109 protein-coding genes (2 of these 109 only partly in view) are annotated in these 113031 nt (G+C 72.5%); 60 read left to right on the top strand and 49 right to left on the bottom strand.

Going from position 1 to position 113031, the window contains the following annotated elements:
- On the top strand, positions 1 to 814 hold the end of the coding sequence (locus UQW22_RS14000; protein ID WP_407317680.1) for a hypothetical protein. Its footprint begins 851 nt before the window's first position; the window shows 814 of its 1665 coding nt (coding positions 852–1665); the start codon falls outside the window, past its left edge; its stop codon occupies positions 812 to 814.
- A 23-nt stretch (positions 815 to 837) separates the two neighbouring features.
- Here UQW22_RS14000 and zapE read toward each other — a convergent pair whose 3' ends face one another.
- On the bottom strand, positions 838 to 1932 hold the full coding sequence (zapE, locus tag UQW22_RS13995; RefSeq protein WP_407317678.1) for a cell division protein ZapE: 1095 nt from the start codon (positions 1930 to 1932) through the stop codon (positions 838 to 840).
- A gap of 38 nt (positions 1933 to 1970) precedes the next feature.
- Between zapE and UQW22_RS13990 the strand changes: the two genes are divergently transcribed.
- Together UQW22_RS13990 and UQW22_RS13985 are read left to right on the top strand one after the other, a co-directional pair.
- Positions 1971 to 2765 carry a dihydrofolate reductase family protein gene (locus UQW22_RS13990; RefSeq protein WP_407317676.1) on the top strand — a complete coding sequence of 265 codons (795 nt, stop codon included), beginning with the start codon at positions 1971 to 1973 and terminating at the stop codon, positions 2763 to 2765.
- A 63-nt stretch (positions 2766 to 2828) separates the two neighbouring features.
- Positions 2829 to 3320 carry a hypothetical protein gene (locus UQW22_RS13985; protein ID WP_407317675.1) on the top strand — a complete coding sequence of 164 codons (492 nt, stop codon included), beginning with the start codon at positions 2829 to 2831 and terminating at the stop codon, positions 3318 to 3320.
- A gap of 25 nt (positions 3321 to 3345) precedes the next feature.
- Here UQW22_RS13985 and UQW22_RS13980 read toward each other — a convergent pair whose 3' ends face one another.
- The 4 genes from UQW22_RS13980 to gndA are packed head-to-tail and all read right to left on the bottom strand — an operon-like array spanning position 3346 to position 8177.
- Positions 3346 to 4080, bottom strand: coding sequence for an aspartate/glutamate racemase family protein (locus UQW22_RS13980; RefSeq protein ID WP_407317673.1), 735 nt, complete (start codon positions 4078 to 4080; stop codon positions 3346 to 3348).
- Positions 4077 to 5390 (bottom strand): carboxylate--amine ligase, encoded by a 1314-nt coding sequence (locus UQW22_RS13975; protein ID WP_407317672.1) that lies wholly within the window; start codon positions 5388 to 5390, stop codon positions 4077 to 4079. The genes UQW22_RS13980 and UQW22_RS13975 overlap by 4 nt, the downstream gene beginning before the upstream one ends.
- Entirely contained in the window at positions 5387 to 6721 is a 1335-nt protein-coding gene (locus UQW22_RS13970) for an ATP-grasp domain-containing protein (protein ID WP_407317671.1), read from the bottom strand. The genes UQW22_RS13975 and UQW22_RS13970 overlap by 4 nt, the downstream gene beginning before the upstream one ends.
- 7 nt (positions 6722 to 6728) lie before the next feature.
- Complete coding sequence (gndA, locus tag UQW22_RS13965; RefSeq protein WP_407317670.1) at positions 6729 to 8177, bottom strand: NADP-dependent phosphogluconate dehydrogenase; 1449 nt, start codon at positions 8175 to 8177, stop codon at positions 6729 to 6731.
- A gap of 143 nt (positions 8178 to 8320) precedes the next feature.
- Between gndA and UQW22_RS13960 the strand changes: the two genes are divergently transcribed.
- The 6 genes from UQW22_RS13960 (at position 8321) to UQW22_RS13935 (ending at position 15505) form a co-directional block, all read left to right on the top strand.
- On the top strand, positions 8321 to 8902 hold the full coding sequence (locus tag UQW22_RS13960) for a DUF3000 domain-containing protein (RefSeq protein WP_407317669.1): 582 nt from the start codon (positions 8321 to 8323) through the stop codon (positions 8900 to 8902).
- Positions 8899 to 10134, top strand: coding sequence for an HRDC domain-containing protein (locus tag UQW22_RS13955; protein WP_407317668.1), 1236 nt, complete (start codon positions 8899 to 8901; stop codon positions 10132 to 10134). The genes UQW22_RS13960 and UQW22_RS13955 overlap by 4 nt, the downstream gene beginning before the upstream one ends.
- Before the next feature lie 193 nt (positions 10135 to 10327).
- Positions 10328 to 11599: a thiolase family protein gene (locus UQW22_RS13950; RefSeq protein WP_407317667.1), complete on the top strand. Its 1272-nt coding sequence runs from the start codon at positions 10328 to 10330 to the stop codon at positions 11597 to 11599.
- Between the two features lie 5 nt (positions 11600 to 11604).
- A complete protein-coding gene (locus UQW22_RS13945) occupies positions 11605 to 13752 on the top strand; it encodes a 3-hydroxyacyl-CoA dehydrogenase NAD-binding domain-containing protein (protein ID WP_407317666.1) in 2148 nt (715 codons plus the stop codon).
- Between the two features lie 477 nt (positions 13753 to 14229).
- A complete protein-coding gene (locus tag UQW22_RS13940; RefSeq protein ID WP_407317665.1) occupies positions 14230 to 14910 on the top strand; it encodes a hypothetical protein in 681 nt (226 codons plus the stop codon).
- Positions 14911 to 14986: 76 nt separating this feature from the next.
- A complete protein-coding gene (locus UQW22_RS13935; RefSeq protein ID WP_407317664.1) occupies positions 14987 to 15505 on the top strand; it encodes an ATPase in 519 nt (172 codons plus the stop codon).
- A gap of 16 nt (positions 15506 to 15521) precedes the next feature.
- On the opposite strand, the gene UQW22_RS13930 is transcribed toward UQW22_RS13935, so the two are convergent.
- Positions 15522 to 16199 carry an HAD family hydrolase gene (locus tag UQW22_RS13930; RefSeq protein ID WP_407317663.1) on the bottom strand — a complete coding sequence of 226 codons (678 nt, stop codon included), beginning with the start codon at positions 16197 to 16199 and terminating at the stop codon, positions 15522 to 15524.
- 10 nt (positions 16200 to 16209) lie between these two features.
- Entirely contained in the window at positions 16210 to 17070 is an 861-nt protein-coding gene (locus tag UQW22_RS13925) for an SGNH/GDSL hydrolase family protein (RefSeq protein ID WP_407317661.1), read from the bottom strand.
- A 134-nt stretch (positions 17071 to 17204) separates the two neighbouring features.
- On the opposite strand from UQW22_RS13925, the gene UQW22_RS13920 reads away from it, so the two are divergent.
- Positions 17205 to 18305, top strand: a complete 1101-nt coding sequence (locus tag UQW22_RS13920; protein WP_407317659.1) for a glutamate--cysteine ligase — start codon at positions 17205 to 17207, stop codon at positions 18303 to 18305.
- Positions 18306 to 18366: 61 nt separating this feature from the next.
- Here the strand turns inward: UQW22_RS13920 and dxs are convergent, their stop codons facing one another.
- Positions 18367 to 20256 carry a 1-deoxy-D-xylulose-5-phosphate synthase gene (dxs, locus tag UQW22_RS13915; protein ID WP_407317657.1) on the bottom strand — a complete coding sequence of 630 codons (1890 nt, stop codon included), beginning with the start codon at positions 20254 to 20256 and terminating at the stop codon, positions 18367 to 18369.
- A gap of 83 nt (positions 20257 to 20339) precedes the next feature.
- On the opposite strand from dxs, the gene UQW22_RS13910 reads away from it, so the two are divergent.
- The 6 genes from UQW22_RS13910 (at position 20340) to UQW22_RS13885 (ending at position 25645) form a co-directional block, all read left to right on the top strand.
- Positions 20340 to 21797: a GuaB1 family IMP dehydrogenase-related protein gene (locus UQW22_RS13910; protein ID WP_407317656.1), complete on the top strand. Its 1458-nt coding sequence runs from the start codon at positions 20340 to 20342 to the stop codon at positions 21795 to 21797.
- Positions 21798 to 21801: 4 nt separating this feature from the next.
- Positions 21802 to 22494 carry an NUDIX hydrolase gene (locus UQW22_RS13905; protein ID WP_407317655.1) on the top strand — a complete coding sequence of 231 codons (693 nt, stop codon included), beginning with the start codon at positions 21802 to 21804 and terminating at the stop codon, positions 22492 to 22494.
- Positions 22466 to 23404, top strand: a complete 939-nt coding sequence (locus UQW22_RS13900; RefSeq protein WP_407317654.1) for an aminoglycoside phosphotransferase family protein — start codon at positions 22466 to 22468, stop codon at positions 23402 to 23404. Before UQW22_RS13905 ends, UQW22_RS13900 begins: the two co-directional genes overlap by 29 nt.
- Positions 23405 to 23421: 17 nt before the next feature.
- A complete protein-coding gene (locus tag UQW22_RS13895) occupies positions 23422 to 23853 on the top strand; it encodes a DUF1801 domain-containing protein (RefSeq protein ID WP_407317653.1) in 432 nt (143 codons plus the stop codon).
- Positions 23854 to 23921: 68 nt separating this feature from the next.
- The gene (locus tag UQW22_RS13890; RefSeq protein ID WP_407317651.1) at positions 23922 to 24296 is read left to right on the top strand and encodes a PadR family transcriptional regulator; all 375 of its coding nucleotides are present in this window, start codon (positions 23922 to 23924) and stop codon (positions 24294 to 24296) included.
- Entirely contained in the window at positions 24296 to 25645 is a 1350-nt protein-coding gene (locus UQW22_RS13885; protein WP_407317650.1) for a permease prefix domain 1-containing protein, read from the top strand. Before UQW22_RS13890 ends, UQW22_RS13885 begins: the two co-directional genes overlap by 1 nt.
- Positions 25646 to 25667: 22 nt before the next feature.
- On the opposite strand, the gene UQW22_RS13880 is transcribed toward UQW22_RS13885, so the two are convergent.
- A complete protein-coding gene (locus UQW22_RS13880) occupies positions 25668 to 26318 on the bottom strand; it encodes a TetR/AcrR family transcriptional regulator (protein ID WP_407317649.1) in 651 nt (216 codons plus the stop codon).
- Between the two features lie 77 nt (positions 26319 to 26395).
- Between UQW22_RS13880 and UQW22_RS13875 the strand changes: the two genes are divergently transcribed.
- From UQW22_RS13875 to UQW22_RS13855, 5 genes are all read left to right on the top strand, one after another.
- Complete coding sequence (locus tag UQW22_RS13875; protein WP_407317648.1) at positions 26396 to 27295, top strand: alpha/beta fold hydrolase; 900 nt, start codon at positions 26396 to 26398, stop codon at positions 27293 to 27295.
- Between the two features lie 173 nt (positions 27296 to 27468).
- Complete coding sequence (locus UQW22_RS13870; RefSeq protein WP_407317647.1) at positions 27469 to 28377, top strand: sugar phosphate isomerase/epimerase family protein; 909 nt, start codon at positions 27469 to 27471, stop codon at positions 28375 to 28377.
- Positions 28378 to 28432: 55 nt separating this feature from the next.
- Positions 28433 to 29440 carry a multicopper oxidase domain-containing protein gene (locus UQW22_RS13865; RefSeq protein WP_407317646.1) on the top strand — a complete coding sequence of 336 codons (1008 nt, stop codon included), beginning with the start codon at positions 28433 to 28435 and terminating at the stop codon, positions 29438 to 29440.
- A gap of 160 nt (positions 29441 to 29600) precedes the next feature.
- Positions 29601 to 33569, top strand: a complete 3969-nt coding sequence (locus UQW22_RS13860) for a ThuA domain-containing protein (protein WP_407317645.1) — start codon at positions 29601 to 29603, stop codon at positions 33567 to 33569.
- Between the two features lie 97 nt (positions 33570 to 33666).
- Positions 33667 to 35592, top strand: a complete 1926-nt coding sequence (locus UQW22_RS13855) for an OmpL47-type beta-barrel domain-containing protein (protein WP_407317643.1) — start codon at positions 33667 to 33669, stop codon at positions 35590 to 35592.
- Between the two features lie 72 nt (positions 35593 to 35664).
- Here UQW22_RS13855 and acnA read toward each other — a convergent pair whose 3' ends face one another.
- On the bottom strand, positions 35665 to 38421 hold the full coding sequence (acnA, locus tag UQW22_RS13850) for an aconitate hydratase AcnA (RefSeq protein WP_407317641.1): 2757 nt from the start codon (positions 38419 to 38421) through the stop codon (positions 35665 to 35667).
- 408 nt (positions 38422 to 38829) lie between these two features.
- Here acnA and UQW22_RS13845 point away from each other — a divergent pair, with 408 nt between their 5' ends.
- On the top strand, positions 38830 to 39120 hold the full coding sequence (locus UQW22_RS13845; protein ID WP_407317640.1) for a DUF5701 family protein: 291 nt from the start codon (positions 38830 to 38832) through the stop codon (positions 39118 to 39120).
- 4 nt (positions 39121 to 39124) lie between these two features.
- Here UQW22_RS13845 and UQW22_RS13840 read toward each other — a convergent pair whose 3' ends face one another.
- The 3 genes from UQW22_RS13840 to UQW22_RS13830 are packed head-to-tail and all read right to left on the bottom strand — an operon-like array spanning position 39125 to position 42887.
- Positions 39125 to 39544 carry a hypothetical protein gene (locus UQW22_RS13840; RefSeq protein WP_407317639.1) on the bottom strand — a complete coding sequence of 140 codons (420 nt, stop codon included), beginning with the start codon at positions 39542 to 39544 and terminating at the stop codon, positions 39125 to 39127.
- A gap of 30 nt (positions 39545 to 39574) precedes the next feature.
- Positions 39575 to 40870 carry a class I SAM-dependent RNA methyltransferase gene (locus UQW22_RS13835; RefSeq protein ID WP_407317638.1) on the bottom strand — a complete coding sequence of 432 codons (1296 nt, stop codon included), beginning with the start codon at positions 40868 to 40870 and terminating at the stop codon, positions 39575 to 39577.
- Positions 40871 to 40889: 19 nt separating this feature from the next.
- Positions 40890 to 42887, bottom strand: a complete 1998-nt coding sequence (locus tag UQW22_RS13830) for an APC family permease (RefSeq protein ID WP_407317636.1) — start codon at positions 42885 to 42887, stop codon at positions 40890 to 40892.
- 93 nt (positions 42888 to 42980) lie between these two features.
- On the opposite strand from UQW22_RS13830, the gene UQW22_RS13825 reads away from it, so the two are divergent.
- Positions 42981 to 43640 carry a potassium channel family protein gene (locus UQW22_RS13825; RefSeq protein WP_407320820.1) on the top strand — a complete coding sequence of 220 codons (660 nt, stop codon included), beginning with the start codon at positions 42981 to 42983 and terminating at the stop codon, positions 43638 to 43640.
- A complete protein-coding gene (locus tag UQW22_RS13820; protein WP_407317635.1) occupies positions 43640 to 44314 on the top strand; it encodes a potassium channel family protein in 675 nt (224 codons plus the stop codon). Before UQW22_RS13825 ends, UQW22_RS13820 begins: the two co-directional genes overlap by 1 nt.
- A gap of 5 nt (positions 44315 to 44319) precedes the next feature.
- On the opposite strand, the gene UQW22_RS13815 is transcribed toward UQW22_RS13820, so the two are convergent.
- The 4 genes from UQW22_RS13815 to dut all read right to left on the bottom strand — a co-directional run bounded on the left by UQW22_RS13815 (position 44320) and on the right by dut (position 46810).
- Positions 44320 to 45105 carry a DUF3159 domain-containing protein gene (locus UQW22_RS13815; protein ID WP_407317634.1) on the bottom strand — a complete coding sequence of 262 codons (786 nt, stop codon included), beginning with the start codon at positions 45103 to 45105 and terminating at the stop codon, positions 44320 to 44322.
- The gene (locus tag UQW22_RS13810) at positions 45102 to 45470 is read right to left on the bottom strand and encodes an OB-fold nucleic acid binding domain-containing protein (protein ID WP_407317632.1); all 369 of its coding nucleotides are present in this window, start codon (positions 45468 to 45470) and stop codon (positions 45102 to 45104) included. Before UQW22_RS13810 ends, UQW22_RS13815 begins: the two co-directional genes overlap by 4 nt.
- A 7-nt stretch (positions 45471 to 45477) precedes the next feature.
- The gene (locus UQW22_RS13805; protein WP_407317630.1) at positions 45478 to 46233 is read right to left on the bottom strand and encodes a DUF3710 domain-containing protein; all 756 of its coding nucleotides are present in this window, start codon (positions 46231 to 46233) and stop codon (positions 45478 to 45480) included.
- 91 nt (positions 46234 to 46324) lie between these two features.
- On the bottom strand, positions 46325 to 46810 hold the full coding sequence (gene dut, locus UQW22_RS13800; RefSeq protein WP_407317629.1) for a dUTP diphosphatase: 486 nt from the start codon (positions 46808 to 46810) through the stop codon (positions 46325 to 46327).
- A 43-nt stretch (positions 46811 to 46853) separates the two neighbouring features.
- On the opposite strand from dut, the gene UQW22_RS13795 reads away from it, so the two are divergent.
- Entirely contained in the window at positions 46854 to 47351 is a 498-nt protein-coding gene (locus UQW22_RS13795) for a DUF3093 domain-containing protein (RefSeq protein ID WP_407317627.1), read from the top strand.
- 79 nt (positions 47352 to 47430) lie between these two features.
- Here UQW22_RS13795 and UQW22_RS13790 read toward each other — a convergent pair whose 3' ends face one another.
- The 3 genes from UQW22_RS13790 to UQW22_RS13780 form a co-directional block, all read right to left on the bottom strand.
- Positions 47431 to 47730, bottom strand: coding sequence for a DUF4193 domain-containing protein (locus UQW22_RS13790; RefSeq protein ID WP_171784121.1), 300 nt, complete (start codon positions 47728 to 47730; stop codon positions 47431 to 47433).
- Positions 47731 to 47917: 187 nt separating this feature from the next.
- A complete protein-coding gene (locus UQW22_RS13785) occupies positions 47918 to 48760 on the bottom strand; it encodes an inositol monophosphatase family protein (protein WP_407317625.1) in 843 nt (280 codons plus the stop codon).
- Positions 48757 to 49422 carry a trimeric intracellular cation channel family protein gene (locus UQW22_RS13780; RefSeq protein ID WP_407317623.1) on the bottom strand — a complete coding sequence of 222 codons (666 nt, stop codon included), beginning with the start codon at positions 49420 to 49422 and terminating at the stop codon, positions 48757 to 48759. The genes UQW22_RS13785 and UQW22_RS13780 overlap by 4 nt, the downstream gene beginning before the upstream one ends.
- Before the next feature lie 165 nt (positions 49423 to 49587).
- On the opposite strand from UQW22_RS13780, the gene sepH reads away from it, so the two are divergent.
- Positions 49588 to 50814: a septation protein SepH gene (sepH, locus tag UQW22_RS13775; RefSeq protein WP_407317622.1), complete on the top strand. Its 1227-nt coding sequence runs from the start codon at positions 49588 to 49590 to the stop codon at positions 50812 to 50814.
- A 16-nt stretch (positions 50815 to 50830) separates the two neighbouring features.
- Here sepH and UQW22_RS13770 read toward each other — a convergent pair whose 3' ends face one another.
- From UQW22_RS13770 to UQW22_RS13760, 3 genes are read right to left on the bottom strand one after another with little or no spacing between them, the layout of a single operon-like run.
- Positions 50831 to 51475: a thymidine kinase gene (locus tag UQW22_RS13770; protein WP_407317620.1), complete on the bottom strand. Its 645-nt coding sequence runs from the start codon at positions 51473 to 51475 to the stop codon at positions 50831 to 50833.
- Positions 51476 to 51500: 25 nt separating this feature from the next.
- Positions 51501 to 52709, bottom strand: coding sequence for an alkaline phosphatase family protein (locus UQW22_RS13765; protein WP_407317619.1), 1209 nt, complete (start codon positions 52707 to 52709; stop codon positions 51501 to 51503).
- Positions 52706 to 53305 carry a DUF5998 family protein gene (locus UQW22_RS13760; RefSeq protein ID WP_407317617.1) on the bottom strand — a complete coding sequence of 200 codons (600 nt, stop codon included), beginning with the start codon at positions 53303 to 53305 and terminating at the stop codon, positions 52706 to 52708. Before UQW22_RS13760 ends, UQW22_RS13765 begins: the two co-directional genes overlap by 4 nt.
- 101 nt (positions 53306 to 53406) lie before the next feature.
- Between UQW22_RS13760 and UQW22_RS13755 the strand changes: the two genes are divergently transcribed.
- Positions 53407 to 53799, top strand: coding sequence for a PIN domain-containing protein (locus UQW22_RS13755; RefSeq protein WP_407317615.1), 393 nt, complete (start codon positions 53407 to 53409; stop codon positions 53797 to 53799).
- 13 nt (positions 53800 to 53812) lie between these two features.
- Here UQW22_RS13755 and UQW22_RS13750 read toward each other — a convergent pair whose 3' ends face one another.
- Positions 53813 to 56524, bottom strand: coding sequence for a GNAT family N-acetyltransferase (locus UQW22_RS13750; protein WP_407317614.1), 2712 nt, complete (start codon positions 56522 to 56524; stop codon positions 53813 to 53815).
- A 161-nt stretch (positions 56525 to 56685) separates the two neighbouring features.
- Between UQW22_RS13750 and UQW22_RS13745 the strand changes: the two genes are divergently transcribed.
- From UQW22_RS13745 to UQW22_RS13730, 4 genes are all read left to right on the top strand, one after another.
- Positions 56686 to 57186 carry a hypothetical protein gene (locus tag UQW22_RS13745; RefSeq protein WP_407317613.1) on the top strand — a complete coding sequence of 167 codons (501 nt, stop codon included), beginning with the start codon at positions 56686 to 56688 and terminating at the stop codon, positions 57184 to 57186.
- Between the two features lie 190 nt (positions 57187 to 57376).
- Complete coding sequence (locus tag UQW22_RS13740; RefSeq protein WP_407317612.1) at positions 57377 to 59863, top strand: DNA topoisomerase (ATP-hydrolyzing) subunit A; 2487 nt, start codon at positions 57377 to 57379, stop codon at positions 59861 to 59863.
- A 73-nt stretch (positions 59864 to 59936) separates the two neighbouring features.
- The gene (locus UQW22_RS13735) at positions 59937 to 60167 is read left to right on the top strand and encodes a FitA-like ribbon-helix-helix domain-containing protein (protein ID WP_407317611.1); all 231 of its coding nucleotides are present in this window, start codon (positions 59937 to 59939) and stop codon (positions 60165 to 60167) included.
- On the top strand, positions 60164 to 60583 hold the full coding sequence (locus UQW22_RS13730; protein WP_407317609.1) for a type II toxin-antitoxin system VapC family toxin: 420 nt from the start codon (positions 60164 to 60166) through the stop codon (positions 60581 to 60583). Before UQW22_RS13735 ends, UQW22_RS13730 begins: the two co-directional genes overlap by 4 nt.
- Before the next feature lie 56 nt (positions 60584 to 60639).
- On the opposite strand, the gene UQW22_RS13725 is transcribed toward UQW22_RS13730, so the two are convergent.
- Genes UQW22_RS13725 through UQW22_RS13715 form a run of 3 tightly spaced genes read right to left on the bottom strand, consistent with a single transcriptional unit; the run spans position 60640 to position 62079 of the window.
- The gene (locus tag UQW22_RS13725) at positions 60640 to 61047 is read right to left on the bottom strand and encodes a type II toxin-antitoxin system VapC family toxin (protein ID WP_407317608.1); all 408 of its coding nucleotides are present in this window, start codon (positions 61045 to 61047) and stop codon (positions 60640 to 60642) included.
- On the bottom strand, positions 61044 to 61304 hold the full coding sequence (locus UQW22_RS13720; protein WP_407317607.1) for a type II toxin-antitoxin system Phd/YefM family antitoxin: 261 nt from the start codon (positions 61302 to 61304) through the stop codon (positions 61044 to 61046). Before UQW22_RS13720 ends, UQW22_RS13725 begins: the two co-directional genes overlap by 4 nt.
- A 52-nt stretch (positions 61305 to 61356) precedes the next feature.
- Positions 61357 to 62079, bottom strand: a complete 723-nt coding sequence (locus UQW22_RS13715) for an alpha/beta fold hydrolase (RefSeq protein WP_407317606.1) — start codon at positions 62077 to 62079, stop codon at positions 61357 to 61359.
- A gap of 118 nt (positions 62080 to 62197) precedes the next feature.
- Here UQW22_RS13715 and UQW22_RS13710 point away from each other — a divergent pair, with 118 nt between their 5' ends.
- The 4 genes from UQW22_RS13710 (at position 62198) to UQW22_RS13695 (ending at position 63908) form a co-directional block, all read left to right on the top strand.
- Entirely contained in the window at positions 62198 to 62638 is a 441-nt protein-coding gene (locus UQW22_RS13710) for a GNAT family N-acetyltransferase (RefSeq protein WP_407317605.1), read from the top strand.
- A 165-nt stretch (positions 62639 to 62803) separates the two neighbouring features.
- Positions 62804 to 63151: a hypothetical protein gene (locus UQW22_RS13705; RefSeq protein WP_407317604.1), complete on the top strand. Its 348-nt coding sequence runs from the start codon at positions 62804 to 62806 to the stop codon at positions 63149 to 63151.
- 23 nt (positions 63152 to 63174) lie between these two features.
- Positions 63175 to 63606, top strand: a complete 432-nt coding sequence (locus tag UQW22_RS13700; protein ID WP_407317602.1) for a hypothetical protein — start codon at positions 63175 to 63177, stop codon at positions 63604 to 63606.
- Positions 63603 to 63908 (top strand): winged helix-turn-helix domain-containing protein, encoded by a 306-nt coding sequence (locus tag UQW22_RS13695; RefSeq protein ID WP_407317601.1) that lies wholly within the window; start codon positions 63603 to 63605, stop codon positions 63906 to 63908. Before UQW22_RS13700 ends, UQW22_RS13695 begins: the two co-directional genes overlap by 4 nt.
- Here UQW22_RS13695 and UQW22_RS13690 read toward each other — a convergent pair.
- Positions 63894 to 64592: a lysoplasmalogenase gene (locus UQW22_RS13690; RefSeq protein ID WP_407317600.1), complete on the bottom strand. Its 699-nt coding sequence runs from the start codon at positions 64590 to 64592 to the stop codon at positions 63894 to 63896. The two genes, UQW22_RS13695 and UQW22_RS13690, sit on opposite strands and share 15 nt — an antisense overlap.
- A gap of 17 nt (positions 64593 to 64609) precedes the next feature.
- On the bottom strand, positions 64610 to 65734 hold the full coding sequence (locus tag UQW22_RS13685; protein WP_407317598.1) for a GNAT family N-acetyltransferase: 1125 nt from the start codon (positions 65732 to 65734) through the stop codon (positions 64610 to 64612).
- 69 nt (positions 65735 to 65803) lie between these two features.
- On the opposite strand from UQW22_RS13685, the gene metH reads away from it, so the two are divergent.
- Positions 65804 to 69445, top strand: coding sequence for a methionine synthase (metH, locus tag UQW22_RS13680; RefSeq protein ID WP_407317597.1), 3642 nt, complete (start codon positions 65804 to 65806; stop codon positions 69443 to 69445).
- A gap of 34 nt (positions 69446 to 69479) precedes the next feature.
- On the opposite strand, the gene UQW22_RS13675 is transcribed toward metH, so the two are convergent.
- Complete coding sequence (locus UQW22_RS13675) at positions 69480 to 71018, bottom strand: recombinase family protein (protein WP_407317596.1); 1539 nt, start codon at positions 71016 to 71018, stop codon at positions 69480 to 69482.
- A gap of 705 nt (positions 71019 to 71723) precedes the next feature.
- Entirely contained in the window at positions 71724 to 73076 is a 1353-nt protein-coding gene (locus UQW22_RS13670; protein ID WP_407317595.1) for a hypothetical protein, read from the bottom strand.
- Positions 73077 to 73430: 354 nt separating this feature from the next.
- Here UQW22_RS13670 and UQW22_RS13665 point away from each other — a divergent pair, with 354 nt between their 5' ends.
- Genes UQW22_RS13665 through UQW22_RS13640 form a run of 6 tightly spaced genes read left to right on the top strand, consistent with a single transcriptional unit; the run spans position 73431 to position 78530 of the window.
- Positions 73431 to 74156 carry an HAD family hydrolase gene (locus UQW22_RS13665; protein WP_407317594.1) on the top strand — a complete coding sequence of 242 codons (726 nt, stop codon included), beginning with the start codon at positions 73431 to 73433 and terminating at the stop codon, positions 74154 to 74156.
- A gap of 7 nt (positions 74157 to 74163) precedes the next feature.
- Positions 74164 to 75183 (top strand): phosphate/phosphite/phosphonate ABC transporter substrate-binding protein, encoded by a 1020-nt coding sequence (gene phnD, locus UQW22_RS13660; protein WP_407317593.1) that lies wholly within the window; start codon positions 74164 to 74166, stop codon positions 75181 to 75183.
- Positions 75184 to 75201: 18 nt separating this feature from the next.
- Complete coding sequence (phnC, locus tag UQW22_RS13655) at positions 75202 to 76023, top strand: phosphonate ABC transporter ATP-binding protein (RefSeq protein ID WP_407317592.1); 822 nt, start codon at positions 75202 to 75204, stop codon at positions 76021 to 76023.
- On the top strand, positions 76020 to 76838 hold the full coding sequence (gene phnE / locus UQW22_RS13650; RefSeq protein WP_407317590.1) for a phosphonate ABC transporter, permease protein PhnE: 819 nt from the start codon (positions 76020 to 76022) through the stop codon (positions 76836 to 76838). The genes phnC and phnE (UQW22_RS13650) overlap by 4 nt, the downstream gene beginning before the upstream one ends.
- Positions 76835 to 77668 carry a phosphonate ABC transporter, permease protein PhnE gene (phnE, locus tag UQW22_RS13645; RefSeq protein WP_407317589.1) on the top strand — a complete coding sequence of 278 codons (834 nt, stop codon included), beginning with the start codon at positions 76835 to 76837 and terminating at the stop codon, positions 77666 to 77668. The genes phnE (UQW22_RS13650) and phnE (UQW22_RS13645) overlap by 4 nt, the downstream gene beginning before the upstream one ends.
- A 1-nt stretch (position 77669) precedes the next feature.
- Positions 77670 to 78530, top strand: a complete 861-nt coding sequence (locus tag UQW22_RS13640; RefSeq protein WP_407317588.1) for a MurR/RpiR family transcriptional regulator — start codon at positions 77670 to 77672, stop codon at positions 78528 to 78530.
- Between the two features lie 57 nt (positions 78531 to 78587).
- Here UQW22_RS13640 and UQW22_RS13635 read toward each other — a convergent pair whose 3' ends face one another.
- Both UQW22_RS13635 and UQW22_RS13630 read right to left on the bottom strand, forming a co-directional pair.
- Complete coding sequence (locus tag UQW22_RS13635; protein WP_407317586.1) at positions 78588 to 78989, bottom strand: type II toxin-antitoxin system VapC family toxin; 402 nt, start codon at positions 78987 to 78989, stop codon at positions 78588 to 78590.
- 4 nt (positions 78990 to 78993) lie between these two features.
- Positions 78994 to 79266: a type II toxin-antitoxin system Phd/YefM family antitoxin gene (locus UQW22_RS13630; RefSeq protein WP_407317584.1), complete on the bottom strand. Its 273-nt coding sequence runs from the start codon at positions 79264 to 79266 to the stop codon at positions 78994 to 78996.
- Positions 79267 to 79443: 177 nt separating this feature from the next.
- Here UQW22_RS13630 and UQW22_RS13625 point away from each other — a divergent pair, with 177 nt between their 5' ends.
- Both UQW22_RS13625 and arfB read left to right on the top strand, forming a co-directional pair.
- The gene (locus tag UQW22_RS13625) at positions 79444 to 80901 is read left to right on the top strand and encodes an ATP-binding protein (RefSeq protein WP_407317583.1); all 1458 of its coding nucleotides are present in this window, start codon (positions 79444 to 79446) and stop codon (positions 80899 to 80901) included.
- A gap of 50 nt (positions 80902 to 80951) precedes the next feature.
- Positions 80952 to 81398 (top strand): alternative ribosome rescue aminoacyl-tRNA hydrolase ArfB, encoded by a 447-nt coding sequence (gene arfB, locus UQW22_RS13620; RefSeq protein ID WP_407317582.1) that lies wholly within the window; start codon positions 80952 to 80954, stop codon positions 81396 to 81398.
- A 12-nt stretch (positions 81399 to 81410) separates the two neighbouring features.
- Here the strand turns inward: arfB and UQW22_RS13615 are convergent, their stop codons facing one another.
- From UQW22_RS13615 to UQW22_RS13605, 3 genes are all read right to left on the bottom strand, one after another.
- The gene (locus tag UQW22_RS13615; protein WP_407317581.1) at positions 81411 to 81752 is read right to left on the bottom strand and encodes a type II toxin-antitoxin system PemK/MazF family toxin; all 342 of its coding nucleotides are present in this window, start codon (positions 81750 to 81752) and stop codon (positions 81411 to 81413) included.
- Entirely contained in the window at positions 81749 to 81997 is a 249-nt protein-coding gene (locus tag UQW22_RS13610) for a ribbon-helix-helix protein, CopG family (protein ID WP_407317579.1), read from the bottom strand. The genes UQW22_RS13615 and UQW22_RS13610 overlap by 4 nt, the downstream gene beginning before the upstream one ends.
- A gap of 201 nt (positions 81998 to 82198) precedes the next feature.
- On the bottom strand, positions 82199 to 82855 hold the full coding sequence (locus UQW22_RS13605; protein ID WP_407317578.1) for a DsbA family protein: 657 nt from the start codon (positions 82853 to 82855) through the stop codon (positions 82199 to 82201).
- 93 nt (positions 82856 to 82948) lie between these two features.
- Between UQW22_RS13605 and UQW22_RS13600 the strand changes: the two genes are divergently transcribed.
- Both UQW22_RS13600 and UQW22_RS13595 read left to right on the top strand, forming a co-directional pair.
- Positions 82949 to 83587 carry a dihydrofolate reductase family protein gene (locus UQW22_RS13600; protein ID WP_407317576.1) on the top strand — a complete coding sequence of 213 codons (639 nt, stop codon included), beginning with the start codon at positions 82949 to 82951 and terminating at the stop codon, positions 83585 to 83587.
- A gap of 59 nt (positions 83588 to 83646) precedes the next feature.
- Positions 83647 to 84573, top strand: a complete 927-nt coding sequence (locus UQW22_RS13595) for a hypothetical protein (RefSeq protein WP_407317575.1) — start codon at positions 83647 to 83649, stop codon at positions 84571 to 84573.
- Here the strand turns inward: UQW22_RS13595 and UQW22_RS13590 are convergent.
- The 3 genes from UQW22_RS13590 to UQW22_RS13580 all read right to left on the bottom strand — a co-directional run bounded on the left by UQW22_RS13590 (position 84537) and on the right by UQW22_RS13580 (position 87781).
- Positions 84537 to 85145: a DUF6580 family putative transport protein gene (locus tag UQW22_RS13590; protein WP_407317574.1), complete on the bottom strand. Its 609-nt coding sequence runs from the start codon at positions 85143 to 85145 to the stop codon at positions 84537 to 84539. The genes UQW22_RS13595 and UQW22_RS13590 overlap by 37 nt on opposite strands.
- Positions 85142 to 85567, bottom strand: a complete 426-nt coding sequence (locus UQW22_RS13585) for a DUF4430 domain-containing protein (protein WP_407317573.1) — start codon at positions 85565 to 85567, stop codon at positions 85142 to 85144. The genes UQW22_RS13590 and UQW22_RS13585 overlap by 4 nt, the downstream gene beginning before the upstream one ends.
- A gap of 87 nt (positions 85568 to 85654) precedes the next feature.
- On the bottom strand, positions 85655 to 87781 hold the full coding sequence (locus tag UQW22_RS13580) for a type IIA DNA topoisomerase subunit B (RefSeq protein WP_407317572.1): 2127 nt from the start codon (positions 87779 to 87781) through the stop codon (positions 85655 to 85657).
- A gap of 143 nt (positions 87782 to 87924) precedes the next feature.
- Between UQW22_RS13580 and UQW22_RS13575 the strand changes: the two genes are divergently transcribed.
- Positions 87925 to 88155, top strand: coding sequence for a hypothetical protein (locus tag UQW22_RS13575; protein ID WP_407317571.1), 231 nt, complete (start codon positions 87925 to 87927; stop codon positions 88153 to 88155).
- A 106-nt stretch (positions 88156 to 88261) separates the two neighbouring features.
- Positions 88262 to 89713, top strand: a complete 1452-nt coding sequence (locus UQW22_RS13570) for an FAD-binding oxidoreductase (protein ID WP_407317570.1) — start codon at positions 88262 to 88264, stop codon at positions 89711 to 89713.
- A 92-nt stretch (positions 89714 to 89805) separates the two neighbouring features.
- Here the strand turns inward: UQW22_RS13570 and UQW22_RS13565 are convergent, their stop codons facing one another.
- The 3 genes from UQW22_RS13565 to UQW22_RS13555 form a co-directional block, all read right to left on the bottom strand.
- Positions 89806 to 91392: an RNA polymerase sigma factor gene (locus UQW22_RS13565; protein WP_407317568.1), complete on the bottom strand. Its 1587-nt coding sequence runs from the start codon at positions 91390 to 91392 to the stop codon at positions 89806 to 89808.
- A gap of 247 nt (positions 91393 to 91639) precedes the next feature.
- Complete coding sequence (locus UQW22_RS13560; RefSeq protein WP_407317567.1) at positions 91640 to 91999, bottom strand: universal stress protein; 360 nt, start codon at positions 91997 to 91999, stop codon at positions 91640 to 91642.
- A gap of 59 nt (positions 92000 to 92058) precedes the next feature.
- A complete protein-coding gene (locus UQW22_RS13555; RefSeq protein ID WP_407317565.1) occupies positions 92059 to 93204 on the bottom strand; it encodes a DUF4192 domain-containing protein in 1146 nt (381 codons plus the stop codon).
- A 97-nt stretch (positions 93205 to 93301) separates the two neighbouring features.
- Here UQW22_RS13555 and UQW22_RS13550 point away from each other — a divergent pair, with 97 nt between their 5' ends.
- Both UQW22_RS13550 and UQW22_RS13545 read left to right on the top strand, forming a co-directional pair.
- Positions 93302 to 93835: a hypothetical protein gene (locus UQW22_RS13550; RefSeq protein WP_407317563.1), complete on the top strand. Its 534-nt coding sequence runs from the start codon at positions 93302 to 93304 to the stop codon at positions 93833 to 93835.
- 63 nt (positions 93836 to 93898) lie between these two features.
- Positions 93899 to 95005 (top strand): polyprenyl synthetase family protein, encoded by a 1107-nt coding sequence (locus UQW22_RS13545; protein ID WP_407317561.1) that lies wholly within the window; start codon positions 93899 to 93901, stop codon positions 95003 to 95005.
- Positions 95006 to 95013: 8 nt separating this feature from the next.
- Here UQW22_RS13545 and UQW22_RS13540 read toward each other — a convergent pair whose 3' ends face one another.
- The gene (locus UQW22_RS13540; protein ID WP_407317560.1) at positions 95014 to 95397 is read right to left on the bottom strand and encodes an Rv2175c family DNA-binding protein; all 384 of its coding nucleotides are present in this window, start codon (positions 95395 to 95397) and stop codon (positions 95014 to 95016) included.
- Positions 95398 to 95467: 70 nt separating this feature from the next.
- On the opposite strand from UQW22_RS13540, the gene pknB reads away from it, so the two are divergent.
- On the top strand, positions 95468 to 97450 hold the full coding sequence (gene pknB / locus UQW22_RS13535; RefSeq protein WP_407320819.1) for a Stk1 family PASTA domain-containing Ser/Thr kinase: 1983 nt from the start codon (positions 95468 to 95470) through the stop codon (positions 97448 to 97450).
- Here pknB and UQW22_RS13530 read toward each other — a convergent pair.
- The 3 genes from UQW22_RS13530 to UQW22_RS13520 form a co-directional block, all read right to left on the bottom strand.
- On the bottom strand, positions 97437 to 98801 hold the full coding sequence (locus UQW22_RS13530) for a class II 3-deoxy-7-phosphoheptulonate synthase (RefSeq protein WP_407317559.1): 1365 nt from the start codon (positions 98799 to 98801) through the stop codon (positions 97437 to 97439). The two genes, pknB and UQW22_RS13530, sit on opposite strands and share 14 nt — an antisense overlap.
- 14 nt (positions 98802 to 98815) lie before the next feature.
- Positions 98816 to 100042 carry a pyrophosphate--fructose-6-phosphate 1-phosphotransferase gene (locus tag UQW22_RS13525; RefSeq protein WP_407317558.1) on the bottom strand — a complete coding sequence of 409 codons (1227 nt, stop codon included), beginning with the start codon at positions 100040 to 100042 and terminating at the stop codon, positions 98816 to 98818.
- 75 nt (positions 100043 to 100117) lie between these two features.
- On the bottom strand, positions 100118 to 100915 hold the full coding sequence (locus tag UQW22_RS13520; RefSeq protein ID WP_407317557.1) for a lysophospholipid acyltransferase family protein: 798 nt from the start codon (positions 100913 to 100915) through the stop codon (positions 100118 to 100120).
- Between the two features lie 42 nt (positions 100916 to 100957).
- Between UQW22_RS13520 and UQW22_RS13515 the strand changes: the two genes are divergently transcribed.
- Positions 100958 to 101464: a hypothetical protein gene (locus tag UQW22_RS13515; RefSeq protein WP_407317556.1), complete on the top strand. Its 507-nt coding sequence runs from the start codon at positions 100958 to 100960 to the stop codon at positions 101462 to 101464.
- Between the two features lie 241 nt (positions 101465 to 101705).
- Here UQW22_RS13515 and UQW22_RS13510 read toward each other — a convergent pair whose 3' ends face one another.
- Positions 101706 to 102650: an ROK family glucokinase gene (locus UQW22_RS13510; protein WP_407317554.1), complete on the bottom strand. Its 945-nt coding sequence runs from the start codon at positions 102648 to 102650 to the stop codon at positions 101706 to 101708.
- A 212-nt stretch (positions 102651 to 102862) separates the two neighbouring features.
- Between UQW22_RS13510 and UQW22_RS13505 the strand changes: the two genes are divergently transcribed.
- From UQW22_RS13505 to UQW22_RS13495, 3 genes are read left to right on the top strand one after another with little or no spacing between them, the layout of a single operon-like run.
- A complete protein-coding gene (locus UQW22_RS13505; RefSeq protein WP_407317552.1) occupies positions 102863 to 104671 on the top strand; it encodes an AMP-dependent synthetase/ligase in 1809 nt (602 codons plus the stop codon).
- Between the two features lie 31 nt (positions 104672 to 104702).
- Positions 104703 to 106463, top strand: a complete 1761-nt coding sequence (locus tag UQW22_RS13500) for a DEDD exonuclease domain-containing protein (RefSeq protein ID WP_407317550.1) — start codon at positions 104703 to 104705, stop codon at positions 106461 to 106463.
- Positions 106457 to 106738, top strand: a complete 282-nt coding sequence (locus UQW22_RS13495; RefSeq protein WP_407317549.1) for an Lrp/AsnC family transcriptional regulator — start codon at positions 106457 to 106459, stop codon at positions 106736 to 106738. The genes UQW22_RS13500 and UQW22_RS13495 overlap by 7 nt, the downstream gene beginning before the upstream one ends.
- 39 nt (positions 106739 to 106777) lie before the next feature.
- Here UQW22_RS13495 and trpD read toward each other — a convergent pair whose 3' ends face one another.
- Positions 106778 to 107842 (bottom strand): anthranilate phosphoribosyltransferase, encoded by a 1065-nt coding sequence (gene trpD / locus UQW22_RS13490; RefSeq protein WP_407317548.1) that lies wholly within the window; start codon positions 107840 to 107842, stop codon positions 106778 to 106780.
- A gap of 52 nt (positions 107843 to 107894) precedes the next feature.
- Positions 107895 to 108284: a hypothetical protein gene (locus tag UQW22_RS13485; protein ID WP_407317547.1), complete on the bottom strand. Its 390-nt coding sequence runs from the start codon at positions 108282 to 108284 to the stop codon at positions 107895 to 107897.
- Positions 108285 to 108486: 202 nt separating this feature from the next.
- Here UQW22_RS13485 and UQW22_RS13480 point away from each other — a divergent pair, with 202 nt between their 5' ends.
- From UQW22_RS13480 to UQW22_RS13460, 5 genes are all read left to right on the top strand, one after another.
- Positions 108487 to 109140 (top strand): heme-copper oxidase subunit III, encoded by a 654-nt coding sequence (locus UQW22_RS13480; protein WP_407317546.1) that lies wholly within the window; start codon positions 108487 to 108489, stop codon positions 109138 to 109140.
- Between the two features lie 69 nt (positions 109141 to 109209).
- On the top strand, positions 109210 to 109992 hold the full coding sequence (locus UQW22_RS13475) for a cytochrome c (protein WP_407317545.1): 783 nt from the start codon (positions 109210 to 109212) through the stop codon (positions 109990 to 109992).
- Positions 109989 to 111035 (top strand): Rieske 2Fe-2S domain-containing protein, encoded by a 1047-nt coding sequence (locus tag UQW22_RS13470; protein ID WP_407317544.1) that lies wholly within the window; start codon positions 109989 to 109991, stop codon positions 111033 to 111035. Before UQW22_RS13475 ends, UQW22_RS13470 begins: the two co-directional genes overlap by 4 nt.
- Positions 111032 to 112741 carry a cytochrome bc complex cytochrome b subunit gene (locus UQW22_RS13465; protein ID WP_407317543.1) on the top strand — a complete coding sequence of 570 codons (1710 nt, stop codon included), beginning with the start codon at positions 111032 to 111034 and terminating at the stop codon, positions 112739 to 112741. Before UQW22_RS13470 ends, UQW22_RS13465 begins: the two co-directional genes overlap by 4 nt.
- 162 nt (positions 112742 to 112903) lie before the next feature.
- A protein-coding gene (locus UQW22_RS13460; protein ID WP_407317541.1) for a superoxide dismutase crosses the window boundary here: on the top strand, positions 112904 to 113031 show its beginning. The gene runs 496 nt beyond the window's last position; 128 of the gene's 624 nt are visible here — the first part of the coding sequence; its start codon is at positions 112904 to 112906; its stop codon lies off the right edge, out of view.

The raw sequence follows: 113031 nt of genomic DNA, 5'->3' as shown, positions 1-113031 counted from the left end.
GCTGGACGTCGAGGCGCTGGTGGACCGCTCCGCGATGCCGTTCCTCGGCGAGCTCGCCGAGGCCGTCCAGACCGTCGCGGCCCGCTCCGGTCGACCGCGCACCCTGCTCATGGACGGCCCCGGCCGTAGCGACCGCCTCACCACCGTCGTCGGGGGCATCCTCGCCGGGCGGGACCTGCCCGCCCGGGCGGACGAGCTGCTGGCGATCGCCGACGAGGCCTTCCCGCCCGGAGGGACCGGCAGCCGCGGACCGGCGGCGTTCCGACGTGCCCACCGGGCGACCGCACGGTCGGCCCCTTTGCTCGTCGGCGACCTCACCCGGCTCCCTGCCGCCGTGCCGGCGATCCCCTGGTCGGGCACCGCGAGCGAGACCCCACCGCACCCGCCACCGGCGTCCGACGTCGACTCCCGCGCCGCGCTGCTCGCCTTCGCCACGCTGGCCGGCACACCCCTCGTGCTCGACACCCAGCACGTCCCGGTCGCGCGGCAGGACGCCCCGGCCGAACGCCTCGTCCGGTGGACCCGCCGCCTCCTGGCGCTGCGCCCGGCGTCGCTCGCCGACCTCTCGCTCCCTGTCGAGCCGAGCACGGGAGCCGGACTCCTCGTGGTGCGCCGCGGTGACAGCGCGCTGGTCCTGGCCACGTCGGGCGAGGCCGTCGAGACCGACCTCGCCCCGCACCTCGGCGAGACAGGATGGCGGATCGCGGCGTGCTGGCGCCCGGAGGCGACCCAGCTGCTCGGCGGACGGCTGCACCTACCGGGCCGGGCCGTGGTCGTGCTGCGACGCGACGACGCACAGACGGCCCCGGGCTGAAGACCCCCGCCGGAGCGCCCGGCTCAGGCCGCGGCCAGGCGCCGTCCCTCCTGGGCGAGCGCCCCCAGACGCGACAGCGCGCGGAAGTACTTCTTGCGGTAGCCGCCGGCGAGCATCTCCTCGGTGAACAGCGACCGTTCCGCGACCCCGTCCACGCCGGCCAGCAGCACGGGGACGTCCCGGTCGTAGAGGCGGTCGATCAGCACCACCAGCCGCAGGGCGACCTCCTGGCGCGTCACGGCACGCACGCCGGTGAGCGCCACCAGCTCCACGCCGTCCAGCATCGCCCCGTAGCGGCTGGGGTGCACCGTGGCCAGGTGGGCGAGCAGGTCCGCGAAGTCGTCCAGCACGGCACCGTCCCGGGCCGCGGCCGCGGCCCGGACCGCGTCGGCCGGCAGCGGCTCCGCATCGGTGACCACCGCACGGTGCCGGTAGTCCTCGCCGTCGACGCGCAGCACCTCGAACCGGTCCGCGAGCGCCTGGATCTCGCGCAGGAAGTCCTCCGCGGCGAACCGGCCCTCCCCCAGTGCGTCGGGCAGCGTGTTGGAGGTGGCGGCCAGGGCCACACCGCGGTCGGCGAGCTCGCGCAGCAGACGAGACATCAGCACCGTGTCGCCCGGGTCGTCGAGCTCGAACTCGTCGATGCAGACGAGCTTGCGCGTCGAAAGGGCCTCGACCGTGGGCAGGAAGCCGAGCGCCCCCACCAGGTTCGTGTACTCCACGAAGGTGCCGTACACGGCGCTGCCCGGCCCGGCCGCCGACGTGACGGCGTGCGCCAGCGAGGTGAGCAGGTGCGTCTTGCCGACGCCGAACCCCCCGTCCATGTAGACCGCGGGGGCGGGCCGACGACGACCGAGCAGGGCGCGCAGCCCGGTGGGTGCGGGGGCCGCGATCTCCGCCACCACCTCCTCCAGACGCGCGACGGTGCGGGCCTGGCTCGGGTGCTCGGGGTTCGCGCGGTAGGTGGCGAAGCGGGCCTGGTCGAAGTGCGGCGGGGGGACGAGGTCCGCCAGGAGACGTCCCGGCGGCACCGTCGGCCGCACGGACACGAGCGAGCCCGGGGTGCGGTCGTGGGTGCCCGACGGGGAGGCGGAGGCCGAGGACTGGACTGCGGTCACGGTTCTCCAGCCTACGTGCGCGCCGTACGCTGGCCGCTGTGAGTTCAGACACCCCGTCCCTGCGCCTGTTGCTCCCCTCCCCCGAGGCTCTCCCGGCGGACCCGGCCGAGCGGCGGCTCGTCGAGCTCTGCACGCCGCCCGCGGGCCGCCACGTGCGGGCGAACATGGTCGCGAGCGTCGACGGCGGGGCGTGGGGCGAGGACGGCCGGTCCGGGTCCATCAACGACGCCGCCGACTGGCGGATCTTCCGGGTGCTGCGCGCCCTCGCCGACGTCGTCCTGGTCGGTGCGGGCACCGCACGGGCCGAGGCCTACACCGCCCTGGAGCGTCCGCGCGGCCTGGCCACCCTGCGCGACCGGCCCCTCGAGCTCGCGCTGGTCACCCGGTCCGGACGCGTGCCCGACACCCTCCTGGCCGGCGGCCGCCCGCCGTGGGTAGTCACGGGATCGGCGGGTGCGGCGACGGCGGCGGCAGCCGTCGGCAGGGAGCGGGTCGTCGAGGCCGACGACGGCGGTGCGGTCGACCTGGCCGCCGGCACGGCCGGGCTGGCCGAGCGCGGGATGGCCCACGTCCTGTGCGAGGGCGGACCGCACCTGCTCGCCGCGATGCTCGCCGCCGACCTCGTCGACGAGCTGTGCCTCACGACCACGCCGCAGCTCGTGGGCCCCGGGCCCGGACGCGTCGTGGCGGGGCTGCCCGACGTGGCCGCGCCGGCCGGGCCCGTCGGTCCGGCGGAGCACGTCCCCACCGCGGGGCGGCGCCCGGCGCGGCTGGGTCACCTGCTCGCGGCGCCCTCGGGCACCCTCGTGGCCCGCTGGGAGCTGCGCCCGTGAACCGGTCGGCCCGTCCGGCACCACCGGCGGGCACCCGCACCGGCCGTGCCGTAGGTTGCTGGCATGCCTGACGCACCCTGGACCGTCGTGGTCCTCACCGAAGACGCGCTGACGTCGGCCGACGTCGAGCACATCACCTCGCTGCACACCGGCGACGACGTCGCCTACCGCGTGCTCGTGCCCGCGGACACCGAGCACAACGTGGTGGCCTCCGTGCTGGACCATCTCGGGATGCTCGAGCTGCGCGAGGCGTGGGACGACATCCTCGGGCGCGAACCGAGCCCCGAGCAGGCGACAGCGACCGCGGAGGAGCAGGTCGCCGGGTCGGTGGAGCTGCTGCGGGCGCACGGTGCCGCCGCCACGGGCGAGGTCACCGAGGACGACCCGCTGCCCACGCTGCGGCACGCCGTCGCCGAGGGCGGGGACGAGGTCGTGGTCGTCACGTACCCGCACGCCGTCGAGGACACCTTCCACACCGACTGGGCCTCGCGGGCCCGCGAGGAGCTCCACGTGCCGGTGCTGCACCTCTACGCGGGCACCTCCGAGCTCGGCTGAACCCTCCGGCTCGGTGGCGGCGCCGTCAGCGCACGCGGTGCCCGGCGCGGACGATCGTCGCGCGGACGAGCTCGTCCATCGAGTCCAGGAACGGTGGTTCGTCCAGCAGCCCGTGGTCGACGGCCGCCACGGACAGCTCGGTGCAGCCCAGCACCACGACGCCGGCCCCGCGGTCGACCAGCCGTGCGGCCACCGCACGCAGCGCGTCCGGGTCCGCGGGCTGCCCTGCCTTGACCTGGTCGTAGATCACCGCGTTGACCAGGTCCTGGTCCTCGACGGTCGGCGTGACGACCTCGATGCCGTACGCCGCGAAGGCGTCCGCGTACACCCCCGAGGCGACCGTCCCGGCTGTCGCCAGCAGCCCGACCCTCGTCAGCGCCGGGTCGCGCCGGCGCGCCGCAGCCACCGTCACGTCGACGATCGACACGAACGGCACCGTGATGGCGTCGAGCACCTGCTGGGTGAAGTAGTGCGCCGTGTTGCACGGCATCACCAGGAAGCTCACGCCGAAGTCCTCGAGGCGACGTGCGTCGCGTGCGAGGACCGGGCCCGGGTCGAGCGTCGAGCGCCCCACCACGAAGTCCGTGCGGTCCGGCACCGTGGCATGGTTCAGCACCACGAGGTCGACGTGCTCCTGGTCGCGGTCGGCGTCCGTGAGCTGGACGACCCGCTGCAGGAAGTAGGCCGTGGCGAGCGGGCCGACGCCGCCGATCACTCCGACCGGCGGCGACGGCGCGCCCACGGGCTCCGGTCCGGTCACACCGACCCCTTCGACGGCCCCCGCCAGGCCAGCCGCCGCGCCTCGGCCAGCGGGTAGTGCCGGGCGTACTTGCGCCACTGGTTGAGCTGGGCGACGCACAGGTAGGCGATGCGGCGCGGGTCGGTCTCGGCCCGATACCACAGCGGGTTCGTCGAGCGTCCCCGCCAGGCGAGCCGGCGCGCCTCGGCCCGGACGTCGCCGTCGAGCACGTACCGCCGCAGCAGGGCACCGGGGAGCACCGTGTACAGGCGCCGGGCCTCGAGCTCGCCGGTGGACGAGAGCGGGACGTCGGGGCCGAGGACCTCGCGGGGATCCGGGTCGAGCCCGAGCACGTGCTCGTGCACCGAGAACTTCACCGCGTGGGCCCCGGCGGCGGCGATGTAGAAGTTCGAGCGGCCCAGCCGGGGGTTCAGCTCGAAGAACACGTACCGGCCGTCGCGCGGGTCGTACTTCAGGTCGAAGTTCGCGAAGCCGGTCCAGCCGACGTGCTCCAGCAGGCGCGTGGCCTGCTCGACCACGTCGGCCTGGGTCTGGGTGACGATGCCGGCCGGGTTGCCGAGCGCCCCGGGCGTGTGCTCCTCGAGCAGCACGTGGCCGAAGGCCGAGAAGCGCACCTTGCCGTTCGCGTCCGAGTAGCAGGTCAGGATGCGCATCCCCGAGTCGTCCCCCGGGATGTAGTCCTGGATGACGAACGACCCCACGTACCCCGCGTCGTGCACGCGCGCCAAGAGGTCCAGCAGCTCGGCCCGGGAGTCCACGAGGAAGACCTTCTTCTTCCCGGCGAACTCCACGTCGTGGTAGGCGGCCGTGCTCGCCGCCTTGGCGATGACGGGGAACGTCAGGCCGGACGTGTCGGGTTCGTCGTCGCTGCCGCCGGCGCCCTCCCCCGCGACCTTGTGGATGACCGTCGTCGGGTGCGCGATCCCGAGCTCGGCGCACAGGTCGCCGAACCCTTCCTTGTCGGTGAGCCGCAGGAGGAGCTCCTCGCCGACGTACGGCACCGTGTAGCGGTCCTCGAGCCGGTCGCGGTTCTCCACGAGGGTGCGCACCAGCCAGTCCGCCGAGCCCATGACGATCAGGTCGGCGTCGGTGTGCTGGTCGGCGATCGATCGCAGCCGCGCCACGATCGCGTCGGGCTCGTCGATGCGCGGCTCGGCGACGTGGTGCAGGATCCGGGAGTGGCGTACCAGACCGGTCGACATCCCCGACACCACGACCGGCTTGACGCCGTAGGCCTCGTGGAAGGTCCGGGCCAGCGAGTAGGCCCCGATGTCGCCACCGAGGACGACGGGCTGCAGCCGGCGGCTCATCGGTTCCCCCGTCCCGCGGACGGCCGGGCGGCCGTCGCGGCCTGCGCGGCCGCGAAGTTGGCCCGCAAGGCGCTGAGCGGGTAGTACCGGCGGTACTTGCGCACGTGGTTGACCAGCGCGGTCAGCACGTAGAGCCGGCGGCGCGGGCTCGCGTCGGCGGCGTACCGCAGCGGGTGCACCGAGCGACCGGTGCGCATCAGGCCGACGACCCGGGCACGCAGCCCGTCGTCGAGCACGTAGCGACGCAGCAGCCCCTGGGGCACGACGGCGTAGAGCACCTCGCGCCGTGCGGTCACGAGCTCGCGCCGCTGCCCGAGGATCACGTCGTCCACGAGCACCTCGGTCGGGTTCTGCCCGCCCGCGGTGAGGTAGTAGTTGTTCCGGCCGATGCGGGGGTTCTGCTCGAAGAACTTGTAGACGCCGTCACGCGGGTCGAGCTTGACGTCGAAGTTCGCGAAGCCGCGCCAGCCCGTGTGCTCGCAGATCCGCTGGGCGGCGTCGAGGATCTCGGTGACCGGCTCGACGATCATCGCCGACGGGTTGCCGCGGGCGGCGGGCGTGCGCTCCTCGAGGAGCACCCTCGCCGAGCAGCGCAGCGTGACCCGCCCCGACGTGTCGGAGTACGTGGTCACCGAGCGCATCTGCGTGTCGTCGCCCGGGATCATCTCCTGCACGAGGAAGCGGCCACGGAAGCCCGCGCCCCGCAGCGACCGCCAGAGCTGGTCGAGCTCCTCGGGCGTGGCGATCTCGTAGATCTTCTTCTTCCCGGCGAACCGCACGTCGTGGTAGTCCGCGCTCGACGCCGGCTTGGCGATGACCGGGTAGTCGAAGGTGACGGGCTCGGGCCGCCAGCCGTCGTCCTCGGCCGTGGCGAAGTCCTGGATCACGGTCTCGGGCGTGGGGATGCCGAGCTCGGTGCACACCGCCGAGAACTCGGCCTTGTCGCAGATCCGGTCGATGAGGTCGACGTCGGCGTAGGGCAGCACGAAGCCCGCGGTCTCGAGGACCGTGCGGTGGTGAGCGAGGATGCGCACCACCCAGTCCATGTTGGACTGCAGCACCAGGGGCTCACGGTGCCCGGCGGCCCGCCGTCCGGTCGCCACCTGCTCGAGCGTCGCGACGATCTCGGCGGGCGCGGTGCCGGACAGCACCGTGTCGATGAGCTGCGAGTGCGCGATGGGGCCGGGTTCGGCGAAGGCCACCACCGTGGTGCGCAACCCGTACTGCTCGTGGAAGGAACGGGCCAGGCCGTACACACCGATGTCCGACCCGACGATCACGGGGTGGAACCCGGGGCCGGCGGCCCCGGGTCCCGCGGGGGAGCTGGTCACGGGAGTGTCAGCCCTCCGTCTCGGTACGGTCGGCGGACCACTGGGTGTGGAAGGTGCCCTCGCGGTCGGTGCGGCGGTAGGTGTGCGCACCGAAGAAGTCGCGCTGCGCCTGGATCAGCGCGGCCGGCAGACGCTCGGCGCGGACGCCGTCGTAGTAGGCCAGCGAGGAGCTGAACGCCGGCGTCGGCACACCGTTCTGCGCGGCACCCGCGACGACGCGGCGCCACGCCGCGAGGCCGTTGCCGACGGCGTCGGTGAAGTACTCGTCGGCGAGCAGCAGCGGCAGGTTCTCGTCGCGCTCGTACGCCTCGGTGATGCGGTTGAGGAACCGGGCGCGGATGATGCAGCCGCCGCGCCAGATGCGGGCCATCGCACCGCGGTCGATGTCCCAGCCGTTCTCCGCGGAGGCGGCCGCGATCTGGTCGAAGCCCTGGGAGTAGGCGACGACCTTCGAGGCGTAGAGGGCCAGGCGCACGTCCTCCACGAATCGGGCACGGGAGGCGTCGTCCGCACCGACCTCCCAGTCCTGGGTGTGCGCCGGCAGCGCGGCACGGCCCGCCTCGCGCTGCGGCACGGAACCGGACAGGGCCCGGGCGAACGTCGCCTCGGCGATGCCGGTGATGGGCACGCCGAGGTCCAGACCGTTCTGCACGGTCCAGCGGCCGGTGCCCTTCTGCTCGGCCTGGTCCAGCACGATGTCCACGAACGCCGAGCCCGTCTCGGCGTCGACGTGCTGCAGGACGTCGGCCGTGATCTCGATGAGGAACGACTCGAGGTCGCCGGAGTTCCAGTCGGCGAAGATCTGGCCGATCTCCGCGGCCGACGCGCCCAGCCCCTGCTTGAGCAGGTCGTACGCCTCGGCGATGAGCTGCATGTCGGCGTACTCGATGCCGTTGTGCACCATCTTGACGAAGTGGCCGGCGCCGTTCGGACCCACGTAGGTGCAGCACGGCGTGCCGTCGACCTTCGCGGAGATCGCCTCGAGGATCGGGCCGAGCGACTCGTAGGACTCGCGGGTCCCGCCCGGCATGATGGACGGACCGAGGAGCGCACCCTCCTCGCCGCCCGAGACGCCGGTCCCCACGAAGTGCAGGCCACGGGCGCTCAGCGCCTCCTCGCGGCGGATCGTGTCCGGGAAGTGCGCGTTGCCGGCGTCGACGACGATGTCGCCCTCCTCCAGCAGCGGCAGCAGCTCGTCGATGACGGCGTCGGTCGCGGCGCCCGCCTTGACCATGATGACGACCTTGCGCGGCCGCTCGAGCGAGGCGACGAAGTCCGCCATCGACTCGGACGGCACGAAGTCGCCCTCGTGACCCGCTTCCTCGACCAGCGACTGCGTCTTGCCGTAGCTGCGGTTGTGCAGGGCCACGGTGTAACCGTGGCGGGCGAAGTTGCGCGCGAGGTTGCGACCCATCACCGCGAGTCCGGTGACGCCGATCTGGGCACGTGCTGTCATCGATTCCTGCTTCCTCGTGAAGATCGTGTCCGGGCGTCTCGTCGTCGTCCACCCGGGAGGCCGCGAACAGCCTAGTCGCCCGCGTCGCGCGACACGCCCACGCGCCGGGATCCGGACACCGGCGGGCGTCGTACGGTGTCCGGGTGAGCGGATCCCAGCGTGACGTGCCGGAACGGTTCGCGGCCGCCCTGTCCTCGCTGCGCGGTCGCCGCCTGCGTCCGGAGGTCCGGCTGGTGGAGATCCCTGGCCCGCAGCGCGTGGCACCGTTCTCGCTGGCGCTGGAGGGCGAGGTCCACCTCGACGACGTCGAGATCGCCACGGGCAGGTTCGTCGGCCTGCACGACCCGGACGGCCAGGAGGCGTGGCGCGGCGACTTTCGCGTCGTGACGCTCGTGCGCACGCGCCTGGAGGCCGAGCTCGCCACCGAGGAGATGCTCGGCGACGTCGCGTGGACGTGGGTGACGGAGAATCTCGAGGAGGCCGGCGTGGGGGCGGTCGCGGCCGGTGGCACCGTCACGCGGGTGCTCTCGCAGAGCTACGGCGAGCTCGAGGCCACGCCACCCGCCGTCGACCTGGAGATCCGGGCGTCGTGGACCCCGACCGACACGGATCTCGGGGCGCACCTGGAGGTATGGGCGGACCTGATGTCGACCGCCGGGGGCCTGCCCCCGCTGCCGGACGGCGTGACCGCGCTGGACGTGCGGCGCCGTACGGTAGGTCCATGAGCGCCGCCCTCCCCGCCGATGCCGCCGACGACGTCGAGATCGCCCCGCTGACCGAACCGGCCGACGGCGTCGGCCCGGTGGTGGACACTCCGGCGGCGTTCGCACGGGTCGTGTCGGCGTTCGCCGCCGGCACGGGGCCGGTCGCCGCGGACGCGGAGCGGGCGTCGGGCTACCGGTACGGCCAGGCCACCTACCTGGTGCAGGTGCGTCGCGCGGGTGCGGGCACGGCGCTCGTCGACCCGGTCCCGCTGCCGGACCTGTCGGCGCTGAGCGAGGCCGTGGGCGACGCCGAGTGGGTGCTGCACGCCGCGTCGCAGGACCTGCCGGGGTTCACCGAGCACGGGCTGCGCCCGGCACGCCTCTTCGACACCGAGCTCGCCGCACGCCTGCTCGGGATGCCGCGCGTGGGGCTGGCCGCGGTCGTGGCGGACACCCTCGGGCTGGGCCTGGCCAAGGAGCACTCCGCGGTCGACTGGTCGACGCGCCCGCTGCCCGAGGACTGGCTGCGGTACGCGGCGCTCGACGTCGAGGTGCTCGTGGACGTGCGCGACGTGCTCGCCGCCCGCCTGGAGGAGGCGGGCAAGAGCGACTGGGCGGCCCAGGAGTTCGAGCACGTGCGCACGCTGTCGCCCCCGCCCCCGCGCGTGGAGCCCTGGCGGCGCACCTCGGGCACGCACACGGTCAAGGGGCGGCGCCGGCTCGCCGTCGTGCGCAGCCTCTGGGAGGCGCGCGAGGCCAACGCCCGCCAGCGGGACGTCTCGCCCGGCCGCGTCCTGCCGGACCGGGCGATCGTCGCGGCGGCGAAGGCGCTGCCGCGCACCGTGCCCCAGCTCGTGGCCCTGCCGGAGTTCGCGACCAAGGGGGCACGACGCCGCGCGCCGGCCTGGCAGCAGGCCATCGACGCGGCGCTGGCCCTCGACGAGGACGCGCTGCCCTCGACGCGTGGCCCACGGACCGACGCCCCGCCGCCGCCGCGCACCTGGACCGATCGAGACCCGGTCGCAGCGCGACGACTGGACGCGGCCCGCGACGTCGTCGCAGAGCTCTCCCGGCAGCACACCGTGCCGGCCGAGAACCTCGTGCAGCCGGACGCCCTGCGCCGCCTGTGCTGGACGCCGCCCGAGCCGGCCGGGGCGACCGAGATCGCGGACTTCCTGCGTGACCGGCGGGTGCGGGAGTGGCAGATCGAGCTGCTCGCCCCCCGGCTGGCGGCCGCGTTCGCCGCCGTGTGACCTGCCGTGTGACCCCGCCGGCGGACGGCTCGGCACACACGGCTCGGCAGTCCTGAGACCCCGTCTCAGGTGGTCTATGCTCTTCCTGGTACTCGCGGTAGCGTGTACCAGAGCCCCGGGTGATCCTCCGGAGGCTCCGAGCGACGATGCTCCCGGCACCGTCGGACCGACCAACGCAACGGACGGAGCTGCCATGACCGTGGCCCCCCAGGCCCCCGGCACGACCCGCGACCCAGCCCGACGCGCCCTGCGCGACGTGGTCTTCGTCGAGGGGGTGCGCACCCCCTTCGGCAAGGCCCGCCCCGACGGCCTCCTCGCCGAGACGCGTGCCGACGACCTCGTCGTCAAGGCCCTGCGCGAGCTGCTGCGCCGCCACCCCGGGCTCCCCCTCGACCGCATCGACGAGGTAGCCGTCGCCGCCACCACCCAGCAGGGCGACCAGGGCCTGACCCTCGGGCGCACCGTCGGGCTCCTCGCCGGCCTGCCGTCCTCGGTGCCCGGCTACGCGATCGACCGCATGTGCGCGGGCGCCATGACCGCGGTGACGACGACGGCGTCGAGCATCGCCGTCGGCGCCTCCGACGTCGTGGTGGCCGGCGGGGTCGAGCACATGGGCCGCCACCCCATGGGGCTCGACGCCGACCCCAACCCGCGGTTCATGTCCGAGAAGCTCGTCGACCCGGAGGCGCTCAACATGGGCGTCACGGCCGAGAACCTGCACGACAAGTTCCCGCACCTGACCAAGGAGCGGGCCGACGCGTACGCGGTCGACACCCAGGCCAAGTACGCCAAGGCGCTGGCGAACGGCGACATCGGGCCGGAGATCGTGCCCGTCGCCGTCCGCTCGGCCGAGCAGGGCTGGGGGCTGGCCACCGCCGACGAGCTCCCCCGCCCGGAGACCACCATGGAGGGCATCGCCGACCTCAAGACGCCGTTCCGCCCCGGCGGACGGGTCACGCCGGCCACCTCCTCGCCGCTCACCGACGGCGCCACCGTGTCCCTCCTCGCCGCCGGCGAGACCGCCGACGAGCTCGGCCTGCCGGCCGCCATGCGCCTCGTCTCCTCCGCGTTCGCGGGCGTCCCGGCCGAGATCATGGGCTACGGACCGGTCCCGGCCACCGACAAGGCGCTCGCCCTGGCCGGCCTGACCATCGACGACATCGGACTGTTCGAGATCAACGAGGCCTTCGCGGTGCAGGTGCTGAGCTTCCTGGACCACTACGGCATCGCCGACGACGACGAGCGCGTCAACCGCTACGGCGGCGCGATCGCCGTCGGCCACCCGCTGGCCAGCTCGGGCGTCCGGCTGATGATCCAGCTCGCCCGGCAGTTCGCCCAGCACCCCGAGGTCCGCTACGGCATCACCACGATGTGCGTCGGGCTCGGACAGGGCGGCACCGTCGTCTGGGAGAACCCCCACCACGCCGACTACTCGGGCCATGTCCCGGCCACCACGGAGGTCTGAGCACGATGACCGAGAACACCACCGAGGCCACCCGCGACCAGGGCCGCGCAGAGCGCGTCACCCACACGCTCGTCCGCGACGTCGCGCTGCCCGACGGCGGCGGCACGCTCGCGCTCGTCACCCTCGACAACGGCCTGGACCACACCAAGCCCAGCACCCTCGGACCGGAGGGGCTCGCCGAGCTGACCGCGGCGCTCACCTCGCTGCAGCGGCGCGCCGCCGCCGGCGAGATCGTCGCCGTCGCCGTCACCGGCAAGCCCTACTTCCTCGCCGCCGGCGCCGACCTGCTGGGCGTCAGCGCGGTGACGTCCCACGAGCAGGCCCTCGAGCTCGGCCGGGCGGGCCACGACGCCTACGAGCTGCTCCACACCATGGGCGTGCCGACGTTCGCCTTCGTCAACGGGCTCGCTCTGGGCGGCGGCCTCGAGGTCGCGCTCAACTGCGACTACCGCACCGTGGCGTCCGACGCCGCGGCGCTCGGCCTGCCCGAGACCGGTCTGGGACTCGTGCCTGGCTGGGGCGGCGCCTACCTCGTCCCGCGCCTGGTCGGCATCGAGAAGGCCGTCGACGTGGTCCTCTCCCGGCCGGCCGCCAACAAGCCCTTCAAGCCCGCCGAGGCCTTGGAGATCGGGCTCGTCGACGCGCTGTTCGAGGCCGCCGACTTCCTCGAGCGGTCCATCGACTGGGCCGCCCGCGTGCTGCGCGGCGAGGTGACCCCCGCCCGCCGCGAGCTCGACCCGCAGCCCGTCTGGGACGCCGTCGTGCAGGGCACCCGCCAGCGTCTCGACGCCACGATCGCGGCGTCCCGGCCCGCACCCTACCGGGCCCTCGACCTCCTGGCGGGCGCACGGAACGCCTCGCGGGCAGAGGCGTTCGCCGCCGAGGACCAGGCGCTGGCCGACCTCATCATGTCCGACGAGATGCGGGCGAGCGTCTACGCGTTCCAGCTCACGTCGGCCGGCAAGAAGCCGAAGGGCGCCCCGGACAAGTCCCTGGCGAAGCCGGTGACGCGCGTCGGCATCGTGGGCGCGGGGCTGATGGCCGCCCAGATCGCCCTGCTCGTCTCCCAGCGTCTCGGTGTGCCCGTCGTCATGCGCGACCTGGACACCGAGCGCGTCGAGAAGGGCCTCGGGTACGTGCGCTCGACGGTGGAGAAGCTGGTGGGCCGCGGGCGGATGAAGCCCGAGGTCGGGATGCGGATCGTCGCCAGCGTGTCCGGCACCACCGAGATCGACGACCTCGCCTCGTGCGACGTGGTCGTCGAGGCGGTCACCGAGGTCATGAGCCTCAAGAAGAAGGTCTTCGCCGAGCTCGAGGGGATCGTGAGCGAGGACACGGTCCTCGCGACCAACACCTCCGCCCTGTCGGTCACCGAGATGGCGTCCGACCTGCGCCACCCCGAGCGGGTCGTCGGCATCCACTTCTTCAACCCGGTGGCCCAGATGCCGCTGGTCGAGGTGGTCCGGGCCGAGCGCACCTCGGACGAGGCCCTGGCCACCGCGTTCGCGATCACCAAGAAGCTGCGCAAGACGGCCGTGCTGGTCGCCGACCGCCCCGGCTTCGTCGTGAACCGGCTCCTCGTGCTGGTCATGGGCAAGGTCGTCGAGGCCGTCGAGAACGGCACGTCGGTGGAGGTCGCGGACACCGCCCTCGCGCCGCTGGGCTTCCCGATGCCCACCTTCGAGCTGTTCGACCTGGTCGGTCCCGCCGTCGGGCTGCACGTCCTGACCTCGCTGCGCGAGGACCTGGGCGACCGGTTCCCCCGCTCGGCCGGCCTGGAGAAGATCGTCGCCGACGGCACGCGCGTCGTGCTCGACCGTCCCGGACGGGGCCTCCCCCAGCCGGTCGACCCCGCGATCCAGTCGGTGTTCGGCGAGGCGCTGCCCGCCGGGACCGAGGGCCGTGCGGGCACGCCGGTGCTGGACGCCGCCGGGGTGCTCGACTCGGTGCTCACCGCGCTGACCGTCGAGGTCGGGCACATGCTCGACGAGAACGTCGTCGCGGACCCGTCACAGATCGACCTCTGCATGATCCTCGGCGCCGGGTGGGGCTTCCACACCGGCGGGATCACCCCGTACCTCGACCGCACGGGGTACAGCGAGCGGGTGCTCGGCCGCCGGCTGCTGCCCGACGGCGTCGCGAACGCCGCCTGAGCCGAAGACGCAGCGAAGGGTGAGGGCCGAGGCACGAGGCACTCGCCCGGAGCGCAGTCGCAGGCTCGGGCGACAGAGAGTGCCGCCTGAGCCGAAGACTGACCCGAGAGCACGCACGGTGGCCGGTCCCGCGTCGGGGCCGGCCACCGGCGTCTACGCGGGGAAGTGCTGCAGCACCGGGGCCCTGGCCTGATGAATGAGGGTCCACGACGCCGCCTCGAACCGACGTAGCGGAGCATCACCCATCAGCGGATCATGCGTGAGGCAGCGCTACGTCGTCGGTCGTGGAGTATCGTCGGAGGTAGGCGGCGCGTTCCGCCTCACCCTCGGACCGGCGCTCGCGCCGCCGGGACCGCCTCGGCGGTGAGGGCAAAGGGGACCTCGAGTGCTCGACGCGTCGCACAGGACGTCCGTGTTCCGGTGCGGCACCGGTGGGCGCGAGCCGCAGGTGGCGCACCCGTGAGCACAGGAGTCCTCATGACCACCCAGGAATCGTTCAAGCGCCGCGTCCGCGAGCGCATGGTCCGCACCGGCGAGCGCTACGCCGCCGCCCGGCGCCACCTGCTGTCCTCCCCCGCCTCAGAGGCGAGCGGCTGGGTCAGCGCACCCGAGCTGTCCGACGAGCGCGTCCGCGAGGCCACCGGCCTCGGCTGGGACGAGTGGGTCGCCCGCATCGACGCCGGTCCCGGCCGCTCGGCGTCGCACCCCGACATCGTCGCGTGGGTGACCGAGCGTGCCGACTTCTCCGGCTGGTGGGTGCAGACGGTGACGGTCGGCTACGAGCGCATCACCGGGATCCGGCTGCCGGGGCAGATGCCGGACGGCACGTTCACCGTCAGCCGCTCGAAGCTGCTCGACGCAGACCGCGCGACGGTCCGCGCCCGGCTCCTGGAGGACGGCGGCCCGGACACGCTGGTCCCGGGGCTCACCCTCTCGCCGCGATCCCGGCCGGGCGTGATGCGGCCGCGGTTCGCGCTCACGGAGAGCGGTCCGGACGGCGACCTGGACCACGGTGTCCTCCTGCTGTCGACGGACGCCGTCGACGACCGCTGCCGGCTGACGGTCACGCACGAGAAGATCGCCAACCCGGCCGAGGCCGAGCAGTGGAAGAAGTTCTGGGCCGAGTGGCTGACCACGCTCGCCGAGGCGGAGCGCTAGGAGCCTCCTGCCAGTGCTGACGGGGCTCGGAGTATTCGCGTGTGCTCCGGGCCCCGTCGCCCTAGCGTGGCGTCCCGTGGAGTCGCAGCTTCTGCTCATCGGCGGCAGGTCCGGCGTCGGCAAGTCGTCGGCGGCGTTCGCCCTGCACGACCTCCTGGCAGCGGACGGCGTCGCGCACGCCGTGGTCGAGGGCGACGCCCTGGGTCTGGCCTGGCCCGCGCCGTGGGAGCACCGGGTGGCCGCACGCAACCTCGCCGCCGTCTGGGGCACGTACCGCGCGCTGGGACACCGGCGCCTGGTCTACACCAACACCGTGTCCGTGCTGGAGGCCGACGAGCTGGCTGCCGCCATGGGCGACCGCCCCCGGGTGACGTCGGTCCTGCTGACCGCACCGGACGCCGTCGCCCACGAACGGCTCGGGCGGCGCGAGCACGGAGAGTCGCTGCTGGCCCATGTCGAGCGGTCGGACCGGGCGGCGCGGACCCTGGACAGCCAGGTCGACGCCCGGACGCACCGCCTCAGCACGAGCGGCAGGAGCGTCGTCGAGGTCGCCGCCGTCCTGAGGGAGATCTGGCTCGGTCCGCCCGCTCGGTAGCCGTCGACGGTCCCGCCTACGCCGACCGTCCGACCGTGCGGGCGGACGCACGAGCCGCGGCGAGCACCTCACGCGTGGTCGCCGCGGCCACGTCCGGCTCGGCGCCGTGCGCCGAGTCCCAGATCCGGCCGTGGGACACCCATCCGGTGCGCACGCCGGCGGCCCGCCCGACCGCGACGTCGGTGTGGCCGGCGTCGCCGACCATCCAGACCGCGTCCCGGTCGGCGTCCGTCGCCCCGAGCCGCTCCAGCGCGATCTCGACGATCCGCGGGTCGGGCTTCTCGACACCCTCCTCGCCGGAGACGACCACGGCGTCCACGTGCGCCGCGACCCCGCACCGCGCGATCTTGCCGCGCTGCTGGTGCGAGACGCCGTTGGTCACCACGGCCACGAGGTCTCCGGCGGCGCGCAGCGCGTCGAGGTCGCCCATGACACCGTCGTAGGCCCGCACGTGCTCGCGGATGCCCGTCCGGAACCTCTCCACCGCCGCGGGGACGTCGTCGGTCCAGCCGAGCCGGTCGATCAGCTCGCGCGCGACGTCCGCCTTGGGCGCGAACCCGCCGTCGTCGGCGGCGACGACCGCTGCCAGGTCGGCGTCCGTGCCGCCGTCGGCAGCGACGGCCGCGGACGCCCACGCGGCGAAGGCGTCGTCGCGGGAGACGAGGGTGTTGTCGAGGTCCAGGAGCCAGATCATGTGCGGCAGGCTACGCGGACCGGCGCCAGGGCCGTCGCGGCGTCCCGGCGAGCGGGTCCGGTGGCCGGTGCCCGGGCGGCAGCTCCTCGCGCTCGCCGAGCGCGACGAGTACCGATGGCGTCAGCTCCTTGGCGGTGCGGCGGTAGCCCACGGCGCTGGGATGGAACCGGTCGAGGCTGAACGCCTCGTCCGGGGAGGAGACGAAGAACGGGCCGACGACGGTGGCCAACGACACCGTGTAGGCGCCGGCCCGGCGCGCGGCGACGGACTGGGCTGCGGCGAGCTGGCGGGAGGCGCGCGACCCGAGCGTGCGCAACGGCTGCGGCACCGCACGCAGCGCCCCGAGGTCCGGGCACGTGCCGACGACGACGGCGCTCCCCCGCGCCTGCAACCGCTCGATCGCGTCGACCAGGTGCCGCACGGACACCGAGGTCGGGACGCGGTGGGTGACGTCGTTGCCGCCGACCACGACGACGGCGACCTCCGGCCGGTAGCCGTCCTCCAGCCCGTCGAGCTGGGCGCCCAGCGCGGAGGACTCCGAGCCGACGACGGCCGCGCACCGCAGCCGGACCGGCCGCTGCAGGGCGGTGCCCACCCGGCGCGCGATCCGGGCGCCGAGCGTGTCCTTGCGGCGCTCGGCCCCCAGGCCCGCGGCGATCGAGTCGCCGACGACGAGCAGCTCGAGCGGTTGCCCGCCGTACTTCTTGCGCCAGACGCGGTCCGCGTCGGGGGCGACCTCCCCGAGGGCCTTGCCGATCCGGTGCCGCGCGAGCGCCGCCTGCCGCCGCAGCACCTCGACCATGACGGCGGCCGTCGCCGAGGCGCCCAGCGACACCGTCAGCACGGCGAGCGTCGTGCGTGTGCGACCCATGGGTGCTTTCAACCAGACGCGGGTGAACACCGGGTGGCCGGACGTCGAAGTGTCGGCGGCCACGTGTCGACGGCCACCTGCCGGCGCCCACGTGTCGGCGAGCGTCCAGCCAGGCGAGGCACCATGATGCCGACATGACGAAGCCGCGCACCATGGGTGTCGAGGAAGAGTTCTTGCTGGTCGGCCCGGACGGGTCCCCCGTCGCCAAGGCCGCCGCGGCGTTGGAGGCGGCCGGGCACTCGGTCAAGGGCGGCGGGACGGGTGCCCTCGAGCCGGAGTTCATGGAGGAGCAGATCGAGACCGCCACCCATCCCCGCTCGTCCCTCGCCGAGCTGGCCGACGAGATCCGGGCGGGGCGCGCGCGGGCGCAGGCGGCCGCGGACCGCGTCGACGCACGCGCCGTCGCCCTGGCCACGTCACCGGTGCCGTTCACCGGCACGACGGTCTCGCGGCTGCGCTACCAGCAGGCGCGACGGGTCTTCGGGATGACGGCGCGCGAGCAGCTCACCAGCGGGTGCCACGTGCACGTCGCCGTGGACGACGACGAGGAGGGTGTCGCCGTCGTCGACCGGATCGGTCCCTGGCTCGCCACGGTGATGGCGCTGAGCACCAACTCCCCGTTCTGGCAGGGCGAGGACACCGACTACGCCAGCTTCCGCTCCCAGGTCTGGACCCGCTGGCCGACGGCGGGGCCGACCCGACGGTTCGGCACGCCCGAGGGGTACCACGCAGCGGTCGCGGCGCTCGTCGCCACGGACACCGTGCTGGACCAGAACATGGTGTTCTTCGACGCCCGCCTCTCCCCGCGCTACCCGACGGTGGAGGTCCGCGTCATGGACGTCTGCCTCGACCCGGACACGACGACGCTCCTCGCCGCGCTCGTGCGCGGTCTGGTCGAGACGGCGGCCCGCGAGGCGGCGGACGGTCGCGAGGCGCCGGACCACGGCGTCGAGCTGTTGCGGACCGCGGCCTGGCGTGCGGGCCGTTCCGGCCTCGCCGGCGACCTCGTCTCCCCGCTCACGTGGCGCCCGGCGCCGGCGCACGACGTCGTCGGCCAGCTCGTCGCCCACGTGCGGGACGCCCTCGCCGACACCGACGACCTGCAGGTCGTCACGGACCTGCTCGGGAAGCTGTGGTCGACGGGTGGTGGCGCGGCCCAGCAGCGCGCGTGGTTCGCCGAGACGGGCGACCTGCACGGCGTCGTCGAGCGGGCGACGGACCTCACCCACACCTGAGGGCGCCGGGCGGCGCTCCTCCAGGCCGCACGGTCCCGCGCGAGCTCAGGCCTGCGCAGGCTCAGTCCTGCGCGAGCGCGGCCAGCGCGTCGCGCACGGTGTCCTCGGCGCGCAGCCGCTGTGCCGTGACGATCTGGTCCCGGTTGGCGTGGTCGAGGAACTCGACCGGCAGCCCGCGGTGCACGAACGGTGTGCGCACCCCGTGCTCGGCGGCACGCTGGGCGAGCATCGCACCGATCCCACCGTCGACCACGCCGTCCTCGACGGTGACGACCAGGTCATGCTCGCCCGCCATCTTGACCAGGCGCTCGGGGACCGGCAGCACCCACGTCGGCGCGACGACGTCGACCTCGAGCCCGTGCGCGGCGAGCGACTCCCCCGCCGCGAGCGCCGAGCCGACCATCGAGCCCACCCCGACGACGAGCACCTTGCGGCCCGCGGGCGCGCCGGAACCCGGGGTGTGGCGCGCGACGACGTCGACGCCCTCGAGCTCCTCGACGGCCTCGATCGGGTCGCCGAGCGCTCCCTTGGGGTAGCGCACGACGGTCGGGGCGTCGTCGACGTCGACGGCGGTGCGCAGCGCCGAGCGCATGGTCGCCTCGTCGCGGGGCGCGGCCAGCCGCAGGCCCGGCACGATGCGCAGCATCGCCATGTCCCACATGCCGTTGTGGCTCGCGCCGTCGTCACCGGTGATGCCGGCTCGGTCGAGGACGAACGTCACACCCGCCTTGTGCAGGGCGGCGTCCATGAGCACCTGGTCGAAGGCGCGGTTGAGGAAGGTGGCGTAGACCGCGACCACGGGGTGCAGCCCGGCGAACGCCATGCCCGCGGCGGAGGTGACGGCGTGCTGCTCGGCGATGCCGACGTCGAACGTCCGCTCGGGGAACTCCTCGGCGAAGGGCGCCAGGCCCACCGGGTGCAGCATCGCGGCCGTCAGGCACACGACGTCGCTGCGACGCCGGCCGATCTCGACGATCTCGTCGGCGAACACCTGCGTCCAGCCGAAGCGCGACGGCGCCACGGGCAGGCCCGTCTCGGGGTGGATCTTGCCCACGGCGTGGAAGCGGTCGGCGACGTCCTCCTCGGCCGGGGTGTAGCCCCGCCCCTTCTCGGTCATGACGTGCACGATCACGGGCCCGCCGAACGCCTTGGCGCGACGCAGCGCCGCCTCCGTGGCCGCGGTGTCGTGACCGTCGACCGGGCCGATGTACTTCAGGCCGAGGTCCTCGAACATGCCCTGCGGCGCGACGACGTCCTTGAGGCCCTTCTTCAGACCGTGCAGCCACTCGTAGGCGAACCGGCCGGGCGCGCCGGTGCGGTGCAGGGTGCGCTTGCCCCAGCCGAGGAACGCCTCGTACCCGCGGGTGACCCGCAGGGTGTCCAGGTGGTTGGCGACGCCGCCGATGGTCGGCGAGTAGGAGCGCCCGTTGTCGTTGACGACGATCACGAGGCGGCGGTCGGCGTCCGCGGCGATGTTGTTGATGGCCTCCCACGCCATGCCGCCGGTCAGGGCGCCGTCACCGATGACGGCGACCACGTGCCGGTCGAGGCGCCCGGTGACGGCGTTAGCCTTGGCGATCCCGTCGGCCCAGGACAGCGCCGTCGAGGCGTGCGAGTTCTCCACGACGTCGTGCTCGGACTCGGCGCGGCTCGGGTAGCCGGACAGCCCGTCACGCTTGCGCAGCGCCGTGAAGTCCTGGCGGCCGGTCAGGAGCTTGTGCACGTAGGACTGGTGGCCGGTGTCGAAGACGAAGGTGTCCCGCGGCGAGGCGAAGGCCCGGTGCATCGCGATGGTCAGCTCGACCACACCGAGGTTCGGGCCGAGGTGCCCGCCGGTGCGCGAGACGTTCTCCACGAGGAAGTCGCGGATCTCGGTCGCGAGCTGCCGCGTCTGGGCGGGGCTCAACCGACGCACGTCCGCGGGCGTCCCGATCGTGCTCAGCAGCCCCATGCGTTCCTCCCACTGGTCATCAGGACACTCTATCGCCGCGACGGTGACGCTCCTGTGCACGTCGTGGGCGGTAGATTCGAAGGGTGCGCTTCCTCGACGGCCAACGGCCCACCACCGACCTGACCTACGGCGACGTCTTCATGGTCCCGTCGCGCTCCGACGTGACGAGCCGGTTCGACGTCGACCTGTCCACCGACGACGGCACGGGGACCACCATCCCCCTCGTGGTCGCCAACATGACCGCCGTGTCCGGGCGCCGCATGTCCGAGACGGTGGCGCGGCGCGGCGGGATCGCGATCCTGCCGCAGGACGTCCCCGTCGAGGTGGTGGCCGACGTCGTGGCGGACACCAAGTCGAAGGACCCGGTGATCGAGACGCCGGTGACGGTGGCTCCGACCGAGACGGTGGCGACCGTCCTGAGCCTGCTCGGCAAGCGGTCGCACGGCGCCGCCGTGGTGGTGGACGACGGCCGGCCCGTCGGTGTCGTCACGGAGGCGGACTGCCTGGCCGTCGACCGGTTCGCCCGCGTCGCCACGCTCGTCGCGGACGACCTCGTGACGCTCGACGCCGCGCAGGTCGAGTCCGACGGCCTCGAGGCGACCTTCGAGCGGCTGCACGCCGCCAAGGTCCGGCTCGCGCCGGTCGTGCGCGACGGCGTCCTGGTGGGCGTGCTGACCCGCAAGGGAGCGGTGCGCTCCACGGTGTACTCCCCCGCCCTCGACGCGCAGGGTCGCCTGCGGGTCGGTGCCGCCGTCGGGATCAACGGCGACGTGGCGGCCAAGACGCGTGAGGTGCTCGCCGCCGGCGTCGACGTGCTCGTGGTCGACACCGCGCACGGTCACCAGGACAAGATGCTCGCCGCGCTGCGCGAGGTGACCGCCGTGCGGGCCGACTTCCCGCACGTCCCCGTCGTGGCCGGCAACGTCGTCACGGCCGGCGGGGTGCGCGACCTCGTCGAGGCGGGCGCCGACATCCTCAAGGTGGGCGTGGGCCCGGGCGCGATGTGCACCACCCGGATGCAGACCGCCGTCGGGCGCCCCCAGTTCTCCGCGGTCCTCGAGTGCGCCGAGGCGGCACGCGGGCTCGGCAAGCACGTCTGGGCCGACGGCGGGGTGCGCCACCCGCGCGACGTCGCGCTCGCGCTGGCCGCCGGCGCGTCGCAGGTGATGATCGGCTCCTGGTTCGCCGGGACGTACGAGTCGCCCGGCGACCTCCACGAGGACGGCTCCGGGCGGCAGTACAAGGAATCGTTCGGGATGGCCTCGGCGCGCGCCGTGGCCGCACGCACCGCGGGTGCGGGCACGGCGTTCGGACGGGCTCGCAAGGCCCTGTACGAGGAGGGCATCTCGACCGGGAAGATGTACCTCGACCCGGAGCGGCCGGGCGTGGAGGACCTGCTCGACGAGATCACCTCGGGGCTGCGCTCGAGCTGCACGTACGCGGGAGCCCGCACGCTGCCCGAGTTCGCCGAGCGCGCCGTGGTGGGCGTGCAGTCGGCCGCCGGGTACGCCGAGGGCATGCCGCTGGCCACCTCCTGGTGACCTCGTGAGCGCCCCCACCGCGCGCGAGCAGCTCGCCGCGCTGGCCGCCGGCGGGTCCTTCGCCGGACCCTGGCGTCATGCCCGGGGCGAGATCGACCTGGCGGCCGCCCGCCCGGCCGCCGTGCTGGTCCTGTTCGGCGTGCTCGACGCCCTCGCGGCCGACCACGACGCCCAGGCCCTGGCCGTGCACCGCGACCTGGACGTCCTGCTGCTGGCCCGGGCGGCGACGCTGCGCTCGCACGCGGGTCAGGTGGCGTTCCCCGGCGGTCGCGTCGAGCCGGACGAGGGGGTCGTCGAGGCGGCGCTGCGCGAGGCGACCGAGGAGACCGGGGTGGACACCGCGGGCGTCGAGGTGCTCGGCACGCTGGAGTCCCTGCCGATGCCGGTGAGCAACCACGTCGTCACCCCGGTGCTCGCCTGGTGGGCGCGGCAGTCCGCCGTCGGCGTCGTCGACCCGGGCGAGTCCGCCCACGTCTTCCGCGCGCCGGTGGCCGACCTGCTGGACGCCTCGAACCGGGTGGCCACGGTGCTGCGCCGGGGCGGGCGCGAGTGGCGCGGGCCGGGATTCCTGGTGGACGACGGCGACGCGGAGCACCTCGTCTGGGGGTTCACGGCGGGCATCCTCGACGCGCTGTTCGACCACCTCGGCTGGACCGAGGACTGGGACCGTGCCCGCGAGCTGGAGCTCGACCCGTGAGCACGCCGTGAGGGCCGATCTGGACGTCACCGTCGACCTGGTACGCGGCCTGCTCGCCGAGCAGCACCCGGACCTGGCGGACCGGACGCTGCGCGTCGCGGCCAACGGCTGGGACAACGTCATGCTGCGGCTCGGGGACGACCTGGCCGTGCGCGTGCCGCGCCGCGAGATCGCGGCGCACCTCGTCGAGCACGAGCAGCAGTGGCTGCCCGTGCTGGCGCCGCGGCTGCCGGTCGCGGTGCCCGTCGCCGTCCGGGTCGGCCGCCCGAGCCCGACCCTGCGCTACCCCTGGTCGTGGTCGGTGGTGCCGTGGACCGCCGGGGTCCGCGCGACGGACGTGCCGGTCGAGCGGCGGCGCCGGATCGCCCGACCGCTCGCCGCCTTCCACCGCGCGCTCCATGTCCCCGCACCGTCGGGCGCGCCGGTCAACCCCTTCCGCAGCGCTCCGCTGCCGACCCGTGGGACGGCACTACGTGGCCGCGTCGAGCGCGGCATCGTGCCCGACGGCGAGCAGGTGCTCTCGCTGTGGGCCCGGCTGGTCGAGGCGCCCGCCTGGCACGGACCGCCGCTGTGGATCCACGGAGACCCGCACCCGGGCAATCTCGTGCTGGCGGACGACGACGCAGGCTCGGGGCGCGGCGGGCTGGCCGCCGTCGTCGACTTCGGCGACATGACGGCCGGCGACCCTGCCACAGACCTGGCCGCCGCCTGGCTCGTCCTCGACGCGGCGGGCCGGGAGGCCTACCGCGACACGCTCGCGGACCGGTACCCGCCGGGTGACCCGGTGTGGGTCCGCGCCCGCGGCTGGGCGCTGAGCATGTCGACGTCGATGCTGGAGTCCGGTCTGGAGAACGCCTGGGTGTACCGCATGGGCGAGGAGTCGCTGGTCCGGGTGCTCGCCGACACCTGACGGCGCAGACTGGGCGGATGACCGGCCCTCAGGTACCGAAGGACGTCCGCGAGCTCGTCGACGCCGTCGAGCACCCGGTCCGGCGCCGCGACGCCGAGACCCTCCTGGGGCTCATGTCCCGCGCGACCGGGCAGGCTCCGCACCGCGACGGGAGCATCATCGGCTTCGGGCGGTACCACTACGAGTACGCCTCGGGCCGCTCCGGGGACGCGGTCGCCGCAGGGTTCGCGCCCCGCAAGGCCCGCACGGTGGTCTACCTCATGGACGGCATCGAAGCCCACCGGGCGGACCTCGACCGGCTGGGTCCGCGCCAGCACGGGGTGGGCTGCCTCTACCTCAAGGATCTCGAGCAGGTCGACCTGGCCGTGCTGGAGCGCATCGTCGCGGACTCCTACCGCACCCTGACGGCCGGCACCTACGGCCTGCGCGCCCGGGAGGGCGGAACCTGACGCACCGTGGCTTGCCATCCCTAGATCTGCGAGGGTTTAATGCCTAGCAGATCTAGGGATGGAGACCCGTGCACATCGACAAGGACCTCGTCGCAGCCTCCGCGACACCGCTCGTGCTCGGCATCCTCGCCGACGGCGAGTCCTACGGGTACGCGATCGCCAAGCGCGTCGCCGACCTCTCCGATGGTCACATGGAGTGGACGGACGGGATGCTGTACCCCCTGCTGCACCGCCTGGAGCGCAACGGACTCATCGAGGCGAGCTGGGGCCGGTCCCCCGCGGGACGCCGGCGCAAGCACTACGCGATCACCCCCGCCGGCCGCGAGGCTCTCGCCGAACGACGCGCACAGTGGGAGGTCGTCAGCGACGCGCTGACCCAGGCGTGGCAAGCCGTCGCACGCCCGCTGCCGGGCGGCCCCGCCGCCGCGGGAGGCCTCGCCTGATGGACACCACCACCAGCCTCGAGACCCAGATCGCCCGCTGGCGCGACTACGTCCACCGGCACCGCGCCATCGCCCCGGCGGACGTGGACGAGATGGAGGACCACCTGCGCGAGCGGGTCGCCGACCTCGCGGCCACCGACCTCGACGACGACGAGGCGTTCCCCGTCGCCGTCAAGCGCCTCGGCCGCCTGGACTCCGTCTCGCGAGAGTTCGCCCGCGAGCACTCCGAGCGGCTGTGGAAGCAGCTCGTGCTCGTGCCGGACGCCACGGACGGCGACGGCTCGGCGACCGGGCGCCGCGAGCTCCTCGTCGTGCTCACGCTCGCCGTCGGCGCCGGGGTGGCGGTCAAGCTCGGCGCGACCTTCTGGGACGAGACGGTGCTGATGCGCAACGTCGGGCTGCTCGTCGCGCCGTTCCTGGCCGGATACCTCGCCCGGAAGCGACGGCTGACCGGACCCTCGCTGGCCGCGCTGGCCGCGGCGTTCGCCGGGCTCGGCGTCGTGCTCAACGTCTACCCGTTCGAGACCTCCGGCTCGACCGTCGTGCTGGCCACGGTGCACGCACCGGTCGTGCTGTGGGCGCTCGTCGGCCTGGCCTACGTGGGCGGACGCTGGCGTTCCGCCCACCGTCGCATGGACTTCGTCCGCTTCACCGGCGAGCTGGGGATCTACCTCGTGCTCATCGCGCTCGGCAGCGGGGTGCTCGTCGGGCTGACCTTCGGGTTGCTCGGGCTGGGCGGGGTGGACCTCGAGCCGACCCTGGAGCGATGGCTCCTGCCGTTCGGCATGCCCGGGGCCCTCCTGGTGGCCGCGTGGCTCGTCGAGGCGAAGCAGGAGGTCGTGGAGAACATCGCGCCCGTGCTGACGCGGATCTTCACCCCGCTGACCACCGTGATGCTGGTGGTGTCGTTCGTCGTCCTCGCCTCGGCCGGCGGGCTGACCACCGTCGACCGGGAGCTGCTCATCCTCCTGGACGCGGTGCTGATCCTCGTGCTCGCGCTGCTGCTGTACTCGATCTCGGCGCGCGACCCCCTGACCCGGGCCGGCCTCTTCGACGGGCTGCAGCTCGCGTTGGTGACCGCCGCGCTCGCCGTCGACGCGGTCGCCCTGACGGCGATGCTCACCCGCATCGCGGAGTTCGGCGCCAGCCCCAACAAGATCGCGGCACTCGGGCTGAACCTGCTCCTGCTGGTGCACCTGGTGCGCACCGGCTGGTTGCTGGTCGGGTTCTGCCGCAGACGGCGGGGCTTCGGCGCCCTGGAGGCGTGGCAGACCGACTACCTCCCGGTCTACGCGGCCTGGGCCGCGGTCGTCGTGGTCGCCTTCCCCCCGGTGTTCGGGTTCGCCTGAGCGCGCCCGGCCCCCCTGCTCCTCAGACGAGCAGGGCGGGGTCGGCCTCCCGCGCGACCAGCACGGCGCGGATCGCCGTGCTCGCCCGGTCGTACACCGCGTCGTCGGCGAACAGCAGGGAACGGTCGTTGGCGGCGCCCAGCAGGGCGTTGACCTCGAAGGCGACCTGGACGGCGTCGGTCCCCGCGGCGAGCTGACCGGTCGTCGTGGCGAGGCGGGCATGGTGGGCCAGGTAGCCGTCCCACTGCTCCTGCACCGCCACGACGGCGTCCCGGACCGGGCCGGGGTCACGCCCGTCGAGCTCGACCTCGGCCGCACGGAAGAAGCAGCCGCCGGCGAACACGCGGGAGCGCGAGTAGGAGGTCCAGGACCCGACGAGCGCCCACAACCGGGGCAGCCCGGCGTCGGCGACACGCGCCGGGACCACCACCTCGTCGACGAACACGCTCCGCGCATGGTCGATCACCGCGAGCTGCAACCCCTCCTTGGAGCCGAACAGCCCGGCGATCCCGCTCTTGTTGACCGGAGCCGCGGCGGCGAGGGATCCGAAGGTCAGGCCCGCGAGCCCCTCGACGGACGCGACCTGCACGGCCTGGTCGAGGACAGCCCGGCGAGATCGGTCCCCCCGGGCGCGGCGGCCGTCGGGAGCTGCGAGCCGGTCGATCGACGTCATGGCACTGATCGTACGACCGTTCGCACGATGATACTGTGCGAACGGTCGTATAGTTATCGCCGAGCCCGGAGGTCCCCGTGCCCCTCGTCCCCCGCCCCGTCCGTGCCGGCTTCCGGGTGCTGGGCACCCTCGCCCCGCCGCTCGCCGTCGAGCTCGCCGTCCTCGCCATGCGGCGCGTCGGCCCGCCCGCCCGCATCCGACCTGCCGACCAAGCGGTGCACGACGCCGCGCGCCGCGACGTCGTCCGCGTGGACGGCGAGCGCGTCGCCACCTACGCCTGGGGCTCGCCCTCCGCTCCCCCGGTGCTCCTCGCCCACGGCTGGCAGCTGCGCGCCTCCCGCTTCGCCCGCCTGGCCGAGGCGCTCGAGGCCGCCGGCCTGCAACCGGTGGCCTTCGACGGCGTCGCGCACGGCGACTCCACCGGCAGGCGCACCCAGGCGGTCCAGCACGCCGCCGCCCTGCGAGCCGTGCAGGAACGCACCGGCCCGGCGATCGCCGTCGTCGGGCACTCCCTCGGCGCGACGGCCGCCGGCCTCGCGCTGCGGGACGGCCTGGCGGCCGACCGGTTCGTCTCCGTCGCCGCTCCGACCGGCTTCGACTCCGTCATCGGCTCGTTCGTCCGGCAGTCCGGGCTGCCGTCGCGCCTGCACGACCGGCTGGCCTCCCGTGCCGGGAGCGTGATGTTCCGCGGGGTGACGGACCCGCGGACGAACCTCGACCTGACGCGGCACCCGGTGCCCGCCCACGTGCCCACCCTCTTCGTGCAGAGCACGCCTGACTCGATGAACGACCCCGACAACGCCCGGCTGCTGCACGCCGCGCACCCCGGCAGCGAGCTGCTGCTCGTCGACGGGCTCGGCCACAACCGTCTGCTGGACGACCCGGGGGTCCTGACGGCCGTCGTCGACCACGTCACGACGAACGTTCCGACGATCGACCCGGCGCGCAGCTCCACGGGGGCCGAAACCGCGCGATAGGCGCCTCTACCCGCCCTCCCCATCACCAAAGATGCTGCTCACCACGCATCTTTTGGTTGACAGTCGACAGAAGTGCTCTTAGTGTCGCAGTCGTGCCGTGGCGTGCGTCACCGCCACCCTGCACCGCACCGCCAACGCCGACGGTGCGTCGCACGCGCGAAGGGAAGACGACGATGTCGAAGGAACCCTCTGTCCGCCGCAGGCTCCGTCCGGCCGCCACCACGGCCGCCGGGCTGGCGCTCGCCCTCTCGGCGGCGGGCAGTGCTGTGGCGGCCCCGCCGGACGACGCGGGACGCACGGTGCCGGCCAGCAAGATCTCCATCCAGATGTTCAGCCTCATCCCCTGGGTCGCGCAGGACGGGCTCGACTCCGTCCTCGGCGAGCTGGCCGACATGGGCTACCAGAACATCGAGCCCTTCGGCGGCAACTTCGCGGGATACACCGCCGAGGAGTTCCGCGCGCTGGTCAAGAAGCACGGGCTGAAGGTCTCGGCGTCGCACAACAGCACGAACGAGGCCACCTGGGACGAGACGCTGGCCTACTCCAAGACCATCGGCCAGCACTACGTCGGCTCCGGCGGCTTCGCCTCGCCGGGCATCGGCAGCTACGAGGACACCCTCGCCACCGCCGCCACGCTGAACCGCCTCGGCGAGGCGGCCTCGAAGCAGGGGCTGCACAAGATCTTCGGGCACAACCACCAGCAGGAGTTCACGACCGTCTACACCGATCCCGTCACGGGCGAGGAGAAGTCGGCGTGGGAGATCATCGCCGACCGCACGGACCCGCGCTACGTCACCTTCGAGGTCGACGTCCTGTGGGCCTACGACGCCGGCGTCGACGTCGTCGAGCTCCTCGAGGAGTACGGCGACCGCATCGAGCTGCTCCACGTCAAGGACGGGTTCCTCAACGGCGACGCCCGGGCCACCTTCGCGGACGTCGGCGAGGGCGAGCTCGACTGGGAGCCGATCCTCGAGGCGGCTCACGGCAAGGTGCGGTACTACACCGTCGAGTACGACATCGCTCCGGACGGGCGTGAGTTCGCCCAGGACAGCTTCGAATACCTCAACAACCTGACCTACTGACCTCTCGGGCGGGCCGGGGTGCCCGGCTCGCCCGACGTCGTCGAACGGAGATCCGATGTCCCTCACAGACAGCGCTGTCAGCAGCCCGCAGGGCCTCTCCCGGCGCTCCATGCTCACCGCCGGTCTCGTCGCTCCCGCCGCGGCCGCCCTCACCGTCTCCGCCGGCGGAGCCGCCGAGGCCGCCCCGCGCTTCGGCGGCCCCCAGGGCGAGACCCGACGGATCACGATGTATGCCGAGGAGCTGCCCGGCGGCCAGTACGGCTACGGCCTGGCCCCCGGCGAAGCCTCCGTCCCGGGCCCGGTGCTCGAGATGTGGGAGGGCGACACCCTCGAGATCGAGCTGGTCAACACCACGGACCGGACCCTGTCGATCCACCCCCACGGGGTCAACTACACCGTCGAGTCCGACGGCAGCCCCATGAACGACTCGGCCACCGCGCCGGGCGAGAGCCGCACCTACACCTGGAGCACCCAGGCACCGTCCAAGGGGCCCGGCGGGCTCTGGATGCCCGGCAGCGCCGGCTACTGGCACTACCACGACCACGCGCTCGGCACGGCGCACGGTACCGAGGGCGTCCGCAAGGGCCTCTACGGCGCGCTCGTCGTGCGACGCAAGGGCGACGTGCTGCCGGACCGCCAGCACACGGTGGTCTTCAACGACATGACGATCAACAACCGGTCCGCGCCCGACGTCCCCGTCCTCGAGGCCAACCTGGGCGAACGCGTCGAGTTCATCGCCATCGGGCACGGCGACATGTACCACACGTTCCACGTTCACGCGCACCGCTGGGCGAACAACCGCACCGGCTACCTCGAGGGCCCGAAGGACCCCAGCCAGGTCATCGACAACCGCGACCTCAACCCGGGCGACTCGTTCGGCTTCCAGGTCGTCGCCGGAGCGGGAGTCGGCCCGGGCGCCTGGATGTACCACTGCCACGTCCAGTTCCACTCGGACGGCGGCATGGCCGGCGTGTTCCTCGTCCGCAACGCCGACGGCAGCATGCCTGACGGGGCGCAGGACGCGCTGGACCGCTACCACCAGCACGGCGGAGGAGGCCACTGAGAAGTCAGCAGACCGCGTCACCGGACGACGGCCGTCCCACGGCACGACCCGACGACGACCGTCGATCACGAGCAAAGGAGCAGTGATGGAACGGACTTCACGAGAGCGAACCCTCCACCGCGGGCCCACGACGGCCCTCCGCACACGCAGAGCGGTGGCCGTGACCGGCACCGCCGCCCTCCTGGTCGGGCTGACCGTCGTGCCCGGTACGGCCGCCTCGGCCCCGCCCTCCCCCGCACCTGCCGCGGAGGACACCGCCGCCCGGGCACAGCCCTCGGCACGGGCCGCAGGCCTCGACGCCGCCGGCACGATCACCTCGGACCTGCGGGTGCTCGTCCTCCACGGTGCGCCGGACGAACAGGTCGACCCCGTCGGGGTGGCCTCCGACGCGATCGGGGAGCTGGCCGGCGAGCACGGGTTCGACGTCGACGTGACGTCGGACCCCGCCGACTTCACCGTCGACAACCTCACCCGATACCGCGGCGTGGTGTTCCTGTCCGCCGAGGGCACCGAGCTCGACACCGACGCCGAAGCGGCGCTGCAGGCCTACGTCCAGGCCGGCGGCGGGTTCCTCGGCGTCCGCGACGGCGCTCGCGCCCAGGAACGGTCGCAGTGGTTCACCGGCCTCATCGGCACCCGACCGGTGGGCAACCTGCCGGACCCGGCAGACGTCGCCGGAGTCACCGCCAGCGCCGAGAACTCGCCCAACGAGGTCGCGGCCAACCTGGTCGACGGCGACTCGAGCACCAAGTGGCTGGCGTTCGAGCCGACCGCGCAGATCGACCTCGAGATGACCGAACCCGTCGAGGCGTCCCGCTACGCGCTCACCTCCGCGAACGACTTCGACGGACGCGACCCGCAGAGCTGGACCCTCCAGGGCTCCGACGACGGCGAGTCCTGGACCGACCTGGACACGCGCACCGGCGAGGACTTCTCCGACCGGTTCCTCACGCGCGACTTCGAGATCACCACCAACGGGACGTACGAGCACTACCGTCTCGACATCACCGAGAACGCCGGTGACGGGCTCACCCAGCTCGCCGAGCTCGAGATCTTCGACGCGGCCACCGAGACCGAGCCCGAGCCGGAGATCCCGGTGCAGGAGGCGACGGTCGAGCTGGTAGACCGACTGCACCCGGCCAACGACGGCCTGCCCCTGGAGCTGACCCGTTCGGACCGGTGGCTCAACTGGGCTCCGAACCCGGCCGGCGAGGTGCACACCGTGGCGCAGGTCCAGGAGTGGGACTACGAACCCGGTGACGGGGCCAACGGCGCCTTCCACCCGGTCTCGTGGTGCCACGACTACGACGGCGGCCGGTCGTTCTACACCGGCATGGGCGGCACCGCGGAGAGCTACGGCGAGGACGAGTTCCGCAGCCACCTGGCCGGCGCGCTGCTCTGGACCACGGGCGTCGTCCGCGGCGACTGCCAGGCGACGATCGGCTCGAACTACGAGGTCGAGCGCCTGACCGGGCAGAACGCCGACGGCGAGCTCGACCAGATCGGTGAGCCCCACGGGGTGACGGTCGCGCCCGACGGCGGTGTGTTCTACATCGGTCGCGGCGCGTGCCCGAGCGGCCCGATCGTGCCGTGGGAGGACCCCGACGTGGGCCTGGGCTGCGGCACCATCCACCGGTGGGACCCGGAGACGGAGGAGCCCACGCTGCTGACGACGCTCGACGTCATGGGCAACCGTGGCAGCGGCAGCGAGCTCGTCAAGAACGAGGAAGGCCTGCTGGGCCTGACGCTGGACCCCGAGTTCGACGACAACGGGTGGGTCTACGCCTTCTGGATGCCCCACGAGTCGATCGACCGCGAGCGCCGCGTCGGCGAGCGGACCGTCTCGCGGTTCACCTACGACGCCGGCGAGCAGACGATCGACCAGGCCACGCGCGTCGACCTGATGGCGTGGGAGACGCAGATCCACAGCTGCTGCCACGCGGGCGGCGGCATGGACTTCGACGACGAGGGCAACCTCTACATCGGTTCCGGCGACAACAACTCCTCTGGCGGGTCGAGCGGCTACTCCGGCAACAACTGGACGCAGGAGTTCGCCGGCATCTCGTTCCAGGACGCGCGCCGCACGTCGGGCAACACGAACGACTACAACGGCAAGATCCTGCGGATCCGCCCGGAGCCGGACGGGACGTACACGATCCCGGAGGGCAACCTCTTCCCGGAGGGCGAGTACCCGGCCGACAAGACCAAGCCGGAGATCTACGTGATGGGCGTGCGCAACATCTCGCGCCTGGCGTGGGACTCGCAGAACGACTGGCTCACGGCCGCCTGGGTGGGGCCGGACGCCTTCTCGCCGGACCCGGAGCTGGGACCGGCGAAGTACGAGACCGCCACGATCATCACGTCGGCCGGCAACCAGGGCTGGCCGTACTGCATGGGCAACCGGCAACCGTACCGTGACCGGAGCAACGAGGACGCGAGCGTCCTGACCGGCTGGTACGACTGCGACGACCCGCAGAACAACTCGCCGCGCAACACCGGTCTGGTCGACATCCCGCCGGTGCGCGACAACATGATCTGGTACTCCCCCAGCGGCGGCGGGCCGGTCTTCCCGATCGGTGACGACGGCATCCCGTCGTACGAGGAGGACGAGGCCACGTACACCCTGCCGTTCCTGCGGGGCGGCGGCCAGGCGGTCATGAACGGTCCGACCTACCACCGGTCCGAGGTGGACACCGACAGCGGGGTCGCCTGGCCGGAGCACTGGGACGGCAAGTGGTTCCTCGGCGACCAGTCGAACTCCAGCAACCGGATCGCTCTCACGGTCGACCCGGACACGGTGGACGAGGCCGGTCCCCCGGTCTTCGCGGAGGACCTGCGCCGGATCATCCCCGGAGGCGGGGCCGGCGACGAGGTGCAGAGCTGGATGGACGCGACGTTCGGTCCGGACGGTGCGCTGTACATGGTCGACTACGCGGGCGGGTTCTTCTCCCTGCACCCCAACCAGAAGCTGGTCCGGATCGGCTACACCGGCGGGCCGGCGACCCCGGTCCCCGCCGGGACGGCGACGAGCGTGCAGAGCGACCTCCTGACGGTCGCCTTCACGGGCAGCCGGTCGGGTGGCGTGTCCTACGAGTGGGACTTCGGTGACGGCAGCACGTCGACCGAGGCCGACCCGCGGCACACCTACGAGCGCGTCGGCAGCTACGCCGCCACGCTGACCGTGACCTACGCGGACGGCGAGACCACCACGGTGGACGTGCCGGTCGAGATCACCTGCGCGGTCCCGGACGACCGGGACACGGTGTGGTTCGGCGAGAGCGACTCGGGCGTGGCCAACCAGGACCTGGGTGGCTGCACGATCGCGGACCTGTTCCGTGACGAGGCCGAGTGGGACGACCACGGCGCGTTCGTGGAGCACGTGAACGACGTGGCGAACCAGCTCAAGTCCGACGGCGTGATCAGCGGCAAGGACAAGGGCGCGCTGACCCGCACCGCGGCGAAGTCGGACATCGGCAAGAAGGGCTCCACGGGGTACCGCTGGCTGTTCGACGGCACCGCTGCCTCGCTCGACGGCTGGCGGCAGGCACCGGGCGGCGACTTCGCGCTGCAGCCCGACGGGTCCCTGCGGTCCTCCGGCGGTCTCGGCATGTTCTGGTACGAGGCCGAGGAGTTCGGCGACTTCTCCGTGAAGCTGCAGTTCCGCGACGTCTCCGAGGGTGACCACTTCGCCAACAGCGGCGTGTTCACCCGCTTCCCGGACCCGCGGCAGCCGCGCGAGGAGCGCCCCGAGTGCGGGCAGCTCACCGACGCGGAGGCGTGGATCGCCATCTACTGCGGCCAGGAGATCCAGATCTACGACGGCCCCTCGGGGGAGCCGCAGAAGACCGGGTCGGTGTACAACTTCGACCCGGTCGGGCTCGAGGACGCCGGCGTCACCGAGAAGGGCGTGTGGAACGACTACGAGATCCGCGTGGTCGGCCAGCAGTACACGATCATCCGCAACGGCGTGGTGATCAACGAGTTCGACAACTCACCGGGGACGGAGTCGTCGCGGGCAGGTGACCCGCCGACCGACCTGCGTCAGTTCGCCAGCGGGTTCCTGGGCCTGCAGAACCACGGCGACGCGGACCTCATCGAGTTCCGCAGCATCCGGGTGATGGACCTGTAGGCCATCAGCCCGGGCCCGGTGCGGGAGGTCAGCCTCCCGCACCGGGCCGTGCCCGGCGGTCACGCGCCGCCGCCTCCCGACCGACGAAGGAGAACCGATGAACCCCCCAGATCTCGCCCGAGAGCGACGCCCCGGCCGCGCGGCCGGCCGGCGTGGCCGCCTCCTCGCGGGCGCAGCCACCGGCGCGCTCGTCGCGATGACGCTCGTGCCCGGCTCCGCCACCGCTGCCGAGAACAGCGCCGCGACGGCGGCGCCGGAGCGCTCCGCCACCCAGCAGTCGACGCAGCAGTCGACGCAGTTGGCCGACCAGCTCGCCGAGCAGGTCCTGACCTTCACCGCGAACAACAGCGTCACCGAGTACTCGTCCGCGCCCGCGACGGCGACGGCGGGTACGGCCACGATCGTCTTCGACAACAGCCTCGACGCAGGCAACACGATCGGCATGAGCCACACGCTGACGTTCGACACCACGACGCCCGGGTACAACCACGACGTCTCCCTGGACATCCTCGCCAACCCGTTCGACGCGAACGGCGGACGGCACGAGGCCGAGGTCACCCTGACGCCCGGCACGTACCGGTACTTCTGCGCGATCCCGGGCCACGGCACCATGGTCGGTGAGCTCGTGGTCACCGGCGGCGGTGACGAGGACACGACGGCGCCCACCGTGACCGCGGACGTCACCGGTGAGCAGGACGTCGACGGCGGCTACATCGAGTCGGCGATGGTGGCCCTGGCCGCCGAGGACGCCGGGTCGGGCGTCGCCTCCGTCGAGTACGACCTCGACGGCGCCGGCTGGACCGACTACACGGCACCGTTCGACGTCACCACGACCGGCGAGCACACCGTGGCCTACCGCGCCACCGACGAGGCCGGCAACACCTCCGAAGCCGGCTCGGCCACCTTCACGGTGGTCGAGGCGACCGCCGAGGACACGGTCCCGCCGGTGGTGACGCCGCAGGTCGTCGGGGAACCCGACGGTGACGGCGGGTACGTCGGCTCCGCGACCGTGACCCTCGCGGCCACCGACGACGCCTCCGGCGTGGAGTCCGTCGAGTACGACCTCGACGGCGCCGGGTACGTCGACTACACCGAGCCCGTCGTGCTGTCCGAGCCCGGCATGCACATGCTGAGCTACCGGGCGACCGACGGCGCCGGGAACACGTCGCAGTCGCAGATGCTGCACGTCACCGTCGTCGCCCCGGACACCACGGCACCGACGGTCACGGCCGAGGTCACCGGCGAGCAGGACGCCGACGGCGCCTACCTCGGCTCGGCGGCGGTCACGCTCACCGCCACGGACGAGGAGTCCGGCGTGGAGTCGGTCGAGTACGACCTCGACGGCGCCGGCTGGACCACGTACGACGCCCCGGTGGTCCTCGACCAGGTGGGTGAGCACACGCTCGGCTACCGTGCCACCGACGCGGCCGGCAACACCTCGGAGGCGGGCACCGTGTCGGTCACCGTCGTCGAGGACGACGAGCCGACGGACACCACTCCCCCGGAGGTCTCGGCCGAGGCCACCGGCGAGCAGGACGCCGACGGCGCCTACCTCGGCTCCGCGACCGTGACGGTCACCGCCACCGACGACGACTCCGGCGTCGCCACCGTGGAGTACGCGCTCGACGACGAGGCCTTCGCGACGTACGAGTCCCCCGTGACCGTCAGCGACCCGGGCTCGCACACGGTGCGGTTCCGGGCCGTGGACACGGCTGGCAACACGTCGGACGAGGGCGCGGTGTCGTTCCTGGTCGCTCGCGACGGCACGGACGCGTGCCCCGCGTCCGACGAGCGGCCGACCGTCGTCGTCGGCGACATCGTCACCCAGGTGGCGAACGTCGACGTCGGCAACGGCTGCACCATCAACGACCTCATCGACTCCGAGGCCGACTACGCGAACCACGGCGCGTTCGTGACGCACGTCCGCGAGACCGCCGACGACCTCGTCGCCGACGGCCACGTGGCCAAGAAGGACCGGTCCGAGCTGATCCGCTCGGCCGCACGGTCCGACGTCGGCAAGTAGACCCTCCCGGTACGACGGCGCCCCGCCGCTCCTCGAGGGAGCGACGGGGCGCCGTCGGCGTTGCGTGGGTCCTCAGCCGTTGACGAGGTCGCGCAGCACGTACTGCAGGATGCCGCCGTTGCGGTAGTAGTCCGCCTCGCCGGGGGTGTCGATCCGGACGACGGCGTCGAACTCGACGGTCGTCCCGTCGCCCTTGGTCGCCGTGACGGCGACGGTCTCCGGCGTCGTGCCCTCGTTCAGGGCCGTGACACCGCTGATGTCGAAGGTCTCGGTGCCGTCGAGCCCGAGCGACTCCGCCGACTCACCGGCCGGGAACTGCAGCGGCAGCACTCCCATGCCGATGAGGTTCGACCGGTGGATGCGCTCGAACGACTCGGTGATGACGGCCCGGACACCCAGGAGCGCCGTACCCTTGGCGGCCCAGTCGCGCGACGAGCCGGAGCCGTACTCCTTGCCACCGAGCACCACGAGCGGGGTGCCCTGCGCCGCGTAGTCCTGCGCGGCGTCGTAGATGGTGTCCTGCTCGCCGGAGACGAAGTTGTAGGTGAAGCCACCCTCGACGCCGTCCAGCAGCTGGTTCTTCAGGCGGATGTTCGCGAACGTCCCCCGGATCATGACCTCGTGGTTCCCGCGGCGCGAGCCGTAGGAGTTGAAGTCGCGGCGCCCGACGCCGTGCTCCGCCAGGTACTTCCCGGCCGGGCTGTCCGGCTTGATCGCACCGGCCGGGGAGATGTGGTCGGTGGTGACCGAGTCGCCCAGCTTGGCCAGCACGCGAGCACCCGCGATGTCCGCGACCGGCTCCGGCTGCGCGCCCATGCCCTCGAAGTACGGGGGCTTGCGCACGTAGGTGGACTCGGTGTCCCAGGCGAACGTGTCGCCCTCGGGGGTGTCGAGCGCGCGCCAGCGGTCGTCGCCGGCGAACACGTCCGCGTAGTCCTTGGTGAACATGTCGCGGCTGATCGACGTCGCGATGGTCTTCTCGACCTCGTCCGGCGTCGGCCAGATGTCGCGCAGGAAGATCGGCTTGCCGTCCTCGTCGCGCCCCAGCGGGTCGGCGTCGAAGTCGAACTCCATGGTCCCGGCCAGGGCGTACGCGATGACCAGCGGCGGCGAGGCCAGGTAGTTCATCTTGACGTCCGGGTTGATCCGGCCCTCGAAGTTGCGGTTCCCGGACAGCACGGACACGACGGCGAGGTCGTTCTCCTGGACCGCCTCGGAAATCTTCTCGTCCAGCGGGCCGGAGTTGCCGATGCAGGTGGCGCAGCCGTAACCGACCAGGTGGAAGCCGAGCTTCTCCAGGTACGGCCACATGCCGGCCTTCTCGTAGTAGTTGGTCACGACCTGCGAGCCCGGGGCCATCGACGTCTTGACCCACGGCTTGGCCTCGAGGCCGGCCTCGACGGCCTTCTTGGCCAGCAGCGCCGCGGCGAGCATGACCGACGGGTTCGAGGTGTTGGTGCAGCTCGTGATCGAGGCGATCGCGACGGCACCGTGGAAGAGGTCGAACTCCTTGCCCTCCGAGTCGGTGACCGGCACCGTGCGGCGCACCTGGCTGTGCGTGGAGGGCGAGTCGGAAGCCGGGAAGGACTCCTTCTCCGCCTCGTCCACCGAGTCGATGACGTCCGAGGCGTAGTTCGGCAGGTCACGCGCGAACGCCGACTTCGCGTTCGACAGCTCGATGCGGTCCTGGGGGCGCTTCGGACCGGCGATGGAGGGCACGACCGTCGACAGGTCGAGCTCCATGTACTCCGAGAACGTCGGCTCGACGTAGTCGGACGACGACGGGTCCAGCCAGAGACCCTGCTCCTTGGCGTAGGCCTCGACGAGCGCGAGCTGCTCCTCGGAACGGCCGGTGAGGCGCAGGTAGTCGACCGTGACCTCGTCGATCGGGAAGATCGCCGCCGTCGAGCCGAACTCCGGCGACATGTTGCCGATGGTCGCGCGGTTGGCCAGCGGGACCTGACCGACGCCCGAGCCGTAGAACTCGACGAACTTGCCGACCACACCGTGCTGGCGCAGCATCTGGGTGATCGTCAGCACGACGTCGGTGGCGGTGACGCCGGCGGGGATCTCGCCGGTGAGCTTGAAGCCGACGACGCGCGGGATGAGCATCGACACGGGCTGGCCGAGCATGGCCGCCTCGGCCTCGATGCCGCCGACGCCCCAGCCGAGCACGCCCAGGCCGTTGACCATCGTGGTGTGCGAGTCGGTGCCGACGCAGGTGTCGGGGTACGCGCGGAGCACCCCGTCGACCTCGCGCGTCATGACCGTGCGTGCCAGGTACTCGATGTTGACCTGGTGGACGATGCCGGTGCCGGGCGGGACGACCTTGAAGTCGTCGAACGCCGTCTGGCCCCAGCGCAGGAACTGGTAGCGCTCGTGGTTGCGCTGGTACTCGAACTCGACGTTGCGCTCGAAGGCGTCGGCGCGGCCGGCGACGTCGATCTGCACGGAGTGGTCGATGACCATCTCGGCCGGGGCCAGCGGGTTGATGCGGGTCGGGTCGCCGCCGAGCTCGGCGACGGCCTCGCGCATGGTGGCCAGGTCCACGACGCAGGGCACACCGGTGAAGTCCTGCATGATCACACGGGCCGGCGTGAACTGGATCTCGGTGCTGGGCTGGGCGTCGGGGTCCCACCCGGCCAGCGCGCGCACGTGGTCGGCGGTGATGTTGGCGCCGTCCTCCGTGCGCAGGAGGTTCTCGGCGAGGATCTTCAGCGCGTACGGGAGGCGCTCGAGCCCCTCGACGGCCGACAGCCGGAAGATCTCGTACGAGCTCCCCGCGACGTCCAGGGTTCCCTTCGATCCGAATGTGTCCACGCTGCTCACTGCGGCTCCTTCTACGGGGGCTCTCCGGCGCGGGCACCGATCGTGCCGATGGTTCCGACGCCGTGCTTTCGGGGGCTCCACCCAGCGTACGCACAGGCCGCCGGGCTGCACCCAGCATAACCCATATATCTTGACGTCAAGATACTTAGGGGCGCCTCACCGGGCAGCACGCCGGGTGCACGGCGGGTGCACGGCGGGGAACCACGCCGGGAACACCGTGCCGCCGCCGAGCGTTGTCACCGCGCCCACCACCCACGGAAGGACCCGGATGCCCACGACGCTCCTGCCCCTCACCACCCAGGCCGACCGCCTCGTCGAGCTCGGGCTGGTGCCCGCCGGCAGCCTCGAGGCCGGCACGCTGCGGTCCGCGGCGGGACGGTCGACCGGGACGGGTTCGTCGTCGTGGACATGGCCGACGTCGACCGGTTCGCCCCCACCGGGCTGGCGCTGGCCGAGGGCCTGCACTGGGTCCTCCGGGCGCCCGACGCCCTGGAGCGGAACCGGTGCTTCATGACCATCGGCTCGCGGCTGCGCAAGGACGACGGTGCGTTCGACGCCCGCACGCCCGCGGTCTGGATCTCGAACGGCACCGGCCGCGACGGCAGCGAGCGCCGCGGTGCCGTCAAGGTGGGCTGGTGCTGGTGGGGCAACCGGCACACGTGGCTCGGTATCGCCTCGGCGGCGTCGCGCCAGACCTGAGCGCTCACCCGTCCAGCACGAGCTCCACCTCGATCCCCGCGAGGTCGACGCCGTCCGGGACCGCGACGACGCTCGTCGACCAGGCGAGATCGGCGGTGCACGCACCGGTGCTGGTGCGTAGCACGATCGTCACGCGGTCTCCCACGGCGGTGACCTCGCGGGGCACCCACGGGCACGACGAGCTGCCCGCGGTCCAGACGGCGATCTGGCCCGAGCCGGGGGCGAGCCGCCACCCGGGCTCGGGGTCGAGCAGGTCGGCCTCGACGTCTGCCGGCAGGCCCGCGTACGTCCGGATGGCCACGGAGCCCGCTCCCGGCCCCGACGGCCGGGCGAGCAGCGCGACGAGGACCGCCGCCACGATCACGGCCCCGATCACCGCCAGCCGCAGCGGCAGCCAGCGTCTCGGAGCACCCTGCTCAGCCATGGCTCAGACCGTACCGGGCCGGCCGGACGGTCAGCGGTCCAGGACGGCCACGCACTCCACGTGGTGCGTGTGCGGGAACAGGTCGAAGGCGCGCAGGCCCGACAGCGAGTACCCCCGCTCGCCCAGGAGGCCGACGTCGCGGGCCAGGGCAGCCGGGTCGCACGCGACGTAGACGATCCGGGCCGGGGTGAGGTCGGCGATCGCGCCGACGACGCCGCGCCCCGCTCCGGCCCGCGGCGGGTCGAGCACCACGACGTCCGCGGCCCCGAGCTCGGGGGCCGCGGCGTCGGTCCCGCCGGCGAGCACGGTGTCGACGGCGCCGTGGCGCAGGTCGACGTGGTCCAGGCCGTGCACGTTGCGGCGGGCGTCCTTGACGGCCTGCTCGTCACCCTCGACAGCGACGACGCGCCCACCGGCGCCGACGGCGGCGGCGAGCGGCACGGTGAAGAGGCCGGCGCCGGAGTAGAGGTCGAGGACGGACCGTCCGGCCACGTCGCCGACGGCGTCCAGCACGGCTGACGCGAGGACGGCCGGAGCCTCCCGGTGCACCTGCCAGAACCCGTCGGCCGCCACCCGGTAGCGGTGCTCGGTGCCGCCCGGCGACACCGACTCGGTCACCGACCGGCGCGCGTTGGGACGGAAGTCGGGACGCCCGCGACGCCACGGCGTGCCGTCGACCAGCATCACGGGGTCCGCGCCTCCCGCCGGCGCCACGAGCTCGATGCGCTGGCCGCTCCGCCACCGGCGGGTGAAGACCCCCTCCGTCGTCGCGAGCGCCGCCACCTCCGGCGTGCCGAGCGGCATCTCGGTCAGCGGCACGACGTCGTGGGACCGGAACCGGCGCATCCCGGCGCGGCCGTCGGCGTCGGTCACGAGCTCCACCCGCGTCCGGTAGCCCAGGCCCTCGCGGTCGTCGTCGCCGGGTGCGGCCTCGACGGTGACGTCGAACTCCAGGCTCGCGAGCCGCTGGAGCTGCTCGGCCACGACCGACTCCTTCCAGCGGCGCTGGGCGGGCAGGGCGACGTGGGCGAGCTCTCCCCCGCCGGCGCCGCCGGGCCCGGCGGCCGGCCAGCGGCTCTCGACCCGGTCCGGCGACGGCTCCAGGATCTCCACGGCGTCGGCCCGCCAGAACTTCTTGCCGCCCTCGGTCACCCGGGCTCGCACGGTCTCGCCGGGCAGGGAGTGGCGCACGAAGACCACGCGGCCCTCGTGCCGGGCGACGCAGTGGCCGCCGTGCGCGACGGGGCCGACGTCGAGCCGGAGCTCGAGGCCGACGTCCGGGTCGGTCGGGCGGGGGCGGGGGGACGAGCGGCGGGGTCGGGTCACCGCCCTATTGTCCCCCCGCTCAGAGCCGGGGTCGGCCGTCGACCTCGTCACCCTCGAGCCCGGTGTACCCGGCGGACGAGGAGAGCTGCCAGGGCACGGACGCGACCACCACGCCGGGGGTGAAGAGCAGCCGTCCCTTGAGCCGCAGCGCCGACTGGTTGTGCAGCAGGTGCTCCCACCAGCGTCCGACGACGTACTCCGGGATGTAGACCACGACCAGGTCGCGGGGCGACTCGCTGCGCAGGGAGCGCACGTAGTGCAGCACCGGGCGGGTGATCTCGCGGTACGGGGAGTCGAGCACGCGCAGCGGCACGGGCAGGTCCAGGGCCTCCCACTGGCGGTGCAGCTCGGCGATCTCGTCGGCGTCCACCCCGACGGTGACGGCCTCCAGCGTGGAGGGTCGTGAGGCCCGCGCGTACGCCAACGCGCGCATCGTCGGCTTGTGCACCCGGGAGACGAGCACGACGGCGTGGACGCGGCTGGGCAGCGCACGCGCCCCGGACAGGTCGTCGAGCGCGAGCTCGGACCGCACCCGGGTGTAGTGCCGCTTGATGCCGCGCATGAGGAGGAACAGGACCCCCATCGCCCCGACGGTGATCCACGCCCCGTTCGTGAACTTCGTGACCAGCACGATGGCCAGGACGGCAGCGGTCATGACGAACCCGACGCCGTTGAGCACGCGGGACCACTTCATGCCCGCGCGGACCTTGCGGCTCGGCTCCTTGCGCAGCTCGCGCGACCAGTGCTTCAGCATCCCGAGCTGGGAGAGGGTGAACGAGACGAACACGCCCACGATGTAGAGCTGGATGAGCGTCGTCACCTCGGCGCGGAAGACCAGGACGAGCACCCCGGCCGCGACGGAGAGCGTCACGATGCCGTTCGAGAACGCCATGCGGTCGCCGCGGGTGTGGAGCTGGCGCGGCAGGTAGCCGTCCTTCGCCAGCAGGGAGCCCAGCACCGGGAACCCGTGGAACGCCGTGTTGGCCGCGAGCAGGAGCACCAGCGACGTGACGCCGATGGTGACGGCCGCGACCACGGGCAGGCCGCCGAACACGGTCTCGGCGAGCTGGGCGAGGACCGGGTGCTGCTCGTAGTCGTCACCCACGGGTGCCCCGTCGCGGGTGAGCTGGGTGGCGGGGTCCTCCACGAACTTCACGCCCGTCGCCTGGGCGAGGAACAGGATCGTCATGAGCATGACGGCGGAGATCCCGCCGAGCAGCGCGAGGGTGGTCGCGGCGTTGCGGCGCTTCGGTCGCTGGAAGGCCGGCACGTCGCTGGTGATCGACTCGACGCCGGTCAGCGCGACGGCGCCCGAGGCGAACGCCCGGGCCACCAGGAAGGCACCGGCGACGCCGAGCAGGCCCTGCTCGTAGCCGGCCGCGGGCACGAGCTCGAGGTCGGCGCTGGCCGCCTGCGGCATGTCCCCCGACCAGTACCGCACGGCGCCGACGACGGCGAGCACGCCGAGCGTGCCCATGAAGCAGTAGATCACCACCACGAACACCCAGGCCGACTCGCGCACCCCGCGCAGGTTCACCACGGTGAGCGCGGCGACGAGGGCGGCCGCGACGATCGGCTCGTGGCCGCGCGCGGCCGGCACGAGCACCGCCAGGTACTGCGACGCCGCGGACAGGGACACCGCCACGGTGAGCACGTAGTCGAGCATCAGCGCGGAGGCGACCCCGATCCCCGCCGTCGGGCCGAGGTTGGTCGTGGCGACCTCGTAGTCACCGCCGCCGGACGGGTAGGCACGCACGATCTGGCGGTAGGACGCGACGACCACGAGCAGGACGACCACGACGACGAGCCCCACCCACGGGGAGAACGCGGTCGCCGCGATCCCGGCGAGCGCGAGCATCAGCAGGATCTCGTCCGGGGCGTACGCCATCGAGGACAGCGCGTCGGAGGCGAAGACCGGCAGGGCGACGCGCTTGGGCAGCAAGGAGCGCTTCGAGCTCTCGCTGCGCAGGGGCCGCCCTACGAGCAGCCGCTTCGCGGCGTCTGCGATGTCCGACACGGTGACTCATGCTATGCCCGTCCTGCCGTCCCGGCGCAGGTCGGCACACCGGCGGCCAGGGGTATAGCGTTCCGTGGTGTGCACTTCGTGATCATGGGATGCGGCCGCGTGGGCTCCTCGCTCGCGCAGGAGATCGAGTCGCGCGGCCACTCGGTCGCCGTCATCGACCAGAACCCCGACGCCTTCCGTCGGCTCGGCCCCGACTTCGCGGGGCATCGCGTGACGGGCGTCGGCTTCGACCGGGAGACCCTCACCCAGGCCGGGATCGAGGACACGTACGGGTTCGCCGCCGTCTCCGACGGCGACAACTCGAACGTGCTCGCGGCCCGCGTGGCGCGGGAGAACTACGGCGTCGAGCACGTCGTGGCGCGGATCTACGACCCGCACCGCGCGGAGATCTATCAGCGGCTCGGCATCCCGACCGTGGCGACGGTGCGCTGGACCGCCGACCAGGTGATGCGTCGGATGCTCCCGCTGGGCGCGACGGACGAGTACCGCGACCCCTCGGGGGCCGTGCGCCTGGCGCAGGTCGACTACCACCGGGACTGGCTCGGCAAGTCCGTGCGTCGCATCGAGGCGACCACCGGCGCCCGGGTCGCCTTCCTGACGCGGTACGCCGAGGCGCGGATCGTGGCCCCGGACACCCTGCTGCAGGAGAACGACGAGCTGCACGTGCTCATGCACGCCGACGACGCGGCCCGCGTCGAGCGGCTGATCACGCACACCCCCGGGCCTGAGGAGGAGCTGGACTGATGCGGGTCGTCATCGCCGGAGCGGGGTCGGTCGGCCGGTCCATCGCCTCCGAGCTCCTCGCCAACGACCACGAGGTCGTGCTCATCGACAAGAACCCGTCGGCCATGCGGGTGTCCCAGGTCCCCGAGGCGGACTGGCTGCTCGCCGACGCGTGCGAGACGTCGTCCCTGGACGGCGCCGACGTGTCGTCCGCCGACGTCGTCGTGGGCGCGACGGGCGACGACAAGGTCAACCTCGTCTTCTCGCTGCTCAGCAAGACCGAGTTCGCGGTGCCCCGCACCGTCGCGCGGGTCAACAACCCGCGCAACGAGTGGATGTTCGACGAGTCCTGGGGCGTCGACGTGGCCGTCTCCACGCCCCGCATCATGACCGCCATGGTCGAGGAGGCCGTCTCGGTGGGCGACCTGGTGCGGATCTTCACGTTCCACCAGTCGGGCGCCGACATCTTCGAGGTGACGCTGCCCGAGGAGTCCCCGCTGGTGGGCCTGCGCGTCAGCGACGTCGTGTGGCCGCCGGACACCGTCCTGGCCTGCATCGTCCGCGGGGTCCGGCCCTTCAGCCCGACGGCGGACGACGCGCTCGAGGCCGGCGACGAGCTGATGTTCGTCACGGGTCAGGAGGCCGAGCCGGCCCCGTTGCAGCGCCTCGTCGTGGACGGCCCCGAGCTCGGCTGAGCGGGTCAGGTGGCGGCGGGCTCCCGGCCGCCGGTGTGCGCACCGCGCACCACGACCCAGGTCAGCCACAGCACGAGGCCCCACAGCGGCACGCCCAGCACGAGGTGCATGGTGCCGAGCCAGCCGACGTCGCCGCCCAGGTAGAGCGGGACCTTGACGGCGAGCCGGATCGCGAACAGCCCGACCCAGAACCAGCTCGCGACGGTGTAGCGGCGCACCAGGTCGGGGTCGGACCGCCACGCGGCCAGCGCGGCGAACGGGCTCTCCTGCGTCTCGCCGTCGGCCGGCTCGGCGCGGTCGTCGGCCGCGGTGCGCCGTGCGGCGGGGTCCGAGAACCCCGACCGGATCGCCTCGACGACGAGGCCCACGAGCGGCCAGCGCACCGCGATGGAGACCACGAAGGCCAGCAGGTAGGCGGCGTTGGTCCACAGCCCGACGGCGTAGAAGTCCTCGGCCTCGCCCGATCGCCACGCCCAGAACACGCCGACGGCGATGCCCAGCACGCCGCCGAGCGCCTGCGTGACCGGTGTGCGCTGGACGAGCCGGGCCGCGACCGCGACCACGGCCGCCCCGGCCGACGCGAGCAACGACGGCGTCAGGTCCTGGGTGACCACGTAGACGACGACGAAGACGAGCCCGGGCAGGATCGCCTCGACGACCCCGCGGACGCCGCCGACGGCCTCGGCGAAGGAGAAGGAGTCCGCGGTCAGCGAGCGCATGCCGCGAGCCGGTGAGGTCCGCTGCGGGGTGCCGTCGTCCACGGGCGCCGCGTGCTCGTCGTCGCGGCTCATTCGCCGGCCCGCGCGCGCAGCTCGTAGCGAGGGTTGAACATGGTCCGGCGCCCGTCGCGGTCCGTCACCATGCCCTCGACGCGCAACCGGCGTCCGGGCTCGATCCCGGCGATCTGCCGCCGGCCGAGCCACACCAGGTGCAGCGTGCCCGAGCCGTCGTACAGCTCGGCCTCGACGCTGGGGACGTTCTCGCGCGGTCGCAGGACCACCGAGCGCAGGACGCCGGCGGCCGAGCAACGCTGACGGGGCCGCAGGTCGTGCAGGGGGCGGCACCCGGTGACGAGCGCGGCGGCGGTGCGCTCCTCGTCGGCGGCGACGTCCTCGGTCGAGGCGAGCGCCGTACGGACCTTGCTGCGCAGGGACATGGCGGCGTCAGCGGATCTCGGTGATCTCCGGCCCGCGCGTCAGCGGGTCGAAGGAAGGGGCCTGCGGCTCGGCGTCGGCGGGCTCGCCCTCGGCGTCCGGCGTCGCGCCGTCCTTGCGGGCCTGCTTCGGCAGCGTCAGGGTGAGCAGGTCCCGCGGGGGCCGGGGGTTCGAGTCGCGCACCACGACGATGTTCGCGAAGACGGACTCCAGCGGCTTGGCGGCCTCGGCGTCGACGGCGGCACGGCCGGAGAGCACGCCGCGCAGGAACCAGCGCGACCCGTCGTGACCGATGAACCGGGCCGGACGGACCGCGGGCTTTCCCTCGGGCGTCTTGGCGGGGATGCGCGCCATGAGCTCGCGACCGAACGTGCCCGGCACGTCATCGACGGTCCCGCCCTGCTTGGTCAGGGACGCGCCGATCTCCTCGCGCACCTCGTCCCAGATGCCGCCGGTCTTGGGTGCGGCGAACGCCTGCACCTGGAGCACCGACCCCTGCAGGGACGCCGCGACACCGGTCACCTTCTGCGACTTCTTGTCGACCTCCATCCGGAGCTGCAGACCGGGCAGCACCGGCAGCCAGACCGCGCCGAGGTCCACGCGGGCACCCATGGCCGTGACCTGCGTGGAGTCGTACGGACCGCGCCCGGCCTTCTCGTCCGTCGGCGCCGCGGCCTCGGACGTCTCGTCGGGGACGGGAGCGACCCCGTCCGCGGTGACGGCCTCCGTCGGCTTCGTCGACGCCTTGCGCCGGAACAGACCCACCAGGGATCTCCTTGTCTCGTCGATCGGGACGGCGCACCGCCGTCCTGTCTCCAGGTTAGACCGACCGCGGCGCAGGTCGGCAACGCGCAGGTCAGCCGGTGGCGAACCCGCCGCTCGAGCCGAAGCCGCCGTCGCCGCGGTGCGAGCCGGGAAGCCGCTGCGCCACCATGAACCGCGCCCGCTCCACCCGCTGGACCACGAGCTGGGCGATCCGGTCACCCCTGCTCAGGCGGACGGTCTCGGAGGCGTCGGTGTTCGCCAGGACGACCTTGACCTCCCCGCGGTACCCGGCGTCGATGGTGCCGGGGGCGTTGACGACCGTGATGCCGTGCTTCGCCGCCAGGCCGGAACGCGGGTGGACGAACGCCGCGAAACCCTCGGGCAGCGCGATGGACACGCCGGTCGGCACGACGTCGCGGGCACCGGGCGGCAGGACGACGTCCCGCGTGGTCACGAGGTCGGCCCCCGCGTCGCCCGGGTGGGCGTAGGCCGGCACGGGGACACCGTCGTCCAGGAGCGTGACGAGCACGTCGAGGGTGCTCGGGTCGGTCACCGTGGGGCTCGCGTTCTCAGGCACCGGGGCAGCCTATCGGACACCCTGGGCCTGCGATGATGTACGCATGAACGACGCGTCCCCCCGACCGGCCGGCACCACGGGGTCGGCACCGCGACCGGTGTACCGCGAGCGCCTCCTGCCCGGTCCGGGGGCGTGGATCGCCGCCGTCGGCCTCGGTGTCATCGTGGCCGTGGTGGTGCTGCCGCTCGCTCCCCTGGTCGCTCCGGGGGCGGGGGTCCTGGTCGCGGCGGGGACGATCGCCGCGCTGGTCGTCACCGCGCCGGTGATCGAGGTCTCCGACGGCGAGCTGCGCGCGGGCAGCGCGCAGATCCCGGTCGGCCTGCTGGGTCCGGTGACGCCCGTCTTCAGCGCCGAGGAGATGCGGGTGCAGCTCGGCCCGGAGCTGGACGCACGCGCCTACGTGTGCCTGCGGAGCTGGGCTCGCACGGGCCTGCGGGTGGAGCTGGTGGACCCGCTGGACCCGACGCCGTACTGGTTGGTCTCCACGCGTCGTCCGGACGACCTGGCCGCGGCGATCGAGGAGGCCACCGCCGACGCCTGAGACGACGAAGGCCGTCATGTCGAGGACATGACGGCCTGGGTGTCGGGACGTCGGGACGGGCCCGGTGTCGGGTCGACCGTCAGGCGGCGCACTCCGTGCAGATCATCTGGCCCTTCTTCTCGTAGGCCAGCTGGCTGCGGTGGTGCACGAGGAAGCAGCTCGAGCACGTGAACTCGTCCGCCTGGCGGGGCAGGACGCGCACCGCGAGCTCCTCGCCGGACAGGTCGGCGCCCGGAAGCTCGAACCCTTCCGCAGCCTCCGTCTCGTCCTCGTCGACGACACCCGACGACTTGTCGGAACGACGCGCCTGGAGCTCCTGGATGGAGTCCTGCTCGTTGTCCTCTTCGTTCTTGCGGGGTGCGTCGTAGTCGGTTGCCATCTGTGGTGTCACACTCCGTGGATTCGGTGGCGGTACGCGCTGATAATGCGTGGCGGGCGGGTTTTGTTCCCGGTCGGCCCCCGGATTCTGCACCATTCGTGGCGGGCACGCGACACGACGGCGTGTCGCGCCGGTCACATCGGGGCTGACCAGCGCAGACACGCACCAAATTCAGACACGGACGGGGTCAGGCGGGGCGGTCCGCGTGTGCTGCCTCGAGCAACGCCACGAGCTCCGCCTGGCGGGCGGGCGAGCCGGCGACGGTCATGAGGTTCGTCGCCGGGGCGCCGTGCAGACCTGTGAGGGCCGCGCCCGCCTCGACGGCGACGAGCCCGCCGGCGGCGACGTCCCAGGAGTTGAGACCCCGCTCGTAGTAGAGGTCGAGCGATCCCTCAGCGAGCAGGCACAGGTCGATGGCGGCCGCACCCAACCGACGGATGTCGCGCACCTTCGGCAGCACCTGGGCCAGCACCTGCGCCTGCTGGGCGCGACGGGCGGCCTCGTAGCCGAAGCCGGTGCCGACCAACGACGTCGCGAGCGAGGGCGCCTCACGCACCCGCAGCTCGCGGCCGTCCTTGTCCGCGCCCTGTCCGCGGGCCGCGGTCCACGTCGCGCCGTCGACGACGGAGTGCACGGCCCCGGCCAGCGGTGTCCAGGTGGCCGGGTCGGGCGCACCGGCCACCACCGCGACCGACACGGCGTAGGAGGCGACGCCGTACAGGTAGTTGACGGTCCCGTCGATGGGGTCGAGCACCCACGTCAGGCCGCTGGTGCCGGGCACGTCGTCCCCCTCCTCGCCGAGGACGGCGTCGTCGGGGCGGCGGGCGGCCAGACGACGGCGCAGGAGCTCCTCGGAGGCACGGTCCATCTCGGTGACCGGGTCGACCTCGGTGGACTTGGTGGCGGCGACCCGGACCTGGTCGGGCCGGCCGCCGCGGATCATCGCGCCGGCCTCGAGCGCGAGGGCGCGGGCCAGGGAGCGCAGGTCGGTGATCTCGGACGCGGACGGGAGGGCAGGCTGAGAGGTCACCCGTCCATCCTGCCCGACTCGCGTCCCCACCGGCCGGTCCATCCACCGCCGACGTGCGGGACCACCCAACCGAGGGCGAGGGACAGCAGCCGGAAGCCCAGCACGAACGCCACGACACACAGTGCCGCCCACCACGTCCACCAGCCGGTCTCCCACAGCACGACGACGGCACCCGCCCCGAGGATCGCCGGGACGGCGTACAGCTGCCGGTCGGCGAAGATCAGGGGCGTCTCCCCCACGAGCATGTCGCGCAGCACCCCGCCGCCGATGCCGGTCAGGACGCCGACGACGAGCGACGCGAGCAGACCGGCGTCGAGCTCCAGCGACTTGGTCGTGCCCTGGACCACGAACAGCGACAGGGCGGCGGCGTCGAGCACGACGACCGAGCGGCGCAGCCGCGCCAGGCCGGGGTGGAGCACGAAGGTGACCAGGCCGGCGGCCACCGCCGCGACGACGAGCCGCCAGCTCGAGATGCCCACGGGCGGTGTGTCGCCGATGAGCACGTCGCGCAGGATGCCGCCGCCCAGACCGCACACCCAGGCCAGCACGAGCACGCCGAACAGGTCGAACCGCTTGCGCACCGCGGCGAGTGCGCCGGAGACGGCCGCGACGAAGACCGCCGCGACCTCCAGGTAGTTGACGCCGGCCACCAGGTTCTCCACGCGGGCCATCCTGTCAGGGCACGGGGCGTGGGCAACCGGCCGGGACGCCCTCGACCGCTGCCCGGGGATTCGCGGCACACCGACGCGCCTGCGCGCAGCGGGCGGTCACGGGTGGCACTCTCGAACGAGCGGGCCCGCCAATCCGGGCGGGCGTGAGGAGGAACCATGGCCGAGCTCGAGCTCGTGACGTTGCACGAGGACGCCGAGCGCCTGGTCCTGCGCGGCCCCGACGGTGTCGAGCACACCTTGACGATCACCGAGGCCCTGCGGGCGGCGGTCCGCCGCGACCGTCCGCGCACCGAGGCGCTGCAGGCCGAGTCCGCCGCCACCCTGCGCCCGCGGGAGGTGCAGGCACGCCTGCGTGCCGGTGCGACGGCGGAGGAGCTGGCCGAGACCTCGGGCCTGCCCCTGGAGCACGTGCGCCGGTACGAGTGGCCCGTCATCACCGAGCGCGACCACGTCATCTCGCAGGTGCGCAACCATCACGTCGACCCCGAGGGCAAGACCGACCTCGGCGACCTGGCCGACAGCCGGCTGGCCGCGCGGGGCGTCCGCCCGGAGGAGGCGGAGTGGACCGCCTGGCGCGAGGGCAGCGCGCCGTGGCAGGTGCAGGTCCGCTTCACCGCCGGCGAGCGCGAGCGCAGCGCCCGCTGGTCCTTCGACCCCAAGGGCCGCGTGGTGATCGCGCTCGACGACGAGGCGCGCTGGCTCGGTCAGCCGGACGACCCGGTCTCGCCCGAGATGCTGGGGGTCCCCGGCGTCGTCGACCGCCGTCGGCCCGCGCCCCCGGACCCGGCGGGCGACGCCACCGCACGCCTGCTCGACGACCTCGCGGGTCGCCGCGGGCAGCGACCCGCCCAGCGGCCACGACGCAGCGACGCGGGCCCGCAGGACCAGGAGCTCGCGCTGGACCTCGGGTCCACGCCCGGCCTCGACGACGGCGCGAGCATCGTCGACCTCGGCGCCCGCCGCGACGCGCAGCGGGCCCGGACCGACGGCTCCGGCTCGGCCGACTCCGCGGCGGACCCCGGCGGGTCCGTGCCCGACACCGCCGACCCGCCCGCGGAGGAGGACCCTGCACCGACCACCGAGCCGTCCGCAGCGGCCGACGTCGTCGAGGCGTCGCCGTCGGAGCCCGCACCGGGGTCCGACCCCGGGCCCGCCCCCGAACCGGCGGAGCCCGCACCGACGAGCACGCCGGACACCGCGCCGGACACCGCGCCGGAACCCTCTGCCGGCGACCGGCCGGTCCCGGCCCCCTCGGCCGTGGTCGCCGACGTCCCCGCCCCGCCCAAGGCCGGCAAGGCCGCTCGGCGCCCGTCGCGCAAGGGTCGTGCGCAGGTGCCGAGCTGGGACGAGATCGTGTTCGGCGGGGCGCGCCCGTCCTCCTGAGCGACCGGCGCCCGCGTCAGCGCACGTCGAGCAGCGTGTCCGTCGACGGCGCGAGACGCCGGGCGGTGTCGGCGGTCATCCGTCGCATGTGGTGGCGGCGGCACAGCACCTCGTAGGCGATCTCCGCGCCGGAGCTGACGTCGCCCACCACGACCTGGTCCCCCTCGACCACCATCACCCCGTCCACGGTCCGGGCGTTGTGCGTCGCCCGCGCCCCGCACCAGCACAGCGACTGCACCTGGAGCACCTCCATGCGGTCGGCGAGCTCGACGAGGCGTGCCGAGCCGGGGAACAGCCGCGTGCGGAAGTCGGCGGTGATCCCGAACGCGAAGACGTCCATCTCGATCTCGTCGACCAGGCGTGCGAGCTGCTCGACCTGGACCGGCGAGTAGAACTGCGCCTCGTCGCACACCAGGTAGTCCACCACGTGGCCGTGCTGGCGCTCGGTCGTGATGACCTGCCAGAAGTCGGTGTCCTCGGTGACCTCGCGCGCGTCGACCTCGAGCCCGAGCCGCGAGGACAGGCGGGCGGCCCCCGCGCGGTCGTTGCGGGTGAAGATGATGCCGTGGCGTCCGCGGGCGCGGTGGTTGTGGTCCGTCTGCAGGGCCAGCGTCGACTTGCCGCTGTCCATGGTCCCGGAGAAGAAGACGAGCTCGGCCATGTCCAGATCCTGTCAGAGGGGACGGTCAGGGGGAGACGAGCAGCGGGACGACCATCTCGGTGGGCGTCAGCGACCCGTGCACGCCGGGCATGCGCCGGGCGTTGGTGGTGTGCAGCCGGGAGTCGACGACGGTCGCGTGGCCGCGCGCGGCGACGAGGACGTCGCCCACGGCGGGCAGCACGTGCTCGGCGACCGGGCCGAGCCAGCCGGCGTCGATCGCGGCGTCGCGCAGCACGACGACGGCGTCGTCGCCGAGGGTGTCGGCCCAGCGTCCGGCGATCGCGGCCGGGTCGGCGCCGGGAGCGGCGTAGACGTGGGTCATGCGCGGCTCCCCGCCGAGCAGGGCGACGCCCTGGTCGAGCGCCGGCTCGGTGGCGACGTCGTGCTGGCGGGCGGGGTCGGTCGCCACCTGCCCGTGGTCGGCGGTGATCAGCACGAGGGTGCCGGCCGGGACGCTCGCGGCGAGGCGGCGCAGCTCGGCGTCGGTGCCCTCCAGCGCGTCGCCCCACTGCCACGAGTCGGGACCGTGCTGGTGGCCGACCGCGTCGACCTCGCCCTGGTAGAGGTAGACGAGCCCGTCGTCGCGCAGCGCCCGCAAGGTCGCGTCGACCCGCTCGGCGAACGTCTCGGCGACGATGTAGCGCGGCCCGCGCAGGGCGGCCCGCGTCATGCCGGAGCCGGCGAACTTGCCCGGCCCGGGTGCCACGACGCTGACCCCGGCGCCGACGGCCTCGAAGACGGTCGACTCCCGCTGCAGGTCGGCCGGGTCGGTGCGCAGCGGTGCGGAGGTCTTGGGCTCGGGCCGGTACGGGTCGGACTGCTCGTTCCAGGAGACCATCGTGGCGAGCCCGCCGGTGGCGGGGTTGCGCTGGGTGTAGCCCAGCATGCCGGTGAGCCCCGGGCAGGTGCCGGTGCCGAACGTGGCGAGCGCGGCCGCCGTCGTCGAGGGGAAGCTGGTCACCAGCGAGCGGGCGTCGGGCAGCAGGCGGCGCAGGAACGGCGCGTGCCCGCCACGCTCGGCGAGGTTGTGCAGCCCGAGGCCGTCGACGAGGACGACGACGACGCGGCGCGCGGACGGCAGCCCGAGCGCGGCCGCGCAGTCGGCCGACCGCAGGCCGGTGCTGGTCGTGACGTCGATGCCGAGGGTCCCGGCGGCGGCGGGCAGGACGGCCGCCAGCGAGTCCGTGCCGTACGAGGGCGCGACGAGGTCGTCGGGCAGCGTGAGGGGCGTCATCGGGCAGCGCGCCCGCCCACCCCGGTGGCGGCCGAGAGCTCGCGGGCGAAGGCGGCGGCGCGGCGCACGGCCTCGCGTCCCTCGGCGGCGTCGGAGACCCGCACGACGATGTCGTCGGGCGTGAGCTGCCCGGTGTACCCGTGGTCGGCCTCGCAGTTCGGGTCGGGGCAGGTCGCGGGTTCCAGGTCGAGGCGGGAGACGGCGCCCCAGCCGACGGCGAGCGTCAGCTCGGCGGCGCTGTCCCCGGGGCGGTGGTCGGCCGGCTCGGCGACGACGTGCGTCAGCACCACGGACCGGACCTCGCCGAGCGGCACCGCCTCGGTGGTGGCCGCCGCGGAGGACGGGTTGGCGGCGTCGCCCTCGTGGTCGTCGACGTGCGCGGCGACCAGGCGCGTCGGCGTCAGCGCGAGGACGGTGAGGTGGCGGCGGACCTGGCTGTCGAACGTGGTCTCGGCCTGGACGAGGTGGGCCAGGACCGGCTCGTCGGCGAGCGCGACGTCGATGACGTCATTGACCAGGTCCGGGTAGTACCCGGCCCGGAACACGTGGGTGGTCAGGTCGTCACGAAGGTTCTTGCGAGTGGTCGCGGAAGGCACCGGACCATCTTCCCACTCCTGGCGAGGCAGCGGCACCGGTGGGATTCCTCCTTACCTCGAGTCAAGGAACTTGCCGCCGACGCCGCGGGGCACGACGACCGGTGATCGGCCTCGACACGGACGTCCTGATCCGCTACGTGGTGCGCGACGACGCTGAGCAGACGCGGCTGGCCGACGAGCTCGTGGACGGGTTCACCACCGACTCCCCCGGGTTCGTCCCGGTTCTCGTGCTCGTGGAGTGCTGGTGGGTGCTCGACCTCGCCTACTCCTACCCCGTGGACCGCCGCCGCGCCTTCGTCGAGGCGCTGCTCGCTTCCCAGGAGCTGCGGGTCGACCAGGCCGACACGGTTCGTGCCGCGCTGCGGGCGACCCGCGACGGCGCCGACCTGGCGGACGCGCTCATCGCCGTCATCGCCCTGGAGGCCGGCTGCGAGAGAGTCATGACGTTCGACCGCCGAGCGGCGCGTGCCGCGGGCATGACCCGGCTCGCTTGACGAGGCCCGACCCTCAGCCCGGCAGGGCGCGGCGCAGCGAGTCCGCGCGGCGGCCGGCCGGACGCAGACGCACCTTGGCGTGCAGCACCGAGGCCCCCTGCCCCGCGACCACCACGGGGTACAGCTCCAGGGAGGCCAGCTCGGGCAGGTCGTCGGCCATGACGGAGACGCGGGCGAGGACGTCCTCCAGGGCGTCGACGTCGGCGGGCGGCGCTCCCCCGTACCCGTACAGGCGCGGTGCGGCCCGCACGGTGCTGACCATGGCCGAGACGTCGACGTCCGTCAGCGGCGGGATCGCGTGGGCGACGTCGTCGAGCAGGTCGACGGCGTCCCCCGCCAGCCCGAACGAGACCATCGGGCCGAACAGCGGGTCCTCCGCCGAGCGCACCACGCAGGCGACGCCCGGCGGCGCCATCGACTGCACCTCGAACTCCGGTTCCTCCTCGCCCAGGACCGACGTGGCGACGCCGTGCAGGCGCGTGACGTCGTCGCGCAGGACGTCCGCGTCGGTGATGTCGAGGCGCACTCCCCCGAGGTCGTTGCGGTGCCGCAGCGCGGAGGAGGTGCTCTTCAGCGCGACCGGCCAGCCGAGCTCGTCGGCGGCGGCGACCGCCTCGTCACCCGTGCGGACGCAGCGGGCCGGCCACAGCTCGATCCCGTAGCAGGCCAGCAGCTCGGTGGCCTGCTCGAGGTCGAGGTCGCGCCCCTCGGAGTCCAGAAGCCAGCGCTCCACGAGACGGCGTGCCCGGCGTGCGTCCACGCCGTCGGGCACCACGTAGTGGCCGCGCTCCTCGGCGCGCGACCCGGCGTGGTCGACCACCTTGCCGAGCGCGACGACGGCGTCCTCGGGCGTGGAGAACGCCGGGATGCGCACCGTGCGGCCGTCGGGCGCCTCGGCGGTGAGCTCGTCCGGCATGCCGTGCAGCCCGAGCATGGAGGCGACCGTGGTGCGCCCGGTGCGCGCGGCGGCCTGCGCCACCGCCCGGGCGATCGCACCCGTGCGCGGCTGGACGACGGGGACGTCCACGACGACGACGGCGTCGCACGCCCCGGGTGCGTAGAGCGCGTCGACGGTCTGGGTGATCTGCTCCTCGCGGGCGTGCGGGCGCAGGAAGTCGCTGGAGGCGGCGACGGTCAGGCCGGCCGACGCCGCCGCCTCGGCCACGAGGGCGGCGAGCGCCGCCGACGACGCGAGGATCCCCACCCGGCTGCCGGCGGGCAGGGGCTGGTGCGCCAGCACCTGGGCGATGTCCATGAGCTGGTGGGTGTTGGCGGCCTGGATGACGCCGGACTGGCGCAGCAGCTCGTCGAGCAGTCGCCGGGGCGCGTGCGTGGCCCGCACGGCGTGCCCGGGCGGGACCACCTGCCCGGACCGGCCCGCGGTCGTGACGACCACCGGCTTGACCGCCGACAGCCGTCGCGCGATCCGGGAGAACTTGCGCGGGTTGCCGATGGACTCCAGGTACAGGCACACGACCTCGGTGGCGTCGTCGTCCTGCCAGTACTGCATGAGGTCGTTGCCGGAGACGTCGGCGCGGTGCCCCGCCGAGACGAGGGAAGACACGCCGAGGCCGCGACGCTCCAGCGTGGCGGTCAGGGTGACGGCAGCGGCCGCGGACTGGCAGAACAGCCCGACGACGCCCGCGCGCGGCGGCTGCAGGGCGAGGCTGGCGCGCAGCGCCGCGCCCGGCGTGGTGGTCAGCAACCCGTACGAGACGGGCCCGACGACGCGCATCCCCGCGGCGTGGGCGACGCGCAGCAGCTCGCGGCGGCGTTCCATGCCGTCGGTGCCGACCTCCGCGTACCCGCCGGACAGCACGACGACGCCGCGCGCCCCCGTGGCGGCCAGCCGCCGCACGACCTCGACGGCGTGCTCGGGACCGACGGCCAGCAGCGCGAGGTCGACCTGCCCGACGGCGTCCCACCCGGCCGCATGCTCCACGCCGTCGGGCACGTCGCCGGGCGGGTCGAGGACGACGAGCTCGGTGTCACCGGGGTCGTTGCGCTGGGCGTCCAGGACGCGGCGGGCCAGCAGCGCCTCTGGGCTGCCGTCGTGCCCCTCGGAACCCGGCCCGACCAGCAGCACGCGGCGCGCCGAGAGCAGGCTCGCCATGGAGCGCGCCTCCGCACGGTGCTCCCGGTCGGCCATGACGGCGCGGGACCGCTCGGTGGGGTCGAGGTCGATGCCGACGGAGACGATGCCGTCGTCGAGGTGCTGGCTGATCTCGTAGCCCGCGTCGCGGAAGACCCCCAGCATGGAGGCGTTCTGCGGCAGGACCTCCGCGGTGAAGCGCCGCACGCCACGTTCGCGCGCGGCCGCCGCGACATGCTCCAGCAGCACCGAGGCCAGGCCCTTGCCCTGGACGGAGTCGGCGATGTTGAACGCGACCTCCGCCTCACCGTCGGTGATGACGTCGAAGCGCGCGACGCCGAGGACGTCGTCACGCTCGGCGCCCTCGTCGTCGGCCCCGGGGCGGACGGCCACCAGGGCCACCCGGTCCTGGTGGTCGAGGGTGACGAGTCGGGCGAGCTCACGGTCGGTCAGCCGCTTGATCGGCGCGAAGAACCGGAAGTAGGCGGACCGCTCCGACTGGCCCTCCTGGAACCGTTGGATCGCGTCGGCGTCGTCCGGGCGGATCGGCCGCACATGCATCGTGGTGCCGTCGCGCAGCACGACGTCGGCCTCCCACTCGACCGGGTAGGGGGCGGGGCGCTGATCCTCCATCCGAGCAGGCTATCCGCTGCGACCGCGAGGCACCCGGGCAAACCCGCACGTCACGGCTGTGCCGGAGAACTCACAGGTGGACGACAGCCGCGGTCCAGGCGGGTCGAGCACGGTGGGCCCCAGCGGCACGGCACCGGGCCGGGCCGGGAGGGAGAAGCATCATGCGCAGGTGGGTCGTGCGGGCGGTGGCCGTGGCCGGGGCGTTCGGGCTCGTGTCGTTCGGAGCGGGGGCGGCGGCTGCCGCGGTGACCCTGCCAGAGAGCGGGCGAACCGTCGTCGCCGAGGAGGATCGCGAGGTCACGCCGGCCGACCTGGTGCGCTGGGACGCCTTCGACGCGCCGGACGCGGGTGGCTCCGGCGAGCTCGCGGACGGCGAGATCATCGACCTGGCGGCTGCCGCCGGCACGATCGGCGTCTCTCCGGCGCAGCTCGACGTCGCGCTGGCGCGCGAGGGGGCGACGCTCGCCGGCGTGGCCACGCGGCACGGGGTGGCGTCCGAGGAGCTGGTGGACGCCCTCGTCGCGGGCGCCGCGCGACGACTCGACCAGGCGGTGCTGGCCGGCGGGGTCACCGCGATCGAGGTGGCGGAGCGGCGGAGCGCCTTGGCGGACGTGGTGCGCGACGCCGTCCAGGCCGACCGGTCGGTGCGCCCACCGGTGTAGCCGCCGGCCAGGCCCTCGGGCGCCCCGGGCGCGGCCGCCGCGTGCTCCGCGGCCGTCGAGGACGGCTCCGGCCTGCCTGCACAGCGCTCCCGCGCACTGGCGCTACGCTTCCCTCGAACGTCCGTACGGGGCCGGTGTGCCGCCGTCGGGCACGACCGCCGCAGAGAACGACACCAGGGAGCCGCACCGCATGGCGCGCAAGAAGGCCGCACCCGTCGACGAGCCGTTCGACGAGAAGATCGTCGACATCGACGTCGCCGCGGAGATGGAGACGTCGTTCCTCGAGTACGCGTACTCCGTCATCTACTCGCGTGCACTCCCGGACGCGCGGGACGGCCTCAAGCCGGTCCATCGCCGGATCCTGTACATGATGGCGGACATGGGGCTGCGCCCCGACCGCTCGTACGTCAAGTCCTCCCGCGTCGTCGGTGAGGTCATGGGCAAGCTGCACCCGCACGGCGACGCCGCGATCTACGACGCGCTGGTCCGCCTCGCGCAGGACTTCTCCATGCGGCTCCCGCTGGTGGACGGCCACGGGAACTTCGGGTCGCTCGACGACGGCCCCGCCGCCCCCCGGTACACCGAGGCACGGCTCGCGGCCCCCTCCATGGCGATGACCGCCGGCCTGGACGAGGACGTCGTCGACTTCATCCCGAACTACGACAACAAGCTCACCCAGCCGGAGGTGCTGCCCTCGGCCGTGCCGAACCTGCTGGTCAACGGGGCGTCCGGCATCGCGGTGGGCATGGCCACGAACATGCCGCCGCACAACCTCGTCGAGGTGATCGCCGCGGGCCAGCACCTGCTGAAGAACCCCGCGGCCACCCTCGAGGACGTCATGCGGTACGTCCCCGGCCCGGACCTGCCCACGGGCGGCAAGATCGTCGGGCTCGACGGCGTCCGCGACGCCTACCGCACCGGCCGCGGCTCGTTCCGCACCCGCGCCACCGCCCGCATCGAGAACGTGACCGCGCGCCGCAAGGGCATCGTCGTCACCGAGCTGCCGTACACCGTCGGGCCGGAGAAGGTGATCGAGAAGATCGCCGACGGCGTCAAGAACAAGAAGATCCAGGGCGTCACCAACGTCCAGGACCTGACCGACCGCTCCCACGGGATGCGACTGGTCATCGAGGTCAAGACAGGGTTCGACCCCGAGGCCGTCCTCGAACAGCTCTACCGGACGACGCCGCTCGAGGACTCGTTCGGCATCAACAACGTCTCGCTCGTGGACGGTCAGCCGCGCACCCTCGGCCTGCTCGACCTGCTGCGGGTGTGGGTCGACCACCGTGTCGACGTGGTGCGCCGCCGCTCGACGTACCGGCTGGCCAAGCGCAAGGACCGCCTGCACCTGGTGGAGGGTCTGCTCGTCGCGATCCTCGACATCGACGAGGTCATCCAGGTCATCCGCACCTCCGACGACGCCGCCACCGCGCGTGAACGCCTGCAGTCGGTGTTCGACCTGTCCGAGCCGCAGGCCTCCTACATCCTCGACCTGCAGCTGCGCCGCCTGACCAAGTTCTCCCGGATCGAGCTCGAGACGGAGAAGTCGGAGCTGGAGAAGGAGATCGCCGCCCTGGAGGAGATCCTCGGCGACGAGGCCAAGCTGCACGCCGTCGTCTCGGACGAGATGGCCGATGTCGCCGCCACCTACGGCACCCCGCGCCGGACCGTCCTGCTCGACTCGGCCGGGGGGACGGCGTCGTCGGCCGCTGCGACGCCCGCCGCGCGGGGCCGCAAGGCGCCCGCGATCGACCTGGAGATCAAGGACTCCCCCACCCGGGTCCTGCTCTCGGCGACGGGCCTGCTCGCCCGCACCTCGGGCGAGGCCGCGGACGCCCCGGTCGAACGTGCCGGACGGCGGCACGCCCACGATGCGCTGCTCGGCGACGTCGCGACGTCGACCCGCGCCGAGATCGGCCTGGTCACCACCGCCGGGCGGCTGCACAAGGTCTCCGCGCTGGAGCTGCCGGCGCTGCCCGCGACGGACGGCCCGCCCTCGTTGTCCGGCGGGGTGCCGGTGCGCGAGATGGTGACGCTGGACCCGGGCGAGGAAGCGCTGGCGGTCGTGTCGCTCGCCGAGGACGCGCCGACGCTCGCGCTCGGGACCCGCCACGGCGTCGTCAAGCGACTCGCGGCCGGCGACGCGCCCCGCAACGGGGACGTGTGGGACGTCATCGCGCTCAAGGACGGCGACGCCGTCGTCGGTGCGGCACCGGCGGCCGACGACGACGAGCTGGTGTTCGTGTCCTCGGACGCGAGCCTGCTGCACTTCGACGCCTCGGCCGTGCGCCCGCAGGGGCGGTCGGCGGCCGGCATGGCGGGCATCCGGCTCGGCGCCGGTCAGCGTGCCGTGTTCTTCGGCGTCGTGCGGGCAGCGACCCGCGACCTGTACACCGTGGTGACGATCGCCGGCGCTGCCGACGCCCTGCCGGGCACCGGCGCGGCGTCCGCGAAGGTCACGCTGTACGAGCTCTACCCCGGCAAGGGTCGCGCCACCGGCGGGGTGCGGGCGCACCGCTTCCTCAAGGGCGAGGACTCCCTCGTCCTGGCATGGGTCGGCGAGGGTCCGGCACGGGCCGTCGGCTCGGGCGGGCAGCCCGCCGAGCTGCCGGAGGAGAGCCCGCGCCGCGACGGCTCGGGGACGCCGCTGGCGGGCTCTGTGGCAGCGATCGGCTGATCGACGGCCGTGGGGCGGACCTGTCTCGAGCGCAGCGTTGCCATGCAATCTGCATGCAACTAGTCTGGAGCGCATGTCGACGCTTCAGGTGCGCAACGTCCCGGAGGAAGTCAGCCGCGTCCTCAAGGCTCGGGCCGCGTCTGCCGGCCAGAGCCTGTCGCAGTATGTGCTGAACGAGCTCGAACGGATCGCCGAACGGCCCACACTCGACGAGCTCTCCGCACGAATCGATGCGCGCGGACACGTCAACCCGGATCGCTCGGCAGCCGATGTCCTTGCCGACGCGCGCGCGGGACGTCCATGACGGCTGTCGTCGATGCGTCCATCCTGGCCGAGTACCTGGTCGGCAGCGACGCAGGCATGACCGCCCGACGCCACTTCGCCGCGCACGACAGCGATCTGCACGCACCAGACCATGCGTTCATCGAGGTTATGACGGTTCTTCGGGGCTGGGACCTGGGTGGCCACGTCCCGTCGGCCCGCCTCGGGTCTGCTCTCGAAGATCTGTCGATCGTCCCGCTCCGGCGCTGGCCCGTGGATCGATTGCGGGGCCGCATCTGGGCGCTGCGGCAGAACATCTCCGCCTACGACGCCGGCTACATCGCCCTGGCCGAGCAGCTCGATGCGTCGCTCCTGACCGCCGACCGTCACCTGGAGCGGGCCGCCGAGCGGTTCAGCCCGTGTGCGGTCGAACTCATCGCCGCGTCGACCGGCCGCTGACACGACTCAGACTCGACTCGGCCATCGCTCAGGGCCGCGGCGGTCTCCGCACACGATCAGACGGAGACGACGGCGAGCGCGTCGAGCTCGGACAGCGGCGCGAAGTCGTCGTCCTGCGTGACGACGGGTAGCTCGTTCGCGAGCGCGATGGAGGCGATCCAGAGGTCGTTGACGTTGGTCTTGCGCCCGGCCTCGGCGAGCCGGACACGAAGACGAGCCCAGTGCGATGCAGCAGTCGCGTCCACAGTGAGGAGCTCGAGGTGGGCGATCGAGCCCAGCGTCGCGAGCCGCCGGGCGCGGGTCTCGGAGTCCTTGGCTGCCAGCACACCGGCTTGAAGTTCCGCGCGAGTGATGACCGAGACGAACGATTCGTCGGGGAGTGCCGCGCTGTCGAGGGCCCTGCCGGACTCGGACGCGATGAAGACACTCGTATCGAGCAGCCCTCGGGGACTCGGCGCCGTCACCGGATGGGCCCGAGCTCGTCACCAGTGCTGTCGGCGAGCGCAGCCAGGTCGTCGCGCAGACCTGCATCCGCCTGGATCGTACGCAGCAACTTGACGAGCTCGGCACGTCGAAGTGAGCGGGCGCGTGTCGACGTGACGGGACCGATCTCCGCCACCGGCGCTCCGTGCTGGGTCACCGTGACGTGATCGCCTTCGGCGACGCGCCGCAGCACCTCCGCTGTGTGGTTCCGCAGGTCGCGACTGGCGATGGTCGACATGTGCGCAATTGTAGCGCGCAGCGCACACCCGGGCCTATGGCTCTCTCGCCCGTCAGTGCGAGACGGCCGCGGCGATGGCCTCCCCCAGGTCGACCGGGCGTGCGAACATCGGCCAGTGGCCGGTGGGCAGGTCGACGATCTCGTAGTCGTGCATGGCCGCCAGCTCGGCGGTGTACGGCGAGCCCGCGCCGATGAAGTGGCGGTACATCGAGCTCGGGCTGTCGAAGCCCTCGAACGCCTCGCTGGCGATCACGGTGGTCGGCACCTCGTAGCGTCGTTCGTCCCTCAGGACGACCGGATCGGAGGCCACGCGGGCCGGCGTCGGGATCGCCATGGCTCGGAACCGCTCCCGCAGGTCGTCGTCGAGGCCCACGAGGTCCGGTTCGTCGAACACCGACCAGTCGGGCAGCGGGACCTCGTCACCCACCACGGGCAGCTCGTCGTTGATGACGCTGCCGTGCCCCATCGGCAGGGAGTCGACATAGACGTTGCGGGCGATCCGCCCCGGCCGGCGGTCCGCGACCGCGTGGATGACCGCTCCCCCGCCGGAATGGCCCACCAGCACCACCGCGGCGTCCTCGTCCAGCGCGTCGACCGCGGTGGCGACCGCCTCGACGTGGTCCTCCAGGGTGAGGCCGGACCGGTCGTCGTCGACCGAGGCCATGCCGGGCAGCGTGACCGGGTGGACGGTGTGCCCCGCGGCCACGATCGGCGGGGTGACGGCGTCCCAGGCGGACGCGTTCAACCAGAATCCGGGTACCAGGATGATGTCCATGTCCTGAGCGTAGATGTGACCACCGACACATCGGCCGGCCGCCGCTCGGCTCATCGGCGCAGCGCCCACGTGGCGAAACGGCCGTCCCCCGGGACCACGCGGATGCTTGAATCGACCCGTGCCCGACGACCAATTCTCCGCCGACCCGGCCCGCCTCGACCACACCCGAGTGCACCAGCTGCTGAGCGAGCACGCCTACTGGGCGACCGGCCGCACCCGGGAGGCGCAGGACGCCGCGATCGCGGCGTCACGCAACTACGGGATCTACACGGCGGCGGGCGAGCAGATCGCCTACGCCCGCGCAGTGACCGACGGCGTGACCTTCGCCTGGCTCGCGGACGTGATCGTCGACCCCGCCCACCGCGGGCGCGGACTGGGCACGCGGCTGGTCGACGGCGCCCTTGCCGACCTGGATGCGCTCGGCCTCAAACGCGTCCTGCTCAAGGCCGCTCCGGAGGCCCGTGCGGTGTACCTGCGCGCCGGGTTCGCGGGGCTCGACGAGCCGGAGACGTGGCTCCAGCGTCGGTCTCCGTCAGCCTGGGGGGGCTGGCACCCATGACCACTTGCTGTTCTGGAAAGTAGTTTCTAGGCTGGCAGCATGGCGCGTCCCTCGCACGACCCCGACGTAGCCGATCGGCTGCTCCATGAGCCCCGACGCACGGCGCTCGGCGCACAAGGCGACCGACGCCGCTCCAGCGGCGTCTTGCTGGGCGGCGGAGCAGGCATGACCGGCATCGCACTCGCCGGACCGCTCTCCGCCGAGCACGACTGGCCACCCGCCGCACTCGCCGCCGCACTCGCAGTCTCCGTCGCACTCGTCGGTCTCACCGCCTTCCTCGCCGCCGCGCGCTCGAGCACCTTTCCTCGACACAGCGGGGCGATCACCCGCATCTCAGCCATCGTCGGCGTGATGATCGTCGTCTTCGGAAGCCTGTGGGCCGGCACGGTCGGAACCGCCGCTGCCTACCTGACCTTGGCTCTCGCCGTGCCGGTGCCTTACGTCACGGGGGCCGTGCTCATCTCCTCCAGGCGGGAGCATCGCAGGACCGCAACGGCTGTGAGCAAGAAATGAGCGCATCCCGTCCTTCCCGGACCGTGGCTGCCGCATCGCTGGAGCGAGCCACCCCGCGCCCGTTGAGCAGCGCCCGCGACCACCGGGTCCACGGCTGGACGGTGGCGGTGCTCGCGCTGGCTGTGGGAGCCCTGACGGGTATGGTCCTCGGCACCTGGGGCACGGGCTGGCAGTGGCGAGGAGCGGTGAACATCGGGGCGCAGTGCGGCTTCATCGCCTTGCTGATGACGGCTGTGAACTGGCGCGACCGGGCGTCGAGAACGCGGCCTCGACGTGTCCTCAGGACTGCGATGGTGGGGACGGTCACCACGGGTGTGCTCGCCCTCGGCGTGATCACCCCGGTCTACCTCGCCGACCTGTCGTCCCCCGCTCTCTGGGTGACGCTGGCGGTCGCCGCCGTCGTCGCAACGCCGGGCCTCATGGCGGGCGCGCTGATCGTCCGAGGAGCACGGTGAAGCATCCGCGGCACCAGCTCGAGGAGTCCTTGAACTCGCCGGTCCGGTTCAGCATCGTCGCCGCGCTCCACACCGTGGACGAGGCGGAGTTCGCGGTGGTCCGTGACGCCGTCGAGGTCTCCGACTCCGTGCTGTCCAAGCACATCGCCACCCTCGAGCGCGCCCGGCTCGTGGCGGTCCGCAAGGGGTACGTCGGCAAGAGGCCGCGCACCTGGCTCCGACTGACCAAGGACGGCCGTCGAACGTTCGCCTCGCACGTCGCCGCGCTGCGCGCGATCGCCGAAGGTTCAGCGGGCGCCTGACGGGCTCCGCAGCACCACACCGGCCACGATCAGCGCCTGTCCCAGCACGTAGGCCGCCATGATCCAGAAGCCGGACAACGGCGGCACCGCGTCCGCGAACATGCCGAGCGCGATCATCGCGTCCGAGAAGAGGAACAGCAGCCCGCCGATGGCGGCGATCCGGTGAACACCCGTGGCGAGCACCGCCATGGCGGTCAGGCACACGGCATAGACGACGACGGCCACGCCCAGCACACCCGGTGCGCCCGGCAGGCACAGTGTCACGAGCATGACGGCCAGGAACACGTACACGGCGGACGCCGCGGGGTGCCGCACCAGCACCGACTCGCGCCTCAGGGGCCAGAACGCCACCACGTACACCACCTGGGCGCAGAGGAACGCACCGACCATCGCCAGGTAGGCCGCGTCGCCGGTGAACCCGTCGGGCAGGGTGTCGCCCACCCAGGAGAAGCCGAGCGCGATGAGCGTCAGACGCACCAGGCGCGCCCGCGGCGACGTCGTCGTGCACCAGAGGGTGGCCGCGAGCGCCGGCATGAGGAACCACTGGGTCGTGTCCGCCACCGCGGTGGCGTCGAGGAGCTGCGCCGCGAGGTGGACGGCGCTGAGGACGGCGAAGACGCCGGCCGCGACGCGCGCGGCGCGGGTGGCCAGCAGCGGCCGCTCGCCGTGGGGGGTGGTGGTCATCTGCGGCAGCGTATCGGCTACAGCTCGATCGAGAGCATGCGCGACGAGTGCACCACCTCGAAGCCGAGGGCCGCGTACATGCCGTGCGCCCCGGAGGGGTTCGCCGTATCGACGTCGAGGCCCGCGTACTCCATGCCGTCGGCGGCGAACGCCCGCATCCCGGCGGCGAGTGCCGCGATCCCTGCCTTGCGGCCGCGGTAGGCGCGGCGCGTGCCGAGGAGCTCGGTGTACCCGAAGGTGTATCCCCTGACCTTGAAGTCCTCGTCGAACCGGGCGGCCATCTCGTAGGCGACGACCAACGGCTCGCCGGCCCGCAGCGCGGCGGCGGTCTCGGCGTCGGTGTCCGGGTCCGCGAGGAGCGCGTCGACGTCGGGGGCGTCGTCGACGACGAGGAACGACCACTGCGGCACGAAGGCCGACCGACCGTTGCGCCACTGCTCGACGGTCTGCGGCTCGCTGCCCCAGTGGTCGCGGAACGCGTCGTTGTGCGCCAGGCGCGTGGCGTCGTCGTACTCGTCGCCGAACGGCACCAGGCGCAGCGAGCCGGCGAGCGCGACGTCGGGCAGCGGGGCGGCCTGCAGGTCGCGCAGGTCGCGGCGCACCTCGGTGTAGAACCGGCGCGGGGTGAGGCCCGACCGCTCGTACAGGTGGAGCTTGGCGGCGGGGCCGTCGTCCTCGGCGAAGACGCCGAGACGGGCGGGCAGGTCCTTGCCGGACGCCGCGAGCACCTGGCGCCCGCGGGCGAGCTGCCAGGCGAACAGGTCGCGGCCGATGCCCTCGCCGCGACGCTCAGGGTGCACCCCGCCGAAGAGGAGGGCCCGCACGGTGCGGGTGTCGCCGGGCATGGATTCCACGAACCCGTAGGCGCGCAGCGCCCCGTCGGCGTCGAACCCCAGCAGGGAGTCGGTGTCGAAACGGCGCCACGGGGCGGCGAACGTCTCGGTGATCTCGTCGAGCGTCTCGCGGTAGGGCTCGGCGTCGGCCGCGGCGATGGTGTTGCGCAGGTCGAGGAGCGCGGGTGCGTCGTCGGCGACGGCGGGACGCCAGGTGAGCCCGCCGGCCCGGATCGGGGGGAGCGTCGCCGGGGCGTCCGCCCGGTCGGCGATCGGGGCGAGGGGCGTCGAGGTCTCCGCTGCGGCCATGTTCCGAGAGTAGGTCTCACCACGCAGTCGCCGCACCAGCATTTCCCGGCCCGCGACTACGCTGGGCCGGTGACCTCGACGCTCGATCTCTCCGCCGCCGACGCCCGTTCCCACGCCCTGCGGGAGGCGCTGCACACCCGGGTCGTGGTGGCCGACGGCGCCATGGGCACCATGATCCAGGCGGCCGACCCCTCGATGGACGACTACGAGCAGCACGAGGGCTGCAACGAGGTCCTCAACGTCACCCGGCCGGACCTCATCGGCAGCCTGCACGACGAGTTCCTCGAGGTGGGCGTCGACGCGATCGAGAGCAACACGTTCGGCGCGAACTGGTCGAACCTGTCGGACTACGGCATCGACCATCGCATCCGTGAGCTGGCACGGGCCGGCGCCGCGATCGCCCGCGAGCGCGCCGACGCGTTCACGACGCCGGACCACCCGCGCTGGGTGCTGGGCTCCATGGGCCCGGGCACCAAGCTGCCGTCGCTGGGGCACACGACGTACGACCACCTGCGCCGCACGTTCGCCGAGCAGGCGGCCGGGCTGCTGGAGGGCGGCGCGGACGCGCTGCTGGTCGAGACCAGCCAGGACCTGCTGCAGACCAAGGCGGCGGTGACGGCGTGCCACGACGCGATGCTCCCGGTCGACGAGGGCGGCGTCGGGCGCAACGTCCCGGTCATCGCCTCGGTGACCGTCGAGACCACCGGCACCATGCTGATGGGTTCGGAGATCGGGGCGGCGCTGACCACCCTGCAGGCGGTCGGCGTCGACGCGATCGGCCTGAACTGCGCCACCGGCCCGGACCAGATGAGCGAGCACCTGCGCCACCTGGCCCGGCACGCCGAGGTGCCGGTGACGTGCATGCCGAACGCCGGGCTGCCGGAGCTCGGCCCGCACGGCGCCGTCTACCCGCTCTCGCCCGAGGAGCTGGCCGCCGCGCACACCCAGTTCGTCGAGGAGTTCTCGCTCGGCATGGTGGGCGGCTGCTGCGGCACGACGCCGGAGCACCTGCGCCAGGTGGTCGAGGCGGTCCGTGGCCGCGAGCTGCGTCCGCGCGAGGTGGAGCGCGAGAACGGCGTCGCCTCCCTGTACTCGCACACCGACCTGTCCCAGGACGCCTCGTACCTGGCGATCGGCGAGCGGACCAACGCCAACGGCTCCAAGGCGTTCCGCGAGGCGATGCTGGAGTCCCGGTGGGACGACGTCGTCGACATCGCCCGCGCCCAGACCCGCGACGGCGCGCACCTGCTGGACGTGTGCGTCGACTACGTAGGGCGCGACGGCGTCGAGGACGTGCGCGAGGTCGTCTCGCGCCTGGCCTCGGCCTCCACCCTGCCGCTGGTGATCGACTCCACCGAGCCGGAGGTGATCCGCGCCGGGCTGGAGCTCGTGGGCGGGCGCGCGGTGGTGAACTCGGTGAACTTCGAGGACGGCGACGGGCCCGAGTCGCGGTTCCAGCGGGTCATGCCGGCCGTCGTCGAGCACGGGGCGGCCGTCATCGCCCTGACCATCGACGAGGAGGGCCAGGCCCGCACCGCGGACAAGAAGGTCGAGATCGCCTCCCGGCTCATCGACACCCTGGTGGACGACTGGGGCATGCGGGTGGACGACATCATCGTCGACACCCTGACGTTCCCCATCGCGACCGGGCAGGAGGAGACGCGCCGCGACGCCATCGAGACGATCGACGCGATCCGCGAGCTCACGCGCCGCTACCCCGGCGTGCACACCACGCTCGGGGTCTCCAACGTGTCGTTCGGGCTCAACCCGGCCGCGCGCACGGTGCTCAACTCGGTGTTCCTGCACGAGGCCGTGCAGGCGGGGCTGGACTCCGCCATCGTGCATGCGGCGAAGATCCTGCCGCGCACCGCGATCCCGGACGAGCAGTGGGAGGCCGCCGAGAACCTGGTGTGGGACCGGCGGGTCTACGACGACGAGGGCAACCTCACGCACGACCCGCTGTCCCACCTGCTGGAGACGTTCTCCGGCGTGGACTCCGCGGCCCTCCGTGACCAGCGCGCCGCGGAGCTCGAGGCGCTGCCGGTGGGCGAGCGGCTGGAGCGGCGCATCATCGACGGTGCCCGCAAGGGTCTCGAGGCCGACCTCGAGACCGCGCTGGCCGACGGCATGAAGGCCCTCGACATCGTCAACACCCACCTGCTGGGCGGCATGAAGGTGGTCGGCGAGCTGTTCGGGTCCGGGCAGATGCAGCTGCCGTTCGTGCTGCAGTCCGCCGAGGTGATGAAGGCGGCCGTCGCGATCCTTGAGCCGCACATGGAGAAGGTCGAGGGCGCCGAGGAGCAGTCCAAGGGCACGATCGTGCTGGCCACCGTGCGCGGCGACGTGCACGACATCGGCAAGAACCTCGTGGACATCATCCTGACCAACAACGGCTTCACGGTCATCAACATCGGCATCAAACAGCCGATCTCCGCGATGATCGAGGCCGCCGAGGAGCACGACGCCGACGTCATCGGCATGTCCGGGCTGCTCGTGAAGTCGACCGTGGTAATGAAGGAGAACCTCGCCGAGCTGGAGTCGCGGGGGCTCGCGAAGAAGTGGCCGATCCTGCTCGGTGGCGCGGCGCTGACGCGCACCTTCGTCGAGGACGACCTCGCCTCGCAGTTCCCCGGCGTCGTGCGCTACGCCCGCGACGCGTTCGAGGGGCTGCGCCTCATAGAGCCGCTGGTCGCGGTCGCGCGTGGCGCCTCGGTCGAGGACGTCGGGCTGCCCGCCCTGCGCAAGCGCCGGCACAACGTCGTCAAGGTGACCGAGACCGCGCCCGAGGACCTGCCGGCGCGCTCCGACGTTGCCGACGACAACCCCGTCCCCGCTCCCCCGTTCTGGGGCACCCGCGTGGTCAAGGGGATCCAGCTCGCCGACTACGCGGCGTACCTCGACGAGCGCGCGACGTTCATGGGGCAGTGGGGCCTCAAGCCGGGCCGCGGCGACGACGGCGCCTCGTACGAGGAGCTCGTCGAGACCGAAGGCCGGCCGCGCCTGACCGAGTGGCTCTCAACGATCCGCCGGGACCAGGTCATGGACCCCACCGTGGTCTACGGGTACTTCCCCGTGTGGTCCGAGGGCGACGACATCGTCGTCGCGCACCACGGGCCCGGCATGACGGGGCCGTCCGGGGAGATCGGGGCGCACAGTGAGATCGGAGCGCCCGATGGCGGCTCTGGCGGTCAGCCGGGGACCGAGCGGTTGCGCTTCACCTTCCCCCGCCAGAAGCGCGACCGGCACCTGTGCCTGGCAGACTTCATCCGGCCGAAGTCGTGGGTCGAGGAGACGGGGCAGTTCGACGTGCTGCCGATCCAGCTCGCGACCGTCGGTGAGCCGGTGTCCGCGTACACAGCCAAGCTGTTCGAGGCGAACAAGTACCGCGAGTACATGGAGCTGCACGGGCTGTCCGTCCAGCTCACCGAAGCGCTGGCGGAGTTCTGGCACGCGCGCGTGCGGTCGGAGCTCGGGTTCGCCGACGAGGACCCGGAGAACGTCGAGGGCATGTTCAAGCTGGAGTACCGCGGGGCGCGCATGTCCCTCGGCTACCCAGCCTGCCCGGACATGGAAGACCGGCGGAAGGTCGTCGAGCTGCTCCGGCCCGAGCGGGTCGGAGTGACGCTGAGCGACGAGCTGCAGCTGCACCCGGAGCAGTCGACCGACGCGTTCGTGCTGCATCACCCCGAAGCCATCTACTACAGCGTGTGATCGCCGGAGCCTTCGTCAGATGGTCCGTCGCCGACTACTCCACCCTCAACGGCACGGTCTTCCGAACGTGCTCTCCGTCCTCGTCCACCCGAACTATCAGTGACACCCGGTCTCCATTGATCTTCCCGCGTGGGCCCCGTCCCGAGCCGATAGGACGAGGCTCAACGGCTTCCAGCCATCCCCCGATCAAGCTCCGGCGGTCGTCGTCCGTCGGAGCCAGCGAGTACTCCTCGGCGACAGTTCTGCCCGTCGGAACGAGTTCGCGACGCACGGAGCGCGCAGGCGTCTTGCGGAGACGGGCGCGCTCGGTCTTCAGGGCCGAGATCCGGCTCAGCGCAGCTGCCTCGGCACCGTCGCTGTCCGCTGCCAGCAGCGCTGCAGATGCGGCAGTGAGCGCGGCTTCGACCTCAACGAGCGCCCCCTCGGACTCTCCCGTCTCGACCAGCCTCTCGACGGCATGTGGGTTCCGTCCGACAGCGTCCAAGAACTGCGAGACCACCGCGTCCTCCAGGTCTCGGGCGCGAACACTCGTCGCACCCGGACACTTGCCACCCTCGCGCACCGGCATCGGGTGCTGATAGTCGACAGCATTCCTCGCCTTGTGCGTCCGCGTGTAGAAGCGTGCTCCGCATTCAGAGCACCGAACGAGACCGGTGAGGAGTCGCGGCGAACGCTTCTTCCGGCCGCCCGAGCTCAACGCCCACGGGAACATCGCGCGAAGGGCATCGGACTCGCGCTGCTCGAGGATCGGCTTCGAGACGAGCACGGGCTCGCCACGACTGTTCCGAACAGTCTCACCGCGCTCCTGCTGACGACCGAGCAGTGGGTCGCCCGTCAGCATCCGGACGATCACGGTGTGGCCCCAGCTGCCGGTGTTCAGACCCTCGGCCTGCCGTCCGGCAATCAGTGCTCGCCGAGCGGCCGAGTTCGGCGATGGCACTCCACGCTCGGTCAAATCACCCGCGACGATCCAGGGACTGACCTCGTCCAACAACTGATCGCGGATCTCACGAACGACGGCAGCTTCCTGGGGCTCCTGCACGAGGCGCTTCCCGCGGGGGACCTCGACCGGCCGATAGCCGTACGGAATGCGCCCGCCGCCCCACAGCCCTGCGCGCAGGCGGGCGGCGCGGTCAGATTTCACCCGCAGGCTAATGTTGTCGGATTCCATCCACGCGACTTCAGCCAGCATGCCTGCCACCATGCGCCAGGCAGTGCTGTCGCTGCGCAACCCATCCTGCAGCGCCACGAACTGTGCGCCCGGCCGGGCTTCGAGAGTGTCCATCAGACCCGCCAGCGCGCCGAGACCCTGTCGTGTGAACCTGTCGAACTCCCAGACGGCGAGCACGTCGGCACGCCCCTCGACGAGCATCTCGACCGCTTCATCCGCGTTGGCGCGCGCCTGGCGGCCCGAGACACCCTCGTCGACGAGGACTCGAACCACGACCCAGCCCTCTCGCGCTGCCAGGGCGCGAAGATCGTCCTCCTGTCTCGAGATGGACGTCGATGTCTCATCGCCTTGAACGGAGAGCCTCGTGTAGAGGACGGCACGCTTCCTTGTCGTCGTAGACATCGCACCGGTATGCCCGATTCGCGCGTCTTGGGACACCCGGAGCCGAAGTACTTCTCCGTTCAACGTTCCGCCATGCGGTACTCCGCCAAACGGTTCGTGGCCGGTGGACGGCATCCCGCCGAGCGCGCCTCCCCCGGGGCCGGTCATGCGACCCAGAAGGTCTCGGTGAGCAACACGCCGCCGAGCTCCCCGATCCGCTTCAGCACCCGCCGGGAAGACCGGGCGCCCGAGGCAAGCAACATGCCGATATGGTCGATCCCGTCATCGAGCGGCGTCGACTTTCACGGTGATTTCGTGTTGCACGGCCCGCCGTCGAAAACTCGCTGCGCAGATCCGCATAGAAGCGAACGGTACGTTCGTCGAGGTGAACTTTTATGCGATCATGGGCCTGGCAAACATGCACCACGACACGGGCGTCGCTCTCGATGTCGTCCGCCTCAGCGGCCATCCCGATCACATATCCCACAGGGACCGCATGCCAGGCCAGGGACGTATGCATCATGCAGAATGAATCCGTCCCCGCGTGGGCGCAGATATCAGCCATCGGATAGAGAGCTAGGCAGCGACGATCCCCCCCTGCGCGGCCGGGATGAGCCGCTGGCGCACTTGTTAACCGACTCCCCTTCTTTAGGATCGCCCGTATTACGGATGGTTCGCGGTGAAGACCTCTCCGTGTGGCGCACACGGAACACCCGTCGGCCTGCCTCACTCCGCGATCCACTCGCTGGCGAGTGGATCGTTGCGTCGCCGGTCGGTAAGAGTGCTCGCCGCGCAACCAAGCCGTCCCGCGATCCAGTAGCGGAGCACAAGCGCGTTCTCGCGGTATGCGTTCGCAAGGGTAACAATGCCTGGAGTAGGGTTATCGGCATGCTTAACCCCCATATACGACAGCCGAGATCTAGACTTCCACTTCTCAATGTCGGGTATGGGCACCACCGACATGTCAGCAAGGATCGCGTCCATCGCATCGCTATAGGAGATCTGCCCGCGCGCGTTCAACTTGAAGCCGTTTCTCTCGTCGTTGGCCAGTTGGAACCCGAGCGCTTCAATGGCTATGCCGGTCTGCGCGACGCGCGTCTCGACAAACAGCCCTCGTTCATCGACGATCCCTATGAGCGGCAGTAGGGCGCGCTCATACTTCGACCGCAGGCGTATCCACCGCCGGACACCGATAGCGCCGATGTCGCTGTACGTAAAGAGAAATTTAGCGTGCGCCGACTCATCGTCAGCGAGCCGGAGCCGATGCGTGACAACCTCGGACCAGGCCTTACCCACATCCTCGCCCGTCTCGGAGACTTTCTGCCGGATTCGACTGTCGTGGACTCCCACTTCGATCCGAGAGAAGCCGAACTGTTTCCAGGCAGAGAGAGATAGGAGATCCTGGACGGCCCGATGCGGCGCGAGCAACCCGTCCCATGATTCCGACCGCTTCGCCGTTGTCTCGAGCTGGATGACATCGTGGGTCGCGACGGTCCCCGGCGACAGGTTGCTTGACCGCCAGGTCGGCTGCAAGGTCAGGTTCTTGTTTCGCGCCAGCGACTGCGGGGCGGGCGACCGCATGGTGATGATGTACTCAAGAGCGCGGCGCGCCTTGTCATTCTTCACCTCCGACTTGCGGCTACTTATTCCCGTCCATTCTGCGAGCCCGGGCATTTCGGTGCGGACTCCATTGACCTTCTCGAAGTTGATCCAGCTTCTGCCGCCCAGCACGGCATAGTCCGCGACCACCCGACCGAACCCTGCACCGTTCGAACCGAAGGATGCTGCTTCCTGTCGGCATCCGATGAGACTGACAGGCCCGAGATGATCATTAAACAGGAGGCTTGACGGCGGCTCATAGCGGAAGCGAGTGCGGTCGGGGTCATCGCTATATTCCACGCCAGACGAGAACCAGCGTCCATATGGGTCGTTGTGGTCAAACATGCCTTTGTTTGGAATAGTGAGTTGAATCGATTCGTCAGTACGTTCAAGCATCACGGCGATCTCAGGAGTGTTCTCGTCTCCGTCAATCATCCACCCGATGCGCGGAGTGCCCGATACGAGGGTGTTCTTGCTCACGATTCTCCCACCTATTTGCTTCGATTTCGTCATCCTGCACCCAGACGCCAGAGCGGTGTCACAACCCGACTGCTGGTCGCACTGATGCTCGTTCAGTGTTCGATGCTCGCAATGCAGGCTGAACTCAGATGGGGGTGTGATCCCGGCTGGCTGTACATGGCCAGCAGCGGCACGCCCGAGGACCCGCTCGCGCTCGCGACGCTACCGATCACACGGCTGCTGCGCTACCGATCCCACATCCACTGGCAGGCCACCGGTTCCCGCGGCCGACATCTACCGTTCACCTCCTCATGACCGCGCCGTTCACACGGCCTTCCTACTGTGAACGCATCGTCCACCGCCTGAGGAGCCCGCGTGACCCCGACCATCCTGTTCGACTTCGACGGCACCCTCGCCGTCGGTGACGGCCCCGTGCTCGCGTTCGCCCGGCAGGTCGCCGAGCATGCCGGTCCCGGGTACCTCGAACGGGTCATGGCCACGTTGCGCGACCACGACGAAGGCATGGCCACTCAGTTCCGCGATGGGTACGACATCGTCGGCACCCTCGCCCGCCAGGACGGCGTCGACCCCTCCGCACTGCAGCAGGCGTACCTCGCCAGCCGCCGTCTTCTCGGCACCCCCGAGGCACCCGTCGACGCCGCCCCCGGACTGGCACAGTTCCTGGAAGCACTCCCCCGCACCGCCGACGTCGTCCTCGCCACCAACGCCCCCGGCGTCGGCATCGAACGCCTGCTGACCACATGGGGCGTCCGCGAGCGCTTCACCGACCTGCACTACGAGGTCGGCAAGCCGGTCGGCCTGACGCCCATCGTCCAAGCCGCACTCGCAGACGGCCCGGTGCTCGCCGTCGGGGACATCGTGGAGAACGACCTGGCCCCCGCCGCGGCGCTCGGTGCCGCGACGGCGTTGGTCGGCCCCGCGGCCGCCACGCCGCCCGCCGACGTGACCATGCACGCGCGGACGCTCGACGCCCTCGCCGACGACATCACGGCGTGGGCCCGAACTGCCACCACAGCAGCCACCACAGCCCTCCCCCCGGAACCCGTGCCGACCGGCACGGCCGACTCCCTCGAAAGGTAGCCCTCCCATGCGCAAGTCCCTGCTCGCTCCCGGCGCCGCCGCGGCGCTCGTCCTCGCGCTCGCCGGTTGCGCCGGTACCGACGCCGCCGGCAGCGCCGACGACGAGACCGACACCAGCACCGAGTGGCCCGAGTCCATCACCATGTCGCTGGTGCCGTCGGTCGAGGGCGAGAACCTCGCCGAGGCGCTCGACCCGCTGACCACCTACCTCTCCGACGGGCTGGGCATCGAGGTGGAGGGCGTCGTCGCGAACGACTACACCGCCACGGTCGAGGCGCTCGGCGCCGACCAGTCGCAGGTGATCATCACCGACGCCGGATCCCTCTACCAGGCGACCGAGCGCTACGGCGCCGAGCTGATCCTGCGCGACGTCCGGTTCGGCGCGACGTCCTACGCCGCCGTCGCCTACACGAACGACCCGGACACCTACTGCGAGGACGAGCCCGTGCTCGCCACCTACGAGGCGAGCGACATCGAGCTCTCCTACTGCAACGGCCTCGAGGAAGCCGGCTCCGCCGCGACCGGTCAGGGTCCGGCCGCCGCCGAAGTCTTCGGCGACCTGGCCGGCGCGAACGTCGCGCTGCAGGCCGCCACCTCTCCCGCGGGCTACCAGTACCCGGTGGTCCTCATGCGCGAGGCGGGCCTGGACACCGACGCCGACATCACCCAGGTGCCGGTCGAGGGCAACAACAACGCCGTGCTCGCCGTCGCGAACGGCGATGCCGAGGTCGGCTTCGCCTACTGGGACGCCCGCACCACCGTGGTCGAGGAGGTCCCCGACATCGCCGACAAGGCCGTGGCCTTCGCCTACACCGAGATGATCCCCAACGGTGGCGTCGCCGTCACCGAGAGCCTGCCCGACGACCTCGTCGCTGAGCTCACCACGCTCATGGACGACTACGCCGACTCCTCCCCCGAGGCCGCCGACGTCATGTTCGAGCTCGTCGGCCTGTCCGACTGGACGGCCGAGACCGCCGACGACGAGATCGCCCGCTACGGCGAGATCCTCGAGCAGTTCGCCGGCTGACCAGGAGCACCTCCACCCATGACTCTCGACACCCGAGCGGAGGCCGGGCCCGCCCCGGCCTCCGCGTGGCCGATCCGCCTCGACGGCGTCTCGGTCACCTACCCCAACGGCACGGCCGCCCTGCGCGACGTCTCCCTGACCATCGAGGCCGGCGAGATGGTCTCGATCGTCGGCCTGTCCGGCTCCGGCAAGTCGACGCTCATCCGCACGCTCAACGGGCTCGTGCCCGTCACGAGCGGCACCGTCACCGTCGGCCCGCACACCGTCACCGGCCTGTCCGGCCGCCGCCTGCGGCAGGTGCGCGGGCACGTCGGCATGATCTTCCAGGGCTTCAACCTCGCCACGCGCGTCGACGTCTACCGCAACACGCTGGTCGGCCGCTTCGCCCAGGCAGGCGCCCTGCGCGGGCTCCTCGGCGTCCCGACCGCGCACGACCGGGACGTCGCCCTCGCGGCCCTGGACATGGTCGGAATGCTCGACAAGGTCTGGACGCGCGCCGGGTCCCTGTCCGGCGGGCAGCAGCAGCGCGTCGCCATCGCGCGGGCGCTGTCCCAGGAGCCGAGCATCATGCTCGCCGACGAACCCGTCGCCAGCCTCGACCCGCCCACCGCGCACGCCGTGATGGGCGAGCTGGAACGTATCAACGCCGACCACCACCTCACCGTGCTGGTCAACCTGCACCTCATGGACCTCGCCCGGCAGTACACGCGCCGCATGATCGGCCTGCGCGGCGGCGAGGTCGTCTACGACGGCCCGGCGGCCGAGGCCACCGAGGCCGACTTCGAGCAGATCTACGGCCGCCGCATCCGCCCGCAGGACCGCCTCGGGGACCGCACATGAGCGGCACGACGGCGGAGCCCACTACCCGCTTCGAGCTCCCGCCGCCGCGCACCTGGCCGCGCCGCACGGTGATCGTCAGCGCCCTCGCGGCGTTCACCGTGGCGACCTGCCTGCCCGCGATCGGCGGCGTCGAGATCGACCTGGGCGCCATCGCCCAGAACTGGCGCCGCGGCGCCGCCAACCTGTCCGCGCTGCTGCAGCCGAACTGGGCGTTCGTCCCGCGCACCGTCCAGCCGATGCTGGAGACGCTGCAGATGGCGTTCGTCGGCGCTGCGATCGCCGCCGCGCTGTCCGTGCCGCTCACCCACTGGGCGGCGCGCCCCACCAACCCGCACACCCCGACCCGCCTGGCGGTGCGGGCCGTGATCAACGTGATCCGCGCCGTGCCCGACCTCGTCTGGGCGAGCATCCTCGTCGCGATGGTGGGCGTCGGCGCGCTGCCCGGCCTGCTCACGCTCGTGCTGTTCGACGTCGGGATCGTCGTCAAGCTCGTCTCCGAGGCCATCGACTCCGCCGACCACCCGTACCTCGAGGCGGCCCGCGCCGGCGGCGCACGGCAGCACCAGATGAACCGCCGCCTCGCCCTGCCCCAGAACCTCCCGCTCTTCGCCAACCAGTGGCTCTACGCGCTCGAGCTGAACGTCCGCATCTCCGCGATCCTCGGCATCGTCGGTGCGGGCGGCATCGGCCGGCTCCTCGACGAACGGTTCGGGTTCTTCGCCTACGGCGACGTCTCGGTGATCATCCTCGAGATCCTCGTCGTGGTGCTGATCATCGAGGCCGCCTCGCACCTGCTGCGCCGGAGGCTCGCATGAGCGACACCCTGGAGAGCCGGACCCGCACCGCCACGACGAGCCCCGCCGTCGTCCTGCCTCCGCGCCCATCGCGCCTCGTGCAGACCGTCGCGACCGCCGTCGTCGGCCTCGTGCTCTTGGTCGCCACCGCCACCCTGGACGTCGAGTGGGCCGACCTGCGCGGCCTGCCCGCCGCCGTCGGGGAGTACGGCGTGCTGATGTTCGCCGATCCGGACTGGTCGCGCCTGCCGCGCGCCCTGTTCGAGATGTGGCGTTCGATCTCCATGGCCTGGCTCGGCGCTCTGCTCTGCGTGGTCGTGTCGATCCCGCTCGGCATGCTCGCCGCCGACGGCGTCGGACCCCCCTGGCTGCGCCTGGCCCTGCGCGGCGTCTTCGCCGTCATCCGCGCCGTGCCCGAGGTGATCATCGCGCTCGTCCTGCTCACCGTCACCGGGCTGACCCCGTTCACCGGTGCGCTGGCACTGGGCATCGCCGGGATCGGCACCCAGGGCAAGTGGACCTACGAGACGATCGAGACGCTGCGCGACGGCGCCGCGGACGCCGTCCGGGCCGCGGGCGGCGGACGCACCGCCGTGATCCGCTGGGCGCTGTGGCCGGCTGCCCTGCCCGCGCTGATGTCGTTCGCGCTCTACCGGTTCGAGATCAACATCCGCATGTCCGCCGTGCTCGGCATCGTCGGCGCGGGCGGTATCGGCAGCATGCTGGCGAACTACACGAACTATCGTGCCTGGGACACCGTCGGCATGCTGCTGATCGTCGTGGTCGTCACGACGATGGTCGTCGACGCCGTCTCGGGCGCGCTGCGCCGCCGCATCATGGAAGGGCCCTGACGTGACCTGGACCGGATCCACCGATGCTCCCCCGACGGCGCGCATCAGCGCCCTGCTGCCCTCGATGCACCCCGGCGAGCGCCGCGTCGCCGAGGCCGTCGCCGCCGACCTCGGTGCCGCCGTCGAACGCTCCGCCCAGCAGGTGGCCGACGACGTCGGCGTGGGCCGTGCGACCGTCGTCCGCGCCGCGCAGACCCTCGGCTACGAGGGCTACCCGCAGCTACGTGTCGCCGCAGCCCGCGAGCTCGCACTGCGCACGACGGCGGATGCCCCGGCCGACGGGACCATGCTCGGCACGCTGCGCGAGTCCGTCGCCCGGTTCGCCGCCCGTCTCGGCCACACGGTGTCCGGCCTCACGGAAGAGGTGCTGCAGGAGTTCGTCGCCGCGCTCGACGACGCCGGGCGCGTGCTCGTCGTCGCGAACGGGCTGTCCTCGCCGCTCGGCCTCGACCTCGTGCTGCGCCTGACGTCGGCGGGCCGGCCCGCCGAACTGCTCCAGGACGCGCTCGCGCAACGGATCGCGGCCCGCCAGCTCGGCCCCGACGCCGTGTGCCTCGTCGTCTCCGGGTCCGGCACCAACGACGCGACGCTCGCCGTCATGCGCGCGGCGCACGACGGTGGCACCCCGGTCCTGGCGATCACCTCGTTCGCGCAGTCCCCCGTCGCCCAGCTCGCCGACACGGTGCTCGTCGTCCCGCCGGTCAACGACTCGTTCCGCGACGAGCTGGTGCACACGTCCCGCGCCGCGCTGATGCTCGTGACCGAGGCACTCGTCGAAGCGCTCGTCACCCGGCGCGGTGACCGCGGCCGCGACGCACGGGCCGTCGCGCTGGGCGAGCTCGGCTCCACGATCCAGGAGTAGCCGGCGGGGTCCGCGAGGTGGCTGCAGCACATGGGTGGATCGAGCGTCGGCGCCCTGCTACTCGGCGGGATCGACGACGGTCAGCCCCAGGCCCACGGCAACCTCCTTCATGCGGAGATCGTGCGTCACCACGGTGATGCCGTCGGAGGCGAGCAACGTGGCCGTCCCCAGATGGAGGGCATCCGACGAGCGAAGGCGCTGCCCGGCGCTGATCGTCGAGGCGGCGCGCACGACGTCGTCGTCGATGTCGATCAACCACAGCGCCGACAGCACCGGCACGCTCAGCGCCAGGGAGAGCCGTTCGCGTTGGAGGACGCGAGACATCTCCACCTGCAGGAGCTTGGACGAGTAGATCTCCTCGCCCGCGTTCCGCGCGGCCGTCCACCAGGCGCGCACGGCCGCGCTACCCGGGTCGTCCAGGATCATGCGGAGCGCGATCGACGAGTCGATGTACGCCACCACGTCAGTGGTCGCCCTTCGACTCGTCGATGAGCCGGTCCAGCGAGATACCGGATCGGGCCGCGACGAGGTCAGGAAGCGGCGTATCAGGGGCCGACGGCGGCGTGATCCGACCTTCGGCCTTCTTGCGCTCGAGCCATGTCGCCTGGTTCGTGGCGGGCACGAGGCGTGCCACCACACGTCCGTGCATCGAGATCTCCAGCTGCTCACCCTCCTGCACCTCGCGGAGCACCCGGGAGGTCTGCTGGTTGAGCTCCGTGATGCTGATCGCTCGCATGAGTCCAGCGTCCCACATAGTAGAAGATCCTTCTACTAATCCATTCCACGCTACCGATCGCACAGTTCCTGCACTACCGATCTCCCACCAGGGCGAGGGCGCCCGGGCTGTCGCGCTGGGCGAGATCGGCTCACTGATCGAGGAGCAACGCTACATACATGGATGTATGATACGTCCATGACTTCTCGCCCTCGGGCTCCCTTCTACGGCCGTTCCGACGTCGTCAGCGCATTGACGGAGCATCTCGATGCTGTGCGAACCCACGGGCAAGGGCGCATCGTCGCGGTCCGCGGCCGGCGTCAGGTGGGGAAGTCCACGGCGATAGAGACCTTCGTGCGCGGTACCGACGTGCCCTACGTCTTCGCGGCAGGGACGCTCGGCGCACCGACGCGCACGCAGGTCGCCGAAGCGACCGAGGCGCTCACGTCGTCGACCCGGCCGCTCTCCGGCGTCGAGGTGGTCCAGGGCCTCTCCCTGAATACCTGGCGCGACTGGTTCCGCACGGTCGAGGTCGCAGCGCGTCAGGGACCCGTCATCGTCGTGCTCGACGAGTTCCCCTGGGCCGTGGCCGCCGATCCGTCCCTCGAAGGAACTCTCCAGAATCTCTGGGACCAGACGCTCGAGGGATTGCCGGTCCTGCTCGTCCTCGTCGGCTCCGACGTCGCGATGATGGACCGGCTCGCCGAGTACGGCCGAGCGCTGTTCGGGCGCCTGCGGCCTCTCGTCGTCGACCCCCTCAACCCGGCCGAGATCGCACAGGCACTCCCCCACGCCACCCCGGCCGAGGTCTTCGACGCCACGCTGGTCACGGGCGGCTATCCGCGCCTCGTGACCGACCTCGCACGGTCCGGAGGCAACGTGTCGCGCTACGTCGCCGACTCCTTCGACGACCTCTACAGCCCGCTCGTCTCGACCGCCCGGTTCACGTTGGACGCAGAGTTCCCCGACTCCCCCGCTGCTGCGCGGGTCCTGGCGGCGATCGGCGCCGACGAGACCACCACGCCGCGGTTCAACGACCTGATTCCCGCCGGCCTCGAGGACTCGGAGGTCACGCGCTACCAGACCAGTACCACCCGGGCCCTCCGTGTCCTGGCCGACGAGAAGCGTCTGGTCGTCAAGGAGACGCCGGCCTGGTCATCCTCGACCGGGCGCCTGCGTCGCTACCGCGTCACCGACCCCTACCTGCGGTTCTGGTTCCGCTACGTCGAACGCAGCCTCGAGCTCATCTCCCGCGGACGGGCCGACCACGCCTTCGCGCGGTTCGAGCGCGACTGGTCCTCCTGGCGTGGCCGCAGCGTCGAACCTCTCGTCCGCGAGTCGATCGCGCGCCTCGCCCCGGACGAAGCCCCGCTGGAGAGCATCGAGGACGTCCGGGCCTGGTGGACCCGCGACGGGCAGACGGAGGTCGACCTCGTCGGCGTGTCCCGGGAGCGCACCGTACTGCTCGGGACCATCAAGTGGCGCCCCGGCGGTGAGATCTCCCGACGCGAGATCACGCACCTGCGCGGCGTGATCGGCACGGTGCCATGCAGCGGCGACGCCCTGATCGCCGCCATCAGCCCCGAAGGCCTGCCGGTCGACGGCGCCGACCTCACCTTCAGCGCGGCTAACCTGCTCAGTGCGTGGCGTGCCTGACGACGACAATCCGCGTGACCCGCCACCCGATCCGGCGGCACCATGGAGCCATGTCCTCACCGACCCGCGACGGCCTCGCCGTCAGCCCTGCCCTGACGATCCCCCGGGCCGAGCTGACCGAACGCTTCTCGCGGTCGTCCGGCCCGGGCGGGCAGGGCGTCAACACGACCGACTCGCGGGTGGAGCTGTCCTGGGACGTCGGGCGCTCGGCGGTGCTGAGCGACGGCCAGCGCGAGCGGATCCTCGCCCGGACGACTCACCGACTGGTCGACGGCGTCCTCACCGTCACGGCGTCCGAGCACCGCGAGCAACGACGCAACCGGGAGGCCGCGGCGCACCGCCTGGCGGCACTGGTCGCCGACGCCGTCGCCCCGCCCGGACCCCCGCGTCGCGCCACCCGGCGCACCCGCGGGTCCCAGGAGCGACGCCTGGCCACCAAGAAGCAGCGAGCCACGACGAAGCGGCTCCGCTCGTCCCGGCCGTCCCGCGACGACTGACCGAATCAGCGCCTACAGATCCACGACGCGACGCAGCCCGGTATCGACGGCACGGAGTAGGTTGTCGGGAAGCACCGCACCCGTCGGGTCGACAACGCTCCGGTCGACCGTCGTCGGCTGCGAGACATTCACCACGGAGTCCTTCGGCAGCCCCGCGGCGGCTGCCGGCACGAACACGTTGCCAGGATGGCGCGCCAACGCCGTGTTCGATGTCATGGGGAGTACGACGACCGTCGCGATCAGCGACGCGTTGTACTGGTCGGACTGAACGACAACGGCGGGCCTCCTCTTGGCCGGAGCGCTTCTCCGCGGCTCACCGAAGTCGATCCAGCACACTTCTCCGCGCTGGATCACCACTCGTCCATGCCCTCGTCCAGCCGGGTGTTGGCAGCCTGCCGCCACTCGGCGGCTTCATCGCCAGGCTGCCCGACATCGTCGATCGCGGCATCGATCTGCCTCGTCAGATCGGCTTCGCTGAGCTCGTCCGCGTAGCGCTCCGCGGCACGTCGGTAGAACTCCGACCGTGTCATGCCGTGTCGACGGGCAACATCGTCGAAGCGTCCCGCTGCGTGGTCCGGGAGACTGATCGCCGTCTTCATGGCTCCAGGGTATAACTTCTTCTACCCCGCGGCGATACCCCAGCGCCATCAACGCCGGTGTGGTGCACAGACCGTTCGCGAGCGCCGTCGGCGTCCTCAGGCGTGGGCTGACCGGAGCCCGGGACCGCGCACACGCCCGTCACCGGGTCGCAGGCCGCGGCGTCGTCCGCCGCGACGAACGTCAGCGGCTGCACGCCCGGCTCAGGCATCGACCTGCTCCCACGCCTGGGCGATCGCCTGACCGTAGGCTTCCGTCGGCACCGCCCCGGGGATGCCGAGGCGGCGTCCGAGCACGGTGAACGGCACGCCGCGAGCACCCAACGCGATCGCCTCCTCGTGCTCGGCGCGGACGGCGTCGGCGTACCGGTCGCCGGCGAGGACCTCCCGGATCTCGGACTCGGGGATGCCGAGCGCGGTGCCGAGCCGGACCAGGGCGTCGGGGGCGAACGCCCCCTCCTCACCACCGAAGAGCGCGGCCTGCATCGCCGTCATGTACTGCCAGCCGACACCGTGCTCGTTGCCGAGGTGCACCAGGCGCAACAGGTCGAGAGTGTTCTGGACGGGGTGGTTCGGTGCATAGGGCAGGCCCTCGGCGCGGGCGAGGTCGGCAACCTGCGCCTCCATCTGCTCGGCCTGCTCGACGGGCAGCCCCTTCTTGGCCGAGAGGTAGTCGACGACGGGCGTCGGCGTCGCCGGGAAGTCGGGGTCGAGCTGGAAGGTGCGGATCCGCACGTCGATACGGTCGGCGTGCGGCGAGTCCTTGATCGCGGCCTCGAGGCGCGCGTCGCCGATGTAGCACCAGGGGCACAGGACGTCGGACCAGACCTCGATCTGGAGACGGGTGTCAGGAGAAGTCACGGTCCGTACAACTCTCGTGTCGGCGGATCATTCCGATGAGTTCGGTCACCGGTGCCAGTCACCTCTGCCACGACGAAACTCGGAGAGGACTCCATGGGCACCATCGAGATCCAGCTGTTCGCCACCCTCGACCTCGTGGGACAGGCGCCGGGCGGCCCCCAGGAGGACCCGGCCGGCTTCCCGTTCGGCGGCTGGCAGGCGCCGCTGTTCGACGACGCCACCGGAGACCAGATCTCTGCCGCCCTGGAGGGCACGGACGCCCTGGTGCTCGGGCGGCGCACCTACGACATCTTCGCTGCCCACTGGCCCCACCAGGAGGGCGGTACGGACGACGACATCGCCACGCTGTTCAACCGCATCCCCAAGTACGTCGCTTCCCGCGGCGCCCCGGACCTGGGCTGGGCGGGTTCCACGCGGCTCGGCACGGACCTGCCGCGGGCCATCGACGAGGTGCGCGACCGGCACGAGGACATCAAGGTCATCGGGAGCCTCGACCTCGTCCAGACGTTGCTGCGCGAGCGGTTGTTCGACCGCCTCAACCTGTGGGTGTACCCGGTCGTGCTCGGCGTCGGCAAGAAGGTCTTCGACGGCGGCGAGGTCCCCGCCAACCTCACGCTGATGGATCCTCCGACGGCGAGCCCCCGCGGGGTCGTGCACCTGCACTACGGGCTCGCGGACGGCACCCCGGCGACCGGAAACCTGGCCGCCCCGGACCGGGACGCCGACCGGTAGGCGACCAGTCGTCGGTTGAGGGGCCTCGCCGTCGCCCGGACGTGGCATCATCGCCGTCGATGGCTGACACCCCACGACCCCTCACCCCGCTGAACGGGTTCCTGCTGGGCGTCGGTGCCGCCGTCGTCGGCCTGATTCCTTGGGTCCTGACGGGCATGGTGCTGCCGCTGCAGAACCTCTGGGGCAGCGCGACCCTTCCGGAGGACATGCCGGTCGCCCTGCTGCCGTTCAGCCAGTACTTCCTGATGCCGATGTTCGGGATCCTCGTGCTTCCCGGGGCGGCCCTCGGTGTGGTGCTGCGTCGTGGAGCACGCACACGGCAGGCTGCGCGCCGCAGCACCCTCGCGGCGACGGCAGGCCTCGTCGTCGTCCAGGGCGGCGCCGCCGCCCAGACCATCGCCGTGGTCGCGGGCGGCCTGCGCCCCGGCGCCGAGTCCTTCGTCTACCTGGCGGCGATCTCGGCAGCGATACTCGCCTTCCTCGGAACCTCGGTCTCCGTCTGCCGGGAACTCGCGTCCGGTTCGGTGCCGACCGCCACGATCGCCGCCGCGCTGGGCGCCCTCGGCGCCGGATACTGGTGGGACGCGTTCCTGAGCGTGCACCCGGCCTGGATGCTCGATCTGCCGGCGGCTACCGTCCGCCTGATCTTCCTCGGCGGCGCGCTCCTGCCCGCAGTCCTGACCGGTGTCGCCCTCGCGTGGTGCGGCTGGGCACCGCGCCGCCGGCTCGGGGCGTGGGCAGCCGCCGTCCTCGTTCTGTGGGTCGGTGGCGCCGCGTTCCAGGCGCTCGTGGCCTCGGTCTCGTCACGAGCGCTGCTCGGCGACCCGCAGGCGATGGTCGACCTCGCCGTCGGGGGCCTCGGCCGTGGTTTCGTCGCCGACGTCCCGACGGCGGCGGTCGCCGTGATGGTCGGCGTGGGGGGCATGGTCGCTCCCTCCGTCAGCCGCTTCTACCGCGCGAGGGCAGGCGCCACGCCCAGGGCGTGAGCCCGCTCGAGGCGCTCGACCAGCGCGACGACGGCGGCCGCGACGGGCAGCAGCACCAGGTTGCCCAGCAGCATGGGTCGCAGGAACGGCAGTCCGGCCACGTAGCTCGCCATCAGTCCGTCGAACCCGGCGGGGTAGAACGTGCCGCGACCCTGCAGCCAGACACCGAAGTTGGTCCAGAGGTAGAAGCCGACCGAGCTCCCGGCGCCGAACGCCACCGCGGCGAGGAACCGGCGTCCGCCTGTGGCGTGACGCGTCCACCACGCGGCGACGCCGATCGCGGCCCACGCCGACCAGGTGAAGACGAGGATCGCCGAGTTGCTCAGCACGACGTCGCTGACGGCGACGACGACCAGCGGCGCCAGCATCGCGAGGCGGTGGCGCAGCAGCCCGGCGGCGGCGAACGCCGCGAAGGTCGACAGCTCGAGGTTCGGCGGGGCGCCGAGGTCGTCCTTGACGAGCCGCCACACGACCGCCGCCACGACGAGCAGCGTGGCGACGGCGGGACGCCACCAGCGTTCGGCCAGCTCGCGCCGGGTCAGGTCGGGCGTCGTCTCGGCGGCGTGGCTCACTCGATCTCCTCGAGCTTCCACTGGATCTCCTGGCCGTCCTCGGTCTCCAGGGCGCCCGCACCGACCTGCGCCATCTCGCCGTCGACGTACAGCCCCCAGAACTCTTCGCCGTCCTCGGCAGCGCGCCCCTGGATGGCGGTGACGAAGGCCATCTCGCCCTCGCCGCTCACCTCGGCGTCCGGGTCGTGCACGAGCAGGAGGTCCAGCGCGGTCTTGCCGTGCTCGCCGGCGTACGAGAACTCGGTGACGTCTCCCGCCGCGGTCTCCTCGCCACCGGCGTCGGCCTCCGTCGAGGCGGGTGCGCTCGCCTCCGGGGCCGCCTCGTCGTCTCCCGCGCAGCCGGCCACCAGGCCGGCGCAGAGCAGACCCGCCGTGGTCGCGGCGAGCAGGCGGGACGAGGTCGTGTGCATCAGGGTCTTCACACCCCAGAGCCTATCCGGCGGTGCCGCCAAGGCACGCACCGTGCCGGGATCCGGACAGGTGCCGGACCGGATCGTCGACCTGGCGGCTCAGGCGTCGATCTGCGAACGGTCCAGCGCGTGCGCCCCCGCGACGATGAACTCCTTGCGGGGGGCGACGTCCGAGCCCATGAGCAGCTCGAAGACGCGCTCGGCCGCCTCGGCGTGCTCGACGGTCACCCGGCGCAGGGTGCGGTGGCGCGGATCCATCGTGGTCTCGGCGAGCTGGTCGGCGTCCATCTCCCCCAGGCCCTTGTACCGCTGGATGTCGTCCTTGTAGCGGCGCCCCGCCTTGTCGAGCTTGCGCAGGGTGGCGTTGAGCTCGGCCTCGGAGTAGGTGTACAGGTACTCGCCCTTGCGCCGGCCGGCGCCGAGCACCTCGATCCGGTGCAGCGGCGGGACGGCGGCGAACACGCGGCCGTCGGCCAGCAGCGGGCGCATGTAGCGGTAGAACAGCGTCAGCAGCAGCGTACGGATGTGCGCGCCGTCGACGTCGGCGTCCGTCATCAGCACGATCTTGCCGTAGCGCGCCGCGTCGAGGTCGAAGGACCGCCCCGAGCCCGCCCCGATCACCTGGATGATCGCCGCGCACTCGACGTTGCGCAGCATGTCGCTGATCGAGGCCTTCTGGACGTTGAGGATCTTGCCGCGGATGGGCAGCAGCGCCTGGAAGTCGCTCGAGCGCGCCAGCTTGGCGGTCCCCAGCGCGCTGTCGCCCTCGACGATGAACAGCTCGGAGCGCTCGACGTCGTCGCTGCGGCAGTCGGCCAGCTTGGCCGGCAGCGAGGAGGACTCCAGGGCGTTCTTGCGCCGGGAGATCTCCTTCTGCTTGCGCGCGGTGATGCGAGCGCGCATCTCGGCGACGACCTTCTCCATGAGCAGCGACGACTGCGCCTTCTCGTCGCGCTTGGTGGAGGTCATCAGCGCCTTGAGCTCGTTCTCCACCACCCGGGAGACGATCTGGCGGACCGGCGCGGTGCCGAGGACCTCCTTGGTCTGGCCCTCGAACTGCGGCTCGGCCAGGCGCACGGTCACCACGGCGGTCAGGCCGGCGAGCACATCGTCCTTCTCGATCCGCTCCGAGCTGTCGCGTGTCGAGACCTTCAGCCGGCGCGCGTTGGCCTCGACCTGCTTGCGCACGGTCTTGAGCAGGCCCTGCTCGAAGCCGGTGCGGTGCGACCCGCCCTTGGGGGTGGCGATGATGTTGACGAAGGTACGCAGCTCGGTCTCGTAGCCGCCGCCCCAGCGCAACGCGATGTCGACCTCGCAGTCGCGCTTCACGTCCTGCGGCGACATGTGCCCCTTGTCGTCGAGCACGGGCACCGTCTCGGTGAACGACCCCGATCCCTTGAGCTGCCACGTCGAGGTGACCGGGGTGTCGGGGGCGAGGAACTCGACGAAGTCCACGGCACCGCCGGAGTGCTGGAAGACCTCCTCGTGGGGGCCGTCCTCCCCCGGGGTGCCGGGCAGGCCGCGCTCGTCGCGGACGAGGATCTCCAGCCCCGGCACGAGGAACGTCGTCTGGCGGGCGCGGGTGACGAGCTCGTCGTAGGCGAACACGGCGGACTTCGGGAAGATCTGGCGGTCGGCCCAGTACCGCACCCGCGTGCCGGTGGCCTTGCGCGGCGCCTTGCCGACCACGGGCAGCTCGCTGTGGTCGACGAACGGCTCGAACGGAGCGTCCGGCGTCGGTCCCGTGGCCGGGTCGTCGAACAGCCCGGGCTCGCCCCGGTGGAACGTCATGCGGTACGTCTTGCCGGAGCGGTCCACCTCGACGTCGAGGCGGGACGAGAGCGCGTTGACCACGGAGGCTCCCACCCCGTGCAGACCGCCGGACGCCGTGTACGAGCCGCCACCGAACTTCCCGCCCGCGTGCAGCTTGGTGAACACGACCTCCACACCCGACAGCCCCGTCTTGCTCTCGCGGTCCACCGGGATGCCGCGACCGTCGTCCTCGACCGTCACGGACGTGTCGGCGTGCAGCACGATGCGGATCTTCGTGGCGTGGCCCCCGAGCGCCTCGTCCACGGAGTTGTCGATGATCTCCCACAGGCAGTGCATCAGGCCGCGAGAGTCGGTGGACCCGATGTACATGCCGGGTCGCTTGCGGACCGCCTCGAGGCCCTCGAGGACGGAGAGGTGTCGTGCGGTGTACCCGGACTCGGAGGTGGCTGTCACGCGCACGAGGGTAGTCCAGGATGCCGACACGCCCGCGCAGGCGCTCCGCCGTCGGGCCCCGGTGTGACCCGCGCCGTGATCGCCGGGAGCGAACCGAGCCCCCGCGGCGGAACAACTTCGCCACGAGATGGTTTGATGGAGGCGTGAGCACAACGACCGAACCGACGACCCAGCCGCTGACCGCTGCCGACCGCTGCGACCGCTGCGGGGCCCAGGCCTACGTGCGAGTCGTGCTGCCCGTCGGAGAGCTCCTCTTCTGCGGACACCACGCACGCGCGCACGCCGACGCCTACCAGCCCGTCGCGGAGCACATCCAGGACGAGACCGACCGTTTGCACGCCGAGCACGGCTCCGGCCCCACGAGCGCCGGCTGAAGCCAGCCTCCTACCGACCGGGAGCCCCGCACCACCTCGTGGTGCGGGGCTCTCGTGCGTCGGTGACCGGATGTCACGAACGGCGACCGTCGGCCTCCCTCCATGTATGACCGTCGAACCCACACCACCCGTCGCCTCTCCGACCCGCACCGTGCTCGGCTCCGAGCCTGCCGGGGCCGTCACGCGGCTCGCGACGGCGCTCGGCATGACGCTCGAGGGTGCGGTCCGCGCCCCGGGCGATCCGGGGTACGCCGAGGCGCTCCCCGGGTTCGACCTGTCCGTGGCCCAGCGTCCCGCGCTCGTGGTGCACGCCGCGACGGCCGACGACGTCGCCCGCACGGTGCGCGGAGCAGCCGCCAACGGCCTGGGTGTGGTCGTCCGTGCCACCGGGCACGGGGCACCCGCCGCCGGCCCACGTGACCTCCTCCTCGACACGTCGCGCCTCGACCGGGTCGAGATCGACCCGGTCGCCCGGTCCGCCACCGTCGGTGCGGGTGTCACGTGGCAGGCGGTCCTCGACGCCGGTGCACCTCACGGTCTGGGGGGACTCTGCGGCTCGTCGCCGCACGTCGGCGTCGTCGGGTACACCCTCGGGGGCGGTCTCGGCCCCCTGGCGCGCACCTTCGGCTTCGCCGCCGACCATGTCCGCTCGCTCGACGTCGTGACTCCTGCAGGTGAGGTCCTCACCGCGACACCGACCCGCCATCCCGAGCTCTTCTGGGCTCTCCGCGGCGGAGGCGCCGCGTTCGGCGTCGTCACCGCGATGACGTTCGACCTCTTCTCGCTGCCCACCGTCCGGGCCGGTGCCCTGTGGTTCGACGTCGCGGACGCCGCGCCGGTGCTCCACCGGTGGCGCGAGCTGACGACCGGCCTGCCGGACGACGTCTCGACGTCCGTGGCCCGTCTCAACCTGCCGCCGCTGCCCGACCTGCCCGAGCCGCTGCGAGGACGCGCCGTCCTCACGGTCCGCTACGCCCGCCACGGCGACGGGCCGGACACGCTCGTCGACGAGCTGCGCGCCGTCGCCACGCCCGTCCTCGACGCGGTGGGCGACCTGCCCTACGAACGGCTCGGCGAGATCCACGCGGACCCGGAGGATCCCCTGCCGATCCTCGAGGGAGGGACCACGCTCACCTCGCTGCCCGCCGCGGCGGTGGACGCCCTGCTGGCCGCTGTGCCGCCCGGTTCTCCCGTGCTCATGGCCGAGCTGCGGCTCCTGGGCGGCGCGATCGCCCGGCCCCCGACGACGCCGAACGCGGTCGGCGGCCGCGACGCCGCCTTCTCGCTCTTCGTCCTCGCCCTCGGGGCTCCGGACGAGCCGCCGGACGGCGAGCACGCCGTCCGCGAGGTCGACGCCGCGATGGCCCCGTGGGCCACGGGCGCCGCCCTGCTCAACTTCGCCGGCAAGCGTGACCCGCGCTCCTCCGCCCGGGTGCGCACGGGGTTCGGCGCGGAGACCTACGCCCGACTCGTGGAGCTGCGGCAGAGGAACGACCCCCGCGGCGTGCTCGACCCGTCCGCGCGCTGGTCGGCGATCCGGCCGGGGTCGGCCGCCTGACCCCCCGGAGAACGCGAGAGCCCCGGTGCCGGACGTCCGGCACCGGGGCTCTCGCGCGCTGCGCTCGTCGGGCTCACGCTGACGGCGGGCTGTCAGTCCAGGTAGTCGCGCAGCACCTGCGAGCGCGACGGGTGCCGCAGCTTCGACATCGTCTTGGACTCGATCTGACGGATGCGCTCGCGCGTCACGCCGTAGACCTTGCCGATCTCGTCGAGCGTCTTGGGCTGACCGTCCTGCAGGCCGAAGCGCATCGAGACCACGCCGGCCTCCCGCTCGGACAGCGTGTCCAGCACCTGGTGCAGCTGCTCCTGGAGCAGCGTGAACGACACCGCGTCGGACGGCACCACGGCCTCGGAGTCCTCGATGAGGTCACCGAACTCGCTGTCGCCGTCCTCGCCGAGCGGGGTGTGCAGCGAGATGGGCTCGCGGCCGTACTTCTGGACCTCGACGACCTTCTCGGGGGTCATGTCGAGCTCCTTGGCCAGCTCCTCCGGCAGGGGCTCACGGCCCAGGTCCTGGAGCATCTGGCGCTGCACGCGGGCGAGCTTGTTGATGACCTCGACCATGTGCACCGGGATTCGGATGGTGCGGGCCTGGTCGGCCATCGCGCGGGTGATCGCCTGACGGATCCACCACGTGGCGTACGTCGAGAACTTGTAGCCCTTGGTGTAGTCGAACTTCTCGACCGCGCGGATCAGACCGAGGTTGCCCTCCTGGATGAGGTCCAGGAACAGCATGCCGCGGCCCGTGTAGCGCTTGGCGAGGGAGACGACGAGGCGCAGGTTGGCCTCGAGCAGGTGGTTCTTGGCACGGCGGCCGTCGTGGGCGATCCACTTGAGGTCGCGCCACATGCGCCGCTCGTCGGCGCTGGCCTTCGTCCGGTCGAAGTCGGCGTAGTCGTTGCTCAGGCGCTCCTCGGCGAACAAGCCGGCCTCGATCCGCTTGGCGAGGTCGACCTCCTGCTCGGCGTTCAGCAGCGCGACCTTGCCGATCTGCTTGAGGTAGTCCTTGACCGGGTCGGCCGTGGCGCCCGCGGTGACGACCTGCTGGGCCGGCTGGTCGTCGTCGTCGGTGTCCGAGACGACGAAGCCGCCGCGCTCGTCCTCCTTCTTGCGGCCGTTGCGCGGCAGGGCGGTGATCCGCTCCGGCACCTGCTCCGGCTCGTCGTCGTCCTCGACGGGCACACCGTCGGGCTCGGGCGCCGGCTTGTGCGCCTTCGCCGCGGCCTTGCGCGTGGTCTTCGCGGCCGGGGCCTTCTTGGCGGCGGCCTTCGCGGGCGCCTTCTTCGCAGAGGTCTTCGCCGTGGTGGCGGACTCCTCCGGTGCCTCGTCCGCGGACGCCTCCGACACCGACCGCGTGGTCGTCGTCGGCTTGGTCGCCGCGGGGGCCTTCTTCGCGGCCGGCGCCTTGGCGCGGGCCTCGGTCTTGGTCGCGCCGCTGCTGGTCGACGCCGCGGCCACCTTGGTGGCGACGGGCACACCGATCTCCACGCCTGCCGTGGCGAACGCGCGCAGCACGGCCTTCAGGCGCCTGGGGTCACCCACCGCGGCGGTCTCGCACGCGGTGCGGAAGCTCTCCGCATCGACGCGACCGTTCGCGGTCCCGTGAGCGAGCAGCTCGGAGAGGGCAGAGTTGTCGAACTCTCGGGGCAGCGGGGGGTTCTGCGCAGTGGACGCCACAAACCGACCTTTCGGCATTCGAGGGGGCGGTGAACCGCCCGTGTCAGCCGGGGACGATGGCCTCTCGGCTCGAGCGGATACCTATATTGTACCGGCGCGATCTGGGGGCCGGTGGAGAACACGGCTTCCGTAGCGTGTCGTGAACCACGATCCCGGGGCAGGGACGGGGTGATGTCAGGGTGAACGCCAGGTTGCCGGGCGCCTATTCCCGCGCACGACGGCGCCGCGCGGCAGCCGTCGGAACGCCTCAGGGCTTGACCGCCAGCACCGGGCAGGGGGCCTCGAGCAGGATGCGCTGAGCACCGGACCCGAGGATGAGCTTGCCGACCGGGCTGCGCCGTCGCAGGCCGATCACGATGAGCTCGCCCTCCTGCTCGGCAGCGGTGCGGACCAGGTCCTCGGCGACATCGCCGGTGCCCGGCACGATCCGGTGCTCCACTCCGGCGTCGTCCAGCCTGGCGACGAGGGCGTCCAGCTCCTCGGAGGTCGGCGCCGAGCCGGCACTCACGACGAGGAGAGGCTTCTCACGTTGCCGCGCCTCCGAGACCGCGGCGACGAGCGCTTCCCTGCCCTCGGGCGTTCCCAGGTGTCCCACGACGATCGCCATGGTGGCACGCTACCGGACGGTGCCCACCGTCCGTGCGGTCTGGGGTTCGGTCGCGGTGCTCAGTGCGCGCGGCCGCCGCCCGTCCGGATCCAGCCGGGCGGCAGCGCGGAGGACACGACGCAGTGGACCAGCCGGGCGAGGCGGTAGCCCTCGTCGACCTCCAGCGCCTCGGTGACGCGGAAGGAGGCCCGTGGCCCGTCGCCGGCCCACCAGGCGAGGAACGCCAGCAGCGTCAGGCCCGGCGCGCGCAGCCGCTGCGGGACGTGCGCGTCAACCTGCTCCAGGACGGCGCGGGCCCGGGCCAGCGCCTCCGGGTCGGGAGCGACGGCGACCTCCGGGTCGATCACCCGGCCCATCGCCCGAGCCGTCGCGTCGTCGGCCTGCTCGCGACCGTCGGCCCCGGTGGTGGCGCGGACGGCCTCCTCGCCGCCGGGGAGCAGCGTGAGCAGGGCGACGTCCCGGACGACCCGGTCCGCGAGCGCCGCCCCGACCTTGCCGAGCAGTGCGGGCCCCAGCGGCGCGGCGCCGACGGGGCCGCTCTCGAGGTCCACGCAGCGCAGCGCACGACGCCAGGTCGCCACCGCGTCGTCGCGCCACCGCTCCCGGTCGGCGTCGTCCGCGGCGCGTGCACAGGCGGCCTCGCTGCGTCGCGCGGCGCGTCCTGCGAGGTTGCGGGGCTCGTCCGCCGCTCGCGGCGTCCCGTAGGCCTCGCGGGCCGAGGACGCGACCACATGGCCGGCCAGGACGTGGGCCGTGCCCACCTCGCTGCTGTCGAGCGCCGTGAGGGGGTGCCCGGGGTCGGGGCAGCAGGTGGGGTCCTCGCAGCCGAGCCCACGGTAGCCCTCCGGTGTCACGAGCCAGGCGTCGACGTCGACGAGCGGCTCGACGGCTCCCAGCACGACGTCGAGCACGTCGGCGGCGGCAGCGACGCCGTCGGCCGTGTAGAGCGCGAGCACGCAGCGCGCGGGGCGAGCCTCCGCGACGGCGCGCGCCAGCGTCCGCGCCCCCGCGGCCGCGCCGGGTCCGCGCAGGTCGTCGAGCCCGGTGCGCGCGACGAGCCCGAGGAGGCCGTGCGCGGTGGTGCAGGCGAGCACGACGCTCTCGGTCGGCCGGAAGCCGAGCCGGTACGGGACGGCTGCGAGCACGTCGTGCGGTGACCGCAGCGGGATGGTCGAGGGGTCTGGCAGCTCCAGGCTCGTCGTCATGCCTCGATGAGAGCGCAGGAGGCTCGCGCAGCACCGTCGGGCAGGGCCGCGTTGGGGACCGTGCGGGCTGGGGGTGGGCACCCACTACCGTGAGGCCGTGCTCACGACCCGTCAGCGACGCGCCCACCGGGCTGCGCTGTGCCTCGCGCTCGGTGCGGCGACGCTGAGCGGTTGCGCCCCGGACCCCGCCGACGACCCGCCCCGGGGACCGGCCGTCGAGCAGGAGGGACCGTCGCCCACGGCGATGCCGTCGTACGACCCGGCGACGGCGGTCGGCGGCTACGCCCCCGGCTTCCCGACCGACCTGCTCGGTGCGCCGGAGGGCGCCGACCTGCTCGCCAGCTCCGCCGTCGCGGTCGGCGACGACCTGCTGGACGTCTCCGTGAACCTGTCGACCCCGCTGAGCACGCAGGAGGTCGTCGACCGGTACGCCGAACGCCTGGACGAGGCGGGGTTCGACGAGTCCGAGACGGTCGACGTCTCCGCGCTCACCGTCCAGACGGCCTACACGCGCACCAAGGGCAAGAAGAAGCCCCGCGTGGAGACGGTCCTGCTCGGCGTGCTCGACGACGGCGAGCGCCGTCTCGTCTCCCTGTCCGGCACCGTCGTCGACGACCGCGACGAGGGGTAGCCCGCGCCAGGGCCGGGCCCACGAGGAGCGGGCCGGGTCCGGCGCGACACTAGGCTGTGGACCATGTCTGCCGCCTCCGACCTGGTCGAGATCGAGAACCTGCGCCGTGACGTCGACGTCGCGCTGGAGCGCCACCTGACCCGGCTCGTCGACGAGGTCTCCGCCGTCGGACCCGGCACGACCGCGCTGACCGACCACCTCTCGACCCTCCTGGAGGGCGGCAAGCGGCTGCGTGCCGCGTTCTGCTACTGGTCGTTCCGTGCGCACGGCGGGGCGTCCGCCGGTCCGGCCCGCGACGCCGTCGTGCGGGTGGGTGCCGCTCTCGAGCTGTTCCAGGCCGCGGCGCTGCTGCACGACGACGTCATGGACGCCTCGGACACGCGCCGCGGCCGTCCGACGGCGCACCGCGTCTTCGAGGCGCGGCACGTCGAGCAGCGCTGGACGGGCGACGCCGGACGGTTCGGCACGGCCGCCGCGATCCTGCTGGGCGACCTGTGCCTGGTGGCCTGCCACCGCGAGGCGGGCTCCGCCTTCGACGTGCTTCCTCCCGCCGTGGCGACGGCGGCCCGGGACCTGTTCGACGCGATGACGAGCGAGGTCGTCGTCGGCCAGTACCTCGACGTGCTGGTGCAGGCCGAGACGTGGGGCGACGACCCGGCGGCCGACGAGGAGCGGGCCCGGCTCGTGCTGCGCGCCAAGTCCGCCCGCTACTCCGTCGAGCGGCCGCTCGCGCTGGGTGCAGTGCTGGCCGGCGCGTCGTCGGACCGCGTGGAGGCCATCAGCGCGGCCGGCCTGCCCCTCGGGGAGGCCTTCCAGCTCCGCGACGACCTCCTCGGCGTCTTCGGCGATCCCGCGGTGACGGGCAAGCCGGCGGGCGACGACCTCCGCGAGGGCAAGCGCACCGTGCTGGTCGCCCGCACGCTGGCCCACGGGGACGAGGAGGCGCGACGCCTCCTGACGAAGCACCTCGGCGACCCGCGGCTGACCGACGAGGACGTCGCCGCGCTGCGGGCGGCCATCACCACCTCGGGTGCGGTCCAGGGTGTGGAGGCACTCATCGACGAGCTCGCCACGTCGGGGCTCGCGGAGCTGACCGCGGCCGACCTCGACCCGCAGGGCCGCGAGGTCCTCACCGGTCTCGCGCGGGCCGCCGTCGACCGGGCCGCGTGACGGACCGGTCAGGCCAGGGCCTGGGCGACCCGGCGCACCTGCGCACGCCGGCCGGAGCGCAGCGCCTCGATCGGCGAGGTCCCGAGCGACTCCTCCGGGGTGAACAGCCAGCGCAGCGCCTCGGCGTCCGAGAAGCCGACGTCCGACAGCAGGATCACCGTGCCGCGGAGCGTCTCGAGGATCACGGGCTCGCCGTGCTCACCGGTCACCACGAACGCCGCCGGGACCTGGAACGTCTTGCGCTGACCGCGCTTGACACCGATCACGTGCCGGGAGGCGACGAGGCCGCGGGCCCGGCTCGGTTCCACGCCGATCGCGTCGGCGAGGGCGGGAAGCGTCAGCCAGTCGCCGACGAGGTCGTCCAGGGGCAGGTACTGCGGTGCGTCGCTCACGGGCGCCAGCCTAGCCCGCCGCGCCTGCGGGCCGAGCGCGGCCGGCCCTTCTAGAATCGCTGCCGTGGCCATGGTGACGTCCGATCCCCTCGTCGGCCGCCTGGTCGACGGGCGGTACGAGATCGTCGCGCGCGTGGCCCGCGGCGGGATGGCGACCGTCTACCGCGCCCAGGACCGCCGGCTCGGGCGCGAGGTGGCGGTCAAGGTCATGCACGCCCACCTCGCCGAGGGCGTCGAGGGTGCGAGCTTCGTCTCCCGGTTCCGCCGCGAGGCCCGCGCCTCGGCCCGCCTCTCCCACCCGGGCGTCGTCGCCGTCTACGACCAGGGGGTCGACGGCCAGACGAGCTACCTGACGATGGAGTACGTCGCGGGGACCAACCTGCGCGGTGAGCTCCAGGAGGGCCCGCTGACGGTCGGACGAGCCCTGGACGTCGCCGAGCAGGTCCTCGCCGCACTCTCGGCCGCCCATCGCGTCGGGCTCGTCCACCGCGACGTCAAGCCCGAGAACGTCCTCGTCGACGACGAGGGACGGGTGAGGGTCGCCGACTTCGGCTTGGCCCGCGCCGTCACCGAGGTCACCTCGACGGCCACCGGGACGATCCTCGGCACGGTCGCCTACCTGGCGCCGGAGGTCATCACGTCCGGCGGGTGCAGTCCCGCCACCGACGTCTACGCCGTCGGCGTGCTGCTGCACGAGATGCTCACCGGCACGCTGCCCTATCCGGGCGAACCACCGATCCAGGTGGCGTTCCACCACGTCCACGAGGACCTCCCGGCGCCGTCGGAGCGGGTGGACTGGCTCGCCCCGGAGATCGACGAGCTCGTCGCCGCGTTCACCGCACGGGACGCCGACCGCCGGCCGGCGCACGCCGGTGCGGCGCTGGCCGCCGTCGTCGGGCTGCGCGCCGTGCTCGACCCGGCCGTCCTCGAGCGCGCCGCCGACCCGCCCGAGCGCCCGGACGCGGCGGGCTCCGGGCCCGACGGCACCGACGACCCCGATGCGGGCGACCTGGCGCCCGTCGACGGCGTCGACGAGATCCCCACGGGGTTCTTCGCCGACGTCTCGGTGCACGACCACCCCACCGAGCACCTGGTCGACTCCCCCACCAGCACCCTGGAGCGCCACGACGCCGACGGCGGTCGGTCCGCCCGCCCGCGACGCCGCCGGGCCGTGCTCACCTGGCTCGTGGTGCTCGTGCTCATGCTCGGCGGCGGGGCGACCGGCACGTGGTGGTGGTTCACCGACGGCCCGGGAGCCTGGACCAGCGTGCCCGCCGAGCTCGTCGGCTCCGCCGAGGAGGACGCCGTCGCGACGCTGGCCGCGCAGGGCCTCGAGGCGTCCACGACCGAGGCGCACGACGACGAGGTCCCGGCCGGCGACGTCGTGGCGACCGACCCCGCCCCCGGCGACCGCGTGCGCAAGGACGGCAGCGTCGCGCTGACCGTCTCACTGGGCGTGCTGATGCTGCCGGTGCCCGACGGGCTGGTCGGGGCGACGCAGGAGGAGGCCGCCGCGGCGCTGCGGACCGCCGGGTTCGACGTCGGCGACGCCCGGACGGCCCACGACGACGACGTCCCCGAGGACGAGGTCCTCGACGTGTCGGTCACCGAGGGGTCCGAGCAGCCGCACGACACCGTGGTCCGCCTGACGGTCTCGGACGGCCCCGCGCCGGTCCGTGTCCCCCAGGTGGCGGGCCGCAGCCAGGACGGGGCCGAGTCCGACCTCGCCGACGCCGGGCTCGAGGTGGCGTACGGCGACCCCGAGCCCTCCACGGACGTCGAGGAGGGGCGCGTGCTGAGCCAGGACCCCGAGCAGGGCACGACGGCGCGGCGCACCGACACCGTGACGCTCACCCTCTCCGCCGGCCCGCCGGACGCCGAGGTGCCCGACGTCGTCGGCCTGTCGAGCGAGGAGGCGACCACCGCGCTGGAGGACGCCGGGTTCGAGGTCGACGTGAACCGCTACCTCGGCGGTCTGCTCGACACCGTCCGGTTCCAGGACCTCGACGGCGAGGCGCCGGTCGGGTCGACCGTGACGCTCACCGTCTGGTGAGCATCTCCGCGACCTGGAAGGCCGTCTCCAGCGACTGCTGGTGGTTGAGCCGCGGGTCCACGAGGGTCTCGTAGCGCTCGGCCAGGCCGGCGTCGGAGATCTCCTCGCTGCCGCCCAGCACCTCCGTGACGTCGTCGCCGGTGAGCTCCATGTGCAGCCCGCCCGGCACCGTCCCCAGCGCGCGGTGCACCTCGAAGAACCCGGTGACCTCGTCCAGCACGTCGGTGAACCGCCGCGTCTTGTAGCCCGACTCCGAGGTGATGGTGTTGCCGTGCATCGGGTCGGTGACCCACGTGACCGCCACCCCCGCGGCCGTGACCTTCTCCACGACGTCGGGCAGCACCTCGCGCACCCGGCCCGCCCCCATGCGGGCGACGAACGTCAGACGCCCCTCCCGGTTCTCGGGGTTGAGCCGGCGCGCCAGCGCGATCGCGTCGTCCGGGCTCGTCGTCGGGCCGAGCTTGACGCCGATCGGGTTGGCCACGTGCGACAGGAACTCGACGTGCGCACCGTCGAGCTGACGGGTGCGCTCGCCGATCCACAGGAAGTGCGCGCTCGAGGCGTACGGCCGTCCCGTCCGGGCGTCGATCCGGGTCAGCGCCCGCTCGTAGTCCAGGATCAGCGCCTCGTGGCTGAGGAAGAACTCGACCGTGCGCAGCGCGTCGAAGTCGGCGCCGCAGGCGTCCATGAAGCGGATCGCGCGGTCGATCTCCGTCGCCGTGCGCTCGTAGCGGGCGTAGGCGGGGTTCTGCATGAACCCGCGGTTCCACTCGTGCACACGGCGCAGGTCCGCGTAGCCGCCCTGGGTGAAGGCGCGCACGACGTTCGCCGTCGCCGACGAGATCCGGTACGCCTGCTCGAGGCGCGCGGGGTCCGGGATCCGCGACTCCGGCGTGAAGGCGTGGCCGTTGACCATGTCTCCCCGGTAGCACGGCAGGGTCACGCCGTCGCGCGTCTCCTCGTCCGACGAGCGGGGCTTGGCGTACTGCCCGGCGAGCCGGCCCATCTTGACCACGGGAGTGCTCGCCCCGTGCGTCAGGACGACGGCCATCTGCAGGATCGTGCGGACCTTGTTGCGGATGCGCGTGGCGTTCGCGTCGGCGAAGGTCTCCGCGCAGTCGCCGCCCTGCAGCAGGAACGCCTCGCCGCGGCCCGCCGCCGCGAGCCGTTCGGTGAGGGTGTCCGCCTCGGCGGGCACCACGAGCGGCGCCGCGACCGACAGCCGGTCCGCGACGGCGGCCAGCCGGTCGGTGTCGGGCCAGACCGGCTGCTGACGCGCCTCGAGGCCGCGGAACCGGTCCAGGCCGTCCGGGTCGGTCCCCGGCGCGACGGAGTCGACGGCGCTGCTCATGGTGCCCGACCGCCTCAGTGCTCGGCCGGCTGCGCCGGGACGAGGGACTGACCGATGCCGGCCAGCAGCTCGCCGAACCACTCGGTGTGCACGTCGAAGGCCTTGCCCCCGGCGATGCGCGGGAACGCGATCGCCTTGAGCCGGTCGCCGTCCTCCTCGTCGTGGCCGATGACGCCGGCCTCGCCGCGCAGCGCGCACTCGACCGCCAGGTCGGTCATCGACTTGATGAGGCGCAGGTCCTCGGCGTTGGCGGCCGCGGCGCGGGAGTAGTAGCCCGACTTCTGGACCATGACCTTCTCGGCGCCCAGCTTCTCGGCGAACTGCTTCGCGAACCACTGGCCCGGATTGATGGTGTCGAGCTTGACGTGCCCGAACGGGTCGCGCTGGACCTCCTCGCCGGCGGCCTCGAGCTGCGCGACGATCTCGTGCATGCCCGCACCCTCGGAGAGGAAGATGTTGACGTTGCCCTCGCGGTCCATGATCGCCTTGAGGCGCTCGGCCTCACCGTCGATGTCGAGCGCCAGCTCAGGCAGGAACACCGCGTGCACGTCCCAGCGCTCCCGGGTGAGGCCCAGGGCCGGCGCGAACTCCTGCGCGTCCAGCCACTTGCGGTACTCCGCGGCCGCGGCGGCCGTCAGCCACCCGCAGTGACGACCCATGACCTCGTGCACGATGAGCATGCGCGGACCCGAGCGGTGCTCGCCGATGACGTTCGCGGCGAACCCGGCGGCCTCCTCGGCGGCGGTCCACGCCCCGAGCGACTGCTTGATCGGCACCACGTCGTTGTCGATGGTCTTCGGCAGCCCCACGACGGTCAGGTCGTAGTCGTTCTCCGCCAGGTAGGCCGCGAGGTCGGCGGCCGTGGTGTTCGTGTCGTCACCACCGATGGTGTGCAGCACGTCGACGCCGTCGGCCTGGAGCTGCTCGGCCGCCACGTGCAGCGGGTCCTGACCCTCCTGGACGAGCCCCCGCTTGACGCAGTCGGCGGCGTTGGTGAGCTTCACCCGGGAGTTGCCGATCGGCGAGCCGCCGAACCGGTGCAGGACGCCCGCCTGGCGGCGGCCCTCGTCGTCGATCTCGATCTTCGTCCCGGTGAGCAGGCCGTGGTAGCCGTACTGGTAGGCGATGATCTCGATCGACGGGTCGAGCTCGGTGTAACGCTCGATGAGACCTCCGACGGCGGAGGACAGGCAGGGGGCGAAACCACCGGCGGTCAGCAGGGCCACACGACGGACCGACATGAGGGGCTACCTCTCGTTGGGGGATGAACAGCGCTGCCCATCCTATGAGGCCGCGAGCGTGGCCGTGACGACGTCTCAGCCCGCGAGGTCCTGCGGTCCCGCCGTGGGCGGCTCCGGCTCGGCGCGCGTCACGGGCGCCTCCGTCTCGGCCCGGGCCGGGCGCGACGTCCCGGGCGTGGCGTCGACCGGCAGTCCCTGCGCGATCCGCACCTTCGCCGTCGCCGCGTAGACGTCCACGTACTCCTGCTCGCTGAGCCGCAGGATCGCGTACATGATCTCGTCCGCCACGGCCCGCAGCACGAACCGGTCGGACTCCATCCCCCGGTAGCGGCTGAAGTCCAGGGGCTCGCCGAAGACCACGCCGATCGGCCGCGGCTTGGGCACCACCCGCCCCAGGGGCTGGGCGACGTCGGTGCCCACCATCGCGACCGGGACCACCGGGGCGCCCGACTCCAGGGCGAGCCGGGCGACGCCGGTCTTGCCCCGGTAGAGGCGGCCGTCGGGGCTGCGGGTGCCCTCCGGATAGATGCCGAACAGGTCGCCCTCGTCGAGCACCCGCAGCCCCGTGCGCAGCGCGGCCTCGCTCGCCTTGCCGCCCGAGCGGTCCACGGGGATCGTGCCGACGCCGCGCATGAACCCGGCCACCAGCCGGCCCTTGAGACCGCGTCCCGTGAAGTAGTCCGACTTGCCGAGGAACTTCACCTGCCGTTCCAGCACGATCGGCAGCACGAACGAGTCGATGACGGCCAGGTGGTTGCTCGCGAGGATCGCGCCGCCGGCGTCCGGCACGTGCTCCACGCCCCGGGTCCAGGGGCGGAACGCCAGGCGCAGCCACGGCCCGACCAGCACGTGCTTCATGATCCAGTAGAACAACGGTCCTCCTCGCGGCGTCGCCGACGACAATAGAGTGGTCCCATGGCCTCACCGAACCGGGACGCGGAACCGGACGACCTTCCGGACGCTGACGTCGACGCCCGATGGTCCGACATCGTCGCACGTCTGGGCGACGTGGAGCAGTCCGGGTTCGTCGTCGAGGACGCGGAACGACCCGCCCGGCCCGACGACGACGCCCCGCCACCGGCCGACCCTCCCGTGGCGTCACACTCCAGCGGCCCCCGCGACTGGCCCACGACACCGGAGGTGGAGGCGCTCGAGGAGGCCGACGACCACTTCGTGCCGCCCGAGCCCGAGCCCGTGGCGCACCGCGACCCCCTGCTGACGCTCGCGTGGACGGTCGCGGTCGCCGTCCCCGTCCTGACGGTCGTGGGCGTGGTCGTGGTCGCGATGCTGCCGGACCTGAGGGTCCCGGGCTGGCTCGGGCCGGCCGGTGGCGGGGCCTTCCTCGCTGCGGTGGCCGCCCTGGTCTGGCGGATGCCGCACCGGCGCGACCCGGACGACGACGGCCCCGGCGCCGTCGTCTGAGGCCGAGGCGGAGGCGGAGGCGGAGGCGGAGGCGCGGCGAGGGTGCGGGCCGAGGAACGAGGCACTCGCCCGCAGCCGAGCCGCAGACTCGGACGACATCGGCTCGTCCGAGTCGGAGGCGCGGCGAGGGTGCGGGCCGAGGAACGAGGCACTCGCCCGCAGCCGAGCCGCAGACTCGGACGACATCGGCTCGTCCGAGGCGGAGGATCCGGACGACGTCGGCCCGGGCGACCCTGCGGGGTCAGCGGCGCGCCAGGTCGGCGGCGCCGATGATGCCCGCCTCGTTGCCCTGCTGCGCCAGCTCGATCTGCGCGACCGGCCGGTGCCCGAGCGCGGAGAGCTGCGCCTCGTAGGCCTTGCGCACCGGCGTGAGCAGCAGGTCCCCCGCCGCTCCGACGCCACCGCCCAGGACGATGAGCTCCGGGTCGAGCAGCGCCGCGACCGACGCCGAGCCCTCACCGATCCACCGGCCCAGCGTGGCGAGGAGCTCGATCGCCAGCTCGTCCCCGTCCTGGGCGGCCTGCGTGATCTGCGGCCCGGTGATGTCCGCCGGGTCCCCGCCCGCGAGCTCGACGAGCCGGCCGGCGCGATCCGGTGTGGCCGTGGCCGCCTGGCGGGCGTCGCGCACGAGCGCCGTGCCCGACGCGTACTGCTCCCAGCAGCCCTCGTGCCCGCACCCGCAGTAGTGGCCGCCGGGCACCACACGCATGTGCCCGACCTCCGCCGCGACGCCCCACTTGCCCCGGACCAGCTCGCGGTCCACGACGACGGCGCCCCCGAGGCCCGTGCCGATGGTCAGCAGCAGCATGTCCGTGGCCGAGCGCGCCGCACCGAAGCGGAACTCCGCCCACCCGGCGGCGTTGGCGTCGTTCTCGACGACGACGGGCACGTCGAGGTCCACCAGGTCGCTGACCCGCTGAGCCAGCGGGTACTCGCGCCACGCGATGTTCGGCGCGAAGAGCACCGAGCTGCGGTCCGGGCTGACGAACCCCGCGGCGGCGAGACCGATCGCACCGACCTCGTGCTCCGCGGCGAGCTCGGTGCACGCGTCGGCGATCGCCCGGTCGATGCTCGCGACGTCATCGGCGGCGGTGTCCCGCCGGACCTTGGCCAGGATGCGACCGGCCTCGTCCACGACCCCGACGGCGATCTTCGTTCCGCCGATGTCGACTCCGATGGCGTGCATGCGTCAAGTCCTCACGTTCGATCTCGGGGACGCCGGGCCGACGGAGTCCGTCGCACCGGCACGGTCGGCACGCCCGGGCGCGCCGGGGACAACACTACCGACCCGGCACCGCACCGCACGCACCGTCCACCAGGTGGTGCGAGGGGTGACCGCAGCACCTGTGCGACCCGGTATCGTGACCGCCACGGACGAGCCCTGCCACTGGAGTCAGCATGGACGAGATCACCACCCCGCAGCTCGTAGAGCTGCCCCCGACGTCGAACCTCAACGACCTGATCACCGACAGGGTCGCGAAGGACCCGGACGCCCCGATCGTCGAGCGCCCCGCCGGCGACGGCTGGGAGAGCCTGAGCAACGCCGCCTTCGACGCCGAGGTCGTGGCCGTGGCCAAGGGACTCGTCGCCAAGGGCGTCCAGCCGGGCGACCCGGTCGGCATCATGTCCCACACGCGCTACGAGTGGACCCTGCTGGACTTCGCCGCGTGGGCGGCCGGGGCGGTGCCCGTCCCGGTCTACGAGACCTCAGCGGCCGAGCAGGTCGAGTGGATCGTCACCGACGCCGGCGTCACGGTCCTGGTCGTCGAGGACGCCACGCTCGCGGCCGTCGTCGACCAGGTCGCCGGCTCCGCGCCCACGCTGCGCGAGGTCCTCTCGATCGAGGACGGGGCGATCGCGGACCTGGTCGCGGCCGGGGCCGACGTCGACGACGCCGAGATCGCCCGACGCCGCGGGCTCGCCGGGCTCGACGACGTGGCCACCATCATCTACACCTCGGGCACCACGGGTCGCCCGAAGGGCGCCGAGCTCACCCACGGCAACTTCGCCTCGCTCGCCACCAACGCCGTCGCCGCCGTACCGGAGGTCTTCGCCGCCGGGGGCCGCACCCTGCTCTTCCTCCCCCTGGCGCACGTCTTCGCCCGGTTCATCGAGGTGCTCGCGATCGCCGGCGGCAGCGTGCTGGGCCACTGGGCGGACGTCAAGACGGTCACGGAAGGGCTCGGGACGTTCAAGCCGACGTTCGTGCTCGCCGTGCCGCGCGTGTTCGAGAAGGTCTACAACTCGGCGGAGCAGAAGGCGGCGGCCGGCGGCAAGCTGAAGATCTTCCAGTGGGCCGCCGCCACCGCGATCGCGTGGTCCCGCGCGCAGGACACCGGCGGGCCGTCGCTGTGGCTCAACGTCCAGCACAAGGTCGCCGGCAAGCTGGTCTACGGCAAGCTCCTGGCCGCCCTCGGCGGGCAGGCCCGCTACGCGGTCTCCGGCGGCGGGCCGCTCGGCGAGCGGCTCGGGCACTTCTTCCGGGGGATCGGGCTGACGATCCTCGAGGGCTACGGGCTGACCGAGACCACCGCGCCGACGAGCGTCAACCGGCCCGCGGCCAACCGGATCGGGTCCGTCGGCACCCAGCTGCCCGGCTGCGGGGTGCGCATCGCCGAGGACGGCGAGATCCTCCTCCAGGGCGTGCACGTCTTCCGCGGCTACCGCGGCAACGCCGAGGCGACCGCCGAGGCGTTCGACGGCGAGTGGTTCCGCACCGGCGACCTCGGCACGCTCGACGACGACGGGTACCTGTCGATCACGGGCCGCAAGAAGGAGATCATCGTGACGGCCGGCGGCAAGAACGTCGCGCCGGCCGCGCTCGAGGACCGGATCCGTGCGCACGCCCTGGTCAGCCAGTGCGTCGTCGTCGGGGACAACCGGCCGTTCATCGGCGCGCTGATCACCCTCGACCCCGAGGGCCTGCCGGGCTGGCTCAAGATGCACGACAAGCCCGCCCTGGGCGTCGAGGAGGCCCGGACCGACCCCGACGTCCTCGCCGCGCTGGACGCCGCCGTCGCGCGGGCCAACCAGGCCGTCTCGAGGGCGGAGTCGATCCGCAAGTTCTCGATCCTCGCGGAGGACCTCACCGTCGAGAACGCCTACCTCACCCCGTCGCTGAAGGTGAAGCGCTCGGTCGTCCTGGCCGACTTCTCCGACGACGTGGACGCGCTCTACGTCGATGACCGCGAGCAGTCCCCCGCCTGACCTGTCGGTGGCGGGGGCTACGGTCCCCGCCATGTCGATCGCACCACCACCGCAGGCCGCGACGACGGCGGTGCAGCCGTCGTTCGCGGACCTGGGTACGCCGCTCCAGGACGTCACCTTCGTCGTCGTGGACCTGGAGACCACCGGCAGCCGGGCGAGCGACGCCGGAATCACCGAGATCGGTGCCGTCAAGGTCCGCGGCGGCGAGGTCGTCGGTGAGTTCCAGTCGCTCGTGAACCCTGGCCGTCCGGTCCCGGCCTTCGTCGCGCGGCTCACCGGCATCACCACGGCGATGGTCTCGACCGCACCCGACATCGACCTCGTGCTGCCGGGCTTCCTCGAGTTCTCCCACGGGTGCGTGCTGGTCGCCCACAACGCGCCGTTCGACGTCGGCTTCCTGCGCGCGGCGTGCGCCGACCTGGGATACACCTGGCCCGGGTTCGCCGTCGTCGACACGCTGCCGCTGGCCCGACGAGCGGTCTCGCGCGACGAGGCGCCCAACCACAAGCTGTCCACGCTGGCCCGGCTCTTCCACGCCCGCACCTCGCCGGACCACCGGGCGCTGGCCGACGCCCGTGCCACCGTCGACGTGCTGCACGCGCTGCTCGAACGTCTGGCACCGCTCGGCGTGACGCACCTCGAGGACCTGGCCACCGCCGCCGACCCCGTGCCGGCGGACGTGCGCCGCAAGGTGACCCTGGCTGACGGGCTGCCCACCGCCCCGGGCGTGTACCTCTTCCGCGGTCCGGACGACGAGGTCCTCTACGTCGGCACGTCGACCAACATCCGCCAGCGGGTGCGGTCCTACTTCACCGCCGCCGAGAAGCGCCGGAGGATCACGGAGATGGTCCGCATCGCGCACGCCGTCACCCCGGTCGTCTGCGCGACGCCGCTGGAGGCCCAGGTCCGCGAGCTGCGCCTGATCGCCGAGCACGCACCGCGGTACAACCGGCGCTCGAAGCATCCCGAGCGGCAGTCGTGGGTGCGGCTGACGGACGAGGCCTACCCCCGGCTGTCCGTCGTCCCGGAGGTGCGCGGGGACGTGCCCCACATCGGACCGTTCACCTCCCGCCGAGCGGCGTCCGCCGCCGTCGAGGCCCTGCACGACGCGATCGGCCTGCGACAGTGCACGCAACGGCTGCCCGCGGTCGCCCGCGCACCCCGCAGCCCGTGCGCCCTGGCAGGGCTGGGGCGCTGCTCGGCACCCTGCACCGCGACGGCGGGGCCGGACACGGACTACCCGACCGTCGTCGAGGAGGCCCGGGCCGCGCTGACCGGCGACCCGGGCGCCGTCGTCCGCGCGCTCGCCGAGCGGGTGGCGCGGCTGGCCGGCCAGGAACGCTTCGAGGAGGCCGGTCAGGTGACGCACCGGCTGCGGACGTTCGTGCGTGCCGCCGCCCGCGCGCAGCGACTCGACCCGTTGAGCCGGTGCGCCGAGCTCGTCGCCGCCCGGCCGACGGCGGCCGGCGGCTGGGAGCTGATCGTCGTGCGGCACGCCCGGTTCGCCGGCACCGCCGTGACCGGACCGCACCAGGACCCGCTGCCCGTGGTCGACGCGCTGCGCGCCACGGCCGAGGTGGTCGATCCCCCGCCACCACCCGCGCCGGCCTGCCACCCGGAGGAGGCGGCGCTCGTCCTGGACTGGCTCGACCAGCCGGGCGTCCGCCTGGTGCACGCCTCGGACCCGTGGACGTGCCCGGTCCGCTCCGCGGTCGCCCACGCCGACCTCGAGGACGTCTCGGCATCGGTCGCGCTGGCGCTGCGCGGCCCGGATACGATGGCGGCATGCTGACCGCGATCGTCCTCATCGACACCGTGCCGGACCAGATCCCCGAGGTCGCCACCCAGGTCACGAACCTGCGGGGGGTGAGCGAGGTCTACTCCGTCACCGGCAAGGCTGACCTGGTGGCGATGGTGCGGGTCGCCGAGCACGATGAGCTCTCGGCCGTCATCGCCGACGGCATCAGCAAGGTCGCCGGCGTGCTGCGCACCGAGACGCTCATCGCGTTCCGGGCCTACTCGAACGTCGACCTGGAGCAGGCCTTCGCGCTCGGGCTCGACGACTGACCACACCCCTCGCGAGACCGCGTCTCACGAGCGTGCGCCTCAGACCTGGGTCGCCGCCACCCACCGCTCGACGACGTCGGCCGTCCCGCCCTCGTCGATGCTCCGCGCGGCGTGCTCGAGCCCGTGCCCGATCCGCTCGACGAGGGTGCCCTCCGCGGTACCGGGCAGCGTCCCGTCCGCGACGAGCGCCGCCGCCGCGTTGAGCAGCACGGTCTGCCGCACCGGCCCCTGTTCCGTGCCCGTGAAGACCTCCCGGGCGACCTGGGCGTTGTGCACGGCGTCCGCCCCGCGCAGGTCGTCGATGCGGAGGCGGTCCAGGCCGAGGTCCGTCGCGGCGTCGAGGCGCTGCTCGACGACCTCGCCGTCGCGCACCTCCCACACCGTCGTCCCGCCGGTGGCGGCCAGCTCGTCCAGACCGTCGTCGCCGCGGAACACGAGGGCCGACGTGCCGCGGGAGGCGAACACACCGGCCATCAGCGGCGCCATGCGGGCATCGGCGCAGCCCACCGCCGTGGCTCCCGGCTGCGCGGGGTTCGTCAGGGGGCCCAGGAAGTTGAACGCCGTCGCGACGCCCAGGTCGCGGCGTGCCGTGGCGGCATGACGCATCGAGGGGTGGAACATCCCGGCGAAGCAGAACGTGATCCCGACCTCGTGGGCGATCTCGGCCACCCGCTCGGCCGGCTGGTCCAGGCGCACGCCCAGCGCCTCCAGGACGTCCGCGGAGCCCGAGGACGACGACGCGGCGCGGTTGCCGTGCTTGACGACCCGCACGCCGGCACCCGCCACCACCACGGCCGCCATCGTGGAGATGTTGACGGTGTGGTGCCGGTCGCCGCCCGTGCCGACGAGGTCGAGCGTGGGGCCCGCGACCTCGATGCGGACGGCGTGCGCCAGCATGGCGTCCGCGAGCCCGGTCAGCTCCGCCGCCGTCTCACCCTTGGCCCGCAGCCCGACGAGGAAGCCGGCGAGCCGGGGAGCCGGCACCTCCCCAAACATCACCTGGTCCATGGCCCAGGCGGTCTCGTCGACCGTCAGGTCCGCACCGGAGATCAGCGCGGAGAGCACTCCGGGCCACGTACGTTCGGTCGGGGCACTCAGGGTCACGGCACTCACTCCAGCGAGACGGTTCGGGACGGGCGCGGTCGGTGCCGCCGGCTCACGCAGCCTGCGACAACGTCTCCGCCACGACCCGCTGCACCACGAAGGCGTCGAGCGGGCGGGGCACCACGGAGTCCGCGAGCGACCATGATGCCAGCCACGCGTCCTGCGGCCGTCCGGTGAGGACGACGACGGGCGGGCAGTCGTAGACCTCGTTCTTGAGCTGACGGCACAGGCCCATCCCGCCGGCCTTGTCCGCCTCGCCGTCGAGGACGATCAGGTCGAACCGCCGACCCTCGGCGGTCGGGACGAGCCGCTGCGCCGTCGCGACCTCGGTCCAGGCGATGTCGGCCGCCCCGGCATGGAGCCGGGGGCCGACGGCGAGGCGCACCTGGTCGCGCACGGTGGCGTCGTCGCTGTACAGGAGGACACGGGGGCCTGTCGTCATCGAGCATCCCTTCGCAGACGTTTGATGGCATCGTGGCACAGGTGCGTCACCTCGGTCACCGACGAGCGGTGGTCTTTTCGTGGCGGTCTGCAGTGATCCGTCATCAACCGGCGTCCCGACGGCATGATTCTGCAGATTCGGTGAACCTGATCTCCGCGATCCGACCCCCTCGGGTCCTCGAACCCGCCTCACGTCAGCCATAATGGCTGATGTGTCGACTGCAACGGCTGCTGCCCCCCACGCCCATCAGCACGTGACCGTCAACCGACCGAACCCTGTCTCGGTCGGGACGATCGTGTGGCTGGCCAGCGAGCTCATGTTCTTCGCCGGCCTGTTCGCCATGTACTTCACCGTGCGCTCGGTCATGCCCGAGGCGGAGTGGGACGCCCAGGCGTCGCACGTGTCCCTGATCTTCCCGTTGGTCAACACGTGCATCCTCGTCGCCTCGTCGATCACCTGCCAGGCAGGTGTGCTGGCCGCCGAACGGTTCCAGCCGGCACGCACGGGCTCGCTGCTCCAGGTGGGTCGCTGGGGCATGAACGAGTGGATGACGCTGACCTACATCATGGGCGCGATCTTCGTCTCCGGGCAGATCTTCGAGTACGCGGAGCTCGTCCACGAGGGGCTGACCATCTCCTCGAGCGCCTACGGCTCGGTCTTCTACCTGGCGACCGGCTTCCACGGCCTGCACGTGGTCGGTGGCCTCATCGCCTTCCTGTTCCTGCTGGGCCGGTCCTTCCGCGCCAAGCGCTTCACCCACCACGAGGTCACCACCGGTCTCGTCGTGTCCTACTACTGGCACTTCGTCGACGTGGTGTGGATCGCCCTGTTCCTGGTGATCTACGTCCTGAAGTAGTCATCGGGCGGCACGGACGCCGCCCCCTCCCGACCCTGCACCATCCACCTGCGAGACGAGGACATTTTCGTGAAGGCACTCGCCGCCCGCCGGCACCACCGGGCCGCCCCGGTCGTGCTGCTGCTGCTGGCGCTGCTGGTCACGGGCGGCTTGTACGCCGTCCTGGCGCCCACATCGGCCACCGCCGAGACAGCCAGCACAGCGACCGACGTGGAGGAGGGCCAGCGGCTCTTCCAGGCCAACTGCGCCACCTGCCACGGCCCGAACGCCGAGGGCACCTCCGAGGCGCCGTCCCTCGTGGGCGTCGGAGCCGCCGCGGTCGACTTCCAGGTCTCGACCGGGCGCATGCCCATGCAGATGAGCGGGCCCCAGGCCGCCGCGAAGCCGCCGCAGATGAACCCGGAGCAGACCGCGGACCTCGCGGCCTACGTCGCCTCGCTCGGTGCCGGTCCGGCCATCCCCACGGACGAGCAGGTGGACGCGTCGCTCGGCGACTCCTCGAACGGCGCCCTGCTGTTCCGCACCAACTGCGCGATGTGCCACAACGCCGTCGGTGCCGGTGGTGCCCTCTCCGAGGGCAAGTGGGCACCGCCCCTGGACGACGTCTCGGAGCGGAACCTCTACCAGGCCATGCTGACCGGCCCGCAGTCGATGCCGGTCTTCAACGACGCCAACATCGAGCCCGAGGAGAAGCGCGACATCATCGCCTACCTCGTCGAGCAGCGCGACGGTTCCGCCGGCGGCCTGACGCTGGGATCCCTCGGTCCCGTCAGCGAGGGCCTGTGGGCGTGGGTCGTCGGTCTCGGCCTGATGATCGGTGCAGCTGTGTGGATCGGAGCGAAGTCCTCGTGAGCGAGAACCAGAACCCCAACACCGGGCAGGAGGTCACGAGCGCCTCCGCGACCGCCCCCGACCGTTTCGAGGACCCGGGCGTCCCGGCGCACAAGCAGCGCCTGACGGACACGAACCCGCACGCGACCAAGCGCAACGAGCGCATCATCGCGCTGATCTTCGGGATCTCCTGCCTCGGCGCGATCGCCAGCGTCGTGTCCTACTTCGCGGTGCGCCCGGACGGGACCACCGAGGGCACTCGCTTGTCGACCGTTCTCCTGGGCGTCACGATGGCGATCTCCCTGCTGGGCATCGGCATCGCCGCGATCCACTGGGCGAAGTCGCTCATGAGCGACCACGAGCACGTGGACGAGCGCCACGACCTGGCCAGCTCGCCCGAGGTGCGTGCGGTCGCCGTCCAGCACCTCGCCGACGGCGTGGAGGACTCCGGCATCGCCCGTCGTGGTGTCCTCAAGGGCGCCGCGGTCTCCGCGCTGGCGCTGTTCCCGCTGACCTTCGCCGTCCCCCTGATCTCGAGCGTCGGCGGCGACTGGGACGTGTCGAAGTTCCGCCACACGATCTGGGACCGCAACAAGCGGCTCGCCTACGACCCCTCCGGTCGCCTCATCAAGGCCGCCGACCTGACGGTCGGCTCCGTGGCGCACGTCATCCCGGAAGCCTCGCAGGAAGAGATGCAGTCCCACGAGTGGATCACGGAGAAGGCCAAGGCCGTCGTGCTCCTCGTCCGGCTGAACCCCGAGGACCTCCGCTCCGACCAGTCCCCCGAGGGCGAGACCTGGAGCTACGACGGGATCGTCGCCTACTCGAAGATCTGCACCCACGTGGGATGCCCCGTGGCTCTGTACGAGCAGCAGACCCACCATCTGCTCTGCCCGTGCCACCAGTCGACGTTCGACATGGCCGACGGCGCGAAGGTCGTCTTCGGTCCCGCGAACCGGCCACTGCCGCAACTTCCGATCACGGTCGATGACGAGGGCTACCTCATGGCGCAGCACGACTTCGTCGAGCCCGTCGGCCCGAGCTACTGGGAGCGTCTGAAGTGAGTACCGACACCAGCCCCTCCTCCGCGACCGAGACGCCGACCACACCGGCCGGCAAGGCCGCCGACTACCTCGACCAGCGCACGAGCGTCGGCTCCGCGGTCAAGGAGTTCGCGCGCAAGGTCTTCCCGGACCACTGGTCCTTCATGCTCGGCGAGATGGCGCTCTTCTCGTTCGTCGTGCTGCTGCTCACCGGCGTCTTCCTGACGATGTTCTTCGACCCGTCGATGGCGCTCGTCGAGTACCACGGCGACGGTCCCGAGTCGATGCAGGGTCAGCTGATGTCGGTGGCGTTCGCCTCGACGCTGGACCTGTCCTTCGAGGTGCGCGGCGGTCTGCTCATGCGGCAGATCCACCACTGGGCCGCCCTGGTCTTCATGGCCTCCATCGTGGTGCACATGATGCGTGTGTTCTTCACCGGCGCCTTCCGCAAGCCGCGCGAGATCAACTGGCTCGTCGGCACGGTGCTGATGATCCTGGGCCTCGCCGCCGGGTTCACGGGCTACTCGTTGCCGGACGACGTGCTCTCCGGCAACGGTCTGCGGATCACCGACGGCGTGGTGAAGTCGATCCCGGTGATCGGCTCGTACATGTCGTACTTCATCTTCGGCGGCGAGTTCCCGGGCGAGCACATCATCCCGCGCCTGTTCACCGTGCACATCCTTCTCGTGCCGGCGCTGATCCTCGCGCTCATCGGTCTGCACCTGTTCCTCATGGTGCTGCACAAGCACACCCAGTACCCGGGTGGCGGCCGCACGGACAAGAACGTCGTCGGCTACCCCCTGTTCCCGGTGTACATCGCCAAGATGGGCGGCAACTTCTTCATCGTCTTCGGCATCCTCGCCCTGATGGGCGCGACGATGAGCATCAACAACGTCTGGAACTACGGGCCCTACGACCCCTCCCCCATCGGGGCGGGCGCCCAGCCCGACTGGTACATGCTCTTCCTCGAGGGGTCGCTGCGGCTCATGCCGGGGTGGGGCACGGAGTGGGTCATCTTCGGCTACACCCTCTCCCTGAACGTCCTGATCCCGGCGGTCGTGATCCCGGGCCTGCTGTTCACGTTCCTGTTCGTGTACCCGTTCGTCGAGGCCCGGGTGACCGGCGACAAGCGCGAGCACCACGTCCTGGACCGTCCGCGGAACGTCCCCGTCCGCACCGGCCTGGGTGTCGCCTTCCTGACCGCGTTCATCATCCTGGCGCTCGCCGGGTCGAACGACCTCATCGCCACGCACTTCGGCATGTCGCTCAACCAGATCACCTGGGCGTTCCGGATCCTGTTCTTCGTCGGCCCGGTGTTCGCGTTCTGGGTCACGAAGCGCATCTGCCTGGGTCTGCAGCGCAAGGACCGCGAGCTCGTGCTGCACGGCCACGAGACGGGCCGTATCGTGCGCTTCGCCAACGGTGAGTACATCGAGGTGCACCGGCCGCTGGACGACCAGGAGCGCTGGCTGCGCGTCAACTACGACGCCCACCGGCCCCTCGAGATCGATCCGGCCACCGACGCCCGCGGCGTCAAGCGTCCCGGCTACAAGAAGGACAAGCGGTGGCAGAAGCTGTCGAAGTTCTTCTACGAGGACCGCGTCGAGCCGGTGACCCCGGCTGAGCTCGCTGCCGCGCACGCGCACGGTGAGCACGACGAGGTCGAGGCCGCCCCCCACTCCCCCGAGCTGGTCTCGGGGGCCGAGAACGCCGATCGGGAGCACTGAGTCTCCTGAGCAGCTAGACCACAGGGACCCGCGTATCCCCCGCCGTGACGACGGGAGGGTGCGCGGGTCTCTTGGTTCTCCTGCACCGGTGGATCCTCCACCGGTTCGGCGCCGACCACTCGGCACCCCTGTGGTGCCCGACCTGACGGAAGGTACTTGAGCATGGCTGTCTACACGCTGCCTGACCTGCCCTACGACTACAGCGCGCTCGAGCCGCACATCAGCGGCAAGATCATGGAGCTGCACCACGACAAGCACCACGCCGCCTACGTCGCGGGGGCGAACACGGC

This window comes from Isoptericola halotolerans (genome assembly GCF_045689585.1).
GTDB classification, from domain to species: Bacteria; Actinomycetota; Actinomycetes; order Actinomycetales; family Cellulomonadaceae; genus Isoptericola; species Isoptericola halotolerans_B.
The sequence above is the reverse complement of the archived record's forward strand: the minus strand, read 5'-3'. Positions and strand labels throughout refer to the sequence as shown.

Bases quoted from the DNA above. Each gene is read 5' to 3' on its own strand.
- UQW22_RS13865 (WP_407317646.1), top strand. From the start codon at position 28,433: ATGTCCCTCACAGACAGCGCTGTCAGCAGCCCGCAGGGCCTCTCCCGG.
- UQW22_RS13525 (WP_407317558.1), bottom strand. From the start codon at position 100,042: ATGTCGGTCCGTCGTGTGGCCCTGCTGACCGCCGGTGGTTTCGCCCCC.
- UQW22_RS13715 (WP_407317606.1), bottom strand. From the start codon at position 62,079: ATGGACATCATCCTGGTACCCGGATTCTGGTTGAACGCGTCCGCCTGG.
- UQW22_RS13925 (WP_407317661.1), bottom strand. From the start codon at position 17,070: ATGGGTCGCACACGCACGACGCTCGCCGTGCTGACGGTGTCGCTGGGC.
- UQW22_RS13510 (WP_407317554.1), bottom strand. From the start codon at position 102,650: ATGCACGCCATCGGAGTCGACATCGGCGGAACGAAGATCGCCGTCGGG.
- UQW22_RS13985 (WP_407317675.1), top strand. From the start codon at position 2,829: ATGCCTGACGCACCCTGGACCGTCGTGGTCCTCACCGAAGACGCGCTG.
- UQW22_RS13825 (WP_407320820.1), top strand. From the start codon at position 42,981: ATGGGATGCGGCCGCGTGGGCTCCTCGCTCGCGCAGGAGATCGAGTCG.
- gndA (WP_407317670.1), bottom strand. From the start codon at position 8,177: ATGACAGCACGTGCCCAGATCGGCGTCACCGGACTCGCGGTGATGGGT.
- UQW22_RS13690 (WP_407317600.1), bottom strand. From the start codon at position 64,592: ATGACCACCACCCCCCACGGCGAGCGGCCGCTGCTGGCCACCCGCGCC.
- UQW22_RS13480 (WP_407317546.1), top strand. From the start codon at position 108,487: ATGGCTGATGTGTCGACTGCAACGGCTGCTGCCCCCCACGCCCATCAG.
- UQW22_RS13795 (WP_407317627.1), top strand. From the start codon at position 46,854: ATGAACGACGCGTCCCCCCGACCGGCCGGCACCACGGGGTCGGCACCG.
- sepH (WP_407317622.1), top strand. From the start codon at position 49,588: ATGGCCGAGCTCGAGCTCGTGACGTTGCACGAGGACGCCGAGCGCCTG.
- arfB (WP_407317582.1), top strand. From the start codon at position 80,952: ATGTCCTCACCGACCCGCGACGGCCTCGCCGTCAGCCCTGCCCTGACG.
- UQW22_RS13870 (WP_407317647.1), top strand. From the start codon at position 27,469: ATGTCGAAGGAACCCTCTGTCCGCCGCAGGCTCCGTCCGGCCGCCACC.
- UQW22_RS13880 (WP_407317649.1), bottom strand. From the start codon at position 26,318: ATGACGTCGATCGACCGGCTCGCAGCTCCCGACGGCCGCCGCGCCCGG.
- phnC (WP_407317592.1), top strand. From the start codon at position 75,202: ATGACTCTCGACACCCGAGCGGAGGCCGGGCCCGCCCCGGCCTCCGCG.
- UQW22_RS13685 (WP_407317598.1), bottom strand. From the start codon at position 65,734: ATGGCCGCAGCGGAGACCTCGACGCCCCTCGCCCCGATCGCCGACCGG.
- UQW22_RS13855 (WP_407317643.1), top strand. From the start codon at position 33,667: ATGAACCCCCCAGATCTCGCCCGAGAGCGACGCCCCGGCCGCGCGGCC.
- UQW22_RS13735 (WP_407317611.1), top strand. From the start codon at position 59,937: ATGTCGACGCTTCAGGTGCGCAACGTCCCGGAGGAAGTCAGCCGCGTC.
- UQW22_RS13600 (WP_407317576.1), top strand. From the start codon at position 82,949: ATGGGCACCATCGAGATCCAGCTGTTCGCCACCCTCGACCTCGTGGGA.
- UQW22_RS13720 (WP_407317607.1), bottom strand. From the start codon at position 61,304: ATGTCGACCATCGCCAGTCGCGACCTGCGGAACCACACAGCGGAGGTG.
- UQW22_RS13950 (WP_407317667.1), top strand. From the start codon at position 10,328: ATGACCGTGGCCCCCCAGGCCCCCGGCACGACCCGCGACCCAGCCCGA.
- UQW22_RS13955 (WP_407317668.1), top strand. From the start codon at position 8,899: ATGAGCGCCGCCCTCCCCGCCGATGCCGCCGACGACGTCGAGATCGCC.
- UQW22_RS13810 (WP_407317632.1), bottom strand. From the start codon at position 45,470: ATGTCCCTGCGCAGCAAGGTCCGTACGGCGCTCGCCTCGACCGAGGAC.
- UQW22_RS13595 (WP_407317575.1), top strand. From the start codon at position 83,647: ATGGCTGACACCCCACGACCCCTCACCCCGCTGAACGGGTTCCTGCTG.
- UQW22_RS13610 (WP_407317579.1), bottom strand. From the start codon at position 81,997: ATGAAGACGGCGATCAGTCTCCCGGACCACGCAGCGGGACGCTTCGAC.
- UQW22_RS13820 (WP_407317635.1), top strand. From the start codon at position 43,640: ATGCGGGTCGTCATCGCCGGAGCGGGGTCGGTCGGCCGGTCCATCGCC.
- UQW22_RS13485 (WP_407317547.1), bottom strand. From the start codon at position 108,284: ATGACGACAGGCCCCCGTGTCCTCCTGTACAGCGACGACGCCACCGTG.
- UQW22_RS13675 (WP_407317596.1), bottom strand. From the start codon at position 71,018: ATGTCTACGACGACAAGGAAGCGTGCCGTCCTCTACACGAGGCTCTCC.
- UQW22_RS13845 (WP_407317640.1), top strand. From the start codon at position 38,830: ATGGCCGACGTCGACCGGTTCGCCCCCACCGGGCTGGCGCTGGCCGAG.
- UQW22_RS13505 (WP_407317552.1), top strand. From the start codon at position 102,863: ATGGACGAGATCACCACCCCGCAGCTCGTAGAGCTGCCCCCGACGTCG.
- UQW22_RS13770 (WP_407317620.1), bottom strand. From the start codon at position 51,475: ATGGCCGAGCTCGTCTTCTTCTCCGGGACCATGGACAGCGGCAAGTCG.
- UQW22_RS13975 (WP_407317672.1), bottom strand. From the start codon at position 5,390: ATGAGCCGCCGGCTGCAGCCCGTCGTCCTCGGTGGCGACATCGGGGCC.
- UQW22_RS13630 (WP_407317584.1), bottom strand. From the start codon at position 79,266: ATGCGAGCGATCAGCATCACGGAGCTCAACCAGCAGACCTCCCGGGTG.
- UQW22_RS13625 (WP_407317583.1), top strand. From the start codon at position 79,444: ATGACTTCTCGCCCTCGGGCTCCCTTCTACGGCCGTTCCGACGTCGTC.
- UQW22_RS13840 (WP_407317639.1), bottom strand. From the start codon at position 39,544: ATGGCTGAGCAGGGTGCTCCGAGACGCTGGCTGCCGCTGCGGCTGGCG.
- UQW22_RS13790 (WP_171784121.1), bottom strand. From the start codon at position 47,730: ATGGCAACCGACTACGACGCACCCCGCAAGAACGAAGAGGACAACGAG.
- UQW22_RS13940 (WP_407317665.1), top strand. From the start codon at position 14,230: ATGACCACCCAGGAATCGTTCAAGCGCCGCGTCCGCGAGCGCATGGTC.
- UQW22_RS13945 (WP_407317666.1), top strand. From the start codon at position 11,605: ATGACCGAGAACACCACCGAGGCCACCCGCGACCAGGGCCGCGCAGAG.
- UQW22_RS13560 (WP_407317567.1), bottom strand. From the start codon at position 91,999: ATGGCGATCGTCGTGGGACACCTGGGAACGCCCGAGGGCAGGGAAGCG.
- UQW22_RS13765 (WP_407317619.1), bottom strand. From the start codon at position 52,709: ATGACGCCCCTCACGCTGCCCGACGACCTCGTCGCGCCCTCGTACGGC.
- UQW22_RS13895 (WP_407317653.1), top strand. From the start codon at position 23,422: ATGACCGGCCCTCAGGTACCGAAGGACGTCCGCGAGCTCGTCGACGCC.
- dxs (WP_407317657.1), bottom strand. From the start codon at position 20,256: ATGGGGCTGCTGAGCACGATCGGGACGCCCGCGGACGTGCGTCGGTTG.
- UQW22_RS13500 (WP_407317550.1), top strand. From the start codon at position 104,703: ATGTCGATCGCACCACCACCGCAGGCCGCGACGACGGCGGTGCAGCCG.
- UQW22_RS13815 (WP_407317634.1), bottom strand. From the start codon at position 45,105: ATGAGCCGCGACGACGAGCACGCGGCGCCCGTGGACGACGGCACCCCG.
- UQW22_RS13530 (WP_407317559.1), bottom strand. From the start codon at position 98,801: ATGAGCAGCGCCGTCGACTCCGTCGCGCCGGGGACCGACCCGGACGGC.
- phnD (WP_407317593.1), top strand. From the start codon at position 74,164: ATGCGCAAGTCCCTGCTCGCTCCCGGCGCCGCCGCGGCGCTCGTCCTC.
- UQW22_RS13730 (WP_407317609.1), top strand. From the start codon at position 60,164: ATGACGGCTGTCGTCGATGCGTCCATCCTGGCCGAGTACCTGGTCGGC.
- UQW22_RS13920 (WP_407317659.1), top strand. From the start codon at position 17,205: ATGACGAAGCCGCGCACCATGGGTGTCGAGGAAGAGTTCTTGCTGGTC.
- UQW22_RS13750 (WP_407317614.1), bottom strand. From the start codon at position 56,524: ATGGAGGATCAGCGCCCCGCCCCCTACCCGGTCGAGTGGGAGGCCGAC.
- UQW22_RS13555 (WP_407317565.1), bottom strand. From the start codon at position 93,204: ATGACGACGAGCCTGGAGCTGCCAGACCCCTCGACCATCCCGCTGCGG.
- UQW22_RS13570 (WP_407317570.1), top strand. From the start codon at position 88,262: ATGACCGTCGAACCCACACCACCCGTCGCCTCTCCGACCCGCACCGTG.
- pknB (WP_407320819.1), top strand. From the start codon at position 95,468: ATGGTGACGTCCGATCCCCTCGTCGGCCGCCTGGTCGACGGGCGGTAC.
- UQW22_RS13745 (WP_407317613.1), top strand. From the start codon at position 56,686: ATGCGCAGGTGGGTCGTGCGGGCGGTGGCCGTGGCCGGGGCGTTCGGG.
- UQW22_RS13545 (WP_407317561.1), top strand. From the start codon at position 93,899: ATGTCTGCCGCCTCCGACCTGGTCGAGATCGAGAACCTGCGCCGTGAC.
- UQW22_RS13930 (WP_407317663.1), bottom strand. From the start codon at position 16,199: ATGATCTGGCTCCTGGACCTCGACAACACCCTCGTCTCCCGCGACGAC.
- UQW22_RS13515 (WP_407317556.1), top strand. From the start codon at position 100,958: ATGGCCTCACCGAACCGGGACGCGGAACCGGACGACCTTCCGGACGCT.
- UQW22_RS13705 (WP_407317604.1), top strand. From the start codon at position 62,804: ATGACCGGCATCGCACTCGCCGGACCGCTCTCCGCCGAGCACGACTGG.
- phnE (WP_407317590.1), top strand. From the start codon at position 76,020: ATGAGCGGCACGACGGCGGAGCCCACTACCCGCTTCGAGCTCCCGCCG.
- UQW22_RS13885 (WP_407317650.1), top strand. From the start codon at position 24,296: ATGGACACCACCACCAGCCTCGAGACCCAGATCGCCCGCTGGCGCGAC.
- UQW22_RS13495 (WP_407317549.1), top strand. From the start codon at position 106,457: ATGCTGACCGCGATCGTCCTCATCGACACCGTGCCGGACCAGATCCCC.
- phnE (WP_407317589.1), top strand. From the start codon at position 76,835: ATGAGCGACACCCTGGAGAGCCGGACCCGCACCGCCACGACGAGCCCC.
- UQW22_RS13740 (WP_407317612.1), top strand. From the start codon at position 57,377: ATGGCGCGCAAGAAGGCCGCACCCGTCGACGAGCCGTTCGACGAGAAG.